The organism is Defluviicoccus vanus, assembly GCF_014672695.1.
GTDB lineage: Bacteria > Pseudomonadota > Alphaproteobacteria > Rhodospirillales > Defluviicoccaceae > Defluviicoccus > Defluviicoccus vanus.
In genome coordinates, this window is the sequence record NZ_CP053923.1 from 1,378,530 (window position 1) to 1,493,872 (window position 115,343).

94 protein-coding genes, 2 tRNA genes, 9 pseudogenes and 2 CRISPR repeat arrays (1 of these 107 only partly in view) are annotated in these 115,343 nt (G+C 63.8%); of the genes and pseudogenes, 59 read left to right on the forward strand and 46 right to left on the reverse strand.

The window, feature by feature from the left end:
- Positions 1-2: 2 nt before the first annotated feature.
- From HQ394_RS06240 to HQ394_RS06250, 3 genes and pseudogenes are all read left to right on the forward strand, one after another.
- Positions 3-1,649 (forward strand): annotated as a pseudogene (locus HQ394_RS06240) (NAD(P)-binding protein); the annotation flags it as partial.
- Between the two features lie 120 nt (positions 1,650-1,769).
- The gene (gene nifJ, locus HQ394_RS06245; protein ID WP_190262550.1) at positions 1,770-5,324 is read left to right on the forward strand and encodes a pyruvate:ferredoxin (flavodoxin) oxidoreductase; all 3,555 of its coding nucleotides are present in this window, start codon (positions 1,770-1,772) and stop codon (positions 5,322-5,324) included.
- A gap of 130 nt (positions 5,325-5,454) precedes the next feature.
- On the forward strand, positions 5,455-6,462 hold the full coding sequence (locus HQ394_RS06250) for a dihydroorotate dehydrogenase-like protein (RefSeq protein ID WP_190262551.1): 1,008 nt from the start codon (positions 5,455-5,457) through the stop codon (positions 6,460-6,462).
- Positions 6,463-6,577: 115 nt separating this feature from the next.
- Here HQ394_RS06250 and HQ394_RS06255 read toward each other — a convergent pair whose 3' ends face one another.
- The 3 genes and pseudogenes from HQ394_RS06255 to HQ394_RS19655 all read right to left on the reverse strand — a co-directional run.
- Positions 6,578-7,033: a MarR family winged helix-turn-helix transcriptional regulator gene (locus HQ394_RS06255; protein WP_223291897.1), complete on the reverse strand. Its 456-nt coding sequence runs from the start codon at positions 7,031-7,033 to the stop codon at positions 6,578-6,580.
- A gap of 97 nt (positions 7,034-7,130) precedes the next feature.
- Positions 7,131-7,280 carry a hypothetical protein gene (locus HQ394_RS06260; protein WP_190262553.1) on the reverse strand — a complete coding sequence of 50 codons (150 nt, stop codon included), beginning with the start codon at positions 7,278-7,280 and terminating at the stop codon, positions 7,131-7,133.
- A gap of 79 nt (positions 7,281-7,359) precedes the next feature.
- Positions 7,360-7,544: pseudogene (locus HQ394_RS19655) on the reverse strand (flagellum-specific ATP synthase FliI); the annotation flags it as partial.
- 300 nt (positions 7,545-7,844) lie between these two features.
- On the opposite strand from HQ394_RS19655, the gene ctrA reads away from it, so the two are divergent.
- The 7 genes and pseudogenes from ctrA (at position 7,845) to ureG (ending at position 12,892) form a co-directional block, all read left to right on the forward strand.
- On the forward strand, positions 7,845-8,546 hold the full coding sequence (gene ctrA, locus HQ394_RS06270) for a response regulator transcription factor CtrA (RefSeq protein WP_190262555.1): 702 nt from the start codon (positions 7,845-7,847) through the stop codon (positions 8,544-8,546).
- 178 nt (positions 8,547-8,724) lie between these two features.
- Positions 8,725-9,054 carry an urease subunit gamma gene (locus HQ394_RS06275; RefSeq protein WP_223291898.1) on the forward strand — a complete coding sequence of 110 codons (330 nt, stop codon included), beginning with the start codon at positions 8,725-8,727 and terminating at the stop codon, positions 9,052-9,054.
- 11 nt (positions 9,055-9,065) lie between these two features.
- Positions 9,066-9,367: pseudogene (locus HQ394_RS21060) on the forward strand (urease subunit beta); the annotation flags it as partial.
- Positions 9,368-9,383: 16 nt separating this feature from the next.
- Positions 9,384-11,093, forward strand: a complete 1,710-nt coding sequence (ureC, locus tag HQ394_RS06280; RefSeq protein ID WP_407644734.1) for an urease subunit alpha — start codon at positions 9,384-9,386, stop codon at positions 11,091-11,093.
- A gap of 19 nt (positions 11,094-11,112) precedes the next feature.
- Entirely contained in the window at positions 11,113-11,595 is a 483-nt protein-coding gene (locus tag HQ394_RS06285) for an urease accessory protein UreE (protein WP_190262558.1), read from the forward strand.
- A pseudogene (locus HQ394_RS19660) lies at positions 11,564-12,085 on the forward strand (urease accessory protein UreF); the annotation flags it as partial. The gene HQ394_RS06285 and the pseudogene HQ394_RS19660, both read left to right, overlap by 32 nt.
- Positions 12,086-12,274: 189 nt before the next feature.
- A complete protein-coding gene (ureG, locus tag HQ394_RS19665) occupies positions 12,275-12,892 on the forward strand; it encodes an urease accessory protein UreG (RefSeq protein ID WP_223292044.1) in 618 nt (205 codons plus the stop codon).
- Positions 12,893-12,929: 37 nt separating this feature from the next.
- Here the strand turns inward: ureG and HQ394_RS06295 are convergent, their stop codons facing one another.
- The 10 genes and pseudogenes from HQ394_RS06295 to HQ394_RS06340 form a co-directional block, all read right to left on the reverse strand.
- Positions 12,930-13,757: a hypothetical protein gene (locus HQ394_RS06295; RefSeq protein ID WP_190262560.1), complete on the reverse strand. Its 828-nt coding sequence runs from the start codon at positions 13,755-13,757 to the stop codon at positions 12,930-12,932.
- 534 nt (positions 13,758-14,291) lie between these two features.
- Positions 14,292-15,355 (reverse strand): annotated as a pseudogene (rodA, locus tag HQ394_RS21065) (rod shape-determining protein RodA).
- 86 nt (positions 15,356-15,441) lie between these two features.
- A complete protein-coding gene (locus HQ394_RS06305; RefSeq protein WP_190262561.1) occupies positions 15,442-16,527 on the reverse strand; it encodes a penicillin-binding transpeptidase domain-containing protein in 1,086 nt (361 codons plus the stop codon).
- Complete coding sequence (locus HQ394_RS06310; protein ID WP_190262562.1) at positions 16,449-17,252, reverse strand: penicillin-binding protein 2; 804 nt, start codon at positions 17,250-17,252, stop codon at positions 16,449-16,451. The genes HQ394_RS06305 and HQ394_RS06310 overlap by 79 nt, the downstream gene beginning before the upstream one ends.
- Positions 17,253-17,325: 73 nt before the next feature.
- Entirely contained in the window at positions 17,326-17,841 is a 516-nt protein-coding gene (mreD, locus tag HQ394_RS06315; RefSeq protein WP_190262563.1) for a rod shape-determining protein MreD, read from the reverse strand.
- Positions 17,838-18,722: a rod shape-determining protein MreC gene (gene mreC, locus HQ394_RS06320; RefSeq protein WP_190262564.1), complete on the reverse strand. Its 885-nt coding sequence runs from the start codon at positions 18,720-18,722 to the stop codon at positions 17,838-17,840. The genes mreD and mreC overlap by 4 nt, the downstream gene beginning before the upstream one ends.
- 138 nt (positions 18,723-18,860) lie before the next feature.
- A complete protein-coding gene (locus tag HQ394_RS06325; RefSeq protein WP_190262565.1) occupies positions 18,861-19,901 on the reverse strand; it encodes a rod shape-determining protein in 1,041 nt (346 codons plus the stop codon).
- Between the two features lie 127 nt (positions 19,902-20,028).
- A complete protein-coding gene (locus tag HQ394_RS06330) occupies positions 20,029-21,579 on the reverse strand; it encodes a 2-isopropylmalate synthase (protein ID WP_190262566.1) in 1,551 nt (516 codons plus the stop codon).
- A 619-nt stretch (positions 21,580-22,198) separates the two neighbouring features.
- Entirely contained in the window at positions 22,199-23,434 is a 1,236-nt protein-coding gene (gene serA, locus HQ394_RS06335) for a phosphoglycerate dehydrogenase (protein ID WP_190262567.1), read from the reverse strand.
- A 182-nt stretch (positions 23,435-23,616) separates the two neighbouring features.
- Positions 23,617-23,805, reverse strand: coding sequence for a hypothetical protein (locus HQ394_RS06340; RefSeq protein WP_190262568.1), 189 nt, complete (start codon positions 23,803-23,805; stop codon positions 23,617-23,619).
- A 1,230-nt stretch (positions 23,806-25,035) separates the two neighbouring features.
- Here HQ394_RS06340 and HQ394_RS06345 point away from each other — a divergent pair.
- The gene (locus HQ394_RS06345; protein ID WP_223292046.1) at positions 25,036-25,563 is read left to right on the forward strand and encodes a TetR/AcrR family transcriptional regulator; all 528 of its coding nucleotides are present in this window, start codon (positions 25,036-25,038) and stop codon (positions 25,561-25,563) included.
- A 34-nt stretch (positions 25,564-25,597) separates the two neighbouring features.
- On the opposite strand, the gene HQ394_RS06350 is transcribed toward HQ394_RS06345, so the two are convergent.
- Positions 25,598-26,710, reverse strand: coding sequence for a 2'-deoxycytidine 5'-triphosphate deaminase (locus tag HQ394_RS06350; protein WP_190262570.1), 1,113 nt, complete (start codon positions 26,708-26,710; stop codon positions 25,598-25,600).
- A 208-nt stretch (positions 26,711-26,918) separates the two neighbouring features.
- Here HQ394_RS06350 and panB point away from each other — a divergent pair, with 208 nt between their 5' ends.
- Together panB and panC are read left to right on the forward strand one after the other, a co-directional pair.
- Positions 26,919-27,758 (forward strand): 3-methyl-2-oxobutanoate hydroxymethyltransferase, encoded by an 840-nt coding sequence (gene panB / locus HQ394_RS06355; protein ID WP_190262571.1) that lies wholly within the window; start codon positions 26,919-26,921, stop codon positions 27,756-27,758.
- Between the two features lie 36 nt (positions 27,759-27,794).
- A complete protein-coding gene (gene panC, locus HQ394_RS06360) occupies positions 27,795-28,625 on the forward strand; it encodes a pantoate--beta-alanine ligase (RefSeq protein ID WP_317629033.1) in 831 nt (276 codons plus the stop codon).
- A gap of 87 nt (positions 28,626-28,712) precedes the next feature.
- Here panC and HQ394_RS06365 read toward each other — a convergent pair whose 3' ends face one another.
- The 6 genes and pseudogenes from HQ394_RS06365 to HQ394_RS06390 all read right to left on the reverse strand — a co-directional run bounded on the left by HQ394_RS06365 (position 28,713) and on the right by HQ394_RS06390 (position 36,733).
- Complete coding sequence (locus HQ394_RS06365) at positions 28,713-29,339, reverse strand: hypothetical protein (protein WP_190262572.1); 627 nt, start codon at positions 29,337-29,339, stop codon at positions 28,713-28,715.
- Between the two features lie 96 nt (positions 29,340-29,435).
- Complete coding sequence (locus HQ394_RS06370; RefSeq protein ID WP_456151491.1) at positions 29,436-31,157, reverse strand: mechanosensitive ion channel family protein; 1,722 nt, start codon at positions 31,155-31,157, stop codon at positions 29,436-29,438.
- A gap of 116 nt (positions 31,158-31,273) precedes the next feature.
- Positions 31,274-32,353 (reverse strand): annotated as a pseudogene (locus tag HQ394_RS06375) (DUF748 domain-containing protein); the annotation flags it as partial.
- Between the two features lie 66 nt (positions 32,354-32,419).
- The gene (locus HQ394_RS21070) at positions 32,420-34,741 is read right to left on the reverse strand and encodes a DUF748 domain-containing protein (RefSeq protein ID WP_456151492.1); all 2,322 of its coding nucleotides are present in this window, start codon (positions 34,739-34,741) and stop codon (positions 32,420-32,422) included.
- A gap of 154 nt (positions 34,742-34,895) precedes the next feature.
- Complete coding sequence (locus HQ394_RS06385; RefSeq protein ID WP_223291899.1) at positions 34,896-35,330, reverse strand: YqgE/AlgH family protein; 435 nt, start codon at positions 35,328-35,330, stop codon at positions 34,896-34,898.
- A gap of 476 nt (positions 35,331-35,806) precedes the next feature.
- Positions 35,807-36,733: a DUF2125 domain-containing protein gene (locus tag HQ394_RS06390; RefSeq protein ID WP_190262576.1), complete on the reverse strand. Its 927-nt coding sequence runs from the start codon at positions 36,731-36,733 to the stop codon at positions 35,807-35,809.
- A 152-nt stretch (positions 36,734-36,885) separates the two neighbouring features.
- Here HQ394_RS06390 and HQ394_RS06395 point away from each other — a divergent pair, with 152 nt between their 5' ends.
- The 4 genes from HQ394_RS06395 (at position 36,886) to HQ394_RS06410 (ending at position 41,934) form a co-directional block, all read left to right on the forward strand.
- The gene (locus HQ394_RS06395) at positions 36,886-37,749 is read left to right on the forward strand and encodes a DMT family transporter (RefSeq protein ID WP_190263153.1); all 864 of its coding nucleotides are present in this window, start codon (positions 36,886-36,888) and stop codon (positions 37,747-37,749) included.
- Positions 37,750-37,765: 16 nt separating this feature from the next.
- The gene (locus tag HQ394_RS06400) at positions 37,766-38,332 is read left to right on the forward strand and encodes a gamma-glutamylcyclotransferase (protein ID WP_190262577.1); all 567 of its coding nucleotides are present in this window, start codon (positions 37,766-37,768) and stop codon (positions 38,330-38,332) included.
- A gap of 1,412 nt (positions 38,333-39,744) precedes the next feature.
- Positions 39,745-40,398, forward strand: coding sequence for a sensor histidine kinase (locus HQ394_RS06405; RefSeq protein WP_456151546.1), 654 nt, complete (start codon positions 39,745-39,747; stop codon positions 40,396-40,398).
- Between the two features lie 15 nt (positions 40,399-40,413).
- Positions 40,414-41,934: a response regulator gene (locus HQ394_RS06410; RefSeq protein WP_223292047.1), complete on the forward strand. Its 1,521-nt coding sequence runs from the start codon at positions 40,414-40,416 to the stop codon at positions 41,932-41,934.
- A gap of 407 nt (positions 41,935-42,341) precedes the next feature.
- Here the strand turns inward: HQ394_RS06410 and HQ394_RS06415 are convergent, their stop codons facing one another.
- A complete protein-coding gene (locus HQ394_RS06415) occupies positions 42,342-43,355 on the reverse strand; it encodes a crotonase/enoyl-CoA hydratase family protein (protein ID WP_190262580.1) in 1,014 nt (337 codons plus the stop codon).
- Positions 43,356-43,819: 464 nt separating this feature from the next.
- Between HQ394_RS06415 and HQ394_RS06420 the strand changes: the two genes are divergently transcribed.
- Both HQ394_RS06420 and HQ394_RS06425 read left to right on the forward strand, forming a co-directional pair.
- The gene (locus HQ394_RS06420) at positions 43,820-46,357 is read left to right on the forward strand and encodes a GGDEF/EAL domain-containing response regulator (RefSeq protein ID WP_190262581.1); all 2,538 of its coding nucleotides are present in this window, start codon (positions 43,820-43,822) and stop codon (positions 46,355-46,357) included.
- A 236-nt stretch (positions 46,358-46,593) separates the two neighbouring features.
- A complete protein-coding gene (locus tag HQ394_RS06425) occupies positions 46,594-47,325 on the forward strand; it encodes a hypothetical protein (protein WP_190262582.1) in 732 nt (243 codons plus the stop codon).
- On the opposite strand, the gene HQ394_RS06430 is transcribed toward HQ394_RS06425, so the two are convergent.
- Positions 47,322-47,570 carry a hypothetical protein gene (locus HQ394_RS06430; protein ID WP_190263154.1) on the reverse strand — a complete coding sequence of 83 codons (249 nt, stop codon included), beginning with the start codon at positions 47,568-47,570 and terminating at the stop codon, positions 47,322-47,324. The genes HQ394_RS06425 and HQ394_RS06430 overlap by 4 nt on opposite strands.
- A gap of 119 nt (positions 47,571-47,689) precedes the next feature.
- Here HQ394_RS06430 and HQ394_RS06435 point away from each other — a divergent pair, with 119 nt between their 5' ends.
- Positions 47,690-48,094, forward strand: coding sequence for a DUF2934 domain-containing protein (locus HQ394_RS06435; protein WP_223291902.1), 405 nt, complete (start codon positions 47,690-47,692; stop codon positions 48,092-48,094).
- 175 nt (positions 48,095-48,269) lie between these two features.
- On the opposite strand, the gene HQ394_RS06440 is transcribed toward HQ394_RS06435, so the two are convergent.
- Positions 48,270-48,449 carry a DUF1289 domain-containing protein gene (locus tag HQ394_RS06440; protein ID WP_190262584.1) on the reverse strand — a complete coding sequence of 60 codons (180 nt, stop codon included), beginning with the start codon at positions 48,447-48,449 and terminating at the stop codon, positions 48,270-48,272.
- Between the two features lie 343 nt (positions 48,450-48,792).
- On the opposite strand from HQ394_RS06440, the gene HQ394_RS06445 reads away from it, so the two are divergent.
- The 7 genes and pseudogenes from HQ394_RS06445 (at position 48,793) to HQ394_RS06475 (ending at position 57,004) form a co-directional block, all read left to right on the forward strand.
- Positions 48,793-51,483, forward strand: a complete 2,691-nt coding sequence (locus HQ394_RS06445) for a bifunctional acetate--CoA ligase family protein/GNAT family N-acetyltransferase (protein WP_190262585.1) — start codon at positions 48,793-48,795, stop codon at positions 51,481-51,483.
- 294 nt (positions 51,484-51,777) lie between these two features.
- Complete coding sequence (locus tag HQ394_RS06450; protein WP_190262586.1) at positions 51,778-53,643, forward strand: peptidase domain-containing ABC transporter; 1,866 nt, start codon at positions 51,778-51,780, stop codon at positions 53,641-53,643.
- Positions 53,640-54,941, forward strand: a complete 1,302-nt coding sequence (locus HQ394_RS06455) for an HlyD family type I secretion periplasmic adaptor subunit (protein WP_190262587.1) — start codon at positions 53,640-53,642, stop codon at positions 54,939-54,941. The genes HQ394_RS06450 and HQ394_RS06455 overlap by 4 nt, the downstream gene beginning before the upstream one ends.
- A 322-nt stretch (positions 54,942-55,263) precedes the next feature.
- Positions 55,264-55,362 (forward strand): annotated as a pseudogene (locus tag HQ394_RS21075) (zinc-ribbon domain-containing protein); the annotation flags it as partial.
- A gap of 118 nt (positions 55,363-55,480) precedes the next feature.
- Entirely contained in the window at positions 55,481-55,870 is a 390-nt protein-coding gene (locus HQ394_RS19675; RefSeq protein ID WP_223292153.1) for a hypothetical protein, read from the forward strand.
- Positions 55,854-56,198 (forward strand): DUF3426 domain-containing protein, encoded by a 345-nt coding sequence (locus HQ394_RS06470; RefSeq protein WP_190262590.1) that lies wholly within the window; start codon positions 55,854-55,856, stop codon positions 56,196-56,198. Before HQ394_RS19675 ends, HQ394_RS06470 begins: the two co-directional genes overlap by 17 nt.
- A 146-nt stretch (positions 56,199-56,344) precedes the next feature.
- Complete coding sequence (locus HQ394_RS06475; RefSeq protein ID WP_190262591.1) at positions 56,345-57,004, forward strand: TetR/AcrR family transcriptional regulator; 660 nt, start codon at positions 56,345-56,347, stop codon at positions 57,002-57,004.
- 72 nt (positions 57,005-57,076) lie between these two features.
- Here HQ394_RS06475 and HQ394_RS06480 read toward each other — a convergent pair whose 3' ends face one another.
- The gene (locus tag HQ394_RS06480; RefSeq protein ID WP_190262592.1) at positions 57,077-57,343 is read right to left on the reverse strand and encodes a DUF1127 domain-containing protein; all 267 of its coding nucleotides are present in this window, start codon (positions 57,341-57,343) and stop codon (positions 57,077-57,079) included.
- Positions 57,344-57,415: 72 nt separating this feature from the next.
- Here HQ394_RS06480 and HQ394_RS06485 point away from each other — a divergent pair, with 72 nt between their 5' ends.
- Entirely contained in the window at positions 57,416-58,951 is a 1,536-nt protein-coding gene (locus HQ394_RS06485) for an aminotransferase-like domain-containing protein (RefSeq protein ID WP_190262593.1), read from the forward strand.
- 14 nt (positions 58,952-58,965) lie between these two features.
- Here the strand turns inward: HQ394_RS06485 and HQ394_RS06490 are convergent, their stop codons facing one another.
- Both HQ394_RS06490 and HQ394_RS06495 read right to left on the reverse strand, forming a co-directional pair.
- A complete protein-coding gene (locus tag HQ394_RS06490; protein ID WP_223291903.1) occupies positions 58,966-60,558 on the reverse strand; it encodes an acyl-CoA synthetase in 1,593 nt (530 codons plus the stop codon).
- Entirely contained in the window at positions 60,555-61,484 is a 930-nt protein-coding gene (locus HQ394_RS06495) for an alpha/beta fold hydrolase (RefSeq protein WP_223291904.1), read from the reverse strand. Before HQ394_RS06495 ends, HQ394_RS06490 begins: the two co-directional genes overlap by 4 nt.
- 130 nt (positions 61,485-61,614) lie before the next feature.
- On the opposite strand from HQ394_RS06495, the gene HQ394_RS06500 reads away from it, so the two are divergent.
- From HQ394_RS06500 to HQ394_RS06510, 3 genes are all read left to right on the forward strand, one after another.
- The gene (locus tag HQ394_RS06500) at positions 61,615-62,241 is read left to right on the forward strand and encodes an alpha/beta family hydrolase (protein WP_190262594.1); all 627 of its coding nucleotides are present in this window, start codon (positions 61,615-61,617) and stop codon (positions 62,239-62,241) included.
- Positions 62,242-62,319: 78 nt separating this feature from the next.
- On the forward strand, positions 62,320-63,702 hold the full coding sequence (gene fumC, locus HQ394_RS06505; protein ID WP_263053772.1) for a class II fumarate hydratase: 1,383 nt from the start codon (positions 62,320-62,322) through the stop codon (positions 63,700-63,702).
- Positions 63,699-64,331, forward strand: coding sequence for a LysE family translocator (locus HQ394_RS06510; protein WP_223291905.1), 633 nt, complete (start codon positions 63,699-63,701; stop codon positions 64,329-64,331). The genes fumC and HQ394_RS06510 overlap by 4 nt, the downstream gene beginning before the upstream one ends.
- Before the next feature lie 110 nt (positions 64,332-64,441).
- Here HQ394_RS06510 and HQ394_RS06515 read toward each other — a convergent pair whose 3' ends face one another.
- Positions 64,442-64,681, reverse strand: coding sequence for a hypothetical protein (locus HQ394_RS06515; RefSeq protein WP_190262597.1), 240 nt, complete (start codon positions 64,679-64,681; stop codon positions 64,442-64,444).
- 420 nt (positions 64,682-65,101) lie between these two features.
- On the opposite strand from HQ394_RS06515, the gene HQ394_RS06520 reads away from it, so the two are divergent.
- A complete protein-coding gene (locus tag HQ394_RS06520) occupies positions 65,102-65,404 on the forward strand; it encodes an N-ATPase subunit AtpR (protein ID WP_190262598.1) in 303 nt (100 codons plus the stop codon).
- A gap of 313 nt (positions 65,405-65,717) precedes the next feature.
- Here the strand turns inward: HQ394_RS06520 and ykgO are convergent, their stop codons facing one another.
- Complete coding sequence (gene ykgO / locus HQ394_RS06525; RefSeq protein WP_190262599.1) at positions 65,718-65,843, reverse strand: type B 50S ribosomal protein L36; 126 nt, start codon at positions 65,841-65,843, stop codon at positions 65,718-65,720.
- A gap of 198 nt (positions 65,844-66,041) precedes the next feature.
- Here ykgO and glsA point away from each other — a divergent pair, with 198 nt between their 5' ends.
- Complete coding sequence (gene glsA / locus HQ394_RS06530) at positions 66,042-67,046, forward strand: glutaminase A (protein WP_190262600.1); 1,005 nt, start codon at positions 66,042-66,044, stop codon at positions 67,044-67,046.
- A gap of 39 nt (positions 67,047-67,085) precedes the next feature.
- Here the strand turns inward: glsA and HQ394_RS06535 are convergent, their stop codons facing one another.
- The 5 genes from HQ394_RS06535 to HQ394_RS19680 form a co-directional block, all read right to left on the reverse strand.
- The gene (locus tag HQ394_RS06535; protein WP_223291906.1) at positions 67,086-68,009 is read right to left on the reverse strand and encodes a hypothetical protein; all 924 of its coding nucleotides are present in this window, start codon (positions 68,007-68,009) and stop codon (positions 67,086-67,088) included.
- A 142-nt stretch (positions 68,010-68,151) separates the two neighbouring features.
- A complete protein-coding gene (gene gatA, locus HQ394_RS06540; protein WP_190262602.1) occupies positions 68,152-69,615 on the reverse strand; it encodes an Asp-tRNA(Asn)/Glu-tRNA(Gln) amidotransferase subunit GatA in 1,464 nt (487 codons plus the stop codon).
- A 34-nt stretch (positions 69,616-69,649) separates the two neighbouring features.
- Positions 69,650-69,937 (reverse strand): Asp-tRNA(Asn)/Glu-tRNA(Gln) amidotransferase subunit GatC, encoded by a 288-nt coding sequence (gene gatC / locus HQ394_RS06545; RefSeq protein WP_190263156.1) that lies wholly within the window; start codon positions 69,935-69,937, stop codon positions 69,650-69,652.
- Positions 69,938-70,095: 158 nt separating this feature from the next.
- Positions 70,096-70,812, reverse strand: coding sequence for a TorF family putative porin (locus HQ394_RS06550; protein ID WP_223292048.1), 717 nt, complete (start codon positions 70,810-70,812; stop codon positions 70,096-70,098).
- Complete coding sequence (locus HQ394_RS19680) at positions 70,779-70,955, reverse strand: hypothetical protein (RefSeq protein WP_223291907.1); 177 nt, start codon at positions 70,953-70,955, stop codon at positions 70,779-70,781. The genes HQ394_RS06550 and HQ394_RS19680 overlap by 34 nt, the downstream gene beginning before the upstream one ends.
- A 368-nt stretch (positions 70,956-71,323) precedes the next feature.
- Here HQ394_RS19680 and ruvX point away from each other — a divergent pair, with 368 nt between their 5' ends.
- Positions 71,324-71,830: a Holliday junction resolvase RuvX gene (ruvX, locus tag HQ394_RS06555; protein ID WP_407644715.1), complete on the forward strand. Its 507-nt coding sequence runs from the start codon at positions 71,324-71,326 to the stop codon at positions 71,828-71,830.
- 38 nt (positions 71,831-71,868) lie between these two features.
- Here the strand turns inward: ruvX and HQ394_RS06560 are convergent, their stop codons facing one another.
- Positions 71,869-72,867, reverse strand: coding sequence for an NAD(P)H-quinone oxidoreductase (locus HQ394_RS06560; protein WP_456151493.1), 999 nt, complete (start codon positions 72,865-72,867; stop codon positions 71,869-71,871).
- A 443-nt stretch (positions 72,868-73,310) separates the two neighbouring features.
- On the opposite strand from HQ394_RS06560, the gene HQ394_RS06565 reads away from it, so the two are divergent.
- From HQ394_RS06565 to HQ394_RS06585, 5 genes are all read left to right on the forward strand, one after another.
- The gene (locus tag HQ394_RS06565) at positions 73,311-74,612 is read left to right on the forward strand and encodes an aspartate aminotransferase family protein (RefSeq protein WP_456151547.1); all 1,302 of its coding nucleotides are present in this window, start codon (positions 73,311-73,313) and stop codon (positions 74,610-74,612) included.
- Positions 74,613-75,204: 592 nt separating this feature from the next.
- A complete protein-coding gene (locus HQ394_RS06570; protein WP_456151548.1) occupies positions 75,205-76,980 on the forward strand; it encodes a transglycosylase domain-containing protein in 1,776 nt (591 codons plus the stop codon).
- 132 nt (positions 76,981-77,112) lie between these two features.
- Positions 77,113-77,751: a LemA family protein gene (locus tag HQ394_RS06575; RefSeq protein ID WP_190262605.1), complete on the forward strand. Its 639-nt coding sequence runs from the start codon at positions 77,113-77,115 to the stop codon at positions 77,749-77,751.
- Positions 77,752-77,762: 11 nt separating this feature from the next.
- Positions 77,763-78,608 (forward strand): TPM domain-containing protein, encoded by an 846-nt coding sequence (locus tag HQ394_RS06580; protein WP_223291908.1) that lies wholly within the window; start codon positions 77,763-77,765, stop codon positions 78,606-78,608.
- 6 nt (positions 78,609-78,614) lie between these two features.
- Positions 78,615-79,241 carry a TPM domain-containing protein gene (locus tag HQ394_RS06585; RefSeq protein WP_190262607.1) on the forward strand — a complete coding sequence of 209 codons (627 nt, stop codon included), beginning with the start codon at positions 78,615-78,617 and terminating at the stop codon, positions 79,239-79,241.
- A gap of 175 nt (positions 79,242-79,416) precedes the next feature.
- On the opposite strand, the gene HQ394_RS06590 is transcribed toward HQ394_RS06585, so the two are convergent.
- Both HQ394_RS06590 and HQ394_RS06595 read right to left on the reverse strand, forming a co-directional pair.
- The gene (locus HQ394_RS06590) at positions 79,417-79,749 is read right to left on the reverse strand and encodes a septal ring lytic transglycosylase RlpA family protein (RefSeq protein ID WP_223291909.1); all 333 of its coding nucleotides are present in this window, start codon (positions 79,747-79,749) and stop codon (positions 79,417-79,419) included.
- Between the two features lie 672 nt (positions 79,750-80,421).
- The gene (locus tag HQ394_RS06595; protein WP_190262609.1) at positions 80,422-81,780 is read right to left on the reverse strand and encodes an OprO/OprP family phosphate-selective porin; all 1,359 of its coding nucleotides are present in this window, start codon (positions 81,778-81,780) and stop codon (positions 80,422-80,424) included.
- A gap of 447 nt (positions 81,781-82,227) precedes the next feature.
- On the opposite strand from HQ394_RS06595, the gene HQ394_RS06600 reads away from it, so the two are divergent.
- Positions 82,228-83,154, forward strand: coding sequence for a DMT family transporter (locus tag HQ394_RS06600; protein WP_190262610.1), 927 nt, complete (start codon positions 82,228-82,230; stop codon positions 83,152-83,154).
- Positions 83,155-83,251: 97 nt separating this feature from the next.
- Here the strand turns inward: HQ394_RS06600 and HQ394_RS06605 are convergent, their stop codons facing one another.
- Entirely contained in the window at positions 83,252-83,638 is a 387-nt protein-coding gene (locus HQ394_RS06605) for a YkvA family protein (protein ID WP_223291910.1), read from the reverse strand.
- 315 nt (positions 83,639-83,953) lie between these two features.
- Between HQ394_RS06605 and HQ394_RS06610 the strand changes: the two genes are divergently transcribed.
- Positions 83,954-84,676 (forward strand): beta-ketoacyl-ACP reductase, encoded by a 723-nt coding sequence (locus HQ394_RS06610; RefSeq protein WP_190262611.1) that lies wholly within the window; start codon positions 83,954-83,956, stop codon positions 84,674-84,676.
- Between the two features lie 60 nt (positions 84,677-84,736).
- Here the strand turns inward: HQ394_RS06610 and HQ394_RS06615 are convergent, their stop codons facing one another.
- Complete coding sequence (locus tag HQ394_RS06615) at positions 84,737-85,123, reverse strand: 4a-hydroxytetrahydrobiopterin dehydratase (protein ID WP_456151494.1); 387 nt, start codon at positions 85,121-85,123, stop codon at positions 84,737-84,739.
- A 36-nt stretch (positions 85,124-85,159) separates the two neighbouring features.
- Between HQ394_RS06615 and HQ394_RS06620 the strand changes: the two genes are divergently transcribed.
- Complete coding sequence (locus tag HQ394_RS06620) at positions 85,160-85,558, forward strand: metallopeptidase family protein (RefSeq protein WP_190262613.1); 399 nt, start codon at positions 85,160-85,162, stop codon at positions 85,556-85,558.
- Between the two features lie 27 nt (positions 85,559-85,585).
- Positions 85,586-86,347 (forward strand): bestrophin-like domain, encoded by a 762-nt coding sequence (locus HQ394_RS06625; RefSeq protein WP_456151495.1) that lies wholly within the window; start codon positions 85,586-85,588, stop codon positions 86,345-86,347.
- Positions 86,348-86,494: 147 nt separating this feature from the next.
- Here HQ394_RS06625 and HQ394_RS06630 read toward each other — a convergent pair whose 3' ends face one another.
- The 3 genes from HQ394_RS06630 to HQ394_RS06640 form a co-directional block, all read right to left on the reverse strand.
- On the reverse strand, positions 86,495-86,809 hold the full coding sequence (locus tag HQ394_RS06630; protein ID WP_190262615.1) for a hypothetical protein: 315 nt from the start codon (positions 86,807-86,809) through the stop codon (positions 86,495-86,497).
- The gene (locus tag HQ394_RS06635; protein ID WP_223291911.1) at positions 86,809-87,033 is read right to left on the reverse strand and encodes an addiction module protein; all 225 of its coding nucleotides are present in this window, start codon (positions 87,031-87,033) and stop codon (positions 86,809-86,811) included. Before HQ394_RS06635 ends, HQ394_RS06630 begins: the two co-directional genes overlap by 1 nt.
- Positions 87,034-87,678: 645 nt before the next feature.
- A tRNA-Ala gene (locus HQ394_RS06640) sits at positions 87,679-87,753 on the reverse strand.
- A gap of 160 nt (positions 87,754-87,913) precedes the next feature.
- On the opposite strand from HQ394_RS06640, the gene HQ394_RS06645 reads away from it, so the two are divergent.
- The 7 genes and pseudogenes from HQ394_RS06645 to lepA all read left to right on the forward strand — a co-directional run bounded on the left by HQ394_RS06645 (position 87,914) and on the right by lepA (position 94,571).
- On the forward strand, positions 87,914-88,219 hold the full coding sequence (locus tag HQ394_RS06645) for a YggT family protein (RefSeq protein ID WP_190263161.1): 306 nt from the start codon (positions 87,914-87,916) through the stop codon (positions 88,217-88,219).
- 9 nt (positions 88,220-88,228) lie between these two features.
- Positions 88,229-89,491 (forward strand): bifunctional methylenetetrahydrofolate dehydrogenase/methenyltetrahydrofolate cyclohydrolase FolD, encoded by a 1,263-nt coding sequence (gene folD, locus HQ394_RS06655; RefSeq protein ID WP_317629034.1) that lies wholly within the window; start codon positions 88,229-88,231, stop codon positions 89,489-89,491.
- A gap of 79 nt (positions 89,492-89,570) precedes the next feature.
- Positions 89,571-89,912, forward strand: a complete 342-nt coding sequence (locus tag HQ394_RS21080) for a FeoA family protein (RefSeq protein WP_223291912.1) — start codon at positions 89,571-89,573, stop codon at positions 89,910-89,912.
- A pseudogene (locus tag HQ394_RS06665) lies at positions 89,909-90,141 on the forward strand (FeoA family protein). Before HQ394_RS21080 ends, HQ394_RS06665 begins: the two are co-directional and overlap by 4 nt.
- Before the next feature lie 4 nt (positions 90,142-90,145).
- A complete protein-coding gene (gene feoB / locus HQ394_RS06670) occupies positions 90,146-92,473 on the forward strand; it encodes a Fe(2+) transporter permease subunit FeoB (RefSeq protein ID WP_190262617.1) in 2,328 nt (775 codons plus the stop codon).
- A 17-nt stretch (positions 92,474-92,490) separates the two neighbouring features.
- Positions 92,491-92,709 (forward strand): FeoC-like transcriptional regulator, encoded by a 219-nt coding sequence (locus HQ394_RS06675; RefSeq protein WP_190262618.1) that lies wholly within the window; start codon positions 92,491-92,493, stop codon positions 92,707-92,709.
- 56 nt (positions 92,710-92,765) lie between these two features.
- Complete coding sequence (gene lepA / locus HQ394_RS06680; protein ID WP_190262619.1) at positions 92,766-94,571, forward strand: translation elongation factor 4; 1,806 nt, start codon at positions 92,766-92,768, stop codon at positions 94,569-94,571.
- Here the strand turns inward: lepA and HQ394_RS06685 are convergent.
- Positions 94,552-95,340 carry a cytidylate kinase-like family protein gene (locus tag HQ394_RS06685; RefSeq protein ID WP_190262620.1) on the reverse strand — a complete coding sequence of 263 codons (789 nt, stop codon included), beginning with the start codon at positions 95,338-95,340 and terminating at the stop codon, positions 94,552-94,554. The two genes, lepA and HQ394_RS06685, sit on opposite strands and share 20 nt — an antisense overlap.
- Positions 95,341-95,804: 464 nt before the next feature.
- Between HQ394_RS06685 and HQ394_RS06690 the strand changes: the two genes are divergently transcribed.
- Positions 95,805-95,892, forward strand: a tRNA-Ser gene (locus HQ394_RS06690).
- A 579-nt stretch (positions 95,893-96,471) separates the two neighbouring features.
- Here the strand turns inward: HQ394_RS06690 and csb2 are convergent.
- The 4 genes from csb2 to cas3g all read right to left on the reverse strand — a co-directional run bounded on the left by csb2 (position 96,472) and on the right by cas3g (position 103,688).
- Positions 96,472-98,004, reverse strand: coding sequence for a type I-G CRISPR-associated protein Csb2 (csb2, locus tag HQ394_RS06695; RefSeq protein WP_190262621.1), 1,533 nt, complete (start codon positions 98,002-98,004; stop codon positions 96,472-96,474).
- A gap of 5 nt (positions 98,005-98,009) precedes the next feature.
- On the reverse strand, positions 98,010-98,963 hold the full coding sequence (gene cas7g / locus HQ394_RS06700; RefSeq protein ID WP_190262622.1) for a type I-G CRISPR-associated RAMP protein Csb1/Cas7g: 954 nt from the start codon (positions 98,961-98,963) through the stop codon (positions 98,010-98,012).
- Positions 98,960-101,152: a type I-G CRISPR-associated protein Cas8g1/Csx17 gene (cas8g1, locus tag HQ394_RS06705; protein ID WP_190262623.1), complete on the reverse strand. Its 2,193-nt coding sequence runs from the start codon at positions 101,150-101,152 to the stop codon at positions 98,960-98,962. Before cas8g1 ends, cas7g begins: the two co-directional genes overlap by 4 nt.
- Positions 101,139-103,688 carry a type I-G CRISPR-associated helicase/endonuclease Cas3g gene (gene cas3g, locus HQ394_RS06710; RefSeq protein ID WP_456151496.1) on the reverse strand — a complete coding sequence of 850 codons (2,550 nt, stop codon included), beginning with the start codon at positions 103,686-103,688 and terminating at the stop codon, positions 101,139-101,141. Before cas3g ends, cas8g1 begins: the two co-directional genes overlap by 14 nt.
- A 303-nt stretch (positions 103,689-103,991) precedes the next feature.
- On the opposite strand from cas3g, the gene cas4g/cas1g reads away from it, so the two are divergent.
- From cas4g/cas1g to cmr1, 8 genes and pseudogenes are all read left to right on the forward strand, one after another.
- Complete coding sequence (cas4g/cas1g, locus tag HQ394_RS06715) at positions 103,992-105,698, forward strand: CRISPR-associated endonuclease Cas4g/Cas1g (protein WP_190262625.1); 1,707 nt, start codon at positions 103,992-103,994, stop codon at positions 105,696-105,698.
- A gap of 71 nt (positions 105,699-105,769) precedes the next feature.
- On the forward strand, positions 105,770-106,066 hold the full coding sequence (gene cas2 / locus HQ394_RS06720; protein ID WP_190262626.1) for a CRISPR-associated endonuclease Cas2: 297 nt from the start codon (positions 105,770-105,772) through the stop codon (positions 106,064-106,066).
- A gap of 218 nt (positions 106,067-106,284) precedes the next feature.
- A CRISPR array of direct repeats spans positions 106,285-108,381; the repeat unit is 36 nt; unit sequence ACTTCCGCGGCAGTAATGCCGCGGCCTCATTGAAGC.
- Between the two features lie 132 nt (positions 108,382-108,513).
- Positions 108,514-109,248, forward strand: a complete 735-nt coding sequence (tnpB, locus tag HQ394_RS06725) for an IS66 family insertion sequence element accessory protein TnpB (protein ID WP_190262627.1) — start codon at positions 108,514-108,516, stop codon at positions 109,246-109,248.
- Positions 109,249-109,319: 71 nt separating this feature from the next.
- A pseudogene (gene tnpC / locus HQ394_RS06730) lies at positions 109,320-110,931 on the forward strand (IS66 family transposase).
- A gap of 86 nt (positions 110,932-111,017) precedes the next feature.
- A CRISPR array of direct repeats spans positions 111,018-112,092; the repeat unit is 36 nt; unit sequence ACTTCCGCGGCAGTAATGCCGCGGCCTCATTGAAGC.
- A gap of 198 nt (positions 112,093-112,290) precedes the next feature.
- Positions 112,291-112,608 (forward strand): transposase, encoded by a 318-nt coding sequence (locus HQ394_RS06735; protein ID WP_190262628.1) that lies wholly within the window; start codon positions 112,291-112,293, stop codon positions 112,606-112,608.
- The gene (gene tnpB / locus HQ394_RS06740) at positions 112,605-112,958 is read left to right on the forward strand and encodes an IS66 family insertion sequence element accessory protein TnpB (RefSeq protein ID WP_190260124.1); all 354 of its coding nucleotides are present in this window, start codon (positions 112,605-112,607) and stop codon (positions 112,956-112,958) included. The genes HQ394_RS06735 and tnpB (HQ394_RS06740) overlap by 4 nt, the downstream gene beginning before the upstream one ends.
- A 72-nt stretch (positions 112,959-113,030) precedes the next feature.
- Entirely contained in the window at positions 113,031-114,641 is a 1,611-nt protein-coding gene (tnpC, locus tag HQ394_RS06745) for an IS66 family transposase (RefSeq protein WP_190262629.1), read from the forward strand.
- Positions 114,642-114,871: 230 nt separating this feature from the next.
- Positions 114,872-115,343, forward strand: partial view of a type III-B CRISPR module RAMP protein Cmr1 gene (gene cmr1, locus HQ394_RS06750; protein WP_190262630.1) — the 5' end (the start) only. The gene runs 734 nt beyond the window's last position; 472 of the gene's 1,206 nt are visible here — the first part of the coding sequence; it begins with the start codon at positions 114,872-114,874; the stop codon falls past the right edge of the window.

A 115,343-nucleotide genomic window follows, 5' to 3' on the forward strand; every position in this document is an offset into this window, starting at 1 on the left:
GGAAGAGTGCAATGAGTCACCAGCCAACCGATCTCACCCGTCCGCCGGATCTGGCAATTAAGCGGCATACCGTTGCCTACCGCAGCAAGCGCCCGATCTACGAAGACATCCTGCCTCCGTGCAACAACGCCTGTCCCGCGGGTGAGGACATCCAAGGTTGGCTTGCCCACGCTCAGGCCGGGCGATTCCGCGAGGCGTGGGAGCACATCCTCAGGGACAACCCGTTGCCGGCGGTGCACGGTCGCGTCTGCTACCACCCCTGCGAGAGCAACTGTAACCGCGACCAGTTGGACGGCTCGGTGAGCATCCACGCCGTCGAGCGCTTTCTTGGCGATCTGGCGTTGAAGGAAGGCTGGACTCCGGCGATCACCGCCCCTGCTTCCGGCAAGCGCATTCTGGTCATCGGCGCCGGTCCGAGCGGCCTCTCCTGTGCGCATCATCTGACGCTGATGGGGCACAGTGTCGAGATTCGGGACGCTGGCCCGCTCGCCGGCGGCATGATGCATTTCGGCATCCCCTCCTATCGTTTGCCGCGCGACATTCTCGATGGCGAAGTGGACCGCATCCGCCGCATGGGCGTGACCATCGTCCTCAATCACAAGGTCGAGGACCTGTTGAAGGCGAAGGAAGAGGGCAAGTTTGACGCCGTCTTCGTCGCCGTCGGCGCCCACCTCTCGAAGCGCACCGATATTCCTTCGCGCGACGCCGGCAAGATCCTCGATGCCGTCGCCTTCCTCAAGGACGTGGAAACCGGTCAGACCCCCAAGCTGGGACGCCGGGTGGCGATTTACGGCGGTGGCAATACGGCCATGGACGCGGCGCGCGTTGCCAAGCGCCTCGGTCTCGAGCCGATGATCATCTACCGTCGCGACCGCGCCAACATGCCGGCGCACGACTTCGAAGCCCAGGAAGCTCTCGACGAAGGGGTGAAGATCCACTGGCTCAGAACGATCAAGTCGATCGAGGAGACCCAGTTCACCGTCGAGGTGATGGAGATCGACGACAAGGGCCGGCCACGGCCGACCGGCGAGATCGAGACCATCGAAGCCGATGACCTGATCCTGGCGCTTGGTCAGGATACCGATACCGCCTTCATNGAAAACGTCCCGGGCATCGAGTTCAAGAGCGATGGCACCGTCCTCGTTTCGCCGCAAATGATGACCGGTCACGCTGGCGTCTTCGCCGGCGGCGACATGGTCCCCTCCGACCGCACCGTTACCATCGGCGTCGGGCATGGCAAGAAGGCGGCGCGCAATATCGACGCGTACCTGCGCGGCGAAAGCTTTGCTCAGCCGGGTAAGAAGAGCATCGCCGACTTCGATAAGTTGCATCTCTGGTTTTACACGGAGGCCATGCAGCGGCCGCAGGGGCATCTGGACATCAAGCAGCGCAAAAGCACCTTCGATGAAGTGCTGCAAGGCTTAAGCGAGAAGGAAGCGGTCTACGAGGCGAAGCGTTGCCTGTCCTGTGGCAACTGTTTCGAATGCGATGGCTGCTACGGCGCCTGTCCGGAAGACGCGATCATCAAGCTGGGTCCCGGCAAGCGCTACGAATACAACTACGATCGGTGCACGGGTTGCGCGGTGTGCTTCGAGCAGTGTCCCTGCCACGCCATTACCATGATCCCGGAACCGGGCGAGAAACCGTGAGCGGTACTGCCGGTCGCGCGGATCCAATGATGAAAGATAACGAACTTCGATAATCAGCTGGTCGCGGTGAACGGTGCTGAGCCGTTCGTCGCGAAACCGCTTGGAGGTGGAGGGAGACCAATGGCCGTGGAATCAAACGTCGCCACCATTGATGGAAATGAGGCTGCCGCGTACGTCGCCTATCGCGTCAACGAAGTGTGCGCCATCTATCCGATCACCCCGTCATCGACGATGGCGGAACTGGCCGACCAATGGGCGAGCGAAGGCAAGGTGAACATCTGGGGCAACATCCCCGATGTGATCGAGATGCAGAGCGAAGCAGGCGCCGCTGGCACGGTGCATGGCTCGCTGCAGGCAGGCGCGCTGACGACGACGTTTACCGCGTCGCAGGGCCTGATGCTGATGATCCCCAATATGTACAAGATCGCCGGCGAATTGACCGCGTGCGTCATTCACGTGGCCGCCCGCGCGCTGGCAACGCAGGGGTTGTCGATCTTCGGTGACCACCAGGACGTGATGGCGGTGCTGTCCACCGGCTTCGCCCAGTTGGTCTCGAGCTCGGTGCAGGAAGCGCACGACATGGCGCTGATCGCCCAGGCGGCAACGCTGGAGTCGCGCATTCCCTTTATTCACTTCTTCGACGGTTTCCGCACCTCGCACGAGGTGAACAAGATCACGCTGCTGAGCGATGCGCAGATCCGGGCGATGATCGACGAGGACCTGGTGATCGCCCACCGCCGGCGGGCCCTCAACCCGGACAACCCCTTCATCCGCGGCACGGCGCAAAACCCGGATACCTACTTCCAGGCGCGCGAGACGGTGAACGTCTTCTACGATCACTGCATCGGCAGCGTCGAAGAGGCGATGAAGAAGTTCGGCGAAATGACCGGCCGGCACTACAAGCTGTTCGACTACTATGGCGCCGCCGACGCCGAACGGGTGATGATCGTCATGGGCTCCGGCGCCGAAACGGCCCGTGAGACGATCGAATACCTCACCGCACAGGGCGAGAAGGTCGGCCTGCTGCAGGTGCACCTCTATCGTCCCTTCTCCGCGGCGCACTTTCTCGCGGCGCTGCCGAAAACGACGAAATCGATCGTCGTTCTCGACCGGACGAAGATGCCAGGCGGTACCGGCGAACCACTCTACAACGACGTGGTTACCGTCTTCATGGAGGCGGTCGCCGCCGGCACCATACCCGCAGCGGCGCTGCCGAAAATCATCGGTGGTCGCTATGGCCTGTCGTCGAAAGAGTTTCCGCCGGCAATGGTCAAAGCCGTGCTCGATGAACTGAGCAAGGACCATCCGAAAAACCATTTCACCATCGGCATCAACGACGACGTCGCCCACACCAGCATCGACTACGATGCGTCGTTCATGATCGAGCCCGACAGCGTCCACCGGGCGATCTTCTATGGCCTGGGTGCGGACGGTACGGTCGGCGCCAACAAGAACACGATCAAGATCATCGGCGAGGATCCGGAGTTCTACGCCCAGGGCTATTTCGTCTACGACTCGAAGAAATCAGGCTCGCAGACGGTGAGTCACGTGCGCTTCGGCCACAGCCCAATCCGCTCCGCCTACCTGATCCGCTCCGCCAACTTCGTCGGCTGTCACCAGTTCAACTTCGTCGAAAAGACCAACGTCCTGCAACTGGCCGCCCCCGGCGCCACCTTCCTCCTCAACAGCCACTACGGCGCCGATCAGGTTTGGGACAAGTTGCCCAAGGTCATCCAGGAGGAGATCGTCAGCAAAAAGCTGCGCTTCTTCGTCATCGACGCCAACAGGGTCGCGCGTGACACCGGGATGGGTACGCGCACCAACACGATCATGCAGACCTGCTTCTTCGCCATCTCGGGTGTCCTGCCGCGCGACCAGGCGATCGAGAAGATCAAAAAGTCGATCAAGAAGACCTACGGCAAGAAGGGTGAGGAGATCGTCCGCAAGAACTTCGAAGCGGTCGATCACACCGTGGCGCACCTGCACGAGGTCGCGGTCCCGGCGAAGGTGACCAGTGAGTTCGACCTGTTGGCGGTGGTTCCCACGGAGGCACCGGACTTTGTCCAGAACGTGACCGCGATGATGATGGCCGGCCGCGGTGACGAACTGCCGGTGAGCGCGCTGCCCATCGACGGCACCTATCCAAGCGGCACGACGAAGTGGGAAAAGCGTAACATCTCCGACTTCGTACCCGTCTGGGAGCCGGAAATCTGCATTCAGTGCGGCAACTGCAGCTTCGTCTGCCCGCACGGCGTCATCCGCTCCAAGCTCTATAACAAGTCGGCGCTGGATACCGCTCCCGCGTCCTTCAAGTCAGCGGCCATCGACGCCCGTGGCTTCCCCGACACCCGCTACACCTTGCAGATCTACACCGAGGACTGCACCGGCTGCACCCTGTGCGTCGAGGTCTGTCCGGCAAAGAGCAAGGAGGAGAGCGGCAAGAAGGCGATCAACATGGCGCCAAAGGCGCCGGACCTTGANGGCCCCCGGGCCGAGGTGAAGTTCTTCGAAACGCTGCCGGTCAACGACCGCTCCTTCGTCGAGTTCTCCACCGTCCGTGGCGTGCAGTTCCTCGAGCCTCTGTTCGAGTTCTCCGGTGCCTGTGCCGGCTGTGGCGAGACCCCCTACGTCAAACTGATCTCGCAGTTGTTCGGCGACCGGATGATGGTGGCCAATGCCACTGGTTGTTCCTCGATCTATGGCGGCAATCAGCCGACGACGCCGTGGACGATGAACAGCGAAGGTCGCGGCCCGTCCTGGTCCAACTCGTTGTTCGAGGACAACGCCGAATTCGGTCTTGGCATGCGGCTTGCCGCTGACCGGCACATGGGACTTGCCCACTATCTGCTGACGCAGAACAGCACTCAGATCGGCGAAGAGCTGGTGAGCGAGCTGATCAACGCCCGGCAGCGGACGGAATCGGAGATCCGCAAGCAGCGGCAGCGGGTCGCCGCGCTGAAGGAGAAGCTGCTGGAGATCGGTGGTGACATGGCCAAGTCGCTGCTGTCGGTCGTCGATCACCTGGTGCGCCGCAGCACCTGGATCATGGGCGGCGACGGTTGGGCCTACGATATCGGCTCATCCGGCGTCGACCACGTGCTTGCCTCCGGACGCGACGTCAACATCCTCGTGCTCGATACGGAAGTCTATTCCAACACCGGCGGCCAGGCATCCAAGTCGACGCCCATCGGCGCCGTCGCCAAGTTCGCCAACGCCGGCAAGCACGTGAACAAGAAGGACCTGGCACTGCAGGCGATCTCCTACGGCAATGTCTATGTCGCCCGCATTGCTCTCGGCGCCAACCCGCAGCAGGCACTCCTCGCCTTCCGCGAAGCCGAAGCCTACACCGGTCCGTCGCTGATCCTCGCCTACAGCCACTGCATCGCCCATGGCATCAACATGCAGAAGGGCCTCGACCAGCAGTCCCGCGCTGTCCACAGCGGTTACTGGCCCCTGGTTCGCTACAATCCAGAAGTTCGCCAGTCCGGCGAAAATCCCTTCGTCATCGACTCGCCGCGGCCGAGCATGAAATTCCGCGAGTATGCCGATAACGAGTTGCGCTACCGCATGTTGAAGGTGACCAATCCGCGTGAGGCCAACAGCCTGATGCAGATGGCCCAGGTCGCTGTCGACAAACGCTGGAAGCTCTACGAGGAAATGGCCGCGATGGCCTGATCGCGTCGTCGATCCGCCGGCAGGGAGCAGTCCCGGCCGGCGGACGGCCAAGCCCCACTCGCTAAGAGACCATTCACCGATTGCAGAGCATCCACGTATCCGACAGGGAACACGGCGGGGAGAACTATCAATGGACCTGACAACCACCTACATGGGACTGGCACTAAAGCATCCCATCATTGCTTCGGCATCGCCCCTGTCCAGCACACTCGACGGGGTTAAGCGGCTCGAAGACGGCGGCGCAGCGGCGATCGTGCTCGCTTCGCTATTCGAGGAGCAGATTCGCTACGAGAACGAGTCCTTCGATTATTTGAGCGAGGCCGGAACCGAAAGCTTCGCCGAATCCCTCAGCTATTTTCCGTCGGCAGGCGATTTCCGCATCGGCCCCGATGCGTACCTGGAGTTGATCCGCGGCGCCAAGGAGGCGGTGCGGGTGCCAGTGATCGCGAGCCTCAATGGTGTTACCAGCAGCGGCTGGATCGATTATGCCAAGGAGATGCAGGCAGCCGGCGCCGATGCCATCGAGCTTAACATCTACTACATTCCGGCCAACGTCTCCACCAGCGGCCGTGAGGTAGAGCAGCGCTACGAGGACGTGATCCGCGCCGTGCGCGGTTCGGTCTCGATTCCGATCGCCGTCAAGTTGAGCCCGTTCTTTTCGTCCATGGGCGAAATGGCCACCCGCTTCGTCATGGCCGGCGCCAACGGCTTGGTGCTGTTCAACCGCTTCTATCAGCCCGACTTCGATCTGGACGAACTCGAGGTGGTGCCGGACCTGGAGCTGAGCTCGGCGAGCGAGATCCGCCTGCCGCTGTTGTGGATCGCCGTGCTGCACGGTCACCTTAACTGCTCGCTGGCGGCAACCCGCGGCGTGCAGACAGGTCTTGAAGTGATCAAGTATGTGATGGCCGGCGCGGATGCGGTGATGACCACATCGGCCCTGCTGCGCAATGGTGCCGGGCACCTGACCACCCTGNNCTCAAGGGGCATGACCGACTGGATGGAAAAGCGCGAATACGAATCGGTGACGCAGATGAAAGGCTCGATGAGCCAGCAGAAGGTGGCAGATCCTTCGGCGTTCGAGCGCGCCAACTACATCAAGGTCCTGCAGAGCTACAAGAGCCCCTACATGGCCTAACCCCTGGGGGGCCCTTGGCCCCCTCTTGGGCCTACCCCCGACCAGAGGCGGCGCCGCATCCGCGCTGGCGCCGTCCCGTCGGGACCGGTTGCAGGAACCGCCTACGCCTTCTTAATCAGCCCCGGCCGTAATGCACGTGGTCGGTCCAAATCCGTTCGACTCGGCGGAGACCTTGGCAAACGGTATCGATCTCGCCATGCGATGTGTCCTCCGCATCCAACTGGCCGGCGATCGTCTGCTCCAGCCGCCGGATCTCCTCGACGACCTTCAGCGCCTTGTCCGTCAACTGAATGCTCACCGAACGGCGGTCATGCGCCGAGCGGGCCTGCTCCAGGTAGCCCAGTTCTGCCAGCTTCTTGATGTTGTAGGACACGTTCGAGCCCTGATAATAGCCGCGCTCTACCAGATCGCGAATGGCGATATGCTCGTTGCCAATGTTGATGAGCAACAGCGCCTGGACGCTGTTGATGTCGCGAATACCCAGGCGATTGAGCTCGGCCCGCAACAGATCGAGGAAGCGGCGGTGAAGCCGCTCGATCAGGCGGGTCAGTTCCAGGTACTCCTTCTTCACGGTTTGCTCCTCCACGTGGCTACAGGCGGGTCTGCTGGCAGATACAAAAGCACAAATTTCCAAACGACCTGTTAACGCCGGTCGATTGCACCGTGGATCAGTTGCCGCTGCTGCGGCGCAGTTGCTGGTTGATCGCCATCTCATCGAGCGCCTGCTGATCCTTCTTCGCCTGTTCCGCCGCCGCACGGTGACGCTGCTCCGCTTCAGCCAGTTCAAACTTGCGCTGTTCGCGATAGGCCGTGGCCAACCGGGCGCGCGCCGGCTCCAGACAGGCAGCAGCATCGGTGCGCGGCTCCTCCGCGCTTGGCTCCGCAATCCACGCGCGGGGAATTGCACCCGGGCATCGCCCGCGACACGCTTTTCAGCACTTGATCGGGGGAAACCGGCCACGTTCAGCGATCGACCGGTCGAGGACAACGTGGCCGTCGAGAATGCCATGCACCGCATCGGCAATCGGCTCCGAATGGTCGTCGCCGTCCACCAGCAGGCCGACAATGGCCGTCACTCGGCCGAAAAGTATCTGCCCAGGAATGCGTTCGAGGGCGGCGACAAGGCCGCGCGCAGTTATTTCACTCATAACGTGCATACGTTGCATTCCGTTGCAGCGTCACGAACGGCCGCAGCATCGGTGCGAGCGGTTAACACCGGAAGAAGCCGTGGTCAAAGGAAGAAAATTGATCGATATTCCCGTTTAAGATGCATCAATGCCACATTTATTCATTTTTTAGTTGCTGTATATCCCCATTTGCGCTACTTTCAAGAGTGTTGACGCAGCGAAGTTACCATCAATGTGAGCGACGGGGGTTGTGATATGCGTGTACTCATCATCGAAGACGATCAGACGACCGCTCTCGCCATCGAGCGCATGCTGAAGACCAATGCCATGGTTACCGACCACACCGACCAGGGCGAGGACGGTCTGGAAATGGCACGGATCTATGACTACGACATCATCCTTCTCGACCTTATGCTGCCGGATATGGAGGGCACCGAAGTGCTTCGACGCCTGCGCAAGGCGCGGGTCGAAACGCCGGTACTGATCCTCTCCGGCGTCAGCCAGCCGGATAGCAAGGTCCGCAGTTTTGGTTGTGGCGCCGACGATTACCTGACCAAACCCTTCGACCGCAGCGAACTGATCGCCCGCATCCACGCGATCGTCCGTCGTTCCAAGGGACACGCCCATTCGGTGATCAACATCGGCCGCCTGTCCGTCCACCTCGCCTCCCGCACCGTCTCCATCGACGACAAGCCGGTCCATCTGACCACCAAGGAATATGGCATCATCGAGCTGCTGAGCCTGCGCAAGGGGACGACACTGACCAAGGAGATGTTCCTCAACCATCTCTACGGCGGCCTCGACGAGCCTGAGCTGAAGATCATCGACGTGTTCATCTGCAAGCTGCGGAAGAAACTGGCAATCGCCAGTGCTGGCGAGCACTACATCGAAACCGTCTGGGGCCGCGGCTACATGCTACGCGATCCACAGCTGACACCGAGCATGGTGGCGGCCTGACCGTCCCGGATGATGACATTCATCTCGAGCCTCATCGCGCCTTGAACCGAGGCGCTGCTCGGAGCCGGTCAGCCCTTCGTCACGCGAAACGAGCCCGCTGACCGGCTCCCGCGCCACGACCCGACGCTTACCGCCGATCCCTTCTGGATTCACCGGCTGTCCCCCGCTACAAGCATGGGTGCCCTGTCTTCGCTGGAGGCCCACCCGTGCTGCTGACCCCCGAGAGAAGGATAAGCTGCTCGTCGCCATGGCCGCCGAGGTGGCGCGCAAACGTCTCGCCCGCGGCGTCAAGCTCAACTACCCGGAAGCCATCGCCCTGATCACCGATTTCGTCGTCGAGGGCGCCCGCGATGGCGTCACCGTGGCGCAACTGATGCGCGATGGCGGCAAGGTGCTTACCCGCGATCAGGTTATGGACGGCATCGCCGAGATGATCGACGAGATCCAGGTGGAAGCTACCTTCCCTGACGGCACCAAGCTCGTCACCGTCCATCAACCGATCCGCTGAGGTAGCAGGCGATGATCCCGGGCGAAATCATTCCGGCCGAAGGCAGCATCGAGCTCAACGCCGGACGGCCGACACTTACCCTTCTCGTCGCCAACACCGGCGACCGGCCGATCCAGGTGGGGTCCCACTACCACTTCTTCGAGACCAATGCGGCGCTGCAGTTCGACCGGGCGAAGGCCCGCGGCTGCCGCCTCGATATCCCTGCCGGGACCGCCGTCCGCTTCGAGCCGGGACAGAGCCGCGAGGTGACGCTGGTGCCCTATGCCGGCCGCCGCCGGGTCTTCGGCTTCAACGCCCGCATCAACGGCGATCTNCTGAGGAGCCGGCCTATGCCCTACAAGATCGATCGCCACGCCTACGCCCACATGTTCGGACCGACCACCGGCGACCGGGTACGCCTCGCCGATACTGACCTCATCCTCGAGGTGGAAGAAGACCGCACCGTCTATGGCGAAGAGGTGAAGTTCGGCGGCGGCAAGGTGATCCGCGATGGCATGGGCCAGGGTCAAGCAAGCCGTGCCGAGGGCGCCGTCGATACCGTCATCACCAACGCGTTGATCGTTGATGCGAGCGGCATCATCAAGGCCGACGTGGGCCTGCGCGACGGCCGCATCGTCGGCATCGGCAAGGCAGGCAACCCCGACACCCAGCCGGGCGTCGACATTGTCATCGGCCCGGGCACCGAGGCGATTGCCGGCGAAGGGCGGATCCTGACCGCTGGCGGCATCGATGCGCATATCCACTGGATCTGTCCGCAACAGGTGGAGGATGCCTTGTATTCCGGCATCACCACCATGCTCGGCGGCGGTACCGGTCCCGCCGAGGGCACCAACGCCACCACCTGCACCCCCGGCCCCTGGCATATCAGCCGGATGCTGCAAGCGATCGATGGCCTGCCGATCAATATCGGCCTGTTCGGCAAGGGCAATGCGGCAAAGCCGGAGGCATTGCTCGAACAAGTGGTCGCCGGCGCCTGCGGGCTGAAGCTGCACGAGGACTGGGGCACCACGCCGGCAGCGATCGATACCTGCCTCGCCGTTGCCGACCAGACCGACGTCCAGGTCGCCATCCACACCGATACCCTGAACGAGTCCGGCTTCGTCGAGAATACCATCGCCGCGTTCAAGGGCCGCACCATCCATGCCTTCCACACCGAAGGCGCCGGCGGCGGTCATGCGCCCGACATCATCAAGGTCTGCGGCCTCGCCAACGTCCTGCCGTCGTCGACCAACCCGACGCGGCCCTATACCGTCAATACGTTGGACGAGCATCTCGACATGCTGCTCGTCTGCCATCATCTCGACCCGAGCATCCCCGAGGACGTGGCCTTCGCCGAAAGCCGCATCCGCCGCGAGACCATCGCCGCCGAGGATATCCTCCACGACCTGGGCGCGCTCAGCATGCTGTCGTCGGACAGCCAGGCGATGGGCCGGGTCGGCGAGGTGATCATCCGCACTTGGCAGACCGCCGACAAAATGAAGCGCCAACGCGGCCCACTGCCGGGCGAGAAACCCGGCAACGACAATCTCAGGATCAAGCGCTATATCGCCAAGTACACCATCAATCCGGCACTGACCCATGGCATCGCCACCCAGGTCGGCTCGGTCGCCGTCGGCAAACTCGCCGATCTGGTGTTGTGGAAGCCGATGTTCTTCGGCGTCAAGCCAGACCTCGTGCTGAAGTGCGGCACCATCGCCGCCGCTGCCATGGGCGACCCGAACGCCTCGATCCCCACGCCACAGCCGATCCACTACCGGCCGATGTTCGGCGCCTTCGGTCGCTCCTGCCAAGCCAGTTCGGTTACCTTCGTCTCGCAGGCGGCGGTCGAGGCCGGCATCGGCGACAGTCTCGGTCTCGGCAAGGCACTGGTCCCGGTCGCCGGAACACGGACCATCGGCAAGCGCGACATGGTTGGCAACGATGCGACACCGGTAATCGAAGTCGACCCGGAAACCTACGAGGTACGCGCCGATGGCGTCTTGCTGACCTGCGAGCCGGCAAGCGTGCTGCCGCTGGCGCAGCGCTATTTCCTGTTCTAGCGCCGTGCCGGGAGTGACGATGCGTCGGGCGATCGATGTCATTCCGCACGGCGGCTGGGACGCCGGCGCAGCGTCGGCCACGGTCACCCTCGCCTTCGATGAGCGCCACCGCCGCCGGATGACGCTGAAGGACGATGCAGGCGAGCCGTTCCTGCTCGATCTCGACCGGCCGCGACTGCTTTGCGACGGTGACGGCCTCGTCCTTGCTGCAGGCGAAACGATCGTTGTCCGCGCCGCCGCCGAACCGGTGGCGGACGTGCGTGCGCCCGATCCCGCGGCGATCGCCCGCCTCGCCTGGCACATAGGCAACCGGCACGCGCCACTGCAGGTGCTGTCCGAAGGAACCTTGCGCATCCGCGACGATGCGGTACTGATCACCATGCTCGAAGGGCTGGGGGCGCAGATCAGCCGCCATCTGGCGCCGTTCACTCCGGAAGGTGGCGCCTATGCCGCCACTCACCGCCACGAGGATGCCGCTGCCGGTGCCGCCGAGCCTCACTGACAGGGGGCTGTGCCGGCTCCTCACTTGGCTGTCGCCGAGCTTTCCGGTGGGAGCGTTCAGTTATTCGCACGGCATCGAGGCGGCCGTCGACGCCGGTCTGGTGACCACCGCAGATGATCTCTGCCGCTGGTGCGAAACCGTGCTGCGTCACGGCAGCGGCTGGATGGATGCGATCTTCCTCGTCCACGCCTGGCAGGCGGAGCGCGAGGGCGATCGGCAGCGGGCGATCACCGTCGCCGAATGGGCCGATGCCAGCCGAGGAACGGCCGAACTCGCCCTCGAAAGCCGTGCTCAGGGTCAGGCGTTTCTCGATGCCCTCGATGCCGCTGCCCCGCACCCGCGGCTTGCGACATACCGAGCATTGCTGGCGGCGATCGACCGGCCGCCGGCCTACGCCTGCGTCGTCGGCATCGCCGCTGCGGTGCACGGTATCGCCTTGGCACCGACCGTGCTCGCCTACCTGCAGGCGTTCGCCGCCAACCTCGTCTCCGCCGGGGTGCGACTGATCCCGCTCGGCCAGCGCGCCGGCCTTGCCGTCCTTGCCGCTCTCGAACCGGCGGTGCTCACCGTCGCCGCGGCCGCTCCCACCTGCAGCCTCGACGACATCAGTACCGCCAGCTGGATCGCCGACTGGGCCTCGGCCCGNCCACGAAACCCAATACACGAGGTTGTTTCGCTCATGAGCAAACCCTTCCGCGTCGGCATCGGCGGACCCGTCGGCTCCGGCAAGACCGCCCTCGTCGATGCCCTGTGCAAGCGGCTGCGCGACCACTTCGCCGTCGCCGTGGTCACCAACGACATCTATACCCGCGAAGATGCCGAGTTCCTCACCCGCTCCGGCGCCCTCGCCCCCGAGCGCATCATGGGCGTCGAGACAGGCGGCTGCCCGCATACCGCGATCCGCGAGGACGCCTCGATCAACCTGGCGGCGGTGGAGACGATGCTCGGGCGGTTTCCCGATCTGGATCTGATCTTCATTGAATCCGGCGGGGATAACCTGGCTGCCACCTTCTCGCCGGAACTGGCAGACATCACGATTTACGTCATCGACGTCGCCGCCGGCGACAAGATCCCGCGCAAGGGCGGCCCCGGCATCACCCGCTCCGATCTCCTGGTGATCAACAAGATCGATCTTGCGCCCCTTGTCGGCGCTCGGCTGGAGGTCATGGATCGCGATGCCAGACGGATGCGCGGCGCAAAGCCGTTCACCTTTACCAACCTCAAGTCCGGCATTGGTCTCGCGACGATTGCGTCGTTCGTTATCAACGCAGGTGGCCTGATGGAGCCGCCGCTATAGTCCGTGCGGCCCCACACACAGAACCAAGAGATGCAGCTCAGATAAGAGCCTGATACGCCGCTTCGGCGCGCGCCAGCAGATCGCGGTATTTCGGCTGCATCAGCAAGTCCTCGACCATGGACTTGCGACTATTCTTGTCGGCGCTCGGAAAGGACACCTGATTAGGCTTGCCCGTATTTGGATCGACACTTTTCCGCCACAAGTGCTTCTTTTCTACCTCGGCCAGCGTGCGTTCCTGGGTCTCTGGTGTATCCTCGACGACGCTAAAGTGCGTCCCATATTTTGCATTGACGCGCCAGATCACGCTGCCAAAGCGGCGGGTCGTCTCCGGAAAATCCGAGACAACAATGGAGTCCTTAAACCGACGAACCGATTCATGAAAAGAGATGTAGCGGCGCAGATGGTAGGCGAGCGGCAGCGACTCACTCTCATAGATGTAGTTGGAGACAATCACGTCCTTCGGCCTGCGAATGACCAGCACCGCTGGCACGTTCCAGCGATGAGCCAGCGCAAACTGGGAAACACAGTGCATGTGGTTGCCAACATGCAACTGGCTCGCTCCATCCAGATCCGCCGACTGCGCCAGAAGGAAGGCGTAATACGCAAAGGTGTTGCCGGAGCGTGGGAACCCCTCAATGACAATCGTTGAATCGGCACGGGTTACGCGCTTCTCAAAGATGTTGTTCTCACGCGAGCGCCAAAAAGCATAAAACAATGAGGGCTGATCGACGATCCGATCGCGAACTACATGATAAAGCAGCTTTCCAAATGAAGTTGGCGGTTCAGAGTTGCGCGCTCCTCTTGGCCGATTGGCTCCAACAGGAGCTAACCTCTCAGTCTCCGGCACGCCATCGACTGTCTGCATATACAGCTCCATCTCGCGACTTCAGGATAAGCAAGGGCAGATTTTATTCCGCCGTGCGGAACGTTTCCCGACCCAGCCTAACAACCGAAACGTATTGGTGGCCCACCCCAATTGGGTCTGCCGACACACGAATAACCTGTCAGGCCGCGACCTAAATAGTCGTAAACGCATCTAGCATAGTATCGGTCCGTCATTGACGACAATGCTCGCCAGCCTTCAATCATCCCGCCCCTCAGCATCTGCATGAACTTAATATTTTCGGCCTTCTGCTTCAACATCGAAGCGCATCAATCCTCACATCTTCAACTTTGACGGCAAAGATGAGCAAGATTACTCCCTCAGAAGAGTTTCAATCGGCAGGCGATACGGACAAGCATTGTCGTGGCAGTGGTAAATCCTTCTGAAGCGTCTCGGCTTCCCGGCGTGTCAGCCGCTGCGTCACCCTACCATGTCGCTGCGCGCTCTCCCGCTGCGCCAGTCTCCGTCGTTGCAGCGCCAGCCTGTTACTCAGGTGGTTACGGCGAGGGGAACTTGCTAAATCGGTTCGCCGAAATTGCGTCGAGCCATGGTCCGACTACGGTTGATGTAGACACACATGACCAGCCCGAAGCCGAACATGATCGAAAGCACCGCAGTCCCACCGTAGGATACGAGCGGCAACGGAACGCCGACCACCGGGATCAGCCCCATCACCATCGCCATGTTGATGAATAGATAAAGGAAGAAAGTCGTCGTAATGCCGAAGGCGAGCAGACGACAGAATTGATTGCGCGCCGAGAGAGCAATGGCATAGCAATATCCCAGCACAATAAAAAACAGGGAAAGCAACACTAGCGAGCCGATCAAACCGAATTCTTCCGCAAACATGGTAAAAATGAAGTCGGTCTGCTTTTCCGGCAGAAAGTTCAGATGCCCTTGCGTTCCCTGTAGAAATCCCTTGCCAAAAAGGCCTCCGGAACCCAATGCAATTTTCGACTGTAGAATATGGTATCCGGATCCAAGCGGATCACCTTCCGGATCAAGAAAGGTCATGACCCGCTGCCGCTGATAGTCGTGCAACATGCCCCAGGCGGCCGGCAGTGTTCCGGCGCCGATCAGTCCAGCGAGAAGAAACATCCACAACGGCACGCCAGCGGCAAAAAGACGGCGCTGCCACCCAGGAACAACATTATCGCCGTGCCAAGATCGGGCTGCTTCAGGACCAGGGCCACCGGCATCAGGACCATCAGGATGGGGACAACCAAGACCAGCGGCCGGCGCACCATCGCTGTGTCGCAGCCGTCAAAGTAGCGGGCAAGCGCCAGGACCAGCGCAACCTTCATCACTTCCGACGGTTGAAGGTTGATGATACCGAGATCGATCCAGCGCTGCGCCCCCATGCCGATCACCCCGGCGACATCGACGAAGACGAGCAGCAGGATGCCGACGGCGTAGATGGCATAGGACCACCGCCACCAAGCGCGAAGATCGCTCATCGCAACCATGAGCATGACGACGAGGGCAACGCCGAAGCGCGCACCCTGGCGGATCGCCCACGGCTCGAAACTGCCTCCCGCGGCCGAATAAAGGGTCGCAATTCCGATACCGGCGATCGCCATCAGGAATAGAACGAACAGCCAGCGAATCTCGCGCAGACGTTCGAACAGGCCGAGGCGCTGGTCCTCGCGCAGGCCGATGGCCGATCTCACGCCGGACCCTTTTTCGCCTGCGCCGCGCCTGTGCCTGGGCCAGTGCCGGCGCTGATATCGTAGCTTCGATCACGTGCCAGACGCTGCGCCGCGAACAGCACGTCGCGAGCGATGGGTGCGGCCACCTTCGAGCCGCCGCCGCCATGTTCGACGATCACGGCGACCGCATAGCGCGGCGCATTCACCGGTGCGTAGCCGATAAAGAGCGCGTGGTCGCGCTTTTCCCAGGGCAGATTCTCGTTCTTGATCACACCGCGGCTGCGCTCGGCCTTGGTAATCGTCCGCACCTGCGAGGTGCCCGTCTTACCAGCCATCTCGAAGCCAGCCTCACGGATCGCTGCCCGTGCCGCCGTGCCGCGCGCCACCACATCGGTCATCCCCTCGCGTACCAGCTTGAGGTACTGCGGCGGAATGTTCAGGGGCGGCGGAGCATTGCTAGCCGGATCGATCCCCGGGTCCTCAACCGGCAGCGCAACGCGCGGCATCACTTCACAGCCGCTGGCAATACGCGCGGTCATGACCGCCAGCTGCAGCGGCGTTGCCAGGACGTAACCTTGCCCGATCCCGCAAACCAGCGTTTCCCCGGTGGCCCAGGGCCGCTTGAACACTTTCTCTTTCCATTCCTGGGTCGGCATCAGGCCGCTGCGTTCGTGCGGCAAATCGATACCTACCGGCGAGCCGAGACCGAGCCGATGCCCCATCTCTGAAATGCGATCGACACCAATGCGTCGGGCAGCCTCATAGAAGTAGACGTCACAGGATTGGCTCAAGGCACTCCGCAAGGTCACGGTGCCATGGCCGCCCCGCTTCCAGCAGTGAAAGACGTTGGTGCCGAGGTTGATCTGGCCGCGGCAGTTCACCGCCGTCGTCGGCGTGACCACGCCATGCTCAAGAGCTGCCAGCGCCACGACTGGCTTGAACGTCGATCCCGGCGCATATTGGCCGGCGATGGCCTTGTTGATTAAGGGTGCCTTGGGATTGCGCGTCAGTTGGCGCCACTCATTCAATGTAATTCCGCGCGAAAAGGCGTTGGGGTCGTAGCCGGGGCTGGAGACCAGCGCGAGAACGTCGCCAGTGAGCACGTCAATGCAAACAGCCGCGCCGCTTTCATCGCCGAGACTATCATAGGCGATTTTTGCAGATCGAGATCGATGGCAAGGCGCAGGTCGTCGCCGGGGTTGCTTGCCTTGCGCGACAGTTCACGGATCGGCCGGCCAACCGCGTTGACCTCCACCTGGGCGCTGCCGCCAACGCCACGCAGCACCCGCTCCTGCACCTTTTCAACCCCGGCCTTGCCGATGCGAAAATCCGGCAACCGCAACAGCGGATCGTCGACGGCGTCGGTTTCGGAGACGGCGGCCACGTAGCCGAGCACATGTGCCAGCATTTCGCCGTAGGGGTAAAGCCGGGTGGAGCCCTCGTCCACCGATACCCCTGGAAGATCTAGATTATTCACCTCGATCCGCGCCACGTCGTCCCAGTTGAGATTGTCGCGGATGGTGATGGGGACGAACTTGCGTGAACGGGCAATCTCACGCAGGACCCGGTCGTGCTCCTCCTCCGTCACCGGCACCAGGGTGCCAAGGGCGGTCAGGGTGGTTGAGACATCGTTCGCCTGCTCGGCGACCAGCAGTAGCCGGTAGTCCTGGCGGTTTGACGCCAGCGGCCGGCCGAAGCGATCAAGAATTCGCCCGCGTGGTGGCGCAAACAGGCGCAGATCAATCCGGTTCTCGTCGGCCAACATGCGGTAGCGATCGGAATCCACTACCTGGAGCTGGTACAGCCGCGCCCCAACCCCAGCAATCAACAGACCTTCCGCGGCCGCGACCAGCAGGGCACGGCGAGTGAAACTCCGTTGTCGGTCCACATCGCGACGCATCTCAGCTAGGCCTCAATACCGTAAGGTGGCACCGCCATAGCACCCATACCACAAGCGGGAAGCAGCCTATCGTTGCCATCGTCTGCAGGGCGGCAGCACGGGCGTCGACGATGGTACCGGCCAGCATCGAGGTCAGCATCCAGCCGAACAAGGCCGCAAGCGTCGCAACGACGGTAAAGCCCAGCCAGAGAATGCCAAAAGATTTACCGTGGAAAAACTGCCGCTGCCAGTGCACCAGGGCATGGACGCACAAATACGCGCTTGCACCAGTGCCAAGCGGCGCGCCCGAAAGAATGTCGTGAAAGAGTCCGAGCAAGAACGCCGCCGTCGCCGGCATCAGGTCCGGCCGGTGCAGCGACCAGTAGAACAATGCTATCAGCGAGAGCGACGGCGCCACCACCCGCTGTCCCGGCAGGTGCAGCGGGATCGTCCCAACAAACACCAGTGCCAACGTCATCACGAACGGGAAGAGTTGTCGGGCGAACAGGTCGAGTCTGGTCCAGGTCGTCGGTTTCATCGCCCCGCGCTGCCTTGCGCACGCTTCGCCGCCAGCTTCGCCGCGTTCGGCGCCGCGGACGCAGACGCACCTGGCATCTCCGGGACCTCGTAGTCGACGACGCGCACAAATTCCAGGCGACTGCGGTCCATATTCGGCCGTACGGTGATCGACGTTCCATCAACCTCCGCCACGACGCCGATGGGTAGCCCGGGCGGAAACCCGCCCGCCATGCCGGAGGTGGCGATCTGGTCGCCCGGCTTGATTTCAGCTTCGGTTATCACGTGGATCAACCGCGGGTAGTCGGAATTGTCACCGGCAAGGACCGCCCGCGCCCGCGACTCGCCCACCAGCACCGGCACCCGGGAATTGAGATCGGTGATCAACATGATCATCGCCGCGCGCGGTGACACCGCAACCACCCGGCCGACCAGACCTTCGCTGCTCACAACCACGTTTGCCTTCTTCACCCCGTCGCTGCTGCCGGCGTTGACGACGATACTCTGGGCGAAGGTGCTGGTGGAATTAGAGACCACGCGGGCAGCGACGAAGTGCGTCTGTGGGTCGGGCGCCAGCTTCACCAGATCGCGCAGCGCCGCATTTTCGGCCTCCAAACGCCGGGCGACCCCTTGCCACTGCAGCAGGCGCTCGCGGTCTGCCTTCAGCTTCGCATTTTCTTCGGCCAGCCAGATCCACGACTGAATTTGCTCCGCCGCGTGCGTCATCGCGTTGATCGGCCGCGACACGCCATCGAGGATCGGCACCACCGCATCCGTAACCTGCAAGCGGACGCGTTGGATCACGCCATCATCGGCTTTGCCGAGGAGCATGATGGCGGTTGCCCCGAGGAGCAGAACCCCGTAGACAATCCATTGACCGAGGGACCTGAGGATGCCTCCCATGGACCGAACCGCTTTTTTGCTCAGTTCTTGATCAGGTTAGGGGCGGGAGTTCAACGTTTGCGCAACACGCGCGATCAATCGAAGCAATGCCCCCAAATCCCTTCGAGCCGGCAAGGAGTGTAACAAGAAAATCGTGGCTCAGTACATCGTACTGAGCACATTGCGCATTTTCTTCATTTCCTCGAGCACGCGGCCGGTGCCGAGGGCAACGCATGACAGCGGATCGTCGGCAATAGTGACCGGCAGGCCGGTGGCATGGCGAAGGACGAAGTCGATGTTGGTGAGCAGAGCGCCACCACCGGTCAACACAATTCCCTTGTCGACGATATCGGCGGCCAGTTCTGGCGCCGTGTGCTCCAACGCCACTTTGACCGCGTCGATGATGGCACTCACCGGCTCGGCAAGGCTCTCGGAAATTTCCCGTTCGCTGATCACCAGTTCTTTCGGCACGCCGTTCATCAGATCACGGCCCTTGACCTCCATTATCCGGCCGTCACCATCTTCCGGCGGACAGGCGGAGCCGATCCCTTCCTTGATCCGTTCGGCGGTGCTTTCGCCGACGAGCAGATTATGGTTGCGGCGGATGTAGGCGATGATCGCCTCGTCCATCTTGTCGCCACCGACCCGCACCGACTTGGAATAGACGATCCCGCCCAACGACAACACGGCCACCTCGGTGGTACCGCCACCGATATCGACCACCATCGATCCGGTGGGCTCGGTGACCGGCAGACCGGCGCCAATAGCCGCCGCCATCGGCTCCTCGATCAGCGACACCCGCCTGGCACCGGCATTTTCCGCCGCATCCTGGATCGCCCGTCGCTCGACCGGCGTCGAGCCGGAGGGGACGCAAACGATACACAAGGGACTGGCGAAGCTGCGCCGGTTATGCACCTTGCGAATAAAGTACTTGATCATTTCTTCAGCGACTTCGAAATCGGCGATAACGCCGTCGCGAAGCGGTCGGATCGCCTGAATATTACCCGGGGTTCGCCCAAGCATCATCTTCGCGTCCTCGCCGACAGCGAGCACCTGATTACGCCCCTTGCTGTTCAGGATGGCGACCACGGATGGCTCGTTGAGAACGACCCCCTTGCCCTTGACGTAGACCAGAGTGTTGGCCGTTCCAAGGTCGATCGCCATGTCGGCGGAGAGAAAACCAAACAGGCGTGAAAACATTCTGCCTCACTCGGGTTAACACGAACGCGGAGCGAGCCCCGGTCTCCGGACCCCGAACGAGAACGCGCTCGAGGTCCGGCCATGGCCCATCCGGGCAGGTGAATTTGCGTGCCGAAGTCCGGCGAGATCAGGCGGAGAGTGCCTGCGGCGCCCGCTTTTCCCGCTTGACCAACAGCTTATTCAGAGCATGCAGGTAAGCTTTCACCGAAGCGACCATGGTATCGGTATCCGCCCCCTGCCCGTTTACCGTCCGACCATTCTCTTCCAGCCGCACGGTCACTTCCGCCTGTGCGTCTGTGCCGCCGGTGACTGCGTGGACCTGAAACAACTGCAGCCGCGCTTCGCTGGCAAAGAGCTTCTTGATGCCCTGGAAGGCGGAGTCCACCGGACCATCCCCTGCTGCCTCACAGGCGCGCTCTTCCCCGTCAACTGTCAGGGTCAGCCTCGCCCGCGACTTCCGCGTTCCGCACTCCAGTTCCAGCGCCACCAGCTTGATCCGATCGTTGCTGCGCCCCAGTTGGTCGTCCACCAGCGCAACAATGTCTTCGTCGAACACGTCCTTCTTGATGTCCGCCAGTTCCTTGAAGCGGCGAAATGCATCTTCCAGGGCGTTGTCACCCAGCTCGTAGTTCAGGTCCTTCAGCTTTTCACGAAAGGCGTGGCGGCCGGAATGCTTGCCCAGCACCAGCTTCGATCGCGACAGCCCCACCGACTCCGGCGTCATAATCTCGTAGGTGCCGGCGTGCTTCAGCATGCCGTCCTGGTGAATGCCCGACTCATGGGCAAAGGCATTGGCGCCGACGATCGCCTTGTTGGGCTGGACGACGAAGCCGGTAATCGCCGAGACCAGACGCGAGGCGCGCATGATCGTCTCGCTCTTGACGCCGGAATGGAAGGGCATCCGGTCATGGCGGGTGCGCAGTGCCATGACGATCTCTTCCATCGCCGCATTGCCGGCGCGTTCGCCGAGCCCGTTGATCGTACATTCCACCTGACGTGCGCCGGCGCCCACCGCCGCCAGTGAATTGGCCACCGCCAGCCCCAGGTCGTTGTGGCAGTGCACCGAAATCACCGCCTTGTCGATGTTGGGAACGCGATTGCGGATCATGCTGATCAGTGCCGCGAACTCGTCCGGGATGGCGTAGCCAACTGTATCGGGAACGTTGATCGTCCGCGCACCGGCATCGATCGCCGCTTCAATGCAGCGACAGAGAAAGTCGTGCTCCGAGCGGGAGCCATCCTCGCACGACCACTCCACGTCGTCGGTGAAGCGTCGCGCATAGGTAACGCTGTCGATCACCCGCTGGTAGACGTCCGCCGGCTCCAGTTGCAGCTTGTACTTCATGTGCAGCGGACTGGTGGAGATGAACGTGTGGATGCGACCACGCGGCGCCGGCGCAATCGCCTCGGCGACGCGTTCGATGTCATTCTTGGTCGCCCTGCTCAGGCCGCAGACCACCGAAGTCGTGATCGTCTTGGCAATCTCGCGTACGGCCTCGAAGTCGCCGTTGGAAGCAGCCGGAAAGCCGGCTTCGATCACGTCAACGCCCATTTCCTCGAGCACCTGGGCAATGCGGATCTTCTCTTCCAGGTTCATCGACGCGCCTGGCGACTGCTCGCCGTCGCGCAGGGTGGTATCGAATATCGTGATGCGGTTGGCATCGGGATGCGGTGTCATGGAGTCCGTCCTTAGCGCAAAGGGGTCATCGCGTCGAGATGGTCTTATCCCCTGAACTAGCCCTCGCCGCCCGCCTCAGGCGGCCAAACGCGTGTTCAGGGGCAAGTAAGTCGAAGGGCCCCGAAGCCCAGGTGCGGACGAAGAATGCGGACAGTGCAGGCGACAGCCGTCGTGGCCGGGGCGCTCTGCCCGGTCCGCCACCACTGCCTGTTCGTGCCACGATCGTGTCGCAACGCCTTACACCTTCATCAAAGTGGGCTTGGACACGCTCCAGCAAGCCCAGCAGTGAACCCCGCAACAATCCTGACGTGGAAAAAGACATGGCTGGTTTGCGGTTGTCAACAATATTGTCTGGCCTGTCCGTAGATCGAACCGCCCCCGTCCCACCGGGCGGCATCAAACCACCTGCCCACTACGGCCACACCGCAGACGAAGCGCCTGCACCCATATATAGCCACTCGCCCGTGCGGTGCCACCGCCCAGAACGGTACGCCTCCGAACCGGGAGCCCTTTAGCCCCAGGCATCGACCAAGCTACAGATCTGCCCCGGAGAATCGCCCAATAATTCCCCGTTCAGGGCGATCACCTCAGTGGGCGACCACCTCAATTGGACGCCACGTCAATAGAGGAAACGGACGCGAATTGTCCCGTCGATCGCTTCCAGGGCGCGCCGAATCCCCACGCCTTCCTCCGGTTCGCCATCGATGTCACTGACCACGTAACCGACCTCCGCATCGGTGCGCAGGTATTGTCCGGCGATGTTAAGGCCACGGGAGGAAAATACCCCGTTCACCGCCATCAGCACGCCCGGCAGGTTACGATGAATGTGGAGGAAGCGGGTGACGCCGGTCTGCCCCGGTAGTGCCACCTCGACAAAATTGACCGCACCGATGGTCGAGCCGTTGTCGGAATAGCGGATCAGTTTCTCCGCCACCTCGGCACCAATGTTGGCCTGCGCTTCTTCAGTGGAGCCGCCCACATGCGGCGTCAGGATGACGTTGGCAAGCCCCTGCAGTGGACTGGAAAAGGCCTCGTCGTTGCCCGAGGGCTCGCTCGGGAAGACATCGACCGCTGCGCCGCCCACCTGGCCGCAACGCAGTGCCTCAGCCAACGCCTGTACCTCGACCACCGACCCGCGCGACGCGTTGACCAGCAGCGCGCCCGGCCGCATCCGCTGCAACTCGGCCGCTGCGATCATGTTCCGGGTCAGCGCCGTCGCCGGCACGTGCAGGCTGACCACATCCGCCACCCCGAGGAGTTCGTCCAGGGACTCGCACGGCTTGGCATTGCCCAGTGCCAGCTTCGGTTCGATGTCGAAGTAGCGCACCTGCATTCCGAGCGCTTCTGCCAGCACCGATACCTGCGAGCCGATATGGCCATAGCCGACGATGCCGAGAACACGACCGCGGATTTCATGCGCCCCCGATGCCGTTTTCCGCCAGATACCCGCGTGGACCAGTGCCGATTTTTCCGGCACCCGGCGGAAGAGCAAGATGATCTCGCCCAGCACCAGTTCGGCGACGGATCGGGTGTTGGAATAGGGGGCGTTAAAAACCGGCACGCCGCGCAGCTTTGCCGCGGCCAGATCCACTTGATTGGTGCCGATGCAGAAGCAGCCGATGCAGAACAGCCGTTCGGCGGTGGCGAGCACATCTGCGGTCAGCCGCGTCTGCGAGCGAATGCCAATCACGTGGGCATCGGCGATCAATCGCCGCAGCGCCTCACCCTCGACCGCTCCCTTGTGTTCAACGACGTTGTGATAGCCTGCATGAGTCAGACTCCGCACGGCGTTGGCGTGGACCCCCTCAAGCAAGACGATCCGGATGCGATCCTTCGGAACCGATAAACGTCCCACGGGCCCACTCGATGCTGTGATTGCGAACGCCGGCACAGTGGTCCGGACAACGTCACGGGTCAAGCGGCGGCATTTTTCTCTGCGCTGAACTGGCTTTCATGCCTTGGATGGGCGGCGGTGCAAGGTCACGCGCTGCAGCCGAGGCGGCTGCCTGCTTGATCCTACCGCTAATTCCGACCGCATCACTGCAGCGTCGCTGTTTCCCGCTCCAGGAGTGCGCGTGCCGCGAGCGCGCCTTCACGCCATGCTTCCATCAACACCAGAGCGTCATTGTCGTCGTTATCGTCGCGAATGAGTTCGGCAACCCGATTGATCGCAGCCAGATCCGCGACGTGACGAAACCCCATCTCGTAGGCCTTCTTCTTCGTCATTGCGTCTCACTCCGTCTGTTGACCGCCGTTGTGCCAATCTGGTCCGTCACTGCTGCTGCAGTACCGTGGTCTACACCTGTCGCCACACCGATCGCCTCAGGGACGGCACGATCGACAGCTTCAATCAAGGAGCTTTCAAGAATGATGCCAATAAGCAACTGGGCGGAGGCAACGGAAAGAACGTGGAGATTGCCGATAGAAGGCGATCCGCCTTACTGCTGCTAGGTGGTCGCAGACAGCGTGAGCAAACAATCAGGGGTCAAGGTGGATCAGCTATCTACGCGCGGCAATTGCCATTACGGGTGATTGTCGTAAATTGACTCCTACATTACGAGTTTGTTAGCATCAGTACACGTGTTTCGCGCTTGACTTTGTAGGCATATTTCGGATTTTGCATACCAATCGATTGGCGTCACGGTTTGGCGGGGAACCAAACCGTGACGACAGGCGTACAACGAGGATGTTGCTTCGACCCGATGGGTCGCAATAAACACGGAGGTGAATCATCTGGACCACACTAAGCCTTCATCGCTCCGGCCGCTTAATCGGTCCGATCGCCAAACTGCCGCAGCAGCTTGCAGGTTGAGCTGCTGACAGCCGTTTCGCAGGAGTTGGCTGGAGGAGGATGGCATGCACGTTATTCGTGTGCCGCTAAGGTGGAGCGTTGTCTAGCAACACAAAGAACGGCGAGTAATCTTTTCAGTATGCCGCGCCCGTATGTCGATCATGGCCGAGTCATGCTGGCCGCTCCAGGCATCAATGTGCGATCTCCGCAGCTGGCTCGCCCGGCTTCAGACTCCCTTAGAGAAGGCTAGAGTCCGCACGAAAGCGTCGAGCAGGTCGGACAATCACGTCGGAGAACAGGATACTGAGATACACGCCAGATCGTCAGAAATGAACGCCGCGGGGCGGGATAAATGCGCTTGTACGTCGACGCCTTCAATGACCTTCACTGCGGCCGTCGACGGCAATATGCAGCCTCTTTCGCGAGAGACGCCACCATTGCGCCCTTGCTTCAGCAGGAGACGACGGACGAAAGCAAATCGCCAAGTCAGTGCCGACCCAGACGGGTCGGGATCGCGTAAACCTGTTTATGGGACGTTCTGTCACCCAGCGCAAGCCCGATACGGGCTGATGCCGTCAAAATGTCCGCACAATCGATCGAAGTGTTATGATGAAGCTGATTGATCGAGCCAGACGTGGCAATGAGGGGGTCAACGCCGCAACCACATTCTCGCCGTCGCTCGGCAGTTGTTCCTCGAGCGAGGCTACGATAGCGTCGGCATGCGGGAAATTGCGCAAAACGCCGGCATCTCCCCAGCGCTCATCTATCGCGAGGGCTGGACCAAGGCGGATCTGCTTGCCGAACTCGTTCTTGCGCTCAACGACGAGCAGATCGCCGGCATTGAGGCAATGCCGTTGCCGGAAGATACGTCCCCTATCGAGCGCGTTCTCGCCGTCCTGGCGCAGTTCTTCGCCTTCGACATTGCCCAACTGCAGCTGCGGCGCCTAGGTGCGGCCTATGGCTGGCTGTGGAGTGCCGACCAGGAGGCACGCTGCGCCAAACAACTCAAGGAACTCATCGAACCGCTGCGTCAAATCGTCATCGATGCCGGTCTTGATCCGGTGGAGCCGCGCGTTGAGGGACTCTCGGCCATCTATACCGCGGCCTTTCGTGACGCCGTCTTTGCCAATGCCGATGCCGCCACATGCATCGAACGCATTCGCCCGACCGTCGCCATTCTCCTGAAACCGTAATCGTTGGCCATTCGATCGCCGCGAGGGCGATCGGTTAGCCGCGACGGAACTGTTTCGCCAGGGCTAGTCCCTGGCGCGGGTAGGCCGAACCAATGGTGGCGCCGTAAAGCTTATCCGGGCGTTCGGTGAGCTGCTCGTAAATCAGCCGACCGATGAGCTGGCCATGGCGCAAGGCGAATGGCACCTCGAACGAGCGAATTTCCAGCACCGCCCGCGAGCCATCGCCACCGGTTTCGGCGACGCCAAATCCTGGATCGAAGAAGCCGGCGTAATGGACGCGAAACTCGCCGACGTGAGTATCATAGGGCCGCATCTCCGCCGCCTGATCCGCCGGCACCGCCACCGCCTCCTTCGAGGCGAGAAGATAAAAATCGCCGGGATTGAGGACGAGCTGGCCGCGGCGATCGGGACGCACCACCTCCCAGAACTCAGCCGGATCGTAGTGGCCGATGCGGCTGAGATCGAGCAGGTCCGTGTGGTGGTGAGCCCGATAGGCCACCGGAGAGCGGCTGTCGCCGGCGAGGTCGACGGTCAGCGGCACGCCGTAGAGTTGCGGCTGGCCGCCATCGTCGCCGATGCCCCGCTGCATCGCCATTCCCTGCTGCAACCGCAGCTGGTTGAGGGAGAGCCCGCGCCGAACGACGATGGAAAATGTCCGCGAGCTGATCTCGATAAACAGCGGGCCGTGATAGCCGGCGGCGACCTGATCAAAATACTCCGAACGGTCGGTGATCAGCCGGGTGAAGACGTCGAGCCGCCCGGTTGAACTCTTCGGATTGGCGAGGCCAACCATGTGCGGCGGCAGACAGAGCGATTCCAGCAGCGGTACAATATAAACGCAGCCCTTCTCCAGGACGGCGCCGTCGGCAAGATCGAAGCGATGCATGCTGAAGGCGTCGACCTGCTCCATAACCGTCGCGTCTGGTCCAGGCAGGAAACTGGCCCGCATCCGATAGGCAACACCACCAAGGCGTAGATCAAGGCTCGCCGGCTGTACCTGTGCGTCGGTGATTGGCGTCTCGCTATGGATGACGCCTTGCAAGGTCAACGCGCGGAGCGCCTGCGACGGAAGTATGCCCACGGCGGACGGTAGCAGCGCTGCTGTCGCTGCCGCGCCAATTGTCTCCGGCTGACTGGAGCCCACCATCGCCTACCTGCCCACACCCTGCCGCGCACGGCATGGGCGATTGTCCATACCTGCCTCTCGTACCAGTCTTTGCCAGTTTCGACAATCACCCCCATTTTTAGAAAGCGCATGTAACGGCGGCGCGCTGCAACATGCGCGCACTTCCGCCTTTTCTGCGCTGCACGCAACCACTAGAGTGCGCGCCACTTCGCTAGGGAGCACGACGACTTTGAGTGTCAGCCATCGACAGAAACGCATTTCCGTCCCGCAGATCCGGGCGATGAAGGGTGCGACGCCGATCGTCAGCCTCACCGCGTATACCGCGCCGACCGCCGCGCTACTCGATGACCATGTCGACCTCCTCCTCGTCGGCGATTCACTGGGCATGGTGCTCTACGGCATGGAAACCACCGTCGGCGTCACGCTCGATATGATGATCGCCCATGGCCAAGCTGTGATGCGCGGCTCGCAGCGCGCCTGCGTCATCGTCGATATGCCCTTCGGCAGCTATCAGGAGTCGAAAGAAACTGCCTTTCGCAATGCCGCCCGAGTAATGCAGGACGTCGGCTGCGCCGGCGTCAAGATGGAAGGTGGCGAGGAACTGGCGGAAACGATCGCCTTTCTGACTGCACGCGGCATTCCTGTTCTCGGTCACATCGGGCTGATGCCGCAGTCGGTCAACACGGCAGGCGGCTTCCGCGCCTTTGGCCGCGCCGAGGATGAAGCGGCGCAGATCCTCCGCGACGCCAACGCCGTCGCCGCCGCCGGCGCCTTCGCCATGGTGATCGAAGGCACCATCGAACCGCTCGCCCGTAAGGTGACCGAGACCGTCCCCATCCCCACCATCGGCATCGGCGCGTCACCCGCCTGCGACGGCCAAATCCTGGTCACCGAGGACGTGGTCGGCCTCTTCGCCGCGTTCAAACCGAAATTCGTCCGCCGCTACGCCGAGTTGGGCAACGGTCTCGCCGCGGCAACCCGATCCTATGCCGACGACGTGCGCGCCCGCCGCTTCCCCGCCCTTGAACATTGCTTCGGCGTCAAGGCGCCGGGCTCCACCGCCTCGTGAGCAATTGCGCCATGGCAGAACCTGCGACAATCNCCAATCGTACGAACCGCGGACGATCTAGGCGATGTGCTGCGCGGATGGCGCCGCGTCGGGCTTAGCGTTTCCCTCGTCCCTACCATGGGTGCCCTCCATGCCGGCCATCTGGACCTGGTGCGCCGGGCGATGCAGCTGGCCGATCGTACCTGCGTGACCCTATTCGTCAATCCGACGCAGTTCGGCCCCAACGAAGACTTTTCCGTCTACCCACGTGATGAGCATGCCGATGCAACCAAGCTCTCCGACCTTGGTGCGCACATCCTCTATGCCCCGCCGACGGAAGAGATGTATCCGACCCACTCGGTCACCCGCGTAAGCGTGCCGCAGCTGGGCGATTTGTTGGAAGGTGAGTTTCGTCCGGGATTCTTTACTGGCGTCGCCACCGTGGTCACCAAGCTGTTGCTGCAGTCGCTTCCCGATGTGGCGGTGTTTGGCGAGAAGGATTATCAGCAGCTGCAGGTGATCCGCCGGATGGTCGCCGATCTGTTCATCCCGGTGCGGATCGAAAGCGCGCTGACGGTACGCGAAACCGATGGCCTCGCCCTCTCCTCACGCAACGCCTATCTGACGGCGGCGGAACGCCAGGTAGCACCCCGATTGAACGCGGCGCTGCGGCAGGTGGCAGCGGCGGGTGATGCCGCTGAGGCGGAGCGGATCGCGGCGCAGATGTGCGTGGAGCTCCGCGCCGCCGGTTTCGCCAGGATCGACTACCTGACCGTTCGCGATGCCGAGACCTTGCAGCCATGGGCCGGGCCGTCCAGACCCGGCCGGGTGTTGGTCGCTGCCTGGCTGGGTCGTACCCGGCTCATCGACAACGTTGCCATGGGCTGACGCGGCGATCACCTGTCGCCAGCGACAGAGGACCGACCGGAGCCCCACCGTACGGTCGGGCTCCGGTGGATGCGGTGGATGCTCGACCTAACTGCGCGGCAGGATACGGATGGCCACCGCTTCGGTGTAGGTGAACTGGAGCACGTCGCCGACGTGCAGGTTCCGCAGTCGCGGTTGCAATTCGGGATTGGTGACGTGGATCGTCCGCGGGTTTCCTTCAGGGCCGCGAATAGTCACGGTGTTCCGATTGAGATCGATCGCGGTGACCTCGGCCGTGATGACCGTTGTTTCGCCGACGGCGCGGCCGGGCAACTGACTGGGGGCGGCGCGCTCGGTTACTACCGATCCCGTGGCACCGAGTGGGGTGTTCGGATCGGCCAGGTTGATGGCAAGCGACTCATAGTAAGCCACAGCCACCCGGTCACCGGTCTTGACCCGGCTGAGATCGGCATCGGCCGGTGCCTTCACCGTCGTTACTTCACCCTCGTCGTTGCGCAGGGTCACCAGACGGGTGCCGCGGTCGAGAGTGACGATCGTCGCCTCGCCCTCAATCACGTTATCGGCAAACACACCGGTGCCGCGCGGCGGAATGCTGGTATCGGCCGGCGGTGGCGGCGCGTCGCCGCCCGAGCCGTAACTTGAACACGCCGCCAATGCCGCGAGTGAAATGGCCGTAAGCAGCCGTGCCGTCCCGGCTAGACGTATCGTTGCCATCTTGATGTCTCCCTTTTGCGCAGCGAACTGAAACCCGTTTGAAGCCCGTGCTAGATAAGCTTGTGTGACCCTATACCAGAGGGTTTGAGCCGCTGACTATACCCGGTTTGCTCGTTTACTCTCGTTTTCCGGGTCTTTGGCCGGCGCGGCAAACCACGCCTCCTTCGGAACGTAGATCTTTTCCGGCGGCTGATCTTCGAAGTTTGGCGACATGATCTGCACACCATACTCGTTGAACACATCCTGAATGTTGGCGTGCAACTCCGACAACACCTTGCGTTTGTTTTCCGGCGCGTCGATGCTGACCAGCAACTGATAGCCGACGTAGAAGTCGCTCAAGGCGGTCTGGATCACCACCGGCTTCGGCTCCTGACGCACGAGAGACGTCCGTTCCGCCGCCATCTGCAGCATCGCATGCACCTGTCGCCAGGGGGTGTCGTAACCGATCGTCACCTCGGTGGTAACGATCGCGCCCGTCGCGGCAGTGGCCAGCCGCGAGTAGTTGGTCACTTTTGAGGTGACGAGAACCGCGTTGGGGATGGTGATCTCGCGCTGAAACGGGGTGACCAGCTTCGTAGACAGCATGCCCACCTCGGTGATCGTCCCCTCGCTGTCGGCAACCTGAACAAATTCGCCCGTTTTGAATGCCCGCGCATAGACGATGACGAGGCCGCTCATCAGCTGATTGACGAAACCGGCCGAACCCAGGGAAATCATCAGGCCCACGAGCACACTCACGCCTTTGAAAGCGTCCGAATGTGAGCCGGGGATGTAAGGAAAGGCAACGGTGATGGCAAAGATCCAGATCAGCACGATCGCCAGCCGACGCGTCGCTCGCGCTGTCTCCGCCTCCAACCACCGCACTCTGAGCCAGCCTGCCTCGACGCTGCGAAAAAACCGATCCACCACCTGGACGATCAACCGGGTGGCGAGAAAGATGATAATCACGGTAAAGAAGCCAGGGATGGCATGCAGAACGCCTAGCCCCAGGTTTCTGATCAGGCCACCGAGCCACTTTCCCAGTCCCTCTCCCCAGGGATAACTGTANNAAGGGAATTGCAGCAGCACAAAGGTGATCCACAGATAAGCGGCGACGAGCCCGCTACCGAGCGCCGTCAGCTTGATCCCGCCTTCCTCGAAAGCGCGGAGGTAAGGACGAAGATTAATTCCCCGCACCTCGACCGGTCGAACCGAGCGTCGCTTGGCAAGCGCCTGCAACGATCGGCTGCGCAGCAGGCCGACACCCCAAAGCACCAACACGAACAGTGCGGTTGCGAACAGGGTGAATACTGCAGCGCGCAGTAAAACCGGCAATCGCTGCTGGTCCGAGCGCGCCCGCAACGCCTCCCGGAGCTGTACCACCGTCTGCTGCGCCAGTTGTTCCAGCGTCTGGGCGGAATCGAGGTCCAGATCCTCGTTTGCCAGTCCGAGCAGCCGTTGCCCATCAACGTCAATCCAGTAGCCGCTCAATCGTCCCATCGTCCCGGGCTGCATGCCGATTTTGTCAATAGGCGTATCCAGGGGGAGGTTGGCGATCCGCCGCTCGATCCCCTCAACCCGACGTTCGGGCGTCATCGCGCCCATCTGGGCCCTGAGTTCGACAATAGGGCGATTGGCCACAACCACCGTTGCCGGCTCGCCTAGAGTTAAATTTGTCTCGGTGAGTGTCGGCGGCAGTTCCTCCGCGCTCGCCGCCACGCTCGCCAGGGCGACAAGAAGCGCGATAATCATGCCTTGGGCGCTCACGGCACCGGCGGACCGCCTCAAGGTTGTGCAACAGCGGCGCAGTGCCATCCAGTTCCTTAAACGCGGGCACATCGATGCATCCCTCGCCTTGTTCTTTCACATTCCTATAGAACGCGCCTGAATGATTGTGCCAGCAGGTCGGCGGCACGTCGCACCGTCTCTAGGCGCTTCGCCTCGCGGCAAGGCTCCTAGAACCCGAGTTCGACCCGCGGAGCGCCCGGATCGGACGGGGCCACCCGCGGTTCCGAACACAACGGCACCCGCCCCCGACGATCGGCGCCGCCGCCTTCGGTCAGCGCATCGCGAACCTGGGTCATGCGCGCGCGTGCCAGTTCCGGCAGCCGTGGCAGCGCCTTGGCCGTCGCCATCTCGCGCTCGCGCCCACGGACATCGCCGATCAGCTGATCGAGATCCTGGCTGGTGGCAACGCCGCATAGCGTCAGCCGCATGCGCGGCCGGTCCTTCAACATCTGCCGCAGGCCGACGATCGCCTCGTGGGCCGAAGAAATGAGGTCAGTTCCACCCGGAGCAAAGGCCAGAGGTGCCAACATCGGCGATCCCGCCGCCGCGGCGGCCTCGCCTGCACCGACATCGCCGGCTGAGAGCAGCGAAACCGAGGCGGAGACGAGTTTGAATGGCGAGGTGATCAGGGCGCGCAACACGCGGTAGAGTCCGGACCAGATGACGCTCGAATAATCGAAGTCAGGCGACAGCAGGTCGCCTTCCACCGGCAGGGTCAGGGCAATCGTCCCGTCCGCATCTTCGAGCAGGCCGATGATCGTGCTCAACGGCATGCCGATGGACTTGGACACCTGGTCACCGCCAGCTCCGGCGCGATCGGCGAAGCGCAGCCCGGCGACGGTGGGGCGCAGTTCGCCGGTGAGCTGCCCGCCCTCGGCCTTGCCTTCCGCATCGACCATCAGCTTGCCAGCGGTGATGTCGAGGCCCACCTGCGGCGCCAGATAGGGATTGACCGCCGGCAGTGCCAGTTCGTTGACCTTCGCCTGAATGTTGAAATCCGGGCGTGACTTGAAGGGCAGCGCCCAGCCATCCACCATAATCAGCGCGTCGTCGAGGCGCGCCTTCAACCGCAGGTCGGTACGAGCCGAGGGATTGCTGCTGTCCACATTCGAGAGCGAAAGCGTGTCCACGTGGATCGTCGCAATCGCCGGCGGCGAGAGGGTCTGATCGAGCATCGAGATCGTACTGCTTTCGAGCAGACCCATCTGGCCAATCCGGATCGCCGGCAGCCCCGCCGGCGGCCAGGTGCGCGGTGCGGCNNATCTTTCGCTTTCGCCTCCGCCGTCGCTGGCGGTGACGACGCTGCTGCCTGCTCACTTTGCGCCGCTGCGGCGCGTCGGGTCAGCGACACATCGAAGCCGCCGATCGCCAGGCGATCGAAGCCGTAGGCACCCCGGATCGGCGACGTCGACCTCGGCATCCACCAGCCGCAGATCATGGACGCGGGCAGTCATCGGCAGCGTGTCTCCCGGCAGCACCGCCTCCAGCGAGCGGAACCCCAGGTCGAGACGGGCGAGCATCGGTTCCGGGGCACGCCCGCCCTCTTCCATTGCCAACTCGTGGATAGCGAGATCGAGGTCGGCCAAATCGACCGCCTGCGCCAGATCACGGCGTGCGCCGCCGATCCGCGCCTCGATCCGCTCACTCGCCAGCCGCCCCTTCATCGCCAAGCCGCTCACCGGGCCTGCCTCTCGATAACTGAAATCAGCAAGATCGAGGGCTAGGCGGCGGAGATCGACGTTGGTAGTGGTGCGGCCCTCTCTCGTCGCTTCACGCAGGGCAATCGCGAGTTCAGGTGAGGACAGCCGGAGACGACCGCCGACCCGCATGCTGTCGCCCTGGGTCAGGTCGACCCCCACCGATTTCAACTGCAGCGGCCCGGTTCGTAGTTGCAGATCGGAGCCCGCCGCCAGCGGCAGCTGCATCTGAAAGCGATCCAGATCGAGCGCGGGCGCGCTGATCTTCAGCTTCGTATCCGTACCGGCATCAACGGCGAGGGTGGGCAGCGTTCCCACCAGGGAAGCAGCGCCGAAGCGCATCGGCGGCTGCGTGCTACCCTGNNCCTTCGCCGCCGCCCGTATGGTAACCAGGGGATTGGCCGCGTCGATGCTGAACGCGCCGTCGATGCGGGTACTGTCGGCCGGGAAGGAGAAGCGAGCCGCATCCAGGCTGCTTTGCAGCGCCGAGAGGCTGATGTCGATAGGCTCCGCATCATCCGGCACCGTGAGATTGATATCGCTTGCGGTGACCGAGCCGGTTGCCGTCAACGGCGTGCCGTCCGCCACAAGGTCGAGCACGAAAGTGGAAAGACGTACCCCCACCATCGCTAACGTCCCTTGGATGCTGGGACCGCCAAGACGCAGTGCCTGAACATCGAGCTGCGGCGTAATCGCGAAGGTGGGCGCGGCCCGCACGGGTACAGAAACCGCGAATGCCGGCAAGCCGATCGTCGCCTTGTCGGCACCAACCTCGGTGCCATCATCCAGGCGCAGTCCCAGGGTGCTGAGGTCGATCGAGGCGTCACCAGCCACATCGACCCTGCCGTTGGCATCGGCATTCAATCGCACGTCGTTCAGGCCGACGGTCGCATGGGCAAGGCGAAGGGCGCCGAAGTCGGGACTCGCCAGATCGATCCCGTTCAGCTTCGCCTGCCCCTGCAATTGTGCTTCGATCCGCCCGTCGGCGGTTATCACCGATCCCTTGCTTTCTACCGTGACGTCGGCGCTTCCGGCGTTCGGATTGAAGGCTAAGGGACCGGCAAACTCCTCGATTTTCGCCAGTTCGATGCCGGTGATGTCGAGCTTCGCATCCATCGCGATACTGGTGGCAAAGGGCGTGGCCGTACCGGTCATGGCGATGTGAATGCGGTTGAGAGCGCCATCAAGGCGAAACCGCCCCGGGTCATCGGGTGCCCAGGTAGCGAAGCCTTCCAGGTCGAGGGTTTTTACCTCGATCGTCGCCTGGCCACCGCGGCTGCTCGTGAAGACAATCCGGCTGTCGCGTAGCTGCAACCGGTCCAGCCCGGCGCCCCAGGGCAGGCGCTCGGCGATCGACGGCGGCATAGATGGCGTTGGTTGCGGCGTTGGTTGCGGCGCCGGCTCCCTGGACCGCTGTGCTGCCTGTTCAGCAAGGATGCGGGTGAGCGGGATACCGTTGATGCTGATCTCTCCGTTGGCCGCCTGATGGATGTCGATGCGAATCCCTTCGACCACCACCGCCTCAAGCAGCGCCTGCCTATGAAACAGCCGCCTCACATCGATCTTCAGGCCAAGACGCCCTACCTCTCCCGCCTCGCTGCCGGCGCCGCGGAAGGTCACCGGGCCGAAGTTCACTTCGCCCTGCAACGGGCTGATATCGATGGTCTCGACACCGCTCGTATCGATGTTAAGGCCCTGGAAATAGTTGCGTGCCAAATAGCGGGCGAGATAGTCCGGGGCGTGGTCGATCAGGATTACCAGGCCGCCGACTACCGCCGCTATCAGCGCAAGGGCGATCAGCCAGACGCGTAACCGCCGCGGCCGCTTGCCTGGTTGATCGGCCTCCGGTTCAGGAGCACGCGACGCTTCGTCCACCACGATCCCATCCTTGCTCAACGCCAGCGTAAGCAGTCCCCAAGCGCACGGAGATCCTGGCACCGCGACCCGGATGAGTACGCCAAGGTGATTTCCCGGCAGCGATGATGACGCTTTCGCGGGGCAAATGCGAGGCCACAGCCAATGACATAGCGACGCGGTGACGGCACCGCGCGGTATTCAGCGCCCAGCCAGCCGCTGCGGGATCAAGTGCGACCTAAAGCGGAATGCCGGCCACTGCGAGCACCCGCTCCCAGGCGGTATCCGGGTCATCGTCGAAGATGTAGGGCGCTTTTGCCGGCGCCAGCAGCCAGTCGCCGCGCGCGATTTCGCTGTCCAGTTGCCCGGGCGCCCAGCCGGCATAGCCCAGGATCACCAATGCGTTCTTGGGACCACGACGAGTGCCGAGAGCCTCAAACACATCGGGGCCAGTGGAAAATGCCAGGCTGTCGCCGAGGGCAATCGTGCTGTCGCCGGAATAATCCGCCGAATGCAGCACGAAGGCGCGCTGTGGTTGCACCGGACCACCCGCATAGAGGCGTATGGACGCGGCCGCCGGCGGTGGCGGAATGTTGCCGGCATCCAGCAACATCTGCAGCGATCCTTGGCGCAAGCGGCGATTGACCACCACGCCGAAGGCGCCCCTCGCCATCGTGCGCCACCATATAAATGATGGTCCTGGCGAAGTGCGGATCGGTCATCTGCCGGCTGGCGACGAGACACTGGCCGGCGGCACTCCCTGGTGCGCGTTCTGTCGCTGATTGCGCCTGGCAGGCGCAGGCCAGGGAAACCATAAGCAACGCCAGCATCGCCATCAGAGCGATCCGCCAACCGTGCCGCGGCGGCGCCCCCTGTTTCCGGCGATGCAGACCGGCGACGGCGGAACGGCGACGGAACAGCGTGCCCATCGCTCGGCTTACGGAGCAGCTGCGGGCGGCGGCGCGGGCAGCGGCACCCACGGCGGCGACGGCATCCGGGCGATAGCCAAGGGACCGATATAGAGCTTGCGATCCTGCACGCTCGCCGGAACGCTGAGCGGGGCGGCGCCGGCTGCTGCCGCCCCCGTTTTGTCCCGCCCCTTCGCCGGACGAAAGACCAAGGACGCCCCCGCCGCTACCATTGGTGAAATCACCCCTTGTCGGCCAATTGGCGTAGTATCTCCGGCAGTCCGTTTACCCGCAAGGAAAAGGCGGCGATTGGGTCGCCCGCCCGATCGAGGGCGATGGTGCCATCGCCGCTGGCAACGAGGGACGCATAGGCGAGGGTCAAGTTGTTGATTTCGATCGTGCCGCCGTCGTCACGCCAGCGCACCAGCGCCGCCGGCCACTGTCCACCATCCAGATCGCCCTTCATCTGCGCCGTGAAGGCAAGCTGCGCAATCCGGTTGCCGAGGGGCCATTGGCTTTCGACAGGCAGCACCAGATCGGCGAGGGAGACGGAGTAGAGGCGGCTGCTGGCAGCAGCGGCAAGTGGCGCAGACGGCGGGTTGGTGGCGACAGGGGCCGCAATAAGCTCAAGGCTGCGGACGTGTGCGGCGTCGCCCTCCGCCGCCGCGCTATCGAAACGCAGCGTCAGTTTGTCTGCGATGAGGCTGCCCACCGGCGTGCCATACGTGGGATCGAGTTCGGCGCTCAGACGCTCGGCCTGCGCCGTCAGATGATCGGCACCCCAACCCGGTGGCAATCGCACGTCCTGTTGCCCAAACAGGTTGAACCGAAGCTCGCGCGGCGCCAGCGGATCGGCCTCGATGCTGAGGCCCGGCGTTTTCCAGCCCCACCCCATCGGGGCCGCGATCTCCGCCCCGGCGATATTCAACCGCACCCATCGCGGGAAGCCGGAATTGGTGATGGCGCCATGGTCGACGCGGTAGCCCTCCCCCTGGCGTTCGTCGATCCAACCCGCGAGGCTCGTTTCCAGCTGCGCCGCCGCCACCATCCAGTATCCGGTGTAGGCCGCGGCGGCGATCAACAGCAGCGCTAAAATCACCACCACGGAAATGGGCAGTCGCGCTTCCTGGCGCTGCGGCGCCAATTCCGCGGCAGTTGCGCCAGCCATATCGCCTGTGTTCTTGGGGGCAGTCATACCCTTCCCCTTCAGAGGATTCGCTGTTCTTTTATCCGGTTGCGCCATCGAAGGCGACAGCCTTAGGGTGCGGAGTAGATGATCAGGATATCATGATGCATTTGACTGCTCCCAAGCTCGATTCCATGCGTATCGTGCCGGCATCCCTGGTCCCGGCGCTGTTCGTGCTGTTGTGGAGTACCGGCTTTATCGGCGCCAAATACGGTCTGCCCTATGCCGAACCCTTCACCTTCTTGCTGATTCGCTTTGCCGTCGTCATCCCGGTGCTCGCCACGGCGGCGGTCGCCACCAGCGCGCCGTGGCCGCGGCGACCGGCAGATCTCGGCCGGCTCGCCTTCGTAGGCATCCTGCTGCACGGCTTCTACCTNTGGGGGGTCTTCTTCGCTATCAAGACCGGGGTGCCGGCGGGTGTGGCCGCCCTCATCGTCGGCTTGCAGCCGTTGCTGACGGCAGCGCTCGGTCGGCTTTATTTGCATGAGCGGCTCAGCCGGACTGGCTGGATCGGTCTCGCCCTCGGCCTGGCCGGCGTCGGCTTCGTCGTTGGTCCCAGCATCGACTTCAGCCACGCCTCGGTGGGCGGCTTCGCCGCCGCTTTCGTCGCCCTGTTGGCGATCACCGCCGCTACCCTTTACCAGAAGCGGCATGGCAGCGGCATGAACCTGATCACCGGCTCGGCGGTGCAATTCGCCGCAGCGGCGCTCGCCGTGCTGCCGGTGGCGGCGCTGTTCGAGCACTGGCGAATTGAATGGAATGGGTCCTTCGTCTTTGCCGTGCTCTGGCTGGCCCTGGTGTTGTCGATCGGTGCCATATCCCTACTGCATCTGTTGATTCGCCGCGGTGCCGCCACNCGGGTGGCGAGCCTGTTCTACCTCACCCCATCGGTCACTGCCGTTCTCGCCTATTTTCTCTTCGGCGAGCGCTTGAATATGTTCACCATTACCGGCTTTGTCCTGGCTGCACTGGGCGTTGCCCTGGTGACTCGCCGCTGAGACGGCAGAGAGATCAATGACAGCGGACGCAATCGGCGATGCCAGTGACTTCTGGGTGTTCGGCTACGGCTCGCTGATGTGGGATCCCTGCTTCACCGTCGCCGAGAGCAGTTGGGGCATCGTTCGTGGCTATCATCGGGCGCTGTGTATTCTCTCGGTGCGCAATCGCGGCACCTGGGAGCAGCCGGGCCTTGCGCTTGGACTGGAGCGGGGCGGCTCCTGTCGCGGCCGTATCTTCCGCATCCCGCCGGACGCAGTGGCGACGGCGCGGGCCGCCCTGTGGGCACGTGAAATGCCTAATGAAGCCTATGTGCCACGGCTGCTGTCGGTACGCCTGGATGACGGCCGACGGCTGCCGGCGCTGGTTTTCGTTGCTCGCCCAGGCCATCCCCAACATGTTTCGCACCTACCACCGTCGGCGGCAGCGATCATGGTGGCTGAGGGACGCGGCCAGTACGGCACCGCGCTCGACTACTTGCGCAACGTGGTGGCGCATCTCGATGGCTTCGGCATTGCCGATGGTCCGCTGCATCGGATCCTGAGTCTGGCCGAAGCCATCGCCGGCGATGCCGCCACCGGTTAGTCACGGCCGAAACGATACCGCCGGCCTGCCGATGACGACGGCGAATGGCAATGTGCGCCATGCGCGCATTGTGCAGAGCACCATTCAAGTCGGCATTTGTGCGCTGGCGTTCTGGCCTTGGCTTTGTGAGGTGGCCCCCGTCGGGCGGACAGTTTGATAAGCTTGGGTCGACCCGAGGGCCGTCGTAGAACGTCGACCGGCTGATGCTCATCGCCCGGAGGCTCGCCGCAGATGGCGTCGACAGCCGCCCTGGCCTTGAACTCCGCCGAATTGCGCTTTCTCTTCCATGTCATCGGGTTCGTTCTCTCTGCAGGGCGAGCCAAGCTTAACACCCCGTCCGGATTTCCGGCACCACCTCCGTCCTCCGGCAAGACGTAGTGCTTCGGCGCGGTCTCGGTCATGATTTCGCGTCCGATGTGCCTGCGAACATCCTGACATAGAACGACGCGAATCCCCCTCCGCTTGCAGCATGAGCCGCGATACTTTTGGGTGTCGGCAACCTCTTTAAATTTAGAATAAATCGAAACTAGAACAAGATTCGGCCTCGGACTGAGCTAAGCTTTGACAGGCCCGCATGACGGGAAGCGACAACTTGAAATTTCGCCTTAGCACTACTTGCGGCTGGAAAAAGCCTGCACAGGGTCTTTCAACCCCGCCGCAAAATTGCCAAGAATACATGCAATTTTATCCCCTGCGCGAAATGCAAGATGAATTCTTTAGCATGATTTTTGCGTTGCCGTGACATTTGTGATAGGTTGGCCAACGACTTGAACGATTGAAACGCGGCTGGGAATAGGGGCGAGGGTGCCAGAGCCTGGGAAATCTAGTTGCGGGGGTAATGCTCTTAGCTGGCTGACGTCTGCAACCGCTGATATTGTTACTTCCGTACGGACTTATTCCAAAGTGAAATTCTTCGGCCGCACCGCCGCCGCCGGACGCCATGGCATAGTGCCTGCCGACGCGAGCCAGGATCAGCAGCAACTCGGGGGACAAGCGAAAGGTCGCGGCCACCAACTTCGGTAAGCAGCGGCGAAGATAAACCAACGACACGCTGGCGTCACATTAGCAATATGCTGCGGGGACGGCCTGATAGCGAGCACGAACAAGCCCTTATCCGCGTTGTTATCGTCGGCCTTCTTACCGGTTACCTGCTACATGCGTTGTTGACGCAGCCATATCCCGCCCATGAATTACTGACCCTCACCCAACTCGGCGCTGCCTACTTTACTGTCTCCTGCACCATCTTTATCGCCATTCTCCTCCGACCAAAAGCCTCACACCTGCGTCGCCTGGCGATGATGGGGGCNGATTTCGCCGTTTTGTCGGTCTTTCTGCACTTCGGCGGCGGTGCGGCGGCGCCCTTCTATCCGATCTACCTATGGGTCAGCCTCGGCAATGGTTTTCGCTACGGCATGCGCTACCTGTTCGCATCCGTCGTCGCCTCGGCAATCGGCTTCCTGTGGGTGATTGTCGCCACNCCCTTCTGGCAGAGCCATTATGGACTGGCGCTGGGCCTGCTCGCGGCGTTGATCGGCATCCCCTGCTACGCTTCGACCCTGATCCACAAGTTGAGAGAAGCGATCAATCAGGCGGAGGCCGCTAATCGGGCGAAGAGCCGGTTTCTCGCCAGGATGAGCCATGAACTGCGGACACCGCTGAATGCAATCATCGGCATGAGCGACGTCCTCAGGGAAACACAGCTCGACCATGACCAGCGCTCAATGGTGTACACGATCAGGACCTCCGGACGCGCTCTGCTGAGCTTGATCAATAACATTCTCGACCTGTCCCGCATCGAAGCTGAGAAGCTGACGGTTGTTTCGGAAGACTTTGGTCTTTACGGGATGATTGCCGACCTTCTTGCGATGTTTTCGCCACAGGCGAACAGCAAGCGCCTGACCCTCGGCGCGCATATTGAAACCGAGGTGCCGCCGCGGCTGTGTGGCGACGCCCATTGTCTACAGCAAATCCTCACCAATCTGGTGGCGAACGCCCTGAAGTTTACCGACAAAGGGCATGTCTTCATTCAGGTCGAGGCGGTCACCCCCTGTTGCCGCGCCAACTGACGNATTCGCTTTTCCATCGTCGACAGCGGCATCGGGATCGCCCCGGAACATCATCAGCGCATCTTCGAACAGTTCACCCAGGCGGACGAACGCATAAGCCGTCATTTCGAAGGCAGCGGACTCGGCCTGGCGATTACCACCAGCCTGGTTCAACTCATGGGTGGCACGATTGCCCTGCGCAGCACCCCACACGCCGGCAGCACGTTCATCGTCGAGCTTCCCTTCGCGCTGGCAGCCGAAGCAGCACTGCCGGATTTGGCTGCCCGGGCGCCCGTATTCCTGCTCTCCGACGCCAGCGGCGCTGACGAGCACGATATCGATGCGCAAGTCCAACGGGCGCTTGAAGCAGTCAATCAGCGGCTGACCGGTGCCGCCCATTCGATTGCCGACCTGCGCCGTCTTTTGCCGCTGGCGCCCTCACTGCCGCCGCCGCTGGTGCTGGTGAACACAATGACCAGACCCGGCTGGGATCAGGACCTGGCGCAGGCTCTTGCCCGAGACAGCGCCACGCATACGGCTGTCCTGGTGCGTATCGCCAGCCGCTCGGCCCACCTCGTCGCCCCGAGCGCTGCCGCGGTCACCATCTCGCCGCCCATCACCGCCGAAAGTCTGGGGCGTGCACTCTACGCCGCCCACCTCCTGGCCAATCGGTGCAGCGAAGGCGGCGCCCTCGTTGATGAGGCGGCAGAACCGGAACTGCAGGCCAAACAGCCGCTCAGGGTCCTGGTCGCCGAAGACAATCCGGTCAATCAAAAGGTTACTCGTCGCATTCTCGAACACGCCGGTCATCGCGTCGAAATTGTCGGCAGCGGTGATGATGCGCTCGACGCCCTCGACCGGGACGACTTCGATGTGTTCGTCGTCGATGTCAACATGCCGGGAATGAGCGGGCTGCAGGTGGTGAAACTCTACCGGATGGCCCATATGGGCGAATCGCCGCTGCCGATTGTCGCCTTGACCGCCGACGCCACACCTGAAACCCGGCGGCTGGCGGAGAGCGCCGGCATTGATGCATTCCTGACCAAACCAGTGGAGGCGAAGCGCTTTCTCGACACCATCGGCCGGCTGGCCGAGGCTCGAATATCCAGCGCGCCGGCGCCCACGTCAGCGCCCCGACGTGCGGAGCAGGTGACGCAGATTTCGTCACATCCGCGCTACCGACCGGAAGCTTACCCGGCGATCAACTGGACAGTGGTCGATGCGCTGAGCCGCTTCGCCGACGACGATGACTTTGTCTACGATACCCTGAACGAGTATGCGGCGAATGCGCACAAGCTGCTGGGAGAAATAAGTGAAGCTGCCGCTGTGGTCGATGCCCAGGCTTTTCGCGACGGCGTGCACGCGCTGCGTGGCACGTCGGGCAACGTTGGCGCCGAAGCGCTCTGTCGACTCTGCCAGGAAATGCATGGCATGACCAAGGACCGCCTGCGCAATCAGGGCTCGGACTTGATCGGTCAACTGGGGCACGAGCTTGCTCGCTTCGAGACCGAGTTTTCGCGTTGCGCGGCGCAACTGCGCAAGCGCACGTCCGGCTAGCGACGCTTACCGCTGCCCCCGGCTGCCGGCCGCATTGAACTGCTGGCGGCCGAACGAATTCTTAGGAGTGTCCCCTCCCTATCCAACCCGTGCGACTTTTCGGTCAGCGCTGCGGATCGGCGTGCAGGATGGTTATCTCAGCGGACAGTCTGGGCTGCCTTATGGTCCGTCTGGGGATGGTAGTGCTCATCTGAAGCGATCCCTCGACCGGGATCTGAAAGAGCTTGATCTGACTTGTTGTCCAGATCCATGTTGGTATTGCTTTGGTGCGGTCCTCTCGCCTGTTCGTGCGGGCTTCATCATTAGGCCGCTCCTGCGGAGTTTTCTTCCCTGTAGGCATTACTTATAATCTCTCCCCCATAGACTATGTGTTCACCGCCTCTTGTCTCGTTGCGCCAACAGCAACGTCAACTTTGTTGTGCGTTCAATCGTGCCCATCGTCGATCCTGCGCTTTGGCGAGATGGCTCATCCGGCGCAGGTCCGCGTCGCTGAGCTGAAGCGCGGTGTCCACCCACACGTCAGCGATCTCGATCAGTTCCTCAAGAGTGACGCGATTGACGATTTTCCGCGCCTTCAGCACTGCTTCCCGACTGTGGCGTTGGCGCGTAAACTCCTGCATCAATTCGTAGACGGCCTCCACCCCTTCGCCGGTTGCCACCAGCCGGTCGACGATACCAAGGTCGTGCAATTCTTCGGCACTGTAGATCTTGCCGCTCAGGATCATCCGCTCCGCCTGCACTGCGCCGACCCGCCTGGTGAGGAACGTGTAGGCACCCATGCCCGGAAACAGATTGAACAGGACCTCCGGCAAGCCGAACTGCGCCTGCCGCTCGGCAACGACGACATCGTGCGCGAGAATGGCCTCGAAGCCCCCGCCGAGCGCGTCACCCTGCACCAGGGCCACCATGCAGACCGGCACATGGTAGTTGCTGTGCAACCGGAACTGGCCTCGGGCACAGCCGTGGGCGTACTGGCGCAGTGCATCCCGGCTCTTCGCCTCAATCAGGTGCAGAAACAGGACGAGATCACCGCCGAGATTGAAGATCCCCTCGACGCGGGAGGCGGTGACGACAAATCTCGCCGGTTTGTCCTGTTTATGGGCACAACGAGCAAATGTTGCCTCAATACTGTCGGCAACCATGTTCAGATCGTGAATGAGACCACGGGTGAAGCTCGGCCGGGATCGTGGCCGCATGTATTGCCAGATGACCTCGCTTCGAGGTTCGTAGACAACATCGAGTTCTTCAAGCGCCCAGCTGGTTTCGTCGTTACAGGTCTCGAAGCGGAATGGATCACTGCCAAACTGCGCCAACGGCAGGGTGGTGACAACAGAACTTAGCTCGGACGCCGATCGACTCAGCGGGTACTGTGCACAGGCCGCTCCCATGTTGATAATCGGCCTCAAAGCTGCATTGGACATGAAAACTCTCCATATTATTGAGCATCCTTGCCGATTTCCTCTTTTACGAGAGGAATGTGGCGGCAACTATACCACGCATTTCCAATTGCTGTGCTGAATTTCGCCCCACCATCCCCACTTGGGTGTATATTGTCATGAATTGCCTGCGCGGATGTCACCGACGCGCAACGTATCCTTGTAGACGGTACCGCAAGGACGCCGACGGCGGGCGATAGCTCACACGTAAACCCGGTCACAGACGCTCTCTCACTCCAAGGTTACCCTCCGAACACTGATAAGCTCCTTATTCGGGCACGCTCATCGCAGGACGCGGCGGCGCTAGGTAGCGATGAAGACAATACCGTTGTGAAACTACGCCAATAGGGGGTAATGTTAACCAACAGCGTGAGGGGCTTGGCCGATTCGTTCGACTATGGCGGGAAAATAAATATTACCCCAATCCTAATGCATCGACGGAGAACGCCATGACGATCGTCGTGATCGTCGACGACCAGCCAATCAACCTGAAGATATTATGTCGCTTTGCACGTTCAATCGGTGACGATGTTGCGGTACACGCCTTTGAAGCGCCGCAACCAGCACTTGAGCTGCTACGGTCGCAGACACCAGACCTCATTGTGACCGACTTTGTTATGCCGACAATGAGCGGCGAGGAGTTCATTCGGCGCTGCCGCCAGCACGCCCCTACACGGCACGTTCCCATCATCGTCGTCACCGCCTACGAGGATCGCGAATACCGCTATCAGGCGTTGGATGCGGGAGCGAGCGACTACCTGCTCAGCCCCGTCGACGGGCAAGAGTTCTGTACCCGCGCCCGCAATCTGCTGACGCTTTGGCGGCAGCGGCAGACGCTGCAATTGCGCACGCAGTTTCTGGAAGGCGAACTCGCCGCCACCTTACGCCAGTACGCCGAGGACATTCGACGCAAGGAGGAGCATCTGCGGCGGGTGATCAACACAGTGCCGGCGATGATCCGCGCCACCGACACGGTCGGCCGGCTGCTGCTGGTCAATACCTTTCACGAAACGTATTTCACCATTAATGCCGCGACCGCCATCGGCATGCCGCGGCAGGACGTTTTCTCCGCCGACTACAGCGCGCGTCATCGCGCACTTGATTCGCAAGTCATCGCCGATGGTACGGCGATCCTCGCCATTGAAGAGAGCGTCCGCGGCTGCGACGGCAGCGATCGCGTCCTCCTGACCACCAAGGCACCGATCACCGGGGCGGCAGGTCAGGTGGAACAGATCGTCACCGTCTCGCTCGACATCACCGAACGCAAGCAGGTGGAGCAGGCGGTTTGCGAGAGCGAGGAGCGGTTTCGCCAACTCGTTGAAGGCTCCGTTCTCGGGCTCGTCATTGAAAGCGGCGGCGTCCCCATCTTCGCCAATCGCACCTTTGCCCGCATTTTCGGCTATACAAGCCCCGCTGAAATCCTCGCCTTGCCGAACCTGGATCGTCTGTTTGCCGCCGCTGACCTGCGCCGGATCGACCAACTGCGGCAGGCGACCCTCGCCGGCGAAACCCTCAATGAGCCGAGAGAATTTCAGGGCGTTCGTCGCGACGGCAAAATGATCTGGGTGGAAATTCAATCGCAGCCGGTCAGTTGGAAGGGCCGCAACGCCCTCCAGACGACCTTCGCCGACGTCAGTCTCCGCAAGGCGTACGAGGAGCGCTTGCAGCAGCAGGCCAACTACGACCAAGTCACCGGACTGCCGAACCGGATGCTCGCTACCGACCGGCTACGCACCGCCGTTCTCAGCGCCGTGCGGCACCGTCATTGCGGCGGACTGCTGTTTATCGACCTCGATCACTTCAAGAAAATCAACGACACCTGGGGGCACGCCACTGGCGACAACCTGCTACGCATGGCCGCCGACCGCATTCGCAGCTGCGTACGCGAAGAGGATACGGTGGCACGCCTTGGTGGCGACGAGTTTACCGTCATCCTCCCGAACATCGGCACCGCGGCCAATTCCGAGCCGGTGGTCCACAAAATCCTCCATGCGTTTTCCCACCCCTTTGTGCTCGGCCGCCATGAGGCATTCGTCACCGCAAGCGTCGGCGTCAGCGTCTTTCCCGATGACAGCGAGGACCCGGCCATTCTGATGCAGAATGCCGACGCGGCCATGTATCGGGCGAAGGAACAGGGTCGGGATACCTTTCAATTCTATACCCGCGAACTGAATGAGCGGGCAACGGAGCGCATGCAGATCGAGAGCCATCTGGTCCACGCTCTCGATCGGGGTGAGTTTCTTGTCTACTATCAGCCGATTGTCGATATCCGCACCGGTGCCCTCGCCGAAGCGGAAGCACTGCTGCGCTGGTCGAGCCCGGAGCTCGGTCGATTCCTTCCCGATCAGTTTATCCCACTGATCGAGGATATCGGTTTGATTATCCAAGTTGGCCAGTGGGTTATCGATAGTGCGTGCCGGCAATTGGCCCGCTGGCGGCGCAACGGGATGCCCAACCTGGGCGTGACCGTCAACATTTCCTCGCGCCAGTTGCGGGTCAATGGTCTCGTCGATACAGTTGCGCATGCGATCCAACGGTACGGCATCCCGCCACACGCCCTCGAACTTGAGATCACCGAGAGTTGCCTGATGACCGACGTGGATGAAAACAGCGAGGTTCTGTACGCTCTTGACCGGCTCGGGGTTAACTTGGCCCTGGACGATTTCGGCACCGGCTATTCCTGCCTGCGCTACCTGAAAGACCTGCCGGTTGATACCGTCAAGATTGACAAGTCATTCATTGCTACGGTGACGACCGATGCAAGTGATGCCAGTGTCGTCGAGGCGATTATTGCCCTTGCACATCGTCTGGGCATTCGCGTCATCGGCGAAGGTGTCGAGAATGAAGACCAGCTTGATTTCATTCGTCAACGCGACTGCGATCTCGCCCAGGGGCATTATTTCTCCGAGCCATTACCATCCGACAAGTTCTCCCTCTGGCAGCTCGATTTCGCTGCGCCGAAGAGGCGGGTGTTAAGCGGCGTCTGAGCAACAGTCACCGCACTCGGCGCTTTAGCCTGCCCCTAAATGCTCACACTTCTCACGGGAAACTCCCTAAAAAGGGGTAAGTCGCTTTTCTTTCCTAAGTTTCGGGGCTAATCCATGGCCTCGTCAGGATGATCGCAATAGGGGTCAGTGCTGCGAGCGGGCGCTGATTGATTGCCAGACCTTCAATGCCTTGGCGCATACATGCCCGGCCTGCGCCTGATGCTTAAGGAGTGCCAATGCCCCTCGGGTTTCGTGAAGACCGTCGCCGCCGACGACGACGCACGCAGTGGCTGGTGTTCAAGTGGCTCGTTGCCTTCGCTCTCGTAATCGCCGCCGGCGCCTACGCCTATGAGATGGGCAAGCGGCTCGCGGCTACGGAACTCACCCGTCAACGCGATCAAATCGAAACGCTGACGGCTCGCGTTAGTGAACTGGAAACCCGCAACACCTCGCAGCGCGCCGAGGTGGCCGCCGCCGAAACGACGGCGCAGAACTGGCAGCAGCTTTATGAGCGTGACGTTGCCCGTGGTCCGGTGAAAGAACTCTTTGAACTGATCCAACACAAGCTTGCCTCCGGCGTTGAGGCCGACCGGCTGAAAACGGTGCTGACCGCGACGCAGAATCGGCGCGACTGCCGGCGCGAGGCGGAACGACGAAAGTTCCCACTGCCGACGCGGGCCCGTGATGCCACCAATGCCTCCCTCAACTTTGCCAACGGCGAGGTAACTGTTGTCGCGTTCGGCGCGCCGGCCAAGGATGAAAAAGGCAACGAGGAATCCTGGTTCGATCCGGCGCAGCCGGTGACCGCGCGCCTCATTCGCGGGCGCAGCACGGTCGCCGAACAATCCGGAGCAATGCCGCTGGTGCTGACACAGATCATCGGCGAGCGGGAGTACAGGTTTACCATCGATGCGAACAAGCTGCGTGGAACGGTCGACATCACATCGGAGTCGTGTCGCTTCCCTTAATCTTCGCTTGGCGATGCCCGGCGCGAATCAACCAGCGGACTCTGCAGCGAATCGATGAGCGCCCGCAGGACTTGGCGTACCTGTGTCTCGTCGCAACCGATGAGCAGTGCGTCCTCCAATGCGTCCTGCGCCACCTGCTGCAGTTCTAACAGATTTTCGTTCAATACTTTGAGTTTTTCTTCGCAGGCGACCGGCATGCCGTCTGATTGCTGCCAGATGATCCGATTTTCTCGCCTATCCTGCATCGTCACTCCTACCTCCGCACCGCTGAGAAACGCTCGCCGCCCACTTTTTCGTCTTTTCTGAGGAATTTCTCGCTGCCATTTGCAACAATGCCTCGTTTTTGTCGCGCATGGGGATGCCTATGACCAACAGCCTGCATCAGCTCGCTCACGACATCCAGATGCGGATCCGTGATCTCGCTTACATCATGTGGGAGTCTGCCGGCCGCCAACAGGGGATGGCGCTCGAATATTGGCTGGCGGCGGAAAAGGAGGTGTTGGACACCTTTCAGGCTGCCGCCGGAAAGGTAGTGCCCGCAGCCTCCACCTCGACCTCAGCGGAGAGCGACGCGGCAGCAATTCCGCCGTCGACATCAGCCGACGTTGAACCGGAGGCGCCGGTAGCGACGAGCAGCGCCGCCGTCGAGACGGCAGACCCAGGCACCTCCGAGCCAGCGGCGCCGGCAAAATCCACTGCGCGCGCGGCAGGTGCCAAGGCAACGAAGACAACCCGCCGCAGCACCAGCCGGAGCAAGGCCACTCCCTGATCCTCCCGTCGCTCCGCTGACCGCCACGGGCAGCCGGGCAGCGCCGGGCAGTCGATGTTGTCTCACTCAGGTGTACCGGCACAGGGGAGCCGGTGAGGCATGTCAAGAAATGCCTGTCAGCCACGTGGGTCGAACGGGTGGAACGGGCGCAGTCTGGTGACGAATAAGCTCTCAGCTATTCCCCTGCCGACGGCCGACCACCCCGGTCGAGGATGCGCAGCCGTTCCGTATCGTCGGCTGCAGCCCAACGGGCGATTTCTTCAAGGGTACGGAAGCAGCCGCGACACCAGCCGCGCTCCATGTCCATCCGGCATACGCCGACGCAAGGTGAGGCAACACAATCATCTTCGCTCATTCGTCCTGCGCTCCATCGCCCTTGCTCAGACGCTGTTAGTGCGGGCTTTACGCGCTTTCAACATCGACAGCAACATGGCTGCGCACCGGCCGCAGCATCTTTTGGCGCGCCATTGCGGCCGCTGATTGAACACCGACAAAGGCTGACTGTACCCTCTGATATCACATGTGTATGATCGTCAGCGTGATCGACGAGAGATCATGCAGGATGTGTACGTCCGGTAAGTGGCGGCGGGAGCTTTCAGAATGCGAACCGACACGCGCCTACCAAGACCGCGATTGCCAAGACTACGATGCTGCCAGTCCGTTATCTATCTCCGTTTCGTGGCTAAATCTATCCGGTCATGCCGATCCTCAATCTGAACAAGCTGTTTTATCCAAACTCGGTTGCCGTCGTCGGTGCCAGTAACCGAGAGGGCGTCGCCGGTCAGATCGTCATGCACAATCTGCTGCATGGCGGCTTCGAAGGACCGATCATGCCGGTCAGTCGCGAGGATAACGCGATCTCCGGTGTTCTCGCCTACCCCCGGATCGACGCACTGCCGGAAACGCCGGATCTAGCCGTGATCTGCGATGGCGGGAGCTCCGCCCGGGAGACGCTGCGTGCACTCGCGAAGCGCGGCACGCGCGCGGCAATACTGCTCGCCAGCGATATCGTCGATGCGGCCGACGCCCGGTTTGGCGTCACCGCACAGACGGTGTTGGCGGAGGCAGAGGAAGTCGGCCTGCGTATTCTCGGCCCCGATTGTCTCGGCCTCATGGTTCCCGGCATTGGCCTCAACGCCACGGTAGCGCCGGTGGCAGCGTCACCAGGTGGCGTCGCCTTCGTTTCCCAGTCGTCCACCGTCTGCTCCGCCGTCCTCGACTGGGCACACGAGCGGGACATCGGCTTCTCGCATTTTGTTTCCCTTGGCAAGACGCTCGACATCGATCTCGCCGACGTCATCGACTATCTCGGCAACGATGCAATGACGCGCGCGATTCTGATTTACGTCGAATGGATTGGCAACGGCCGCCAGTTCATGTCGGCCGGACGCGGCGCCAGCCGCAACAAGCCGGTACTGGTGATCAAAGCCGGCCGCACCGCCGAAGGCCAACGGGCAGCGCACGGCAACGTTGAAGCCGCCGGAACGGACGACGTTTATGACGCGGCGATCCGCCGTGCCGGCATGTTGCGGGTGCACGGCTTCAGCGAATTGTTCGCTGCAGTGGAGACCCTCGGCCGAACCCGCCCCCTGCGCGGCGAGCGCCTCGCCATCATCAGCAACGGCGTCGGCATTGCCGTGATGGCGGTGGATAATTTGATCCTCAGTGGTGGCCGCCTGGCCCCTCTGTCGCCCTCAACCCTGCAGGCGATCGGGCGACAGGTCGGCACCTCGGCAGCTCCAGCCAATCCGGCGCTGCTTGACGAAGATGCGACGCCCGATCGTTATCTGGCCGTTGCCAAGTCGATCCTCGCCGACGACAACGTGGACGCCGTTCTCGTCCTCCATGCGCCGTCGTCCGCCGTCCCCAGTGTGCGGGTAGCTGAGGCAGTCATCCGCGCTGCCAAAGAGACGCGCGGTGCCGTCCTCGCCAGCTTTATGGGTGGGAAAAGCGTCGCCGCAGCCAGGCACCTGCTGGGCGATGCCCATATCCCAACCTTCGATACGGTCAATCAGGCGGTCGACGCCTTCATGCACATGGTACGGTTCCGACGCAATCAGGAGTTGCTGATGCAGACTCCGCCGTCGAAACCAATCGAATTTGCCAGTGGTCGCGAGGACGTGCGGCGGATGGTCGATGAATTGCTTCGACGCGGCCAGACGATCCTCACCGGGCGAGAGGCAAAGACACTGCTGGCCGCCTTCGGCATCAAATCGGCGGAGCCCCGGATCGTCAGTTCGCCCGAGGAAGCGGCACAAGCCGCCGAGACGATGGGCTTTCCGGTTGCGCTCAAGATGATGGCGCGCGATGTGACGGCGAAGGGACCGGCCGGCAACGTGGAGATGTTTCTCGAATCCGGAAGTGCCGTTCGGTCGGCGGCGCAAAGGCTCCTGGCCAATACATCGCAACGCATGTCGCGCGCCGCCGTCCACGGGCTGACAGTCGAGCGAATGACGCGTCGCACCGGCAGCCGCGAGGTCCGCATCGGGGTTGCTGACGACGCGGTGTTTGGGCCGGTTATTGTTTTCGGCCATGGCGGCTCCGCTGCCGAGGTGATCGACGATCATGCGGTGGCCTTGCCGCCGCTCAACATGGCGCTGGCGCGCGAACTGATCGAGCGCACCCGCATATTCCGCCTATTGCAAGGCTACGGCGATGTGCCTCCCGCCAATCTCAATGCACTCTGCCTGATGCTGGTGCAGGTCTCGCAGATGGTGGTGGACGTGCCGGAGATCGCCGCCCTCGACATCAATCCAATCCTGGCGGACGAAAATGGTGTTTACACCATCGACGCCCAGGTGTTGATCGCGCCGCCAACGGAGGCCACCGAACGCCGCTTGGCAATCCGCCCCTATCCCCAGGAACTGGAGGAAGAGTTTGTTTTGAAGTGCGGTCGCAGCGTGCTCCTGCGGCCGATCCGCCCCGAAGACGAGCCGGCGCATCACGATTTTCTCGCCAAGTGCACGCCGGAGGATATGCGGCTGCGGTTCTTCCACCTCGTTCGTTCGCTGCCGCACTCGGAAATGGCCCGTCTCACGCAGATTGACTACGATCGGGAGATGGCTTTCATCGCCACGGCACCTAAGGAAGACGGCTCGGGGCCGGAAACCCTCGGTGTCGTGCGGACGGTCGCCGACCTCAGCAACGACAAGGCCGAGTACGCGATCATGGTTCGTTCGGACCTGAAGGGGCAGCGCCTTGGCCGGAAGCTGATGGAAAAGATCGTCAGCTACTGNTGTCGAACCCGCGGCACGCGCAGCATCGTCGGCTTGGTACTGCGCAACAATTTGCCGATGCTGGATCTCATCCACGCGATGGGGTTCACGAGCCACAAAGTACCGGACGACGATGTGATGGAAGTTGAACTGGACCTTTGTGTTGACGCCTGAGTCCTCGGCTTGAGCCCTCGCCGCCACCTGTTACGCCATCCGCTGTAGACGCAAACGTCCTGGTCACAGTCGGATGTTAACGTGGCGGCGCTCTAAGTCAACGGAAATTTTTCCTTTAATTACCCAAACGAGCCGTTTTCGCACACTGAGCGGCTTTATTTTCCTCTCCGTCGACGGCAGCTTCGCCGCCGCGACCGATCTATCGCCGATAATCAGGCGACAAAAGCGCCAGAATTGCCCCTTAAAGGGCTATTTATAGCTGCCATACTTCCTCTTTCGGGGTAAGATGCCGGCATGGCCAACACTGTGTCGCGCACCTGGATCCGAGACCTCCTTCGGCCCCTGCTGCCGGTATTCGGCGAGGTCGCCCTCTGGTCGTTGTTCGTCAACCTGCTTGCGCTCGCCGTCCCCGTCTTCGTCATGCAGGTCTATGATCGGGTCATCTTCCACAATGGCCTGAACACACTCGTTGCCCTGCTGCTGGGGATGCTGCTGGTCCTGATCTTCGACTTCGTCCTCCGCCAGGCGCGCGCCCGTATCTTGCAGCGTGTGGCGTTGCGCATTGATGCTGACCTCGGCCGGGCGTTGTTCGGTCGCCTGGTGCGGCTGCCGCTGCATCAGGTCGAGCGTCGATCCACTGCGTCCTGGCATGCACTTTTTCGCGACGTGGACACGATACGTAACGCCTTGTCCGGTTCCACCGCTCTGACGCTCTGCGACTCCCTGTTCTTCATCCTGTTTCTGGCGCTGACGTTCTTTATCGCCCAGCCCATCGCCTGGATCCTGGTGGTAGCAACACCGGTGTTTGCCTTAGTCGCCTGGCGGTCGGGCCATGTGGTCAAACTCAGCAGCGAGCGGGAACGCAGCCTCGCCGTCGCCCGTGATACCCTTGTCGCCGAAATCATCGCCGGGCGGGCGACCGTGCAAGCCTTAGCCCTGGAGCAAACCCTGCAGCCGCTGTGGGAGGAGCGCCATGCCGCAGCGCTCGGCCAGAGCATTTGCCGCGGCGCCGCCGCCGACCGCTACGCTGCATTGGGCAGTTCGCTGACGTTACTGACCACTGTCGCCATGACCGCTATCGGTGCGCTGTGCGTCCTCGATCAAAAACTGACCCTCGGCGCGCTGATCGCTGCCAACATGCTGGGCGGCCGGCTGATTGCACCGATCACCCAAATCGGTCTCAACTGGCGGACCATCGCCAGCCTGCGCGAGGTGTCCGAGCGATTGAGCAGCCTGTTCGCTGTCCCGCTGCAGCGCCAGGAGAACGGCCTGGTCAGTGTCACGCCGCTCGGTCGCATCACCGTTGAGCATGTCACCTTCGCCCACGACATCGCCGCGGCACCAACCCTCGATACGCTCGACATCAGCATTCCCGCCGTGGCGGCCGCTGGCGCCGGTGGCATGCACGCGATTGTCGGCCGCAACGGCAGCGGCAAAAGTACGCTGCTGAAGATCATCACCGGCCTCTATCAGCCGGCAAACGGCCGGGTCCTGATCGACGGCAGCGACATCGCCCAATACTCCCGTCGTCAACTGGCGAGGTGGATTGGCTACGTGCCACAGGAAACGGTGCTGTTCGCCGGCACCTTGCGCCACAACATTGCCCTGCGCGTGCCGGAGGCCAGCGACGACGACGTCATTCGCGCCGCAACCCTGGCCGGTGCGCACGCCTTCATCGCCCTGCGTCCGGAGGGCTACGCCACCGATGCGGGCGAGGCCGGCCTGCGGCTCTCCGCCGGGCAACGCCAACGCGTCGCCATCGCCCGTGCTTTGGTTGGTGAGCCGCCAATTCTGGTGCTGGACGAACCATCGAACGCCCTCGACACCCAGGCCGATGCCGATCTGCGCGTCAGGCTGGCCGAACTCGCCAAGACGACGACCATCATCATCGTCACCCATCATCTTGCCTGGCTCAGCCTGTGCACTTCGATTGCCGTTCTCGATCAGGGGCGTATTGTTGACAGCGGTGATGCCGCGACGATCCTGCCGAAGCTTGGCCACCGCGGTCGCACTGACCTGCACAGTCGCGCTGCCGGCTCAGTCAACGTTACGCCTCAGAGCTACGCACGGCCGAACCCTGCCGGTCGAGGCCCGGTGGAGCTTGTGAAGATGGGAAGCCTAGTCACCACCCCGCGGCACACCCCCTCAGGCGGGCGATGACGACATCGCTCGATGCCCTGGTCGCCCGCCATCCCCTGCCCACTTGGCGGAGCGGGGCATGGATCGTCGTCGCCCTGGTGACCTCTGCCGTCCTCTGGTCCGTCGTCGCCCGGGTGAACGAGGTGGTGGTGGCTGTCGGTGAGGTGGTGCCTGAAGGCAAGCTCAAGGTGATCCAGCACCTCGAGGGCGGCATCATCGAACAGATCTACGTCGCCGAGGGCGACAGTGTGAATGCCGGCGATCCACTGGTGCGCCTCGACCTGGCAACCGCCGGCGTCAACCGCAACGAATTGCAGGCCCGGCTCGACCGCGAAGTCCTCCGCCGAGCGCGGCTGCTGGCGCAGTTGGCACCGACACCGACCCTCCTGAGCCTGCCGAAGGACGCCGCGACACGTCATCCGGACATGGCGCAGGCCGAGCAACGCACCTTCGATGCCCGGCGGCGAGAGCTTGCCGCCACGGTGGCGGCGCTGCAGGAACAGGTGCGGCAGCGAGAGCTGGCGGTGCAGGAGCTGGATGCGAAGCGGCGCGCCAGCGCTGCCAACCTCGGGCTGGCGCAGCAGCGGCTGCAGCTCTCCCAGTCGCTGCTCAGTGAAGGGCTGATGGCGAAGATGGAACACCTGAAGCTGCAATCGGAGGTGGAGAGCCTGCAGGGCGAACTGGCAGGATTGGGCCCGGCGCTTCCGCGGGCGCGGGCCGCCGTGGCTGAGGCGGAGGAGCGGCTCCGCGAGGCCGACGGCCGTTTTCGCCGTGAATCCAACGACGATCTAAGCGACGCCGAGGAACAGATCGCCCGCCTTACCGAGTTGCTGGCAACGGCAACCGACCAGGGCGCACGGGCCGAAATCAAAAGTCCGATCAACGGCGTGGTCAAGCGCCTGCGCTACAACACCATCGGCGGCGTGGTGTCGCCGGGCGATCCGATCATGGAGATCGTACCCACCCAGGACAAACTGGTGGTCACCGCGCATCTCGGTCCGGTCGATCGTGGCTATGTCCACAGCGGCCAGGACGCGCTGGTCAAGGTCACCACCTACGACTACATCCGCTACGGCGGTCTCGCCGGTCGCGTCGTCCACGTGGCACCCGACAGCAGCACCGATGCCAAGACCGGCGCCACCTATTTCGAAGTCATCGTCGAGACGGACAAGGCGGCCCTCGGCAGCGCCAGCCGGCCATTGCCGATCAGTGCCGGGATGCAAGCAGTGGTCGATATCCAGACCGGCAACCGCAGCATCGCCGATTATCTGCTGACCCCGGTGCTTAAGCTGCGCCAGGAGGCTTTCCGCGAACGCTAGAGCGGAATGCAATGGCATTGAATCGAACGGGGATTCCCTGGGCCTGCGTCATCGGTTGGTCGCGGCGGTGACGGAGGGTGGGTTGTCGCGGCAGAGCAGGATATCCTCGACCCCCTCGCCGTCGGAGATGTCCCGGCTGTAGACGTCACCGACGATGATGAGATCGTCGCCGGTGCCACCGGAGATGGTGTCGTCGCCAGCGCCGTACCTGCCGACGATGCTCGCTGGTCACGCCGCGTGCGCACCCCTAGACGGGGCAATGCTTGCGTTGCCGCTGGGGCTGTGCCTATAAGGGCGGGAACCGGGGCTGTTCCTGCCTTTGATGATCATCACCTGTCCGCGCTGTACCGCCCACTACGACGTCGAACCCGAGCATTTCGGTCTGCGGGCGCGGCTTGCCCGCTGTTCCAATTGCGGCCATCTCTGGCGCGCCGACCCAGACGACTTCGCCGCCTTGCCGCCGCCCGCACCAGCCGCCGATAGCGCGAGCGTGCTGCCAGGGCAGGAACCGGGCAGCAGTCCGCTGCCAGCGCCCACCGATGCCGGCGACAACGAAGACGGCGACGCGTTCACGCCCCCACCGCCGCAAGCCGAACCACCCCAATCCAAACCACTCTGGCCGGACCCGGCGCCACCAGCGGTATCGCCAGCAGTTTCCCCCTGTCCCTGCCGCCGCAGCGCTCGACGACGATGCCGCCGACGCCACGGCAAGCGATATGGCCGGCGATCCGACAAACGACACTGAATCGGAGACTGACCCGGTAATGCCGCTGCTGCCGGCTGCGACGACGGAAGCACGGCTGCGCCGACGCCGGCTGGTGATGATCGCGGCTGCAGCCGCGACCACAGCAGTGCTCTGCCTCGCCGCACTCCTCGCCCTGCAGACCCCCATCACCCCGCGCCATCCCCGGCATGGCGGTGGTCTATAACTGGGCCGGCCTGGCGCCACCGCCGCCCGGCGCCGATCTCGACATCGCCGAAGTCTCGTCCAGCCGCGAATGGGCCGGCGGCGACGACGTGCTGATCATCAGCGGCAGCGTCACCAACACCGCCGCGGACGCGCGTGCCCTGCCACCATTGCGGGTGACCCTGTTCGACGCCGCCAACCGGCAAGTGCAGGAGTCGATCGTCGAGGCGGAGAAGCCGGTGCTCGCTGCGAAGGAAACGGTCCACTTCAGCGTCCGCATCGTCAGCCCGGCCAGCACGGCCAGACGAATGGTGGTCAGCTTCGATACCACCGCCGCCGAAGCCTCCTAGCCTACGGATGCTGCTGCGCGTCCGCTCTGAGGAGCCCCTCCCCCGCCCGCAATCGACCCGGTGGCATTTTTTGCGGTTCCCCTTCGGCGCGGCGCGCGCCACATTGCACCGCGATTCCTCCAGGCAAGGACGAGACAAAGGGAGTGATGCCAACGGCGCGGGCAAAACCGAAGCGGGGGATGGACCGTCAGGCGATTGTCGAGGCAGCCTTCGCGATGATTGCCGAAGCGGGTGAGGCTGATTTCAGCCTGCGCAAACTGGCGAGCCGCGTCGGTGTCGACCCGATGACCGTGCTCTATCACGTCAAGTCGAAGGACGAACTGCTGCGCGCCGTGGCCGACATGGCGCTTGCCACCATCGAACTGCCGGCGGCCGCAGGCGAATGGCGCGCCGACCTGCGCCGGGTCGCCGTCGCCTACCGCGATCTGGCGCGGCGCCATCCGCGCGTCTTTCCCCTGCACTTCCGCTATTACGCCACCGGGCCGGCCGACTACCGACTGGGTGAGACGGTCTATGCCGCCCTGGTGCGGGCGGGCCTCAGCGACGCCCAGGCGTCCCGCCTTGGTCTCGCCTTCTATACCTTCATCCTCGGCTTCGCGTTGTCGCAGATCTCGGGCCTCGTCGGACCGGCGAGCGTCGACGAGGTGCTGGAACTGGAGGCGCTGGCGGCAGAGAAGTTTCCCATCACCCGGCGGCTTATCCCGGCATTCGTCGACTTCAACGCCGATCTGGCCTTCACCGAGGCGATCGACGCGGTGCTGGACGGCATCGCCCGGCAGGCGGCGGCGATGCCGTCACCGCCCTGAGATGTTCGGGTTATCGGCCCGAACTATCGGCCCAGGCGCGCGACTCGTGGGCGAGCGCCGCCGATTGCGGCATCAATCCCGCCACATGGGCTTGATCGCTTCAGCCCAGGCATCGGCACGGCTGATTCCGATGTCCTTCAGCATCCGGTCGTCGAGGGTGAGCAGCAGGTGTCGCCCGGCCCGGCGGTCCTCGCATGCAACAGCCGCTTTCGCTACGCGACACATGTCACGCCACGCCTTGCGCATACCGACACGCATCCACTGCGACCAAGTCGGCAAATGCTCCCTCGCCGCATCGAACAGCAAAAATGTATCGTTACAATTTACTTGCGCAGTCATGGCAATGCCCTCCTTCATAGGACAATTCTATACGCTTGACGCGAAAGCCTCGTCAATGTATTCATTGTCACTATGACAATTTGGACGCCGTCGCTCGCCGGGCGTGCCGGTCCGCTCTACCATGCGCTGGCTGACGCCATCGCCGAGGCGATCATCGACGGCACCCTGCCACCAGGGACGCGCCTTCCCACCCACCGCGACCTCGCCTATCACCTCGGCATCAATATCGGTACCGTCACCCGTGCCTACGCGCTTGCCCGCGATCGCGGTCTCGTCGACGGTGAAGTGGGCCGCGGCACCTTTGTTCGTGCAGAGGGCGTAGCGAAAGCCGCCGCCGCATCGCCGTCATTCACCGATCTGGCCCTGGCCGGTCCTGCCTTCGCCAATCTGCACGCGACCGTCGCCTGTTTCGCCGAGCTGTCGGCAACCCCGCCGCCGCCCGTCGGCGCCCCCGGCAGCCATTCACTCGATCGCATCTATCACGCCGATGACGGTGGTGATGACCGGCTCGATCTCAGCCTCAACTATCCCTATGCACCGGCGCAGGGCGCCGCACTCGAGGCCGGATTGCGCCGTTGCCTCGATCGGGTAACGCTCGATGCCATCGCCCGCTACCAGCCGCCCAACGGCATGCGCGCCCATCGTGACGCCGGCATCGCCTGGCTGCACTCGCTCGGGGTCGAGGTGGAGGTGGACGACCTGCTGCTGGTGGCCGGCTGCCAAAGTGGCTTTTCCATTGCCACCATGGCCCTCGCCCGGCCCGGTGAGACGGTGGTGCATGAAGCGCTGACCTGGCCCGGGATGCGCGCGGCGGCAGTGCCACTGGGCCTGAAGCTGCAGCCGCTGGCGATGGACGAGCAAGGGCTGCTGCCCGAGTCATTCGAAGCCGCCTGTCGCGAACACCGACCGCGGCTGCTCTACACCATGCCGACACTGCACAACCCGACGGCGATCGTCATGCCGGAAAGCCGGCGGCGCGCCATCGCCGAGATCGCCCGCCGCCACGGCGTGTTCATCATCGAAGACGACGTCTACGGCTTTCTCCTCGACGAGCGACCGCCACCGCTGCGCGCCTTCGCCCCGGAGATCACCCTTTATATCACCAGTCTGTCGAAGTCGGTGGCGGCGGGACTGCGCGTCGGTTATGTGGCCGCGCCCGCNGCGCTGGTGCCGCGGCTGGCCGGGGCCATTCGCGCCAATCTGCTGATGACATCGGCCGTCGCTGCCGAAGTGGCGAGCGAGATGATCCGCTGTGGTGCCGCCACGGAGGCTGCGGCGATCCAGCGGCAGGAAGCGCGCCGCCGCCAGCGTATTGCTGCCAGCGAGCTGGCCGGACTGGCGTTCGCGACGCATCCGCAGGCGTTCCACGGCTGGCTGCGACTGCCGGAGCCGTGGCGAAGCGAGGGGTTTGCCGCCAGACTCGCCGACCGCGGCGTCGTCGTGACTCCCGGCGCCGCCTTCGCCGGCGGGGCACATGCGACTGACGCCGAGACGCATGTGCGACTGTGTCTGTGTGCCCTGGCCGACAGTGAGCGGCTGACGACAGCGCTCCGCATCGTCGCCCAAGTGGCGCGGGGCAGCGATGCCGGCCGGATGCCGCTGATCTAAGCGCCCATGCTGCCCTAGGCGCCGGTGCTGCCGAGTGCTGTCCCTCCTTCGAAATCTTCGCCAAGCCGTTGCGGCAACTCACGGCGCAACAGCTTGCCGGTGCGTGTCCGCGGCAGATGGTCGACGAACACCACCTGGCGCGGCAGCTTGTAGCTCGCCAAGTGCTCCGCCGCCCAGGCGAGCAGCCGCTGGCCGTCGGCCTCGCCCTGCGGCACGACGAAGGCGGCGAGGATCTTGACCCCCGCCCCCGTCCCCGCTCCCACCGTCAGTTCGCTCACCGCAACCTCGTGCACCATCGGATGGCGCGCCAACACGCCCTCGATCTCCAGCGGTGACAGCCGGTAGCCCATGGGGTTGAGGATGTCGTCATGGCGGCCGTGGAACCAGACGTAGCCGTCCGCATCGAGGTGGGCGAGGTCGCCGCCGCAGAACCACTCGCCACGGTAGACGAGGGCGTCTTCCTCCGGCCGTTGCCAGTACCCCAGCATCAGCCCCGGATCGGCGCGATGCACCGCCAACAATCCCACCTCGCCCGTCGGCAGCTTCCGTGGAACATCCTCATCGGCGGCAAGGATGGCGATGCGGCGTCCCGCCTGCGGCTTGCCGGGACTGCCGGGCCTGATCGGCATCCCCGGGCATGAGGAGATGTAGGTGGAGATCTCGCTCATCCCCAGCGCCTCGTAGAGCAGCGTGCCGGTGGCGTCGCGCCATTGCTCGAGGACGGCGGCGGGCAGCGCCTCGCCGGCGGTAAGCCCGTGGCGCAGCGTCGCCAGACTCTCGCGGCCAAACCGGCCGTACTTGAGGATGCGACGATAGAGGCTGGGCACGGTGGCAAAGATGGTGACCCCGAACCGCTCGATCAGCCGCGGCCAGACCGTTGGATCGGCCAGGCCATTGTAGAGCACGGCGGTGGCGCCGTTGGCCCAGGGATCGAGCAGGCCAACGCCCAGCGTGTAGGTCCAGTTGAAGGCGCCGGCGTGGAGGACAACATCGTCGACGGTAATACCGTACCAGCCCTGGTACATGGGCCGCCGGCCCCAGGCGGTGCGGTGGCCGTGCAGTACCCCCTTCGGCCGGCCCACCGTCCCCGACGTGTAGATCAGGAAAGCGGGATCGTTGGCCAATGTATCAGCATAGGCGGCGGGCTCACCGCTCGCCGCCATGCGCTCGATCGCCTCGGCAGTGATGACGCTCACCCCCGCCGGCGCGGCGTGCGCCAGGGCCAGGTGATCGGCAAGAGCGATAGCGGCAGCGTCGGAATCAGCGAGGAGAAATTCCGCCTCCTCACCGGTCAGCGCCGCCGACGACGGCAGCGGCACCAGCCCGGCGGCAAAGGCAGCAAAGAAAGTGAGAATATAGGGCAAGCCGTTGTCCATCCGGATCATCAGCCGTGCGCCAGGAGGCAGACCAAGCCGGCCGAGGCCGCCCGCCAGCCGCCGCACCATCAGTTCCAGTTCGCCATAGGACCAGCGCCGGGTTTCGCCATCGTCGCCGGCAATGATCAGCGCCGTCTTCTCCGGATGCGCCGTCGCTGGCGCCGCCAGACAGTAGCGAGCGATGTTGAAGTGATCAGGCGGTGGATCAGCAACGACGGGCAACTGGGTCACGACTGGGTGTCCGGCGGCAAAGGGGAACAGAGTGCTGCGAAGATGGCGGCGGCAAACGCGGGCCACCGCATGCGCCCTAGGCGAGGAGCCAATCGCGCACCGCGCTGATCTGCTGATTGTTCATGAGCATCGGCGCATGGCCGACACCAGGAAACTCGACCAACTTCGTGGTTGGCTTGCGGTTGACCATTTCGGCGGCGGTTTCGGCACTGAGAATGTCGGACTCGCTGCCGCGCAGCAGCAACACCGGCGCCCGGATCATCGCCCACAACGGTCCAAAGCGATACCGGTTCAGAGAAGCCTTCCTTGAACGGCTCGGCCAGCTTCGGATCGTAGTGAAAGCGCCAGGCGCCGGTTTCATCCTGCCGCGAGCCATAGGTGATGAGGTGAGCCCACTCGGCGTCGCTGGTCAGGCCATAGGGCGCGCAGACCACGCGCACGTAGGCTTCGAGTGCCGCCCGATCGGCAAACGCCGGATACTCGCTGACGTAACCAGCGATCCGCTGCAGCGCCTCGGCGTCGACGTAGCTGCCGATATCATCGAGCACTAGCTTGCGGATCGGCGTCTTCGGTTGCGCCGCCAGCATCATGCCGATGAGGCCGCCGAGCGAGACGCCGAGCCAGTCCACCTGCGCCACGTTGAGGCGGGCGAGCACCGCCGCCATGCCCTGCAGATAGGTCGCCGGCTGGTAATCGGCGGCAACGCTGAACCAGTCGCTCTGGCCGCGGCCGGGCAGGTCGACACAGACCACCCGATAGCGATCCTCCAGCGCCCGCGCCAGGGCATCGAAATCGCGGCCGCGCCGGGTCAGGCCATGGACGCAGACGAGGACGTTGTCGTTCTCGGGATCGCCCCACTCGAAATAGGCCATAGTGTAGAATCCGTGTGCGCTTAGTCCCAGGACCCGCTTTTCCTGCATTGGCATGGCGATTCCCTCTGCATTTGATAATGATGGCGGCGCTGTACCGCGGTGCGCGGCGGCCGCACCGGCAAAGATGCGCGCCCGGCGTGCCGCACGCCAGAGCGATAAAGCGATAGCCGCAGAAAGAAAAGCGATGACCATCGACGTGCAGACCGACGGCCCGACAGCGGCAGCGCTGACGATGATTCTGGCGCATGGTGCCGGGGCACCGATGGACAGTCCCTTCATGGCCTTCTTCGCCGCGGGGCTTGCGGTGGCCGGGATGCGGGTGGTGCGCTTCGAGTTTCCCTATATGGCCCGGCGGCGCGTTGATGGCCGCAAGCGGCCACCCGATCGAGCCGAGATCCTGCTTGCCAGCTGGCGCGAGGTGATCGCGGCAACGGCGCCGGCGGAGCACCTTGTCATCGGCGGCAAGTCGCTGGGCGGACGGATGGCATCGATGGTCGTGGATCAATGCGGGGTGGATGGGATCGTCTGCCTCGGCTATCCGTTCCATCCGCCCGGCAAGCCGGAGGCGACGCGGATCGCCCATTTGGCAACCCTGCGCACGCCGACGCTGATCCTGCAGGGCGAGCGCGACCCCTTCGGGGACCGGGAAGACGTGGCAGCCTACCCGCTCGCCGCGACGATCCGCCTGCATTGGCTCGCCGACGGCGACCACAGCTTCAAGCCCCGCGCCGCGTCGGGCCGGAGCGAACGCCAGAACTGGGACGAGGCGCTGGCGGCAATCATCGCCTTTCTCGGCGCTCGCCAGCGATGACCCGCCGGCGGACGATGCGCATATGCAAAAGGGAGCGTGGGCAGACCGGGAGCAAGGGCAATGGGCGAGGCGCAAGCGATGCGGACTGAAACCGACAGCATGGGCGCTGTCGAGGTGCCGGCTGACCGTTACTGGGGCGCGCAGACGGAGCGGTCGCGGCAGAACTTCCCCATCGGCGGCGAGCGGATGCCGCCGGCGCTGATCCACGCTTTCGGGCTGCAGAAGAAAGCTGCGGCGTTGGCCAACATGGCGCTGGGACAGCTTGATCACCGCATCGGCGAGGCGATCGTTGCCGCTGCGGAGGAAGTGATCGAAGGCAAACTGGACGCGCATTTCCCGCTGGTGGTCTGGCAGACCGGCTCCGGCACCCAGACCAACATGAACCTCAACGAGGTGATCGCCAACCGGGCGATCGAGATGCTGGGTGGCATCATCGGCACGAAACAGCCGGTGCACCCCAACGACCACGTCAACCGCGGTCAATCGTCGAACGATTCCTTCCCTACGGCGATGCACATCGCCGCGGTGCGCGAAATGACCGGCCGGCTGCTGCCGGCGCTCAATCACCTGCATGGCGTGCTCGTCGCCAAGGCCGAAGCCTTCGCACCGATCATCAAGATCGGCCGGACGCATCTGCAAGACGCGGTGCCGCTCAGTCTCGGCCAGGAATTCGGTGGCTACGCAGCGCAGGTCACCAACGACATGATGCGCATCGAGGCGACCCTGCCGCGGCTCTGGCAACTGGCGCAGGGCGCCACCGCCGTCGGTACCGGCCTCAACGCCCATCCTGATTTTGCCCGGACGTTCGCCGTCGAAGTGACGCGGCTGACCAGCCAGCCCTTTGTTCCCGCCACCAATCCCTTCGAAGCGCTCGCCGCCAACGATGCCATCGTCGAGGCTTCCGGCGCGCTCAACGTCGTCGCCGCCTCGCTGTTCAAGATTGCTAATGACATCCGCCTCGCCGGCTCCGGCCCCCGCTCGGGGCTGGGCGAGTTGCACCTGCCGGAGAACGAGCCGGGCTCGTCGATCATGCCGGGGAAGGTCAACCCGACCCAATGCGAGGCGCTGACCCAGGTCTGCGTACAGGTGTTCGGCAATCACACGACAATCACCATGGCCGGCGCGTCGGGTCACTTCGAACTCAACGTTTTCAAGCCGGTGATGATCGCGGCCCTGCTGCAGTCGATCCGCCTCCTCGCCGACGCGACGCGGAGTTTCACCGACCGCTGCGTCGAAGGCATCACCGCCAACGAGGGTCGCATCGCCCAGTTGATGCAGCAGTCACTGATGCTGGTCACGGCACTGAACCCGCACATCGGCTATGATAACGCGGCGAAGATCGCCAAGAAGGCCTATGCCGAGGGAACGACGCTGCAGAAGGCGGGCGTCGCGTTGGGGTTGCTCACCGCCGAGGACTTCGCCCGCTGGGTCAGGCCGGAAACCATGCTCGCCCCCGGATGAGTTTGCCGGTCGACGCCCCGCTGCTGGCGCGCTTCGCCCTCGCCGCCCTGGCGATCGTGCTCTCGCCGGGGCCGGATACGATGCTCATTGTGCGTCACGCCCTGGGCTCCGGCCGCTCGGCCGGCTTTGCCGCCGTGGCTGGAGTGCAGTTGGGATTGCTCGTTCACACCACGCTGGCCGCCGCGGGCATTTCAGCGTTGATCACCGCCTCACCGGCCTTGTTTCACAGCGTCGCTATCCTGGGGGCAATCTATCTCGGCTGGCTGGGCGCAAAGGCGGTCCTCACCGGCGGCACCATGGTCCTGGCAGTGGCCGGCCCGGTGCGGCGGAGTCTCGCCCTGCGCCAGGCATTCTTCACCAACCTGCTGAATCCGAAGGTGCTGCTGCTGTTCTTCGCTCTCTACCCGAACTTCCTCGTCGCCGGCGGTGCGTCCTTGGCGCTGCAGATCACCCTGCTGTCGGCGGTCCTGATCGCCATCAACAGCGCATGGCAGCTCGGGCTTGCCTGGTTCGCCGATCGGGCAAGACAATTGTTCGTCAATCCGCGGCTGATGCGCGGCATCGACGTGGGTGTCGGCTTGGTGTTGCTCGGCTTCGCCGCCCTGCTCCTCGTCGAGCACGGCCGTTAGTCCCAAGAGCCACTCTGCAACAGCAGGTCTCGGGGCGCCGGGGAGCAGAACCCCGGCCCCCGGCCCGCGAAGACGGCGCGCTTTGGCGCCATCGTTACGTCCGCTCCGTGCTACGCGTGTATTTTCGGTTCGCGCAGATTGCTGGGAACCGCGCGGCCGGGACGACGCCACAGGCTCGACCAGTTTTCGGCCATGCGCCGCAGCCAAGCTCCGATCGCTGCGGAACGCTGCCGGTTCGCCTCATTGACGACCTTGTCAATTTCGGTGTGGCCAAGGGTCACCGGGGGCCAATCGAATGGGACACCACCCGGTAACGGTCGTGATTTGGTAGGGTTACTGAATCCAGTCATGGTTGCCTTTCCTTGCAACTCGGGGTTTCGCGCCCCGCGACGGATCCTCCCTCTCCATCCTCTTTTGTGCTGTTTGCCAGTCTTGTGCCGTTTGCCAGTGCGCCTCATTCAAACCAATTCGGACGCACCGTCGACATCTCAAATTTAGAACGGTTCGGGTTAAAATCAAGGGTTATTGTTGCGCTGCACAAAAAACAACCTCCGGTGGGCCAGACGGTCGAAATTTTTGCCCAACCCATTGATATAAATTTATATTAGAATACAAAGTTGATAGCAGCCGATGCGGCACTGCGTCCAGCGTAACCGCATTGCCCGACCTTGTTGCTGCGCCGCAACACTCACGCTGCGGTGCAGCCGCTCACCGTCTGCGACGCGCGGTATTGCAGGCTGCTTGTGGCGCAGCCGCTGGCGCGCTAAGGGATGAGGATGAACGCTGGCGATCCCATTCCCTGGAGCTACGACGTTGTCATCGAGTACGCCCTGATGGGGCTGTGCGTCGGTGTCGCGTTCTATATGGCGCAGCGGCTGAACCTGCGGCTGCCACTGACGAAGGACCAACGCTGGATGATCTGGGTGTTGGACGCGGTGCGAATCATCGGCGCCATCGCCTTCTTCGCCTGGCTGGCGTCGCTTGGCGCCGTTCCGGTGCTGTCTGCCTTCGTCGGCTTCCTTGCCGGACGCCTGCTCGCCACCCACATCGTCCCCGGCCCCGGCGCCGAATAGGCAGCTCCGTCACAATCAGCGACCCGTTTCGGCGCTGTTTACAATGGTGCTGCGGCAACCCTGCCCAGCCCAAGCGCAGCACCATCGGCGCGCAGCCGCCCTGTGCCGCGCCGACAGCCTCACGGAGACCGGACTGGACTGGCGGTCCCGCGCGAGACCCCGTCGTTCAAATCAGGGATGGAGACGTGGGCGGCCCAGGAAGAGGCGGAAAAGACGTTGTCCCCGGCGGCATTTGGCGTCGTGCGCGCATCCACACGCCGGGCCTAACCGGCCGCCGGCGGTGGATCAGCTTTCGGGGAATAACCTTGGGGAACTAGCCTTGGCGCGTCTTGTAGCGCGGTTGCTTCTTGTTGATCACGTACAGCCGGCCACGGCGGCGAACAACGACGCAGTTGCGCTCGCGCAGCTTGGCCGACTTGATTGAATTGCGGATCTTCACGGGGTCGCACTCCTGGAACCGGCGCCGGCACCCGCCGACGGCACAAGGCCGCGTAGATAGTCGGTGATACGGGCCGGAGTCAACGGCTTCGGCGCTCGGACGCGGTCGACAGCGCGCAGCATTGCCCCGGCGGAAGCGAATACGCTACAGCTCTGGGCGTGGCTGCACGGCACGATAGTTCGGAAGGGGATGGAGACGATGGACGATCAGGCTCAGGATGCCCGGGATCGGTGCTTCCCCTACGTTTCAACCGGCCGCCTGCCAACCGCTGAACAGATCACCGCCCTGGTCGCCGAGGCACACGCGCAGTTCAGGAGCCATAGCGAGGGAGAGGTTTCGCAGGTTTATCCCGCCCTGGCGCGAGTACCGGCCGAGCTGTTCGGCATCTGCATCGTCGGCGCCAACGGCGAGATCTGCGCCATCGGCGATGCCGACCTCCCCTTCTCGATCATGAGCGTCTCCAAGCCCTTCGTCTTCGCCCTCGTCTGTCAGGTGATCGGCTGGGAACAGGCGCGGGCAAAGATCGGCGCCAACGCCACCGGTTTGCCCTTCAACTCGCTTGCGGCGATCGAGGGCAGCGGCGATGGGCGAACCAACCCGATGGTCAACGCCGGGGCGATCGCGACGACGAGCCTCGTTCCCGGCGACAGCACCGAGGCCCGCTGGCGCTTCATCCACGAGGGACTGTCCCGCTTCGCCGGGCGGACGCTGCCGCTCAACGACGAGGTCTATGCCTCCGCCTTGGCAACCAACTTCCGCAACCGCAGCATCGTCCAGCTGCTTGCCGCCCTCGGTCGGGTCTATTGCGAGCCGGCACAGGCGATCGATCTCTATACCCGCCAGTGCTCGCTGAACGTCAGCGCCCGCGACCTCGCGGTGATGGGAGCGACGCTGGCCGACGGCGGGGTCAATCCGCTCACCCGGGAGCGGGTGGTGGACGCCGCGGTCTGCCACTTCGCGCTTGCCGTGATGGCAACGGCCGGCATGTACGAGACCTCCGGCGACTGGCTCTACGACATCGGCCTGCCGGGCAAGAGCGGCATCAGTGGCGGGATCGTTGCCGTCTCGCCGGGCAAGGGCGGTCTCGGCACTTTCGCGCCGCCGCTCGACCGTACCGGCAACAGCGTCAAGGGGCAGTTGGTCGCCCGCTTCCTCTCGCGACGCCTCGGCATGGATCTGTTCGTCTCCCGCACCCCCGACTGAGGGCGCCGCGGCACCGATCGCACCTGCGCCCCAGACCGCCTAACCGAATTGGGCGAAGTTCTGGATCCGGCGATCCGACAACCAGCCAAGCACGGGCTCACTCTTCTCACCAGTCGCGGTGACGAAAACGTCCTGGCAGGCGATCCCTGCTTCCTTCTCGACCTTGCGCATTGCCGCTACGGCGTCGGCGAGTGTCTTATCCTTGGCAACAAAGGCGAAAGAGGTTTCGACCACCTTGCCGTACTTACCGTCATTGTAGGTAAGAAAATCCTGAAGCGTTGCGTTCTCGCGGGTCAATGACACCCCAGCGACCTGAGCGGCTCCGGGAGCGCTCGTCTTTTGTTGGACAGTTTGCACATGATCAAAGAAGAATGCCAATACACTCTTATGAATCATGTATTTAATCACCTTCTGAGCATCAAATAGCGGTAGCCTGGTAACCTTATCTTTAAATAACGGCTCGATATCATTCACAAGGTTCAGCTTGGAAAGCTCTGCCACCGGCTTTACTATTTTTGCAATATCATCGTAGGAACGCATGCATTGCGACACTGGCTGGGCCGCCAACCTGCGATCACCCAGCTCTGCCACCGCCGCCGTGACTGTACTGCTACCTTCCTTGAAATTAGCCTTGGCACTGTCGCTGGCAGCCTGAAAGCTTTCCTTGGTAAAATAAAATGCCAGTACCGTGCCGACCCACGTGGCGACTACGGGCAGCAGACTGGTAAAGATCCTTTCTACCGTGGTGCTGAAGGTCTTCCCACCATCATCTGCCACACGTATTGAAATTATGCTGGCGCCAATCACCATAATGGCGACGATGACGCCTAAACCGAATGTCGCCCAACTAAGAATTTGGAAAGCAATCTTCAGTCTGGCTTCGGTTTGCATTCTCGTGTCGAGAATTTCAGATGCATCGGCTTTCGTTGACGTGGCCGGACTTGAAGCGTCTCCGTTAGGCATTTCGCTTTGCCCCCTCAGTCATTGAACGCACACCACTTGCACGCCTAGTTTTCTACACTAGGCGTCGGCGAACGCCCCAACAAGGGGTAATATTCATTCTCAATTACAATGACGCCACGATAACGGAGGGTTGCTGGCGCAATTACGGCAGCTGTGGAAACCCTGCTGCCTGTTCGAGGACATCGCCGACGCGGAGCACGGTTTCCTCGTCGAAGGGTTTACCGATCAGCTGCAAGCCCAGCGGCAGGCCGCGCTGGCTGAGACCGGCCGGCACCGACAGGCCCGGCAGACCGGCAAGGCTGGTGGGCACGGTGAAGACGTCGTTGAGATACATGGTCACCGGATCGTCGGTCTTCTCGCCGATGGCAAAAGCGTCCGAGGGCGCCGTCGGCGTCAGGATTACATCCACCTCCTGAAAGGCGTTGGTGAAGTCGGCGGCGATCAACGCCCGCACCCGCTGCGCCTTCAGATAATAGGCGTCGTAGTAGCCGGCGGAGAGGACGTAGGTGCCGATGAGGATGCGCCGGCGCACCTCGGCGCCAAAGCCCTCGCCGCGGGTGTTCATGTACTGCTCATCGAGGGNTTGCCCCGGGACGCGCAGGCCGAAGCGCACACCGTCGTAGCGGGCGAGGTTCGAGGAGCACTCGGCAGGGGCGATGATGTAGTAGGTGGCGAGCGCGTAGCNGGTGTGCGGCAGGGAGACTTCACGCACCACCGCGCCGGCGGATTCCAGCCAAGCGACGCCCTGCTGCCAGACCGCCTCGATTTCGGCCGCCATGCCGTCGACGCGGTACTCCTTCGGCACCCCCACCCGCAGGCCGCGGATGTCGCCACTGAGCGCCTGCTCGTAGTTGGGCACCGGCCGCGGTGCCGAGGTCGAATCCTTCGGATCATGCCCGGCCATGCTGCCAAGCATGATCGCCGCGTCTCGAACGTTGCGCGTCATCGGCCCCGCCTGATCAAGGCTGGACGCGAAGGCGACGATACCCCATCGCGAGCAGCGTCCGTAGGTTGGCTTGAGGCCGACGATACCGCAGAAGGATGCCGGCTGGCGAATCGAGCCACCGGTGTCGGTTCCGGTGGCGGCGAAGCAGGCATGGGCGGCTACCGCCGCGGCGGAGCCGCCAGAGGAGCCACCCGGCACCAGATCCTTGCCGTCGCGGGGCCCCCAGGGGTTCTTCACCGGACCGTAGTAGCTGGTGATGTTGGCCGACCCCATGGCGAATTCGTCCAGGTTGGTCTTGCCCAGCATCACCGCGCCGGCGTTGCGCAGATTGGCGGAAACGGTGGATTCGTAGGGCGGCACGAAGCCGTCGAGAATGTGCGAGGCGGCGGTGGTCAGCACGCCTTCGGTACAGAACAGATCCTTGATCGCGATCGGAATGCCGTCGAGGCTTCCCGCACTCTCGCCGCTGGCACGGCGCGCATCGGCGGCGGCCGCACGCTCCAGGGCCAAATCCGGCGTTTCGGTGATGAAGGCGTTCAGGTCGCGGCGGGCGGCCATGACCTCGATGCAGGCTCGGGTGAGCTCAACCGAGGAAAACCGGCCGGCGGCCAAGCCGTCGCGCGCTTCGGCGATACCCAATCGGCACAGATCAGCCGTCATACCACACCCATCCGACACTCGTTCTCTTCCGCCATTATTCGACGACCTTGGGCACGGTGAAATAGTCGTCGATGCGGCCAGGCGCGTTGGCGAGGATTGCCGCGGCGCAGTTGCCGTCGGTCACGGCATCGACGCGCTGCGGCTGCGACACATCGGCAACGCTCGCCATCGGTGCGATACCGCTGGTATCGACTGCGGCCAGTTGCTCTACCCAATCGAGGATTCCGGAGAGTTCGCGCGCGAGTGCCGGCAATTCCTCCGGCGGGACGCGCAGCCGGGCGAGAACGCTGATGGTACGGACAGTATCGATGTCGAGGGACAAGGGGCGACCGGGCGTGTCAGGTGGGATCAAGGATGGGGCGGAAGACCGCGGCTCTCGCGGCGGTTGCCGGACCCTAGCAGTCGGATCCCGCCGGCGCAAGCCGGGCAAAGGTCTTTCGCGACCTCCGCCCGATCCGCCCCCTTGTAGGGTCTGTGAGCTTAGAAGGCGTAGCTGAGAGTACCGACGAACCTGGTGTCGCACCAGTTCTGCGTGCCGCCGAAACAGTCGCTCTTGCTGAGGTTGGTGTCATAATAGGCCACGCCGATGTCCACACCCTTGACCGTCGCGGTAAGGCCGAGAGTCCAGGTCAGATAGCTTGGTGTGCCGTATTTGGCGTTCTTGTCGATGAACTGATAGCCAACGCCGCCATTGGCCTTTAACTTGAACCACTTCTCCGGAATGCCGGGGATGATCACCGAAGCGGTGCCATTTGGGTAGTAAGAGTCGCCGGAGGCGCCGAAGTAGTCGGGTGAGTATGGCATGCCGACGGCGAGCGACACCCAATCCACCGGTGCATAGGATATAGAGGGCAGAATTTCCCAGTAATCGTAGTTCAGGTTACCCCGCGCCCCCGGATAATTGTAATAGGTACCGCCGAGGGTCCAGCCAACTCCGGTATCGGCGAGCGCGCCGGTTAGGCCGAAGCTCCAGTCCAGTTCCACCTGTGCTTCATCGCCGTCTTGGAAGTCGACGTTCGAGCCCCAGACGCCGCCATATGCGGAGATGTCGTAGCCGCCCATATCGACGTCGAAATCCTTGGTGCCAAGCGTGTAGGTCAAAGCACCCTGAATCGCCGGCTCATTATTCGTCTGCGAGATGCCGCGGAACATGTAGTTGCTGGTCAGGGCGACGGAGCCCGAGAAGGCACCTGGCAGCCAGTCCCCCGGCTGTTCTTCCGCTGGCGCCGCTGCTGCGTCTGCAGCGGTGCTGCCGGGTCTTCCGCCAGAGCCGGCGCCGCGGCGGTCACCAGCGCCAAAGACAATGGGATGGCATATTTGTTGAGCCTATTGCGCCACATCCGATATTCCTTCCGCGTTCACGTTAACTCAAAGGAGGGTTCCGCCTGCTAGGCCGCCTCGCCCCATGCAACGCAACTCGCGGGCCACTAGTGTTGTCAACTTGCAACGCCAGCGGGATGACCCCAGTCGCAAATACCGCCATTTGCGCGTATTTCAATTTTGATTTTTCGTCTCCTGGTTGTTTGCGGCGGCGAACATCGTCGGTAGCACGCCGGCTGGCCGGACTGACATATCAGCTAACGCTTATTTTATGGGCGATTGCGACCGCTTTAATCGGCGCTACGTGCAGCAACTGCACGCGGTGGCATTTTCCAGGTGGGTGTGAAGGCATCCCAGCGCAGGCAACAGCACCCGCGGGCGGCGACGCATGCGGCAAGGCCGACAGATGCCGGTGATCGCCATAGCCGAGTTTCGCTCACACCTCCGTCGGGGTGAACGGGCAATCGGCCTCGACCTCGGCACACGCACCATCGGCCTCGCCCTGTCAGACCTGACACTGACCGTGGCGACGCCAAGGGAAACGCTGCGGCGAGTCCGGCTACGGGCGGACCTCGATCTCCTCCTCGCCCGCCTCGCCGAGTGGGAGGTGGGCGGCGTCGTCATCGGCCTGCCGGTGAGCATGAACGGCCAGGAAGGGCCACGCTGTCAGGCCACGCGCCAGTTTGGCCGCGACCTTCTCGCCCGCGCCGACCTGCCGCTCGCCTACTGGGACGAGCGGCTTTCCACCGCGGCGGTGGAACGCATGCTGATTGACGAGGTGGACATGAGTCGCCGACGGCGGCGCGAGGTGGTCGATAAGACAGCCGCCGCCTACATCCTCCAGGGCGCCCTCGATGCCATGGCGATTGCGGCCAGCCGGCAACCGCCGCGCTAGGAAGCGGTGGCGGTTACGACTGCGTTACCCGCAGCGGCTCAGACCAGGAGGAGGATCTTCCCAAGATGACTCCCCGCCTCCATCATCCGGTGCGCTGCCGCCGCCTCGGCAAGCGGCAGCCTCGCATGGACAATCGGCCTGATCTTGCCGGCGGCGATCAACGGCCAGACGCGTTGGTGCAGCGCCGTGGCGATCGCTGCCTTGCGCATGATCGATTGCACCCGGAGCGTCGAGCCGGTGATCGTCAGCCGCTTCAGCATCACCGGCATGAAGTCGAATTCCACCTTGCTACCTTTGCGGAAGGCGATGCTGACCAGGCGGCCATCGCGGGCGAGGCAGGCAATGTTGCGGCTAACATAATCACCGCCAATGATGTCGAGGATGACATCAACGCCTTTACCCTCGGTTGCCTCTTTGATGACGGTAACAAAGTCCTCGGTCTTGTAGTCGATCACGCGCGTCGCACCGAGCCCGTCCAGCGCCGCCCGGGTCGCATCGCCGCGCGCCGTGGTGAACACCCGGTGACCGAAGGCGGCGGCCAACTGGATCGCGGTGGTGCCGATGCCGCCGGCGCCACCATGGACGAGCAGGGTCTCCCNCGGCGCCAGCGCCGCCCGTTCGAAGACGTTCGTCCAGACGGTGAAGAAGGTCTCCGGCAGAGCTGCCGCATCGATCAGGTCGACCCCAGCCGGAATCGGCAGGCATTGCACCGCCGGCGCCGTACAGTATTCGGCGTAGGCGCCGCCGGCAACGAGGCCGCAACAGGCGTCACCCAGATGCCAGCCGCTGACGTTCTCACCCACACCGACGATCGTCCCTGAGACTTCGAGCCCGGGAATGTCGGTCACCCCGGGCGGCGCCGGATAGAAACCCTTGCGCTGATAGATGTCGGGACCGTTGACGCCGGCAGCCGCCACCTTGATCAGGAGTTCGCCCTCGCCCGGCACCGGTGTCGGCCGCATCACCGGCCGCAGGACCTCCGGCCNCCCTGGCGTTGAGATCTCAACGCAATGCATCTGCTCCGGCACCATGGGCATCCCTTCTCTCCTGCATTGCCACGCGCTGTGTGCGTGCCAACCAAGCCCTTGTGATGGGTGGAATCCGTTTGCGCTTCCTCACGCTTCCCTCCTCTTTCGCACGCCGCAGCAAAGAGTGTCAAACGGCGCTGCGCCGTCACGACGGGAGTGGCTCGCACCCGCGGGAGACACCACCGACGCGAAATGGTGGGCGGACAATTTCCGCCCTGGCGGCCCCCCGCCGTGTGAGCTAGATCCCCCTAGGCTATGCTTGCGATAATCACCGCAGGGCAAATTTCACGTAAAGCATCTGGCCACGGCGAACAGCTGGCCAGCGGCGGCTTCGTCCCGCCCGCAACATTTGAGAACGGTCTGGAGTATCCATGGGATTCGATCTGCTTCAGCTGATGCAGCAGCGCAAGGACGAGAAGTTTCGCCTCTTCGATCAGTACATGAACTCCCAGATGGTGCGGGTGCTGAAGACGATCGGCTTCGACGTGGATTACGTTGCCGGCGAAGGCCCCTATCTGTTCGACGCCGATGGCAACCGCTATCTCGACCTGCTGAGCGGCTTCGGTGTCTTTGCTATTGGCCGCAATCATCCCACCGTTGTCGCCGCACTGAAGCAGGTGCTCGATGCCCGGCTCGCCGGTCTGGTGCAGCTTGACGTCTCGTTGCTCGCCGGTCTGCTCGCCGAGCAACTGGTGCAGCGGATGCCCTGGACAGAAAAGCTCTTCTTCTGCAATTCCGGCACCGAGGCGGTGGAGGCAGCAATCAAGTTCGCCCGCATGGCCACCAAGCGGGCGAAGATCGTCGCTTGCGAGCACGCCTTCCACGGCCTGACTTATGGTGCATTGTCGCTTGCTGGCGACCACCTTTTCCGCCAGGGGTTCGAACCCTTCGTCGGCGACTGCGTCGCGGTGCCCTTCAACGACCTGGTTGCCCTCGAACGCGCGCTGCGTGGGCGAGACGTCGCCGCCTTCATCGTCGAGCCAATCCAGGGCAAGGGCGTCAACCTGCCGCACGACGGCTACCTCGTCGAGGCCGAACGCCTGTGCCGCAAGTATGGCACACTGTTCGTTGCCGACGAGATTCAGTGCGGCTTGGGCCGCACCGGGCGTTTTCTCGCCTGCGAACACTGGGGCGTCGAGCCCGACATGGTGCTGCTGGCGAAGGCGCTGTCCGGCGGCTTCGCTCCGGTCGGCGCCGTCGCCTGCCGCCGCGCCGTCTTCGACAAGGTCTTCGACCGGATGGACAAGGCAGTGGTGCACGGTTCCACCTTCGCCAAGAACGACCTGGCGATGGCAGCAGGCTTGGCAACGCTGGCGGTGTTCGATGAGGAGAAGCTGATCGAGCGCACGGCCGACCTGGGCGAGCGGCTGATCACCGGGCTACGGGCGCGTATCGGCGACTCGGAGTTCGTCCACGAAGTCCGCGGCAAGGGGATGATGATCGGCATCGAGTTCGGCGCACCATCGAGCCTGAAGCTANNGGCGGCCTACGCCCTGATCGAACGCGCCAATCGCGGCCTGTTCTGCCAGCTGATCCTGTTGCCCCTGTTCAAGCGGCATCGCATCCTGGCCCAGGTCGCCGGCCACAACCTACCGGTGATCAAGCTGCTGCCGGCGCTGGTCGCCTCGGACTCCGACATCACCTGGATCGAAACCGCCTTCGCCGATGTGCTGGAAGACAGCAAGTCGGTGGGCGCCTTCTGGGATATGGGCCGGACCCTGGCACAACAGGCACTGAAGGCGAAGGCGGGCTAGCGCCGCACGGCTTCCAGCCGGGAGGACGAGGGCGAATCGGCCCATTAGCTGCAGTGGCGGCGAATCGCCAGGGCAACGAATATACCTTCGCGTGTGCGCCTTTGCCCGGCCGCAGCCGCCGGTGAACTGTTGCCGCAAGTCCAACGTTGTCCACCGCAACCGCAACAATTGGCGGCCCGACGCGCCGGCGCCACAATAGCTGCCCGTGCTTATAGCGCCACAGTGTTGCCGAACACGGCCTTAATTTGCGCGAAATCCTATCTGAGTGTAAGGTTGCTAATCAGATCACATGAAAAACAACCGCTTGCGGGATAACATTCGACCCATGAGTGAAGAGCAGAATTCGTCGCGTATGCGCCTCGGGCCCGCTGGTGAGCGGGTGCCGACGAGCAGCATTCCCGGCCGCACGCCGGCGCCTGTGCGCGCGGCCCGCGCTGCGCCGACATCGCGCGAACGTCCGCGCCGCGCCGCCGGTCGAGGCTGGCTGCGGCGGCTGACCACCTGGGGACTGGTGGCAGCCATCTGGGGAGTGATCGGCGTCAGCGGTATCCTTGTCTGGTACGCAGCCGACCTGCCCGATATCGACAAGGCGATGGCGCCAACTCGCCGTCCGGCGATCACCATTCTCGCCGCTGACGGCACCGAGATCGCCACCGTCGGTGACTTTTTCGGCCGCGCGGTGACCGTTGGCGAGTTGCCGCCGTCGCTGCCGCAGGCGGTGATGGCGATCGAGGACCGCCGTTTCTATGACCACTTCGGCGTCGATGTCTTCGGGCTCGTCCGCGCCATGCTGGTCAACCTGAAGGCGGGCTCCGTCGTTCAGGGCGGCAGCACGATCACCCAGCAGGCGGCGAAGAATCTGTTTCTGAGCCCCGACCGCACCTTCAAACGCAAGGTGCAGGAGTTGCTGCTGGCACTTTGGCTGGAGCAGCGCTTCAGCAAGGATCAGATCCTCGCCCTCTATCTCAATCGCGCCTATTTTGGTGCCGGGACCTATGGCGTTGATGCAGCCGCCCACAAGTACTTCAACCGGCCGGCAACCCGCATCTCCACCTATCAGGCGGCCATGCTAGCCGGCCTGTTGAAGGCGCCGTCGCGCTACAATCCGATTGCCAGCCCGCAGCTGGCCGAGTCGCGGACGCGTGACGTGTTGCTGAGCATGGTGGATGCCGGGTTTATCACCGCCGACGGCGCCGCCTCTGCCTGGCAAGATCGCGGGCGAGCCGTACTCGTCCGCCGCGTTGTACCGAGTGCCCGCTATTTCGTCGACTGGATCGTCGGGCAGTTGCCGGCGTTCGTCTCCGATCGCAACCAGGACGTCGTCGTCCTCACGACCCTGGACACACGACTGCAGCGCCTTGGCGAGGACAAGGTGGAAGCAACGCTGGCCAGCGCTCCCGCACGCGATGCCGACGCATCGCAGGCGGCGCTGGTGTCGATGGATCCCGACGGCGCCGTGCGCGCCCTGGTGGGTGGTCGCGATTACGGCAGCAGCCCCTTCAATCGCGCCACCCAGGCGTCCCGGCAGCCCGGCTCTGCCTTCAAGCCGATCATCTACGCCGCCGGTCTGGAAGCGGGACTGAGCGCAGACTCGACGGTGGAGGACAGTCCGCTGCAGCTGGCCGGCTGGGCACCAAAAAACTTCGACAACCGCTACCGTGGCGAAGTGTCGCTGCGCACCGCCCTCGCCCTGTCCATCAACACGGTCGCGGTGCGGGTGNNCGCGCAGCAGGCGGGGCTGCGCCAAGTGGTGGACATGGCACGCCGGCTGGGGATCACTGCCGATCTCGATGCCAACGCCAGCCTGGCGCTGGGCACCAGCGAAGTGAGTCTGCTCGAACTCACCGGCGCCTATGCCGCCTTCGCCAACCGCGGCATCGGCGTCTGGCCCTATGGCATCGAAGAGGTGCACGACCTCAACGGCCACGTGCTCTACACCCGCAGCGGCTCCGGCCCGGGACGGGTGATCTCCACGTCCACGGCGGCGGAAATGACCAGCATGATGGTTTCGGTGGTGGAATGGGGAACCGGGCGGGCGGCGCAGTATGGCGCGCCCATTGCCGGCAAGACCGGCACCAGCCAGGACTATCGCGACGCCTGGTTCCTCGGCTACAGCGCCAACCTCGTCACCGGCGTCTGGATGGGCAACGACGACGATCGGGCGATGAACAAGGTCACCGGCGGCACCCTGCCGGCAAAGCTTTGGCGCGCCTTCATGGCCGGAGCAGAAGCATCGCGGTCGCCACGGCCCTTGCCCAGTCTGATCCAGGAAACGCCGCCGGTTACCGAAGGTGCATCCCGCGATAGCCGCGGCGACGAGACCAAGGAAGACTTCTTTACCCGCGTCCTCCGCGCCTTCGGCGGCTAAGCGGCCGAGGTTCGAGGCCGCTGGCGTCGCGAACGCACGGAATTCGATTGCGCCACTGCACAACATGCCGCACCGTTCGTCATGTTGACGACGACCCGCCGCGTTGGACGGGTGATAAAGAGGGAGGGTACGATGTCGCGGCTTCTGACGATAGGTATCAATAATCACCGGCGGCCAAGCCGTCTTGGTCGCTTCGCATCGTTGTTGCTGATGGCGGTGCTCACCGTGTGCCTGAGCGGCTGCGGCGTCAACACCATCCCGACCCTGGAAGAGCAGGCGAAGGCCGCCTGGTCGGAGGTGCTCAACCAGTATCAGCGCCGCAGTGATCTGATCCCCAATCTGGTGGAGACGGTCAAGGGTGCCGCAGCCTTCGAAAAGGAGACGCTGCAGGCGGTGATCGAGGCACGCAGCAAGGCGACGCAGACCACCTTGCCGGCTGACATCGTCAATAATCCTGAAGCCTTCAAGAAGTTCGAACAGAACCAGTCGGCGCTGTCGTCGGCCCTGTCTCGGCTGATGGTGGTGGTCGAGCGCTATCCCGACCTGAAGGCCAACCAGAATTTCCTCGCCCTGCAGTCACAGCTGGAAGGCACCGAAAATCGGATCACCGTCGCCCGGCGCGATTACATCGAAGCGGTACGCAAGTACAATACCGAGCTGAAGACCTTCCCCGGTCGGTTGTGGGCGATGACGCTCTACTCCGGACATGAGCCGATGCAGACCTTCAGCATCTCCGACGAGGCGAAAGAAGCGCCGAAGATCAAGTTCTGAGGACGCGGCCGATGCTGTTCGGCCCGCATGGGCGAATGGTGCGGAGCAGCCAGGCGACATGGCTGCTCCTGCTCCTCGCGGTCCTTGCCTTCGCCCTCGCCGCCCAGGCACGCGCCGACGCGCCTGATTACCCCGCGCTATCGGGTCGCGTTGTCGACGAGGCAGGCATCCTCAGCCCCGGCGAGCGCGCCAGCCTTGACCAAACCCTCGCCGATCATGAGCAGCGTACCGGCCAACAGGTGGTGGTCGTCACCCTCGCCTCGCTGCGCGGCCGGACGATCGAAGAGTACGGCTACCAGTTGGGCCGCCATTGGGGCATCGGTGAAAAGGACAAGAACACCGGCGCGCTCTTCATCATCGCGCCGAAGGAACGCAAGCTGCGGATCGAGGTGGGCTACGGCCTGGAAGGCGTGCTGACCGACGCCGCGTCGCGGATCATCCTCGAAACCATCGTGCTGCCAGCCTTCCGCGCCGGACAAATGGGCCCGGGGATCGTTGCCGGCACCGGCGCGATCCTGCAAACAATCGTCGGCGAGGCACCCGAGCGCCCGGCGGCGAAGCCGAAGAAGTCCGACGACATCAGCCCGCTCACCATCTTCTTCATTTTCATCGTCTGTCTCTTCGTCGCCTACGCCTTCAGTCGCGGCGCGCGCTCAATGCCAGGCGGCTACAACGACAGCCGCATGCGGCGCGGCCGCGGCGGGGCAATGGGACCGATCATCGGCGGCCTCGGCGGTGGCCTGGGTGGTGGATTAGGTGGCGGATTAGGTGGCGGCTGGGGTGGCGGCAGCGACGGTGGCGGCTTTTCCGGTGGCGGCGGCAGCTTCGGCGGCGGCGGTGCGTCCAGCGATTGGTAGGATCCCATGGCGTTTCTCAGCGAGGCCGACCGCAAACGCATTGAAGACGCCGTAGCCGCGGCGGAGCAGCACACCACGTGCGAATTCGTCACCGTCATTGCCGCCGCCAGCGGCCATTATCTGTATTTGCCGACACTGATCGCCGCCGGCATCGTCTTTCTGCTTTCGGGACTGGTGCTACTGCTGCCGCTGCCCTTGACCTTCGAGCAGTTCTACATCGGTCAGGTGGTGGGCTTCATCGTCCTGGCATCGCTGCTGCGCTGGCCACCCTTGAAGCTGCGGCTGGTGCCACGTGCGGCGCAGCGCCGCCAAGCGCATCTGCTGGCGCACGAACAGTTTCTCGATCTCGGCCTGTCGTCGACGTCGCAGCGAACCGGCGTGCTGCTGTTCGTCTCGGTGGCCGAACATTATGTGGAGATCCTCGTCGACCGGGGTGTCCAGGCGAAGGTTGACCCCGCGATCTGGTCGCGGCTGGTCGAGGACTTCGTCGCCGAGGTGCGGGCCGGCCGCACCGCCGACGGATTCGTCAAGACGATTGACGCCGCGGCACGGACTTTGGCGATGCCGTTTCCTTGGACCGAAGACGACACCAACGAACTGCCCAACCGTCTGGTCGAAATCGACCATCGGTGATGGCGGCGTGCCGGGCGCAGTCGCCTGAGTTCAAGTTCGCGACCAAGGCACAACGGTGATCGGGTTGTCGTACTGGCCCCCTGCGGCGGTACGACAACCCTGTCACCGGTAAACACTCTCCAGAGTGGAGAGGACGCCTGAGATCGATCCGGCGTGACGGCCGGTTTAGCTGCGATCAGTCGAGCTGTTCCACGCGGACACTCGCCCGACCGGCACTCACCAGCCCCAGTTCCCGCGCCGCCGCCCGGCTGAGATCGATCCCGCAACGTCCACAGCGGTCGGTCACCTCGACGATGACCGAGCGACCACGGTAGTGGACGCGCACGAGCGATCCGCAGGGATGGTTGTTTGAGGCGGCAGTGAAATCGTCACTGCTGAACCGCCCGCCACAGGCCATCGATCGACCGTTGAAACTGGAATGGTAGTACGAACCCGATACCGGACTCGGGAACGCATGCGCCGGTAGCGCGAACACTGTCAGCAGAAGAACGGAGAGGAGATAACGCATGGTATCCTCCGCTTGCTTCAAGGGCCACGTGGCGCGCTGCAGGAACCGTTGCCGGGCGAATTCCCGGCGTGGGAACACTGCGAACGTGGCAGCTTCAGACTGCCGCAAACGTGGCGATTGGCGGGACGGGTCTTCGACCCGAGGAGGCGATGGGCACGTGTAAAGCCTTGTCGCAGGTTGGTCAGTACGCTGGCTCGCGACACGATTGCTGCGGATGCACGGGTGGTGTTGCTACCACCCCAGGGGACGGCAGTCCGGAGTAGCGTTGGCTGCTGCCGATCGCCAAAACAAGGCAGCTCCGTGGCATATCGCGGGCTTTTTCCCATCACGGCGACGAACCTAGGTGCGATGCCGGTGGGCCGTCAACCTGGAATTTGTCCAAGGCGCACCTGGATGCCATGTGCCCACCCCTGCAATCGGCCCCTAATGCCGCGTGGCAATACGTGGCAATGACCATCAGCCATCGTAGACGACGACGCTTACGCCGCTTAGCGTGACGCAAACCCATTGTTTTCATGGAGATTAGTGGCGAGCAACGCCTTGCGCGAATACGCAGGCGCGAAAATTCACGCCGGCTGGCAGCTGGTGGTGGACGGAAATCACATCGCGGGAGTGGGCGCGCCTCTCCTGTCGGCGGGGCGCGCCCGTTACTGGCGATGGTTGGTAGACGGTTTAGAAGTTGATCGCCGCCCGGGCGGCGACGCCGTCGATCGAGTTATCATCACCCTGCGTGGTGATGCCGTTGCCATTGAAGACGTGGGTGTGGGCGTAGTCGAGGCTGAGTTTGACGAAATCCACCGGCAACCAGTTGAGACCGACGATGGCGCTCCACTGCTGACCGCCGCGGATATCGGCACTGGTGTTGTTCAGGTCAAGATAATCGACGCGGGTGGCCAGTTGCCAGGCACCCCACCCGCCGTTGGTCACCGGTTGGAGGACCTTCGTCGACCGGAAGGCACCGCGGCTGTAGCGGCGGCTCTCGCCGGTCAGATAGTAGCTGACGTCCATATAGCCGCCCCAGAGGCCGGTGGCATCGTCACGGCCCTTGGCACCGTCGACGTAATTCCAGCCCGCTTCCGACTGGAACGAGAAGGGACCATAGACGAGGGCCAGTTCCGGGCCGAGGAACAGGTCACCGTTGACGTTATTGAGCGTGCCGGTGTTGATCGACCGGTTGGTGTTGTTGAAGAACGGCCGGGCGCGATAGATGACCGCGTCGTTATCGGTCTGGTTGTTCAGATCGCGCCAGCGGACCGATCCACCCACATGGACAAGTTCGTCATCGGTATTGTTAAACTTGAACGCCTTGGTGGCGCGCGCCGCCAATTGATAGCCACCGCTCTTCGCCGCAGTCGTGTTGCGCGCGTTCTGGCTGAAGGCGCCAAATGCCACCGTGTAATTGTCTTTGTCACTCTCCGCCGCGGTGCCGGCACCTATGGAGCGATCGAGCCCGAAGCCGTTGTTCTGGGTGCCGCCGATGAACGCTGCCTGCTCCATGAAGGTGTTATTGAAGTCGTCGGCAACCTGCTCAAGGCTGTTCGGTGTCTTATACTGACCAACGCGGAAGAAGAATGGCGTGGTGAAGGGGGCGTTATAGTCGATATAAGCATCCTTCACCTCTGTTCCGCCGGCGAACTCCACGTTGAAGCGGTACTGAAAGTCCTGAGCAAACTTGCCATCGATGCCGATACGGGCGCTGCGCAGTTGCGATGCCGAGGTATTGAAATGGTTGCCTGCCGGATTGTCATCCGCACGGATGAAGTCGTAGTCACCGTAGACACGACCGTTGATGTGGATCGAGTTCTTGCCATCCGGTGAGGTGATGGTGGGCGAAACGCCGCGCGACCAATCGACGGTGGGCGCCGCGGCGGTGGCTTTGCTGACCTGTTCCGCCTGCTGCGTCGCCTGCTGCGCCGCCGTGTCTGCTTGCTGCGCCTGCTGCGTTGCCTGCTGTGTCTGCGTCTCCAGCTTGTTCAGCCGTTCCTGCAGCTGTTCAATTTGCTGCTGCTGTTGCTGAATAATACTGTTCAAGTCACGGTTGGCCGCCTGGGCGTTGGAGGCTGACAGCAACAGCCCTGATAGTACGCCGGCCGAAGCCAAGGCAATACTATTACGCGAGATAGGATTCACAGTCCTCTCCCTTGTATCGATGACAGATTTTTTTGAATCCCAAGGCGATGTGCTGCTGCGACTTTATAGCCGCGTCCTGTCGCACCTTGAGTGTGAACCTATCTTATCGCGAACAATTATTGCGCCGCAACACGATTATGCTATTTTGACGCATCGAGCTATTTTAGCAACACCCCGGCCGACCTGGTAAGGTCGATGGCGCCGTGCCAGCCGCGACACCGCGATTTCCGCGATTTCCTTCTGGCGACGACAGCGGCAGAATGCTCCATCGTCGCGTCGGTCGGCGGGCGCCCGACCGCATGCGGGAGCCGGACGGAGTGCGCACCCCTCCACGTCGCTCCTGAGGTCATGGCCGAACCACCCGTCGTCTCTCGCCCGAAAGTCCGTCGCACCACCAATCAGGCCCGGGGAGCGATGTTCATGCTCATCTCCGGCGCCGCCTTCGCGGTGATGATGGCGCTGGTCCGCCTCGTTTCCGCCGACATTCATCCCTTCGAGGCCGCCTTTTTCCGCAACCTGATCGGCCTCCTTCTCCTGGCGCCGTGGCTGGCCTTCACCGGCATCGGCGTCCTGCACGCCGGCCGGCTGCCCATTCATCTGCTGCGTTCAGGGTTGGGACTGGGGGCAATGCTGCTGCTGTTCACCGCCTTGAGCCGGCTGCCGCTGGCCGAAGCGACGGCGCTGACCTTCACCGCCCCGTTGTTCGCCACCATCGGCGCGGCGCTGGTGCTGGGCGAGCGCGTCCGGCGGCGGCGGTGGGCCGCCACCTGTGTCGGCTTTCTCGGCGCGTTGATCGTTCTGCGGCCAGGCGTGGCGGTCGTTTCACCTGCGTCCTTCTTCGCCCTCGCTGCCGCGGTATTCATCGCCGCGGCGATGCTGTCGATCAAATCGCTGTCGAAGACCGAACACCCCAACGCCATCGTGCTGATCATGGGGCTGATCATGACCCCCGCCTCGCTGTTACCGGCAGCCTTCGTCTGGACCTGGCCCTCACCGGCAACCTGGGGCTGGCTCCTGCTCATGGGTCTTGCCGCAACGATCGGCCAAGTGTGCCTGACCCGCGCCTTCGCCGCCGCCGAGGCGAGCGCGGTGCTGCCGATCGACTTCGCCCGCCTCGTCTTCGTTTCAGTGCTCGGCTATGTGATCTTTGGGGAAGTGCCGGACCTATGGACCTGGGTCGGCGGTGCGTTAATCATCACCTCCACCGCCTACATTGCCCAGCGCGAAGTCCGCAATGCCCGCAAGGCGCGACGGGCACAGCCGATCACGCCATGAAGGGAAGCTCGGCAGCGACTCTTGATGCCGATCGAGCAGGCCGGAATAACAACCGACGCGCGGACGACGTCGCACCCAGGCAGTGCCCGGGTAGCGATCAGCGCCCAGGCTGCTCCTCATCGGCTAGATACCGGCGAGCCCGCTCCACGTGCTGCGGCTTGATGTGCGCTGCCATGGACTGCACTGCCATCAAGAGAACGGTCATGTCGTCGGTAAAGCCAACGCCGGCGAGCAAGTCCGGGACCAGGTCAATCGGCAGGATGAAATAGGCGAGTGCGGCGAGGAGGATCGCCTTGGCATGGCGCGGCGTCTCCGGATCGAAGGCGGCATAATAGGCGGCAACCGCCTGATCGAGAAAAGGCACCCGCCCCAGAGTCTTCTTCACCTTGCTCCAGAACCGCCGCCGCACCCTCTCCTCCTGCTGCGGCATCGGCACCAGCGCCCGACTGAGATCGAGTTCCGCGGTCTCAAAGGTGTTGGTCATCAGGCACAATCCGGTATCGTCTTGAGTGCGGCATCGGCGGCCGCTTCGCCGGCGAGCGGAATCGCCTGCCATTCAATCAGGTATGATGTACGCGGCGGCGGCGCAAGGAAGTCGGCCACCTTGACAATCGCGGGGGCCGTCGCTAAAGCAGCCTTTCTGGTACGAGGGGGTAAATAAACATCGTTCGCCGAGGCATTCGGCGAACTCGATCAAGCTACGTACTCGCGAGCTACGTGCTTGATGAGTCTGCGCCGTCGGGTGCAGGCGGGTTTCCCGTGACTAATCGAGACCAAACCAAATCAACGGAGGGACAGAATGGCACGCGTGGCATTGGTGACCGGCGGCACTCGCGGGATCGGCGCGGCTATTGCCAAGAGGCTGAAGAATGACGGCTACACGGTGGTCGTTGTCGACGTGGTCGATGAGCAGATCGCCAAGTTCAAGGAAGAGACCGGCATCCCCGGCTACAAGCTCGACGTCTCCGATACCGCCGCGGTGCAGGCGACCTTCAAGCAGATCGAAGCCGATGTCGGTCCGATCGACGTGCTGGTCAACAACGCCGGCATCACCCGCGATGCGCGCATGGTCAAGATGACCCGCGAGCGCAACTGGGATCCGGTCATCGGTGTCAACCTCACCGGCGTCTTCAATACTACCCAGGCTGCTCTTCCGGGCATGACTGACCGCAAATGGGGTCGGGTCATCAACATCTCTTCGATGAACGGCCAACGCGGCCAGTTCGGCCAGACCAACTATTCGGCCACCAAGGCCGGCATGATCGGCTTCAGCCGCTCTGTCGCTTTGGAGTGCGCCAACAAGAACGTCACCGTCAACTGCATCGCCCCTGGCTTCATCCTCACCGAGATGACCGGTGCCATGCCGAAGGAAATCCTCGACGGCGAAGTGGCGAAGATCCCGGCTGGCCGCATCGGCCAGCCGAGTGACATTGCCGCCGGCGTCGCCTTCCTCGCCAGCGATGACGCGGCCTTCATCACCGGCATGACCCTGTCGATCAACGGCGGCCAGTTCATGCCATAAGCGGCGCCAGCGCCTGCTCGTAGACGACGGCCAAGGCCACCCCTCGGGGTGGCCTTTTCCTTAGCTATCGGTAGCTTCCAGGATGCCGCCGGCCACCTTGTCCATAAATCGGGCAAGACGGATGTCGCGTTCGGTCACCCCGCCCGCGTCGTGAGTGGCGAGCGTCACCTCGACACGGTTGTAGACGTTGAACCACTCCGGGTGATGATCCATCTTTTCCGCCATCAGGGCTGCCCGGGTCATGAAGCCAAACGCCGCATTGAACGTCTTGAAGTGGAAGGTCTTGGTGATAGCATCGCGGCCTGCCACGTCCGCCCAGCCGGTAAGGCTCGCCAGGTCCGCCTGCCGCGTCACCGGATCGAGCTTCTGCATCATCAGTGCCTCCCTCGCGATCAAGCCAGCTTGCACGTGGGCCGTTGCCGGCGTGTGATCAAGTGACGACCGCATCAAGCAATGACTGGCAGCACAAAGGATGAGAGCGTCATGGCATACGCCAGCGAAGAGCCACCGTCGCTCGACGACATCGCCGATCTGGCCAATCGTGCCGTTGCGAAGCTGCCGGAGCCGGTGCGAAGCCACCTCGCCGCGGTGGTGATCCGGGTCGAAGAGTTCTGCGACGAGGAAACCGAAGCGGCGTTGGACCTGGAGACCGCCTTCGACCTCCTCGGCCTCTACCGTGGCGTCGCCCTGCACCGCAAGAGCGGCTGGGACGTGCCACACGACGTGGACTTGATCGTCCTCTACCGCCGCCCAATCCTCGACTACTGGTGCGAGACTGGCGAACCCTTGAGTCGCATCGTCCGCCACGTCCTCTGGCACGAGGTCGGCCACCACCTGGGCTTCAGCGACGAAGACATGGAGCGGATCGAGGCCGAGGAGTGAGGGCGCGGTTCCGCAGGGGATAGTTCGATGCAGCCAGCAATCGTGCCACTCGTCGTGGCGGCCACCGTCTTCAGCGGGTCGGTGCTTGCCATGTATGCCGCCCGCGTCTTGCCGGATTCGCATCTCAACTCCGAAGCGAGAGACGTCATCAAGCTGGCGATGGCGTTGGTCGCCACCCTGGTTGCCCTTGTTCTCGGCCTGATGATCGCGACGGCCAAGGGAACCTACGATGCCCAGACGTCCGCCATCCGCCAGCTATCGGCCAACGTGCTGTTGCTCGATCGGGACCTGGACGAATTCGGCCCGGAAGCCCAGCATCCGCGCGACCTGCTGCGAGAGGTTGCGGCATTGATGCTGCAGCGACTCTGGCCGGCAGACGGCGCGGCACCAGCTTCCCTCGCCCCGGATGAAGCCCGGCCGCAGATGCAAGCCTTCGTGAGCGAAGTCACCAGCCTTTCGCCGCAGAACCCCAAGCAGCAATACCTGAAGACGCTGGCGTTGCAGTTGACATCTGAAATCGCCCGTGCGCGTCTCCAGTTGTATGTGCAGGGCGGCAGTGAGTTGCCTCTGCCGTTTCTTGTCATTATGGCAATTTGGCTGATCGTCTTATTTTGTGGCTATGGGCTGATTGCCGCTCGTAACCCCACCGTTCTGGTTTTCTTATTTGCTTGCACGCTTTCGGTTGCCGGCGCCGTTTTCCTTATCGAGGAATTGGTCGACCCATTCGGGGGAATTGTCCGGGTTTCAAGCGCGCCCTTGCAGGACGTAATAACGCACCTTGGTCAATAGACTGACGGCGGCCACCCAGAAACCTGCGGGCAGACCACGACTGCAGCGACGCGGACATGCAGCGGATCGAGGCCGGGGGTTGAGGTGCTACGGCCGGTGTCGCTGATATTCTCGGTCTTGTCCGCTGTCTCATAGTTGTCTCCAACGTTAGGCGAGCAGACGTTCTCGCCAATACCCTGGACGTCGAGAATGATGAGCTACAGCGACGACAACAATCTCTTCGGAGAACTCCCGCACAACGATGTCGTATGGAAACCGCTTCAACACAAGCCTTTTGGCTCCTCGGGCGCCCGCAGCACCGGGCATGTTCGTGAGGGGAACGATCTCGTCTTCAAGAAGATCGATAGCCGCTTCAATCGCGTGAGCGAATTCTACGCCCAATCTGGCGCGCTGTTGTTCGTACCAAGCCGCCGCTTCAATCGCTTCTTCAGCGGCTTGTTCGAGGACGCGTACGCGTCGCACTACCGGCTGCCAAGCCGCGCCTGCATTCGTCGTCGAAACTCGTCACGATCTACGAGCTTGGCTGTGGCTGCATCGATCTCAGTGAGACGGCGCAGAAGTTCCTTATCCCATCGATCAGCGACACCCGCATCAGGGGGCGCATCCAGACTCTTGACGAGTTCGTAGGCGAGTTCGGCGCGCTCCGCCTCGGGCAGCATCAGCGCCTCGGCACGAAGTCTGCTCAAAGCTCCTGTTCCCATCGACCCCTCCGGTGCTCGCTAATGATATTCTGCATGGGTGCGCCTAACAAGCAGCTGAGCGGACGGCTTAGGACCAAAAATGTCAGTGTGGTCTATACAAGCCAGCGTAGCTCGGAGTGGACTTCAGCCGCCGTAAAATTCTAAAAGGTTTGTGCAAGACGATGGGTAAACGTTAACTAGAATTTTGTATTTCTAGTTTCATATTGGGAGCACTCTTGTATTCAGGTCTTTGCTGTAACTCTGGATCTCCGGAGTTTAAGCAGCGGAATATGACCTCGGCACTGCCCGGCATGCTACCGGTTTGCCAGCTTTTTACCAGAATCTCTTGTCCCTTATTTGTGCAGAATTCGGCTGCATCTTCCAAGGCGATCCTGCGTGCGGCAATGGAATCTCCGCCGAGCGGATGAACCCGTGCACCTATAGCGTAGGTGTCTGGCCCCAGTTTCTGTGCGCCTGTAGATGCCGCACATGCGGCGACAGCAATGGCTGTCGCACACACTATCACCGTTGACCTCATGTCGGCCCCCGCCCTGGCGCGCAGCTCGCGTCGCAATCATTAATCTTGCGTAAGTCGGAATACGCCAGGGGGCTATTCCGGCCTACACGTCGTTTGATATCGTTGCGAAAGAATGGTGGAGCCGAGGGGGTCGAACCCCTGACCTTCGCATTGCGAACGCGACGCTCTCCCAACTGAGCTACGGCCCCACAGCAATGCTGGCGTGCGGCAGATAATGGGTTTGCCTCACGCGCCCTGTCAAGCGATTGCCGCAGCCAATTGCCGCAGCCCGGCTTGCACCCGCTGCAACTGCCGGGTAGGTTAGCGTTATCTTCATCAGTCCCCGAGCAGTCCCCCTCCATGGAAGCGATGAACGTCGTCCTCGGCCCGTTGTTCTGGCTCATCAACACGGTGATCGACCTTTATATCTGGGTTTTGATCATCGGCGCCGTACTGAGCTGGCTCGTTGCCTTGAATGTGGTCAACACCCGCAACCGATTCGTCTATCTCGTGGGTGACTTCATCAATCGAGTGACCGAGCCGGTGCTGCGGCCGATCCGCCGATTCCTGCCAAATCTGGGCGGCATCGACATCTCACCGATGGTGTTGATTCTCCTGCTGCTGTTCCTGCAGCAGGTGCTGGCCCGGCTTTATGTTGCCGCCGCGCTCAATTGAGGCGGCGGCATCGCCTTCGGCGTCGCAGGAACTGTTTTTGCGCCGGCGCGACACGGTCTTGAGGTTCGCCTCAGGGTCACACCACGCGCCCAGAGCGCCCGCATCGATGGCCTGATCGCCGATGCCGACGGCCGCTATCGACTGAAGATCGCGGTGACCGAGGCTGCTGACCGCGGTCGCGCCAACGACGCCGTGATCGCCGCCCTTGCCCGGGAATGGCAACTGCCGAAGAGCACCCTTGCCATCGTCGCCGGCGCTACTGACCGGCGCAAAACCCTGGCGGTGGCGGGCGAACCCCATCAACTNGCAGACGCGACTGACCGGCTGGTGCCGGGCGCGCGGCTTGTGCTGAGAGCAAGGATGACGACCACCGTGGACACCAAGGCCGAAGCCACCCGCATCGATGGACGCGCTATTGCCGACGCTCTGCGCGGGCGGGTGCGCGACGAAGTCGCCCACCTGCGCAAGCACCACCATCTGACGCCCGGCCTTGCCGTCGTTCTTGTCGGCGACGATCCGGCGAGCCAGATCTACGTGCGGACCAAGTCGGAGCAATGCGAAGACTGCGCCATCCAGTCGTTCAGTCATCGCTTGCCGGCCGACGTGCGCGAGAAGGATCTGCTGACGCTGATCGCTGGCCTCAACCAGGACGATCACGTGCACGGCATTTTGGTACAACTGCCCCTCCCCCGCACNATCGACACCGCCACCGTGCTGGCTCAGGTGAGTCCGGACAAGGATGTGGACGGCTTCCACGTGGTCAACGCCGGCCGGCTGATGTCGGGCCTGAGCACGGCGCTGGCGCCGTGTACGCCGATCGGCTGCCTGCGGCTGATCAAGAGCCAGCGCCAGGACCTGAGTGGACTGCGCGCGGTGGTGGTGGGCCGCTCCAACATCGTCGGCAAACCGATGGCGATGTTGCTGCTGGCGGAGAACTGCACTGTGGTAATGGCGCATTCGCGCACCGCCGATTTGGCCGCCGAGTGCCGTGCCGCCGATATTCTCGTCGCCGCGGTGGGGCGGCCGCAGTTGATCGCGGGTGACTGGATCAAACCTGGCGCCATCGTCATCGACGTGGGCATCAACCGCATCGAAACCCCCGCCGGCAAACGCCGCCTGGTGGGTGACGTGGACTTCGAGACGGCGAAATACGTGGCTGGGGCGATCACCCCGGTGCCGGGCGGGGTCGGGCCGATGACAGTAGCCTGCCTGCTGCGTAATACGGTCATCGCCGCCTGCCGCTTACGCGGAATTGACGACCCGATAATTTAACCGGGCTGGTATGCGGTAAGCGGCGTTGACGCATTGCTGCTTACCCGTAAAGATATTGTGTGCAAACGTTAAGAATGAGTTGCATTATCATGTCATTCCAACTGCCGTTGGCTGGACGGGATGCCATAGCAACCGGAGCGAAAGGACACAAACGGCCCATGGATGCGTTGTCGGTCGGAGCACGTGCGTTTCCGCTGTTTTTCGCCAGCGAGGGGGAAAAGGTCGGATCCTCGCTTACGACAGCGGTCGAGGGGTAGAACGCAAACTCGCTGATCTCGGCCTGCCCGTCGGCAGCGAACTCACCATCATGACCCGACAGCATGGCGGCCGGATGGTCGTCGCCCGCGACGGTGTCCGCATCGCCCTTGGTGTTGGCATGGCGCACCGGATCATGGTTGCGCGGGTCGACCCGCAATCATGACCACGACAATAGGCGACCTTGCCATCGGCGACCGTGGCCGCGTCGTCCGGTTGCTGCCCGGTCATCGCGGCTATCGCGAGCGGTTGCTGGCCATGGGTCTCACCCCTGGGACCGAATTTGTTCTCAAACGCCTGGCCCCCTGGGCGATCCCGTGGAATTGAATGTCCGCGGCACGGCGATCAGCCTGCGAAGCGCTGAGGCGGCCATGCTGCAGGTGGAGCGGATTTAGCGCCATGACGAAGCGCACTTTGACCATCGGTCTCGTCGGCAACCCGAATTGCGGCAAGACGTCCCTATTCAATGCCCTCACCGGCGCCCGGCAACAGGTGGGCAACTGGCCNGGGGTTACGGTCGAACGCAAGACCGGCAATTACCAGGATGGTGCGACGGCAGTGACTGTCGTCGACCTGCCGGGTGTCTATTCCCTCGGCGTCACCTCGCTTTCCTCCATCGACGAGCGGGTTGCCCGTGACTACGTGTTGGCCAACGAAGCCGACGTCATCGTCAACATCCTCGACGCCTCGAATCTGGAGCGCAACCTCTACCTGACCACCCAGTTGCTGGAGATGCAACTGCCGATTGTCGTCGCGCTGAACATGGTCGACATCGCCCGCACCCGGCGGATGCAGATCGACGTCGCCGCGCTTGCCGAGCAGCTTGGCTGCCCGGTGGTGGCACTGGTGGCGACGCGCGGCGAAGGCGTCAACGACCTCAAAGCGGCGATTGCCAAGACTGCAGCACAAACGGGGCTTCCCACCTTCCGCTTGCCGGTAGTGTCGGCAGTGACCCAAGCGCTGGATGCACTCACACCCCGGCTTGCTGCGGTGGCAACCGAACGGCGTGTCGATCCGCGGTGGCTGGCGCTGAAGCTGCTTGAGGGCGACGTCGGCGTCGAGTCCTGGGTGGGTGCTGAGTTCGCGGCCGCTGCCGATGCCGCATGTGCCGAAGTTGCCCGTCGTGCCGACGAAGATGCCGACATCCTGATCGCCGATGCCCGTTACGGCTTCGCCAACCAAGTGGTGGATGCGACCGTGGTCCGCGAGGGGGTGGTCGAGCGAACCCGCTCCGACTGGATCGACCGCATCGTCCTGCATCGGCTTCTCGGCCTGCCGATTTTCTTCGTCGTCATGTATCTCCTGTTCCTCTTTTCGGTGAACTTCGGCAGCGCCTTCATTGATTTCTTCGACCAGTTTGTCGGCGCCATCCTGGTGGACGGCTTCGGCCAGCTGCTCGCCGACCTTGGATCGCCAACGTGGCTGACGACGATTCTCGCCGACGGTATCGGTGGTGGAATCCAGACCGTCGCCACCTTTATCCCGATCATCGCCTGCCTCTATCTCTTTCTCTCCTTCCTGGAGGATTGCGGCTACATGGCGCGCGCGGCGTTCGTGATGGACCGGGTGATGCGCGCAGTCGGCCTGCCNGGTAAATCCTTCATCCCGCTGATCGTCGGCTTCGGCTGCAACGTCCCGGCAATCATGGCGACGCGGACACTGGAAAGCCGGCGCGACCGGATCATAACGGTGATGATGGCGCCGTTCATGTCGTGCGGCGCCCGGCTGCCGGTCTATGCGCTGTTCGCCGCTGCGTTCTTTCCCACCGGCGGGCATAACCTCGTCTTCGCCCTTTACCTGATCGGCATCGGCTTCGCGGTGATGACCGGCTTGGTGTTGAAAACGACCCTGCTGCGCGGCGAAACGGCACCCTTTGTCATGGAACTGCCGCCCTATCACCTGCCAACGCTGAAGGGGCTTGCCATCCACACCTGGGATCGGCTGAAGGCGTTCACGCTGCGGGCCGGCCGGGTCATCGTCTGCGTCGTCGCCCTCCTCTCCTTTTTTGGTTCGATCGGCACCGACGGCTCCTTTGGCAACAAAGATACCGATCAATCGGTGCTGGCCATCGCCGGCAAGGCACTGACCCCGGTGTTGGCACCAATGGGGATCAGTCAGGACAATTGGCCGGCGACGGTGGGCCTGCTGACCGGGCTGTTGGCCAAGGAAACGGTAGTCGGCACCCTGAATGCGCTTTACGGCAATCTCGGCGTCGCCCAGCGCAGCAGCGACGAGGGTGAGCCGGAGCGCTTTGCCCTTGCCCCTGCCCTCGCGGCAGCATTTGCCACCATTCCCGAGAACATCGGCAAACTCACCAGCGCGATCACCGATCCGCTTGGCATGGACGTCGTCGGCACCGGGAATCTGGAGGACGCCGCGGCCCGGCAGGATGTGGACACGGCCACCTTCACCGCCATGTCCGAGCGCTTCGACGGCCAACTGGGTGCATTCGCCTACCTGCTCGCCGTTCTGCTCTACATGCCCTGCGTTTCCGCCGTGGCCGCAATCCAGCGGGAAACCGGCTGGGGCTGGATGCTCTTCGCCTGCCTCTGGACGACGGGACTGGGCTATGGGGCCGGCGTGCTCGCCTTCCAGGCGGGCCAGATCACCCGGCATCCGGAGACGTCGGCCGGTTGGATTGGCGCCATTGTCACTCTGTTCGTCGTCACCCTGGCAACCATGCGCTACGTCGGTCGGCGTTCGCCGCAGTTTGCAACGGCGAGCTGATACCGGGATTTACCTCAATGATTCTCTCCGAGCTCAAGACCTATCTCGTCGAGCGCCGCCGCGCCGACCTCCTCGATATGAGCAATCGCTTCGATGCGGATGCCGATGCCTTGCGCGGCATGCTCGATCACTGGATCCGCAAGGGTCGTGTCCGTCGCCTGCCGCAGCCAGAGAGCTGCGGCGGCGGCTGCAGCTGCAGCAGACGCAAGCCCGAGGTCTACGAGTGGGTCGGCTGACCTGTAGCAGCGCACCGTGCTGGCATGGCGGAGCGGGCGATGGTAGAAGCGCCGCCATGACTGACCTGACCCTCATCCGCAACTTCGCCATCGTCGCCCATATCGATCACGGCAAATCGACGCTTGCCGATCGGCTGATCGAAGTGTGCGGTGCCCTCTCGGAGCGTGAGATGCGCTCGCAGGTGCTCGATTCCATGGATATCGAGCGCGAGCGCGGGATCACCATCAAGGCGCAGACGGTCCGCCTCACCTATCGCGCCAGCGACGGGCAAACCTATCTGTTTAACCTTATGGACACGCCCGGCCACGTAGACTTCTCCTACGAGGTCAGCCGCAGTCTTGCCGCCTGCGAGGGCTCGTTGCTGGTGGTCGATGCGACGCANGGGGTCGAGGCGCAGACCTTGGCCAACGCCTATCTCGCGATCGAGAACGGCCACGAGATCATCCCCGTTCTCAACAAGATCGATTTGCCGGCCGCTGAACCAGAGCGGATCATGCGGCAGATCGAGGATGTGATCGGACTGGATGGGTCGCACGCGGTGCACATCTCGGCCAAGACCGGCATTGGTATTCCCGACCTGCTGGAAGCGATCGCCCAGCGCTTGCCGGCCCCGCAAGGAGACGCGGAGGCGCCGCTGAAAGCTCTGCTGGTGGACAGCTGGTACGACCCCTACCTGGGGGTGATGATCCTGGTGCGGATCAAGGACGGCCGCCTGCGCAAGGGCGTGAAGGTGCGGATGATGGCCGCCGGCACCGTCCATCAGGTGGAGCAGGTGGGCGTCTTCACCCCCAAGCCGGTTCAGACCGACAGCCTTGGCCCCGGCGAGGTGGGATTCATTACCGCCGGCATCAAGGCAGTCGCCGATACCGAGGTGGGCGATACGATCACCGACGAGCGGCGCCCCGCCGCAGTCGCCCTGCCCGGTTTCAAACCCTCCGTCCCCGTCGTCTTCTGTGGCCTGTTTCCCTCCGATGCGGCCGAGTTCGAGGACCTGCGCGAGTCGCTGGCGAAACTCCGACTCAACGATTCGAGCTTCCACTACGAGCCGGAGAGTTCGGCCGCCCTCGGATCTGGTTTCCGCTGCGGTTTCCTTGGCCTGCTGCATCTAGAGGTGATCCAGGAGCGGCTCGAGCGCGAGTTCAATCTCGATCTGATCGCCACCGCCCCCAGCGTCGTCTATCGCGTCCACCTCACCAACGGTACGGTGGAAGAATTGCACAATCCGGCCGATATGCCGGATGTGGTACGAATCGACCATATCGAAGAGCCGTGGATCAAGGCGACGATCTTCGCTCCGCACGACTACGTGGGACCGGTGCTGCAACTGTGCACCGAGCGCCGCGGCGAGCAGATCGAGCTCAATTACAGTGGCAACCGGGCGATGCTCGTCTACCGGCTGCCGCTGAACGAGGTTATCTTCGATTTCCACGACCGGCTGAAGTCAATCTCGCGCGGCTATGCCAGCTTCGATTACGAGATCGACGGCTTCCGCGTCGGCAATTTGGTCAAGGTGGGGATCCTGATCAACGCCGAGCCGGTGGATGCCTTTTCCTTCGTTTGCGACCGGGGACAGGCGGAGGCGCGCGGCCGCGCCATCTGCACCCGCCTCAAGGGCCTGATNCCCGCGCGCCAGTTGTTCAAGATCCCGCTGCAGGCAGCGATCGGTGGCAACGTCATCGCCCGCGAGACGATCAGCGCCCTGCGCAAGGACGTCACCGCCAAGTGCTATGGCGGTGACATCACCCGTAAACGCAAACTTCTCGACAAGCAGAAGGAAGGCAAGAAGCGAATGCGGCAATTCGGCAAAGTGGAGATTCCCCAGTCCGCCTTCATTGCCGCACTCAGAATGGACGACAACTGAGCATCGCCGGAACGGCTTCGTCCGGGGCGCCAGTGCATCGGTGCAAACCGGTGTTCACGCCCCCGGGTGGTGGCTGTGATGTTCGTGCGTCGGTGCCGTCTTGCGGTCCAGACCGCGGGCGCGAGATCGCCAGCATGATGATTTCGGCCACGTCGTCGAGGCGGCGAAAGTAATCGGTATTGATAACAAGGTCGAAGTTGGTGGGATCGTTGTAGCGGGAGTGGAACAGGTCCCAGATGAACTTGCCCCGGCGCTTGTTGCTTTCCTGCACCTTGCGCTTCGCTTCGGCGTAGCTGCTGCCGTCCTGTTCGGAGATGCGGGTGGCGCAGGCTTCCACTGAGCCGACGATGCGCACCCTGAGCACGTCGCGGCCGGCGAGGATGACGTGACTGGCGCGGCCGACAAGGACGCCGCCGGTGTGATAGAGACCGCGCACCACCGTCGACAGGAAGTGAACGTACTCGTCGCGTGAGACGTGCTTGCCGAAGACTGCCGAGTAAATCCAGGCGTCGACCGAATCCAGCTTCTCGTTCAACGTCTGCATCAGCGTGGGGCTGACGTTGGCTTCGGCAGCGATGGCATTGATGATCTCGGCGTCGTAGATCTCAACCCCCAGACGCTGCGCCAGGGAGCGGGCGATGTCGTCGCCGCCGCTGCCGATGGTGCGCGAGACGGTGATGACCGGCTTGCGGGATTGGCGCGCACGCGCCGGCGGCTCCTCGAGCGCGCGGACGATCGCTTGGATGACCGAGTGTGCATTGGTGTCCATAACAGCCCTTTCCCCCTCGCGTTGTTAGCACCGTCCGCTGAGTGAGGCGAACGCCCCGACGAGCGGCGAAATCGGGACTGCAGCACGGTGCGGTTTTCGACGCCCGGCGACTTTCCTCTCCGGTTCCATCGGACCGGAGGAAAAACCGCCAACCGTCACTATTGGGATATCGCCCGTTCAACCGCCGGAGGTCGCGTCATTCCCGTCATCGATCGCCAAGCCGGCGATACCCTCGGGAAAGGCACCGTCTCTCGGTTGCGAACCGGGACGAAACTTCTCCTTTTCTCAGCGTAGTCCTACGAAGGTATAAAAATGCTCGGCAGGACGGAAGTCAAATCTGCCGCAACGACGCGAAGATATGGGCGGGGCGCTCGCCGGCAAGCGGTGGCAAACATAAGGAAGCATCGACGATCGCTTACCCGGTTGCCGGGAGAGACCGGTTCCGCTAGGGTCCGCCCTTCCGCGGAGGGATGGCCGAGCGGTTTAAGGCGCACGCCTGGAAAGCGTGTTCACCGAAAGGTGTCGCGGGTTCGAATCCCGCTCCCTCCGCCAGTTCCCCTGCCCGGAACGCTCTCTCAGCCGACCCGCCAGCCGGAAAAACGCGTTGTTTCAAAAGGGTTTGCCGCCGCCCCTGAGAACCACGCCGCCCAACCGAGGCCCCTGGCGTTCTCTCTTCAGGCCCCTTTCTCCGAAAGCTGGGTACCACGCCAATTTAGTATCCAGCTTGCGATCTCATTGTCCTCAATGGCTTGGAGGACCGCTGGCTGAGTACTATTTCGAAAGCGCGATTGCCCTGCGGAAACTTCTGGAAACCTCGATCGGGGAGGTGCGACACGCACTCTACAGTTCCCTCGCCGACGCGCGAAAAATGAAAGAAGCGACATGGCGGGCCGCCGGAAGCGTATCCCGGCAGCGAGCGGAAGCGGCTTCGGTTCAGCGGTCGCTGTGGGCAGCCCCATCACTGACGCACCATGAAAGAAGCGGACATCGGGAGTGGCGGGAAGCGAATGCTCCAGCCGGGTAAAGCAGCCAAGGCCGGTGGTCGCTATTGGCAGACCTATCGCCGACGCGCGATGTGAACGGTTGTGGACGCTAGCAAGAGGTGGCGTTGGCGACGTCGCCGCGGCAGCCTCACTCGTCAGCAATCGCCTGGAACAGGCCGAGGCCGAAGTGGCAGCCGAAGCCGAGGGCGACGGGACCGTCGACCGGCTCGGCGAACGTGAGCAGCCAGAAGCTGCCGCGGGTGTCGGGCTGGACCAGCCCGCGCTTCGAGCGGAAGCGATGAAAGTGAACGGGGCGGCACGGCCGGTCTTTGACTGGAATGCCATCTGGCAATTCATCAGTCTCCGCGGGCTCACTCCTGCCGCGCAGACGGCACTCCTTGCGGATCTGATCGGCGGGACCAAGGCTGCGTTTCACATGCCACGGATGCAGATAGGNGGTTGCCGACCGCCAACGCAGAGATTTTCGCAGCAGCAGCGTGTCGTTCGCAAAGGTGGCAGGGGTGCCGATGCCTTCGAGGGCGACGCGCCATTCAGGGCCGTCTCGTTGCCAAAGCCTTTTCAGGGCGGCGAACACGGACCAGCAGTCGGGCGGCAGGCCGTGCTTGGCATGGACGATCAGGTGATCGATGCGGCCGTCGCCGTCCGCATCTTCAGGCAGGAAGAAGGCGTGGCCGTGCGTCGGGTCGACCGGGCCATGGCAGGACAAGATGTCGGGAATGGCCCGTTCGCCGAGAAGGTCTTTCGCCTTCGCCATCAGCGCTTGGCGCGTGAGCTCACCGATGCGCACCGCGTCTTCGATCCGCGGCAGCGGCTTGCCATCGAGGACGAAGCGCGCGGTGGTCAGCGGTCCGCCGTCGCGCGAGCGGGACGCTCGCCGCGGTGCGGTGGGCGACAATGCGTCCATCGGTCGGCGGTAGACCACCTGGCGGGAGGCCGGCGGCCGACTCCATCCCGCTTTCTGCCAATCGGAGGTCTCGGGCGACAAGGCATCGATCAGCCGCTCCCCCAGCGTCGCTTCGATGAACTTTCGCGTCCGCTTGGGCTGCTCTTTCGCCGCATCGAGAAACACCACCCGGTGCGATTGGTAGCTTGCGGCGTCCATCGCCGCCAGCAACGGCACGAGGTCCGCGACCTCGCCGGTCGCGGAGTCCACGTCCTCGTTGCCGGGGCGACAGGTCCGCTGCCAGGACGCAGGCATCGGTGCTGGATCGATCTGCGCCTCGATCCAGCTCTCGGCGCGGCCGAGATAGCCGAGACGCTCGATCAGATGCCGTGCAAGGTCGGCTTCTTCGAGAGTCAGATCGGCGTTCTCCCACAGAATCCTCAACGGTGTGTCGGGATCGAGGCGGGCGAAGGCATCGAAAACCAGGGTGCGGTCGCCGGGCCCCTTCTTGAACCACGGCATGTAGTGTCGGGTGTGGGTATGGACAGCCGGCGGCAGATCGTAGATCGGCAGATCGGCAGCGAGCCGGTCGATCAGATCGGCGAGAAGACCGCGGTCGAAGCGGTCGTGGTCGCCCTTGCGGTGCCAGGTGGCGACGAGGGCGCGGAGCAGGCGCCACGGCTCGGGCGGCCATGCGACATCCGCCTCGTTGACATGCCGGCCCCAGGGCGTGGCGTGGTAGCGGCCGGCAACGAAATGGATGGTCAGGGCGAACACGCGGGTTACTTCTCGAAGCGGACAGTGGTGACCCGCGGCTCGGCGAACCGACCTTCGGCGGCGGTGGCCGCGATTAGGTCCGGCAGCGCGGCCGCGAGATCCGCCGCTTCAGGAACCGCGACGTCGACCGGGCGGGTGGCGCGGAAGGTCGTGCAGCCGAGGTCACAGGCCGTCCGCAGGCGTAAGCCCACGTCGAGGAACCGGCGGATCTTGAACAGAGCGAGCGTAATCAGCAGCCGCTCGACCGTCTCGCCGAGGCCGAAGGCGCGGATCTGCGCCAGATCGATGTTGAAGTACGCGATGATGCGCGCGGCGGCGTACTCGTCGCGGGCGAATGGAACGTTGCCGAACCCGGCCGCTGTGTCCCCGCTCGGGTTAACGGCATCGTTCTTGACGCCTCCGCTGGCCGCGACAGCAGCCCCCTCGGCCTCAATGAACGACGACACGACCCGGGGAAGCCGGAGCCGCCNCCCGGCCAGCTCCTTCTTCGCCAGGAAAATGCCATGCAGGACGGCGTTGGTGTCGAGCCGCACCAACACCGCAGCCAACTTGCGGATATCGACGCGCCCCTCTTCCATACCGGCGAGTTCCGACTTCAGCCGATCGAAGACCGACTTGTCCTTGCCTTCCAGGATATACGGTGAGTTCAGGCGGTGGGCTTCGAGGACCGAGTTGGTCAGCGGCTGGCCCTGCTTGTCGACCACCTTGACCAGCGGCAGGCCGCGCAGCGGCTCGACCCAGTCGTCGGCCACGTCGTCCCAGCAAACGGCTTCCAGGCGGTTCGCCATGCTTTGCGCCGACTCGACGAGGAGCATGTCGGTCCCGCTCGGGCATTTGTACGTGGCCGCACCGAGGTCGGGGAACCCGGTCGGCTGGAAGCGGGTGCCCTGCAGCGGCGTCAGAACCGCTTCGATGAGCAGACGGTGGTGGGTGGCAAGGCCGTCGAAATCGAGACTCATGGAACGGATCCTTCCTGCTGAGCGGGCATGGGCAGCGCTTCAGGCGCCGGATAGGCGATGGCGACCAGGCGGCGTACGTCGCCTGCCCGGATCGGGATCAGCAGCGCCGCGGCGAGCCGGCGACCTTCAAGGCCAGCCGCGCCGAGACCACGGAACGAATGGCCGAAACCGGCGACGCACGCCCGGGACTGCGCCTGGCGGATGGCGTCGGCGATGCGGCGGTGATCGCCGCTCAACAATTGGCCAAGCAGTGTTGCCGGCAGAGGTAATCGGATCTCGGCTCCGAGAAGACGTTCGGCACGGAGAAGCGCCTCCGGCATGAACAGCGGCTTCAACGCCGCATAGGCTGCGGGAAACGGTGGGGCGGTCGGCGAAAAGGTCCGCTTTGGCAACCAGATCCCCTTCACCAACGCCAATCCACGGACGAGCGCTTCGATCCGGTCGTCGTCGGTGTCGCGCGCAAGAAAGGCGGCGATGGCGGCGAGGTCGGCACCGGATTTGCCGGCGAGCGGCTTGTCGTCGGCCCCCGTGCGCTCGGCATCGATCAGCCGTCGCCGCAACACCCGGATCAGCGCATCGACCAGGGTACCTTCGCCCCAGACCACGCGCTGCTGCTGGGAGGTTTCCGCCCAACGTCCGCCGCGATCGGCGACCGGTGCGATATGAGCAAGGAGCGGCGGCGCGCCCGTCTGCTCGCCAGCCCCGGCACCGAGCCCGGCGATCGCCGCCGCCAAGCGGAAATCGTCGCTGGCGTCGTCGGCGTCCTGCGCCCACTGCTGGTCGAGGCGGGGCAGAAAGCGCACCGCCTCGCGCGCCTTCCGACTGTGGGCGAGATGGTGGACGGCGTCGCCCAGCGCCATGAGCGCCGCCTGCACCCGCGCCGCATCCGCCGTTGCCGTCTTGCCGTCCGGGGTGGCGAGGTCGAACAGCGCCTGATCGAGACGACGACCGATGCCCGACAGCCGCGCCGGCGCCTCGCTGTGGCGGGTCAAGCGGCGGAAGCTGCCCAGCCAGCCGTCGGTATCCAATTGATCGATCAGGTCGGCACGGGCGTTGCGCTGCACCCGCACCTGCGTCATCGGCGTGGCGAGATATGCCTTGCCCGAGCGCATCATCAGGCCGAAGCGCTGAAAGCGGCTGATCCCGCGATCGACGCCGAGACTGGAGACGGCGCGGACGAAGTCGAGGCCGTCGCGCACCGGCCGGTGGCCGAGAGTGATGCGGCCCTCCGCCAGCAGCCCGCGCACCTCGGCAAATCCGGCCGGCCGCGCCCACAGCGGCATCCATAGCTCGGCGCGGCTCGACCCCTCGTCCTTCAAAACGGCATGACCGCTGCCGGCGGCGGTCGGACGGACGGTGAACGGAAAGCTGAGAGCCGCCGCGTCCGCCGTTTCGTTGCGCCGGGTCGCGGCTGCGGCAAAGACCATCGCACCTTCCAGCATGAGTACGAAATCCCACGGATTGACCCGTGAATCGCCCTCCAACCCGGCGGTGGCATTCGGTCCCCCTGCCGAACCGGGGGCGAACTGCCCAACCGCGGCGCTGAGCAACCCGGGGACCGGCGCGCCAAACAGCGCCTCGCCGATCAGCGCGGCGCTCCCTGGCATCGGCCGCCCCGTCAGCGGATCGAGCAGTTCGACCAGCCGCTGCATGAAGTTGTTGGTGAAATCGAGCCGGCCGTCGTTGCCGCCGGTGCCGAGCAGCGGAGGATAGAGGGGCTGATCGCTGCCGAGGACGACGGCAGCATCGAACCAGGCGAGAGCATCGTCCGGAAGTGCGCCGCGCAGCCGGGCGAGAAACCCGGCTTTCTCCTCGTTCTTCGGGCTCGCTTGCAGACCGAGAGCATCCCGGACCCGTTCAGCACTGGCGATCGCCGCCGCATACCCGGCGAATCGCGGCGACGCCGCAGCGACAAGCGCCTCGATGCCGCGGCGATTGTCGCCGTCGTAAAACCCGCTGCCGCCGTTCCAGGGCGCGATGATCGGGGTCGGCGCGTAGCGGTCGAGAAAGAACGCCTCGAGGCCGTCGGCATCGAGCGTCGAGGCGAGCACGAAGTGACCTCCTTGCCACCAGCCGCGCGCGTCGGCGTCCGCCTGCTCGGCCACCAGACGCAGGATGCCGAGCGCCTTCAGGTAGCTCGCCAACGGCGCCGGCGCACATCCGGGCAGTGCAATCTCAAACGTCGTCATCGCCCGCCTCCTGTTCGGCGCGCGACGCCCGCCAGTCGGCGATGCGGACCAGGGCCTCCAGCCAGGCGAGGCGAAACGGCCCATGTTGCGCCAGCAACCGCTGAGTGCGCGCCGCCCAACTCCGGCCGTCCGGGCCGTCGCCGAGTGCCATCACCGCCAGCGACAGCCGCAGCGCCGGCAACCGCTCCTTGCCGCCGACGTCCACCGCCGGCAATTCATCGCCGTCCCAGACGCCGCGCGCGAACAGCACGTCGTTCGCCGGATCCTCCGGTCCACTTTCTCCCGGCAACGCGCGGATGCCGAGCCGCACCTTGCCGTGGTGGGCGGCGATCAGGTAGGCGACGAGGTCGGGATCGACATCGTCCGCGTCGCCGGCGCCACCGCCATCACTGCCGCCATGGGCGAGCCAGGCGAGGGCCGAAGCCAGCTCATGACGAAAGAACCGCCGCTCGTATCGTTTCATAGCGCCGGCGGACTTGGCGAGTTGGCCTGGAGGCCGCGCCTTGCCCTGGTCCGGGCAGGCGTCGATGGCATTCTGAAAGACCGCGTGCGCCTTGCCGACGTCGTGCCAGCGTGCGGCACGGACAACCGCCGCCCACTCCGCTTGCCACGCCGCGCCCGCCTCGGCGCCACACCCCAGCGCCGCGCACAGCTCCTTGGCCTGCGATTCCACATGCGCCAGGTGAGCGCTGAGACCGACGTAGCGGCCGATGGTGCTACGCGGATCGCTGTCGATCGACGCCGGCGGCGCTTCGACCGCCTTAACCGGTACCGGTGCGACCGCCGCCTTGCTGTCGGCGCTGAAGCCGAGTGCCGGGTCGTAGCCACCCAGGGCACTCGCAAGCATGATCGTCAACCCGGGCCGGATGCGCGCCGGATCCAGCCGCGCCCAGCGGTTCTCGAGCCCATCCCAGACGAAGGCACCACTGCGCTTCTTCAGGACGTCGCGAAACCGACCCACGGCGACCGGGCAGAGTTCTTCGCGTGCCGGCCGCGGCGTATCGGCAGGAGGGTCGTTGCCGACCGCCCGCCAGAAGACGTGAACGTCGGTGTCCTCGGCATCACGGACGTACGGCGAAATATCAATGTCGAAGCCGCTCAGATCGGGGTCGGTGTTGAACAGCTCGATCAGGTCCTTGCGTCGCAGCACCGCGACAGGACCGTCCTCGCCCGGCAGATCGACNNCGCCGCCCACCTGCGGACTGGCGCTCCCAAGGCCCGGCAGCACCTCACGGCTGGCCAGGAGGTCGTCCGGTCGGTACGGCAGCGCGAGTTCGCGCGCGTCGGCGGCGGCGATGTCGATCCAGATCACCCGCGCGTCCGCCGCCTCGCCATAGCGGTTGCAGCGGCCACAACGCTGGACCAGCGAGGCCAGCGGCGCCAGTTCGGTGAACAGCGTCGTCGACGTGATATCGACACCGGCCTCGATCGCCTGGGTCGCGACGACGATTCGCCCGGCCGGGGCCGGCGCGTCCTTCAGCGCCCCTTCGTGGGCCTTCCGCTCCGCCTGCCGAAATCGAGAATGAATGAGGAGCAGCGGAACGTCGCTCGTCGCGCCACCAGCCTTGAGCGCCGTATAGACCGCCTGCGCCCGATCGACCCGGTTGAGGATGACGAGGGTGGTGGTTCCCGGCCGGTGCGCCGCGTGAATTTCCGCAGCCAATTCGCGCGCATAGGCGGCAGCCTTGGCCTGCTGTTCTCCGCCGACAANGACCGTCTGCGCCCGATCAAGCGTCTTCGCCGCACCCACCCGCTGCCGAACGACGGCATGGGCGGTATCCGGATCGGCGGGATCGGCATCGAGGCCGAGCCGGACGAGCCCGGCGAGGTGCGGGGCGAAATCGACGCTGGCGAGCCAATCGGCGCCGAGCGTCGCCGAAACCCAAAGCGAACGACTGCGGAGGCATGGCGCCAGTTCCGGCAGCCGCCGGAAGGCGTCCAGCTGCGTCGACGCCGCCCGGCCGGCACCCATCAGCTGGACCTCGTCGAACACCCACAGCGCATCGCCGTGCAGGAAGGCGAACTCCACCGGCCAGCGGTAGCGGCTCATCCCATAGCCGCGCATCAACGCCCGCGACAGCAGCATGTCCTGGGTGCCAACGATGATCGCCGGCTGCTCCGGTGCTTCGGCCCACGCCGAATCCGCTTCGCCCCCGATGAGCAGCATCACCCGCGGCGCCGGGAGCCCACGCGCTCGCCGNNAACGCAGCCGCCANNCCCGCTCGACGGACTGCTGCGCCACCGCCAGCACCTGTTCCACCAGCACCCGCATCGGCAGGCAGTAGACGAGGCGCCGCGGCGTGGCCGGGTCCTCGTTCAGCCGCCGCCACAGCCAGCCGACCAGCACCGCCGCCGTCTTACCGAGCCCGGTCGGCACCGTCAGCACGTCGGGCCAATCGCCCTCCGCCAGCCGTCGCTGGTAAGGAAACGGCTCGATCGACGCGCCGTCCGTGGCGAGCTGGAAGAAGTCCGAGTAGTTCAACGGTCTGCCCCGACGCGTCCAACCGTCGGGCGTCGTCCGCGGTGTTTCGGGCAACCGGCGTGCAACGCACTATTCGAGACGATTCTTTGCGTCGCTGGCGGTCGTATCGCGATGTCCTGGAAGTTCATGTCCCCCTCATTGCCGGCGCCTGACGCTGTTCGCGCCGCTGGATACCCCACGCGGACTATAATCGGCCGGAAGCGCTGGCGCGAACTGTGACGGCATTCACAGAGCGGATTTTTTTGCTAGAGAGAGCAAACGAGTCCGTCCGTAACTCCGTTCACAGACGCGCCCCCCGTATTTGTCGATAATCATCCCCCGTTTAGGGCGCGCGCATGCGGGAGGGGGATCATCACCATGCCGGACACATCACAGCCCGAGTTGCCGCTGCCGGCGCCGCCGTTGCCGCCGGACATGCCGCATCTGCCGGCGCGGATGGTCAACGAGTTCGTCTACTGCCCGCGGCTCGCCTATCTTGAATGGGTGCAGGGCGAATGGGCCGACAGCGCCGATACTGCCGAGGGCCGGTTCCGCCATCGGCGCACCGACAAGCCGGCCGGCGACCTGCCCGACCCCGACGACATCGACGCCGACGACCGCATCCATGCCCGCTCGCTGACCATCGCCTCTGACCGCCTCGGCCTGATCGCCCGCATCGACCTGATCGAGAGTGACGACGGCGCCGTCATCCCGGTCGACTACAAGCGCGGCAAGCGGCCGCACGTGACGACGGGTGCCTACGATCCCGAGCGGGTGCAGGTCTGCATCCAGGGGCTGATCCTCGAAGACCAGGGCTATCGCTGCGACGAGGGTGTTCTCTATTTCTGCGACAGCCGCGAGCGGGTGCGCGTCGTCTTCGATGACGATCTGCGCGCGCGTACCCGCGATGCGATCCACGGCCTCAGGCTGATCGCCGCCGGCCACCACATCCCGCCGCCGCTCGACGACAGCCCGAAGTGCCCCCGCTGCTCGCTGGTCGGCATCTGCCTGCCGGACGAGGTCAACTATTTCAAGCGCGGCCAGGTGAGCCCCCGCCCCCTCGCCGTCGGCCGCGACGACGCGCTACCGCTCTACGTCCAGGCAACCCGGGCGCGCATCGGCAAACAGGCCGAAACGCTCAAAATCGAGATCGAGGACCAGCCCTCGACGACGGCGCGACTGATCGACATCTCGCAGCTGGTGCTGATCGGCAACATCTCGATCACCACGCCGGTGGTGCACGAGCTGATGCGCCGCGACATCCCGGTCAGTTGGTACTCCTACGGCGGCTGGTTCCTCGGCCACACCGCCGGCACCGGCCACAAGAACGTCGAACTGCGCACCGCCCAGTACCGTGCCAGCTTCGATCCGGCGCAGTGCCTGGCGCTCGCCCGCGGCCTCGTCGCCGCCAAGCTGAGGAACGGCCGGACGCTGCTGCGCCGCAACTGGCGCGACGGCGATCCGCCGACAGCATTGCTCGATGACCTCAAACGCCAGGCCGAGCACGCGCTGCGCGCCCGCGGCCTGCCCGAGCTGCTCGGCATCGAAGGCTCGGGTGCGGCGGTCTACTTCCGCCACCTGCCCGGCGCCCTGAAGCGGGACGCGGACGAACCGGCGTTCGACTTCGAAACCCGCAATCGCCGGCCGCCCACCGACCCGGTCAACGCGCTGCTCTCGTTTGCCTATGCGATGCTGACGCGGACCTGGACCGTGACCTTGTCGGCGGTCGGCTTCGATCCCTACCGTGGCTTCTATCACCAGCCGCGCTACGGCCGCCCGGCGCTCGCCCTCGATCTGATGGAGCCGTTCCGGCCGCTGATCGCCGAGTCCGCCGTCATCCAGGCGATCAACAACGCCGAGGTGCAGGCGAACGACTTCGTCCGCGCCGGCCAGGCGGTTGCGCTGAAGCCGGACGGCCGCAAGCGGTTCATCGCCGCCTTCGAGCGCCGGCTGAACCACGAGGTGACCCACCCGCTGTTCGGCTATCGCCTGACTTACCGCCGGCTGATCGAGGTGCAGGCGCGGTTGCTCGGCCGCTGGCTCACGGGCGAAATCCCCGAATATCCGCAGTTCATCACCCGCTGAGCCAACTCCCCCTCGCCCGCAAAGCGGGAGAGGGCCGGGGTGAGGGCCTGTTACGCGATGGAGCCGGTTTCATGTACGACGAGGAACGCCTCTACATCGTCACCTACGACATCGCCGAGCCGAAGCGCTGGCGGCGCGTTTTCAAGCTGATGAACGGTTATGGCGAGTGGCTGCAGCTCTCGGTGTTTCAGTGCCGGCTGACGAAGAAGCGCAAGGTGGAACTGCAGGCGGCGCTGGCCGAACTGATCAACCACAACGCCGACCACGTCCTGTTGCTCGACCTGGGCCATGCCGATAAAGTCGAACTGCGGGTCGCCAGCCTCGGCAAGGTGTTCGCCGCGGTGGACCGGCAACCGATCATCGTCTGACGGGTTTGGTGTTTTTTTTGCCGTACTGCCGCGAGCGCTGTTGTGGCGTCAGAATCCCGGGCAGCGCTCGCAGCCCTCTAAGGCGTTGAGATATATGTGTTCTTGGACATCGTCAACCGTTAGCAAGGGGACTCGGACGACGCTTTTGCCCCTTGAAATCGGCAGCGCTCGCAAAGCCACTCCTGGCCCCTGTCAGTTCAACGTGTTACAAGCTGGCCACTTCCGCGGCAGTAATGCCGCGGCCTCATTGAAGCGTCAAGCCATTCGGCCTTCGCGTTTATGTCGATACAGACTTCCGCGGCAGTAATGCCGCGGCCTCATTGAAGCTCCCATATCACAGTGTCGCGCGACCATCGCAGGATACTTCCGCGGCAGTAATGCCGCGGCCTCATTGAAGCAGTCTCGCTCCCCCATGCGCGGACGTTTTGCACCTCGTCACTTCCGCGGCAGTAATGCCGCGGCCTCATTGAAGCTAAGTAATCTGCGTCGCGACCCCGTCCCAGCTCATAACTTCCGCGGCAGTAATGCCGCGGCCTCATTGAAGCGCCCTGGATTCTAGAGGTTCCTCTCTCCGCTCCATTATACTTCCGCGGCAGTAATGCCGCGGCCTCATTGAAGCATCCAGCGCGGCGCGAGTGAATCGTCCTTCGATGCCATCACTTCCGCGGCAGTAATGCCGCGGCCTCATTGAAGCCCAGTGGCGACGGCCGGTGCGAAAGGGCTGCTTCCCGACTTCCGCGGCAGTAATGCCGCGGCCTCATTGAAGCTTGGCTTGTCTGTCGTGATCGTGATCCCATCACGGGAGACTTCCGCGGCAGTAATGCCGCGGCCTCATTGAAGCAGTTGCTTGAGGTTGCCATCAGCCATCAGGGCGGCAAACTTCCGCGGCAGTAATGCCGCGGCCTCATTGAAGCTTGTTGCCTTCACGGGCGCTACAGAGCGCTGTTGCCAAACTTCCGCGGCAGTAATGCCGCGGCCTCATTGAAGCTGCCAAATGCCACCGCAACTCGCTCTCGAACTCGCGCCCTTCCGCGGCAGTAATGCCGCGGCCTCATTGAAGCCGGAACGTACTCGATCGTTCCTCAGCGAGCGCAAGCGGACTTCCGCGGCAGTAATGCCGCGGCCTCATTGAAGCCTCGGTCGGGGGCGTGGGCATCATCGTAATCCTGCTGGACTTCCGCGGCAGTAATGCCGCGGCCTCATTGAAGCGGGACGATATTCATAGCGCGCTAAAGTCCATTGTAAAGCCACTTCCGCGGCAGTAATGCCGCGGCCTCATTGAAGCCTCAGTATATAGAGTAATAAGCTCCCCCACCAGAACAACACTTCCGCGGCAGTAATGCCGCGGCCTCATTGAAGCGCACGGGGAGGCGAGTTGATGAACACAGAATCGTCACGGACTTCCGCGGCAGTAATGCCGCGGCCTCATTGAAGCGGAAATACACGTCTTGAGTGCAGCATTCGTCGCGCTGCACACTTCCGCGGCAGTAATGCCGCGGCCTCATTGAAGCCGAACGGCGTGCTGGAGTACCCGGCGCTGTGGGTGGCACTTCCGCGGCAGTAATGCCGCGGCCTCATTGAAGCTGAATGAAATCAAGAGCCAGAGCCGAAATGCGATCCACTTCCGCGGCAGTAATGCCGCGGCCTCATTGAAGCCATCCCCGATCAAGGCGCACGGTGATACGGTCACGGAGTACTTCCGCGGCAGTAATGCCGCGGCCTCATTGAAGCGATTTGAGCCGGCGACACGACCATCGGCGTGGTGCTGCTTCCGCGGCAGTAATGCCGCGGCCTCATTGAAGCGGGTCAGTCTTATCCGCCGCGTCCCCCTGCGCTGCCCTACTTCCGCGGCAGTAATGCCGCGGCCTCATTGAAGCCCCTGCGTAGGGGTGATCTTTACGCCCTTGGCGAATAACTTCCGCGGCAGTAATGCCGCGGCCTCATTGAAGCCATTCGTCACGCCCCTTGGCCTTGATACCGACCCCGACTTCCGCGGCAGTAATGCCGCGGCCTCATTGAAGCAGCCGCATTTCGGCGCGGCTGACCCAGCCTCGACCGCACTTCCGCGGCAGTAATGCCGCGGCCTCATTGAAGCGGATACATCCGAGACCGCCACGTGTTGCCGAGCCGCTACTTCCGCGGCAGTAATGCCGCGGCCTCATTGAAGCAGAGTGGCGCGTGGACGCCAAAAACGGAGATCGTCTGAACTTCCGCGGCAGTAATGCCGCGGCCTCATTGAAGCGAGACGGTGGCACAGCAACTGCTGGTGACTATGGTACACTTCCGCGGCAGTAATGCCGCGGCCTCATTGAAGCTCAAAAAGAAGGATGCCCGCGCCGCGTACCTTCTGTAAGCGGAGCTCTGACCCCACGTTGCGGCCGGTGATTGCTCGCGGATGATGGCGGCTCCCAGGACGGAGGCGCCGCGTGGATCGTTTGCCAAGTAAGGTGCCAATTAATTGGCAAAGCGCCCGTCAGGGCGAGGTACTGCCGTGGGGTGAGCGGCGGCGGCGGTGGAGCTGGGAGGAGAAGGCGCGGATCGTCGCCGAAAGTTTCGCCCCCGACGCCGTGGCGAGCGCGGTCGCCCGCCGGCACGGGCTGCACCGCAACCAGCTGTATGCCTGGCGGAAGGAGTTGCGCCAGGCGGCGGAGGCGGCGACGGCGGACGCGGTACCGCTCGACTTCGTGCCGGTAGTGGTGAGCGAGGGGCGTTGTCCAGCCGGCAGTCCGGCGATCGAGATCGAGCTTGCCGGTGCTCGGGTNGCGGGTGTCGCCGGGCGCCGATCCGGTGCTCCTGGCGGACGTGCTCCGGACGCTGAAGGCGCTCGGATGATCGTCCCGCCTTCAGGCGTCCGGGTGCTGGTGGCGACGCGGCCGGTCGACTTCCGCTGCGGCGCCGACCGACTCGCTTCGATCGTGCAGACGGCGCTGGGGCACGACCCCTTCTCCGGGACAATTTACGTCTTCCGTTGCAAACGATCGGACAGGCTGAAACTGCTCGTCTGGGACGGCAGCGGCTTGGTGATGGTGTGGAAACGGCTGGAGGCAGGCGTCTTTCGCTGGCCGCCGGTGACCGGGGGCGTGATGCGGCTGTCGGCGGCGCAGCTGGCGGCGCTGTTGGATGGCCTCGACTGGTCGCGGATGCACGCGCCGCGTCTCGGTCGACCGAAGAAGGCACAATAGGCTGTGCCGGCCTGCCGGGAAGCCACAAGAACTCTGGTAAGCGTCTGGCATCGTGCTTAGAATCGCCGCTCATGACCGACCTCGACGCGATCCCCGACGATCCTTCCGCGCTGCGCGCCGCGCTGCTGGCGATGCGGGCCGAGCTCGCCGCCGAGCGGGCCCCTGCGCCGCGGGCTGGAGGACCGGAACGAGCGGCTGCAGCACTTCATCCGCCAGCTGCAGCGGATGCAGTTCGGAAGGCGGTCGGAGGCGCTCGACCCCGACCAGCTGAACCTGGCGCTTGAAGACCTCGAGCAGGCGGTGGCGGAAGCCGACGCCGAGGCGGAGAAGGCCGATCCGCCGCGACGCGAGGCCCGCGCCCGCGAGCGGCGGCAGAACCGCGGCGCCCTGCCCGGACATCTGCCGCGGATCGAGGTGGTGATCGAGCCGCCGACGACCATCTGCCCGTGCTGCTCCGGTGCGATGCACATCATCGGCGAGGACCGCTCCGAACGCCTCGACGTGATCCCGATGCGCTGGCAGGTGATCGTCACCCGCCGGCCGAAGTACGGCTGCCGCGCCTGCGGGAGTGCTGTGGTGCAGGCGCCGGCGCCGCCGCGGCTGATCGAGGGCGGCCTGCCCACCGAACGGCTGGTGGCGCACGTGCTGGTGGCGAAATATGCCGACCATGCGCCGCTCTACCGCCAGGCACAGATGCTCGCCCGGCAGGGTATCGCCCTCGACCGCTCGACGCTGGCCTCCTGGGTCGGCACCGCGGCGGCCGAGTTGAAGCCGCTGTGGCGGCTGCTGCGCGACGATCTGCTCGGCTCGGCGAAGCTGTTCGTCGACGAGACGCCGGCACCGGTGCTCGATCCCGGCCGCGGCCGGACGAAGACCGGCTGGTTCTGGGCGATCGCCCGCGACGACCGGCCGTGGGGCGGCGCCGATCCGCCGGCGGTGGTGTTCACCTACGCACCCGGCCGCGGCCACGCGCACGCGGCCACGCTGCTGAAGGACTTCCGCGGCATCCTGCAGACCGACGCCTATGCCGCCTACAAGGCGGTGGCCGGGGCTGCGGGCGACGAAGCGGCTGCCGGCTCCGCCGACGGCGGCGTCCTCCTCGCTCACTGCTGGGCACACTGCCGCCGGCGATTCTACGAGGTCGCACAGAAGCGGCCGGCGCCGATCGCCCATGAGGCGCTGCGGCGGATCGCCGCGCTGTACGAGATCGAGGCGGAGATTCGCGGCAGGCCCGCCTGCGAACGGCGAGCCGTCCGGCAGGCGCGGACGAAGCCGCTGCTGGACGCGATGCGGCCATGGCTCGAGCAATGCCGGGCGCAGCTGTCGAAGAAGTCGCCGCTGGGCGAGGCGATCGGCTACCCGCTGAACCAGTGGGAGGGGCTGACCCTCTTCCTCGACGACGGCCGGATCGAGATCGACTCGAACGTCATCGAGCGCTCAATGAGGCCGATTGCTCTCAATCGCAAGAACGCACTCTTCGCCGGCCATGACCTGGGAGCGGAAAACTGGGCGGTGCTGGCGTCATTGATCGAGACCTGCAAGTGGCACGCGGTCAACCCGGAAGCCTGGCTCGCCGACGTGCTCGCCCGCCTCGTCTCCGGCTGGCCGAACCGCCGCCTCGCCGAGCTCACCCCCTGGGCATGGAAGGCCGAGCAGGACGCCCTCCACCGCGCCGCCGCGTGACCCATTCCGCTGCGGCCGAGGTCAAGACCGAGCACTCTGGCAAGCGAAAAGCAGGTGCGGCCGGAGCTTCGCTTACTACCTTCTCGACTTCCGCGGCAGTAATGCCGCGGCCTCATTGAAGCAAGTATCGTTCTCATTTTATCCCCTTCGATTGGCGCCACTTCCGCGGCATTAATGCCGCGGCCTCATTGAAGCGCCAGCGTAGCTCACGGAGGCGGCGGTAATGGAGTGACGGACTTCCGCGGCAGTAATGCCGCGGCCTCATTGAAGCCGGCGTAAAGCTCGGCGCCCCCGGCGGTGCCACTGCACTTCCGCGGCAGTAATGCCGCGGCCTCATTGAAGCACGTAATCGCACAAACGTTGCATATTAGCTCTCATGACACTTCCGCGGCAGTAATGCCGCGGCCTCATTGAAGCAAAAACACGTCCAGATGTATAGATCCCAAGCGACCCAGCACTTCCGCGGCAGTAATGCCGCGGCCTCATTGAAGCAACTCATAGACCGTAAGCAAGTCAAGCTGTGGCAAAGGTACTTCCGCGGCAGTAATGCCGCGGCCTCATTGAAGCAGGGCCGCATCGCCGATGCCCGCCGCCACCTCGCGGCACTTCCGCGGCAGTAATGCTGCGGCCTCATTGAAGCCTGTTAGGCGACACATCGATGGATGCGCCGATGAATACTTCCGCGGCAGTAATGCCGCGGCCTCATTGAAGCACGTGTTGCCCCCTCGCTCAATAACTCCCGTGGCGGCGACTTCCGCGGCAGTAATGCCGCGGCCTCATTGAAGCGTCGTCTGCACAATATTCGGAATTGAGCGGATAGATTACTTCCGCGGCAGTAATGCCGCGGCCTCATTGAAGCGGCGTCGAGCGGGCGGCTTGCCATCACTACTGCTGAGGCACTTCCGCGGCAGTAATGCCGCGGCCTCATTGAAGCGAACTGCAGTAGTTCGCTGCGCGACATGGGTTAGTTGCATAGACTTCCGCGGCAGTAATGCCGCGGCCTCATTGAAGCCCTCGAATGTCGCACTCGGCCGGTGTCCATGCCCATTGAACTTCCGCGGCAGTAATGCCGCGGCCTCATTGAAGCAGGCATTCGGCATCGGCATCGGCTCGCTGTTTGGCGGGACTTCCGCGGCAGTAATGCCGCGGCCTCATTGAAGCCTCGGCGATCTTGCGAGCGCGCTTGAGGTCCGGGTGTAAGCGGAGCTCTGACCCCACGTTGCGGCCGGTGATTGCTCGCGGATGATGGCGGCTCCCAGGACGGAGGCGCCGCGTGGATCGTTTGCCAAGTAAGGTGCCAATTAATTGGCAAAGCGCCCGTCAGGGCGAGGTACTGCCGTGGGGTGAGCGGCGGCGGCGGTGGAGCTGGGAGGAGAAGGCGCGGATCGTCGCCGAAAGTTTCGCCCCGACGCCGTGGCGAGCGCGGTCGCCCGCCGGCACGGGCTGCACCGCAACCAGCTGTATGCCTGGCGGAAGGAGTTGCGCCAGGCGGCGGAGGCGGCGACGGCGGACGCGGTACCGCTCGACTTCGTGCCGGTAGTGGTGAGCGAGGGGCGTTGTCCAGCCGGCAGTCCGGCGATCGAGATCGAGCTTGCCGGTGCTCGGGTGCGGGTGTCGCCGGGCGCCGATCCGGTGCTCCTGGCGGACGTGCTCCGGACGCTGAAGGCGCTCGGATGATCGTCCCGCCTTCAGGCGTCCGGGTGCTGGTGGCGACGCGGCCGGTCGACTTCCGCTGCGGCGCCGACCGACTCGCTTCGATCGTGCAGACGGCGCTGGGGCACGACCCCTTCTCCGGGACAATTTACGTCTTCCGTTGCAAACGATCGGACAGGCTGAAACTGCTCGTCTGGGACGGCAGCGGCTTGGTGATGGTGTGGAAACGGCTGGAGGCAGGCGTCTTTCGCTGGCCGCCGGTGACCGGGGGCGTGATGCGGCTGTCGGCGGCGCAGCTGGCGGCGCTGTTGGATGGCCTCGACTGGTCGCGGATGCACGCGCCGCGTCTCGGTCGACCGAAGAAGGCACAATAGGCTGTGCCGGCCTGCCGGGGAAGCCACAAGAACTCTGGTAAGCGTCTGGCATCGTGCTTAGAATCGCCGCTCATGACCGACCTCGACGCGATCCCCGACGATCCTTCCGCGCTGCGCGCCGCGCTGCTGGCGATGCGGGCCGAGCTCGCCGCCGAGCGGGCCCTGCGCCGCGGGCTGGAGGACCGGAACGAGCGGCTGCAGCACTTCATCCGCCAGCTGCAGCGGATGCAGTTCGGAAGGCGGTCGGAGGCGCTCGACCCCGACCAGCTGAACCTGGCGCTTGAAGACCTCGAGCAGGCGGTGGCGGAAGCCGACGCCGAGGCGGAGAAGGCCGATCCGCCGCGACGCGAGGCCCGCGCCCGCGAGCGGCGGCAGAACCGCGGCGCCCTGCCCGGACATCTGCCGCGGATCGAGGTGGTGATCGAGCCGCCGACGACCATCTGCCCGTGCTGCTCCGGTGCGATGCACATCATCGGCGAGGACCGCTCCGAACGCCTCGACGTGATCCCGATGCGCTGGCAGGTGATCGTCACCCGCCGGCCGAAGTACGGCTGCCGCGCCTGCGGGAGTGCTGTGGTGCAGGCGCCGGCGCCGCCGCGGCTGATCGAGGGCGGCCTGCCCACCGAACGGCTGGTGGCGCACGTGCTGGTGGCGAAATATGCCGACCATGCGCCGCTCTACCGCCAGGCACAGATGCTCGCCCGGCAGGGTATCGCCCTCGACCGCTCGACGCTGGCCTCCTGGGTCGGCACCGCGGCGGCCGAGTTGAAGCCGCTGTGGCGGCTGCTGCGCGACGATCTGCTCGGCTCGGCGAAGCTGTTCGTCGACGAGACGCCGGCACCGGTGCTCGATCCCGGCCGCGGCCGGACGAAGACCGGCTGGTTCTGGGCGATCGCCCGCGACGACCGGCCGTGGGGCGGCGCCGATCCGCCGGCGGTGGTGTTCACCTACGCACCCGGCCGCGGCCACGCGCACGCGGCCACGCTGCTGAAGGACTTCCGCGGCATCCTGCAGACCGACGCCTATGCCGCCTACAAGGCGGTGGCCGGGGCTGCGGGCGACGAAGCGGCTGCCGGCTCCGCCGACGGCGGCGTCCTCCTCGCTCACTGCTGGGCACACTGCCGCCGGCGATTCTACGAGGTCGCACAGAAGCGGCCGGCGCCGATCGCCCATGAGGCGCTGCGGCGGATCGCCGCGCTGTACGAGATCGAGGCGGAGATTCGCGGCAGGCCCGCCTGCGAACGGCGAGCCGTCCGGCAGGCGCGGACGAAGCCGCTGCTGGACGCGATGCGGCCATGGCTCGAGCAATGCCGGGCGCAGCTGTCGAAGAAGTCGCCGCTGGGCGAGGCGATCGGCTACCCGCTGAACCAGTGGGAGGGGCTGACCCTCTTCCTCGACGACGGCCGGATCGAGATCGACTCGAACGTCATCGAGCGCTCAATGAGGCCGATTGCTCTCAATCGCAAGAACGCACTCTTCGCCGGCCATGACCTGGGAGCGGAAAACTGGGCGGTGCTGGCGTCATTGATCGAGACCTGCAAGTGGCACGCGGTCAACCCGGAAGCCTGGCTCGCCGACGTGCTCGCCCGCCTCGTCTCCGGCTGGCCGAACCGCCGCCTCGCCGAGCTCACCCCCTGGGCATGGAAGGCCGAGCAGGACGCCCTCCACCGCGCCGCCGCGTGACCCATTCCGCTGCGGCCGAGGTCAAGACCGAGCACTCTGGCAAGCGAAAAGCAGGTGCGGCCGGAGCTTCGCTTACTACCTTCTCGACTTCCGCGGCAGTAATGCCGCGGCCTCATTTTCGTCATGGAACTGCTTTGGGAAATGATCCTGGGTGGATAAGACACCGAGCCTAGTACAGACTTGGCAGGGCGCGAACGATCGCATACCATGGCGCGAATAGGGGGATTGATTTGGTCAGCACGCTCACCGCAACGTTTGCCGTCATCACCCCGCTGTTCGGTGGCGGGGCCGATCAGACTACCCTGGCAGAACTGCGGCCACCGTCGATCAAGGGTGTGCTGCGCTTCTGGTGGCGTGCCTTGGCCTGGAGCCGCGACGGCGATCTGGGAGCACTCCGGTCGGAAGAGGCGAGGAATTTCGGCTCCGCTTGCGACGGCGACACGGGCGGACGGGCCAGTTTCCTCCTGCGCGTCACGGTGCCCTCGGCGCCGCGAGCGTCACGGCCCCCGGAGGTCCTGAGGGGCTCCGACGGCACGGTGATCGGCAACGGGGCCCGATACTTCGGCTACGGCCTAATGGCGGCGTTCCCCAGCAAGAAGGCTGGAACCGAGGCCGGCCAGCTGAGCCGCCCGTGCCTCTTGCCGCCTCTGGAGTTCACCGTCGACCTGGTGAGCCGCGGAGCACCCGAGCCAACTCTCGTCG

What these genes read in the sequence shown, in the direction of transcription:
- ctrA (WP_190262555.1), top strand. Translation starts at nt 7,845, where the DNA reads ATGCGTGTACTCATCATCGAAGACGATCAGACGACCGCTCTCGCCATC.
- ureC (WP_407644734.1), top strand. Translation starts at nt 9,384, where the DNA reads ATGCCCTACAAGATCGATCGCCACGCCTACGCCCACATGTTCGGACCG.
- HQ394_RS06285 (WP_190262558.1), top strand. Translation starts at nt 11,113, where the DNA reads ATGCGTCGGGCGATCGATGTCATTCCGCACGGCGGCTGGGACGCCGGC.
- ureG (WP_223292044.1), top strand. Translation starts at nt 12,275, where the DNA reads ATGAGCAAACCCTTCCGCGTCGGCATCGGCGGACCCGTCGGCTCCGGC.
- HQ394_RS06295 (WP_190262560.1), bottom strand. Translation starts at nt 13,757, where the DNA reads ATGCAGACAGTCGATGGCGTGCCGGAGACTGAGAGGTTAGCTCCTGTT.
- mreD (WP_190262563.1), bottom strand. Translation starts at nt 17,841, where the DNA reads ATGAAACCGACGACCTGGACCAGACTCGACCTGTTCGCCCGACAACTC.
- mreC (WP_190262564.1), bottom strand. Translation starts at nt 18,722, where the DNA reads ATGGGAGGCATCCTCAGGTCCCTCGGTCAATGGATTGTCTACGGGGTT.
- HQ394_RS06325 (WP_190262565.1), bottom strand. Translation starts at nt 19,901, where the DNA reads ATGTTTTCACGCCTGTTTGGTTTTCTCTCCGCCGACATGGCGATCGAC.
- HQ394_RS06330 (WP_190262566.1), bottom strand. Translation starts at nt 21,579, where the DNA reads ATGACACCGCATCCCGATGCCAACCGCATCACGATATTCGATACCACC.
- HQ394_RS06340 (WP_190262568.1), bottom strand. Translation starts at nt 23,805, where the DNA reads ATGACGAAGAAGAAGGCCTACGAGATGGGGTTTCGTCACGTCGCGGAT.
- HQ394_RS06350 (WP_190262570.1), bottom strand. Translation starts at nt 26,710, where the DNA reads ATGGTGGGCTCCAGTCAGCCGGAGACAATTGGCGCGGCAGCGACAGCA.
- HQ394_RS06365 (WP_190262572.1), bottom strand. Translation starts at nt 29,339, where the DNA reads ATGGCAACGATACGTCTAGCCGGGACGGCACGGCTGCTTACGGCCATT.
- HQ394_RS06385 (WP_223291899.1), bottom strand. Translation starts at nt 35,330, where the DNA reads ATGGCGAGGGGCGCCTTCGGCGTGGTGGTCAATCGCCGCTTGCGCCAA.
- HQ394_RS06390 (WP_190262576.1), bottom strand. Translation starts at nt 36,733, where the DNA reads ATGGCTGGCGCAACTGCCGCGGAATTGGCGCCGCAGCGCCAGGAAGCG.
- HQ394_RS06400 (WP_190262577.1), top strand. Translation starts at nt 37,766, where the DNA reads ATGACAGCGGACGCAATCGGCGATGCCAGTGACTTCTGGGTGTTCGGC.
- HQ394_RS06415 (WP_190262580.1), bottom strand. Translation starts at nt 43,355, where the DNA reads ATGTCCAATGCAGCTTTGAGGCCGATTATCAACATGGGAGCGGCCTGT.
- HQ394_RS06420 (WP_190262581.1), top strand. Translation starts at nt 43,820, where the DNA reads ATGACGATCGTCGTGATCGTCGACGACCAGCCAATCAACCTGAAGATA.
- HQ394_RS06425 (WP_190262582.1), top strand. Translation starts at nt 46,594, where the DNA reads ATGCCCCTCGGGTTTCGTGAAGACCGTCGCCGCCGACGACGACGCACG.
- HQ394_RS06430 (WP_190263154.1), bottom strand. Translation starts at nt 47,570, where the DNA reads ATGCAGGATAGGCGAGAAAATCGGATCATCTGGCAGCAATCAGACGGC.
- HQ394_RS06435 (WP_223291902.1), top strand. Translation starts at nt 47,690, where the DNA reads ATGACCAACAGCCTGCATCAGCTCGCTCACGACATCCAGATGCGGATC.
- HQ394_RS06440 (WP_190262584.1), bottom strand. Translation starts at nt 48,449, where the DNA reads ATGAGCGAAGATGATTGTGTTGCCTCACCTTGCGTCGGCGTATGCCGG.
- HQ394_RS06450 (WP_190262586.1), top strand. Translation starts at nt 51,778, where the DNA reads ATGGCCAACACTGTGTCGCGCACCTGGATCCGAGACCTCCTTCGGCCC.
- HQ394_RS06455 (WP_190262587.1), top strand. Translation starts at nt 53,640, where the DNA reads ATGACGACATCGCTCGATGCCCTGGTCGCCCGCCATCCCCTGCCCACT.
- HQ394_RS19675 (WP_223292153.1), top strand. Translation starts at nt 55,481, where the DNA reads ATGCCGGCGACAACGAAGACGGCGACGCGTTCACGCCCCCACCGCCGC.
- HQ394_RS06470 (WP_190262590.1), top strand. Translation starts at nt 55,854, where the DNA reads ATGGCGGTGGTCTATAACTGGGCCGGCCTGGCGCCACCGCCGCCCGGC.
- HQ394_RS06475 (WP_190262591.1), top strand. Translation starts at nt 56,345, where the DNA reads ATGCCAACGGCGCGGGCAAAACCGAAGCGGGGGATGGACCGTCAGGCG.
- HQ394_RS06480 (WP_190262592.1), bottom strand. Translation starts at nt 57,343, where the DNA reads ATGACTGCGCAAGTAAATTGTAACGATACATTTTTGCTGTTCGATGCG.
- HQ394_RS06495 (WP_223291904.1), bottom strand. Translation starts at nt 61,484, where the DNA reads ATGCCAATGCAGGAAAAGCGGGTCCTGGGACTAAGCGCACACGGATTC.
- HQ394_RS06500 (WP_190262594.1), top strand. Translation starts at nt 61,615, where the DNA reads ATGACCATCGACGTGCAGACCGACGGCCCGACAGCGGCAGCGCTGACG.
- fumC (WP_263053772.1), top strand. Translation starts at nt 62,320, where the DNA reads ATGCGGACTGAAACCGACAGCATGGGCGCTGTCGAGGTGCCGGCTGAC.
- HQ394_RS06510 (WP_223291905.1), top strand. Translation starts at nt 63,699, where the DNA reads ATGAGTTTGCCGGTCGACGCCCCGCTGCTGGCGCGCTTCGCCCTCGCC.
- HQ394_RS06515 (WP_190262597.1), bottom strand. Translation starts at nt 64,681, where the DNA reads ATGACTGGATTCAGTAACCCTACCAAATCACGACCGTTACCGGGTGGT.
- HQ394_RS06520 (WP_190262598.1), top strand. Translation starts at nt 65,102, where the DNA reads ATGAGGATGAACGCTGGCGATCCCATTCCCTGGAGCTACGACGTTGTC.
- glsA (WP_190262600.1), top strand. Translation starts at nt 66,042, where the DNA reads ATGGACGATCAGGCTCAGGATGCCCGGGATCGGTGCTTCCCCTACGTT.
- HQ394_RS06535 (WP_223291906.1), bottom strand. Translation starts at nt 68,009, where the DNA reads ATGCCTAACGGAGACGCTTCAAGTCCGGCCACGTCAACGAAAGCCGAT.
- HQ394_RS19680 (WP_223291907.1), bottom strand. Translation starts at nt 70,955, where the DNA reads ATGTGGCGCAATAGGCTCAACAAATATGCCATCCCATTGTCTTTGGCG.
- ruvX (WP_407644715.1), top strand. Translation starts at nt 71,324, where the DNA reads ATGCGGCAAGGCCGACAGATGCCGGTGATCGCCATAGCCGAGTTTCGC.
- HQ394_RS06575 (WP_190262605.1), top strand. Translation starts at nt 77,113, where the DNA reads ATGTCGCGGCTTCTGACGATAGGTATCAATAATCACCGGCGGCCAAGC.
- HQ394_RS06580 (WP_223291908.1), top strand. Translation starts at nt 77,763, where the DNA reads ATGCTGTTCGGCCCGCATGGGCGAATGGTGCGGAGCAGCCAGGCGACA.
- HQ394_RS06585 (WP_190262607.1), top strand. Translation starts at nt 78,615, where the DNA reads ATGGCGTTTCTCAGCGAGGCCGACCGCAAACGCATTGAAGACGCCGTA.
- HQ394_RS06590 (WP_223291909.1), bottom strand. Translation starts at nt 79,749, where the DNA reads ATGCGTTATCTCCTCTCCGTTCTTCTGCTGACAGTGTTCGCGCTACCG.
- HQ394_RS06600 (WP_190262610.1), top strand. Translation starts at nt 82,228, where the DNA reads ATGGCCGAACCACCCGTCGTCTCTCGCCCGAAAGTCCGTCGCACCACC.
- HQ394_RS06605 (WP_223291910.1), bottom strand. Translation starts at nt 83,638, where the DNA reads ATGACCAACACCTTTGAGACCGCGGAACTCGATCTCAGTCGGGCGCTG.
- HQ394_RS06610 (WP_190262611.1), top strand. Translation starts at nt 83,954, where the DNA reads ATGGCACGCGTGGCATTGGTGACCGGCGGCACTCGCGGGATCGGCGCG.
- HQ394_RS06615 (WP_456151494.1), bottom strand. Translation starts at nt 85,123, where the DNA reads ATGCGGTCGTCACTTGATCACACGCCGGCAACGGCCCACGTGCAAGCT.
- HQ394_RS06620 (WP_190262613.1), top strand. Translation starts at nt 85,160, where the DNA reads ATGGCATACGCCAGCGAAGAGCCACCGTCGCTCGACGACATCGCCGAT.
- HQ394_RS06625 (WP_456151495.1), top strand. Translation starts at nt 85,586, where the DNA reads ATGCAGCCAGCAATCGTGCCACTCGTCGTGGCGGCCACCGTCTTCAGC.
- HQ394_RS06645 (WP_190263161.1), top strand. Translation starts at nt 87,914, where the DNA reads ATGAACGTCGTCCTCGGCCCGTTGTTCTGGCTCATCAACACGGTGATC.
- HQ394_RS06675 (WP_190262618.1), top strand. Translation starts at nt 92,491, where the DNA reads ATGATTCTCTCCGAGCTCAAGACCTATCTCGTCGAGCGCCGCCGCGCC.
- HQ394_RS06685 (WP_190262620.1), bottom strand. Translation starts at nt 95,340, where the DNA reads ATGGACACCAATGCACACTCGGTCATCCAAGCGATCGTCCGCGCGCTC.
- cas8g1 (WP_190262623.1), bottom strand. Translation starts at nt 101,152, where the DNA reads ATGACGACGTTTGAGATTGCACTGCCCGGATGTGCGCCGGCGCCGTTG.
- cas4g/cas1g (WP_190262625.1), top strand. Translation starts at nt 103,992, where the DNA reads ATGCCGGACACATCACAGCCCGAGTTGCCGCTGCCGGCGCCGCCGTTG.
- cas2 (WP_190262626.1), top strand. Translation starts at nt 105,770, where the DNA reads ATGTACGACGAGGAACGCCTCTACATCGTCACCTACGACATCGCCGAG.
- tnpB (WP_190260124.1), top strand. Translation starts at nt 112,605, where the DNA reads ATGATCGTCCCGCCTTCAGGCGTCCGGGTGCTGGTGGCGACGCGGCCG.
- tnpC (WP_190262629.1), top strand. Translation starts at nt 113,031, where the DNA reads ATGACCGACCTCGACGCGATCCCCGACGATCCTTCCGCGCTGCGCGCC.